The following is a 115,343-nucleotide window of genomic DNA, read 5'->3' on the forward strand; positions in this document are numbered from 1 at the left end:
ATCAAATAAGCAATAATGATGATCAGGAATATCCCATTTGAAATGAGCTCCGAAATACGATAGACCTTTAAATAATCGTGATGAAGCCTTTTTGTTAATTTTCGATCCAAGCTTTCTCCTCCTATCCCTTCCCCCTTCCTATTACACCAGATTTTCCAAATCGCCGTCAACCGACAACGAGCTCCGCCGCCCCTTTTATCTCCCATACAATCGGCTCTATGAGCGAGAACCTTCGCGGATGGACGACCTTCGCGATCATAATGACGCCGGGCCTTTGCAGCACTGTTTCGTAATGGTAAGTGTCATTGCGGTAATAAAACGGAAAGGACTGCTCGGCATTGACAACCTCGAACACCAGCACCTCTACCGGGTCCCTTAGGAAGGAGCCCGCAAGCGGGACGCCGTTCTCATCCAGTTGGAGATTGCGCTGAAGATACAGCTCGGCCGCATCCTCAGCCAACGCCTCATCGATCCGGGCGATGCCGGCTCCAAGCGCCTCCTTATCCAGCTGCTGGGCTGCCGCATGCGCCGCCCGGTTCACGGCCCGCTTGCTTTGAAACAGCGTCTTCATCGCCATTTCCTCTTCAACCTGCAGCACATGCGCAGAGAGCCAAATGACCATCATCGCCACCATCAGCACCAGCTTGTACAACCAGCCATCCTCCTTTCACCACGGCACATACTCGCTCATCTTCATGCCGAACGCTTTCATGCGCGCATCGGGAGCGATGGGCGTAATGCCGATAAGCGAATCGATCAGGAACAAGTTCTCGTAAGGATAGCTGGCCGTAAGCGATATGCCTACGCCTCTGGGCACGGGTGCGCTCGGATCGGTCGGGTCCGCTCCGCTGGTCGTATCGTAGTCAAACAGAATCGCTTCCTCCCGCAGCCCAAAAGCCGCAAGCCGCCGCTTCGACGCTTGTTCCATAGCCGGACTGATGTAGCCGTATGTTCCGCTTGCTCCAACCTCCAGCAAATAATCGACCTCCTGCTGAAGAACCGCTTGTCTGACAATAACGACATGCTTATAAATGGGGGAGAACATCATCCAGCAAATCATCGCAGCGAATAATATAAATACCAGCAGCTGCTTCAAGGGCTCATCCCCTTCACATAGTCACTGATCGCTCCCCCTGTACGATTCACGCCGTCCTTCATCCCGCCTTCTCCTTCAGCAACGGCCGTATAGATCAATAGAACTGTGATAATAAGCAGCACCGAAGTTAAAATCGCCCGCATGAGGTTACCTCCGTCCGTACCATTATGCCTAATCATCTATGAATCCCAAATCATGGTCGGAGCGAGCCGATCCTTGTATTCGCGGCATTTCCTTGGGACTCGATCTGGCTTCTTGTTCCCGTTGTGTCCTGCGCGATAATCGAGTTGAAAATGACGATGACTACAACCAGCATCATGACCGTCATCAAAATATTGCGCATCCCTCTTCACCTCCTTGCGAGAATAGTAATTGTCGGCCGGCAACCCGCTGTTTTAGCCGAGCGACTGGAACAATTTCTGCCCTTCCCTTACCCACGGATAAATAAAGACTTGAAACGTATACAGGATCGGGACGCCCGCTATAACAAAGAGCACGTATGAGGTTGATTCCTTGCGGCTTTCCTTTGCCAGCTCCAGCTTCTCCTTATAGTCGGAAATCCGCACTCGAAGAATATCGTAATATTGTCCGCTCTCATGCTGCCTGAGCGCGTCGATCGTCTCGACAAAGCTCATGCCTTCGTCCGTCCCGACCCTCAGCTTGAAACCCCTCAGCGCTAGGACGGGGTCGTGGTACCACTCCGCAAGCAGCCGTTCCAGATCTCCTCGCATCACGCGCGTGTAAGGCACGCAGCGCATCAGCTTCGTATGGATATTGAGCGCCGAATCCGCCAAGTACAGCAATTGATTGCTGATCACGTAAATCTCTTTGGTCAATTGGTGAGCCCTCATCTTGCGGGCCGCTCGAAGCCAGATCCGATCCGCCTTCAGGCCCGCCGCGAGCAGTATCGGAATACCGCCCATTGCCTGCATAGAAAGCAGCATCCAATTGTTGTCGAAGATGGCTGCCGCTATTAAAGCCGTTATCACACAAATCACGATGCCGAATCTGCGAGCAATCATATACCAAGCGGCATCCGCCGTTACGCCGCAGCCCGCGAGCAGAAGCTCCCTTTCCTGGTATGCGGCGCTGTCCTTCCGAATGCCGAACGCTTTGATCCACGCGTCAGGAGCGGCTTTTTGACGCCAGCTTAAGAAAGCAAGCCGCTTCCATCTCGCCGGCCGTCTAGGCATAAGCTGAAGGAGGGCGTAGATGCCGGCTGCCGCGAATAGAAACTGGCCGGCTGCCGCTCCTGCAGACGTTAAAGCCGTAACCCACTGCATCATCCAAAGTTTTCTCCTTTACATTTTTTTGCGGGAAAGCCACAGCCCCATCAGAAAGGAGCCGAATATAAGCAAAAGCGCGTTTAACAGCAAATCCCGGCCGTGCGGATCGTACAAATAATAAAAAATCGAGTTATCCCGGTTATACCGGATATTGATGCCCATAAATAACGCGAGAAACAATACGGGCGTAAAGTTCGCCACTCGAATTTCGAGCAGACGATGCCGCTCCTGCTCATTAGCCCTCCTAGCCTTCCTCATATCTCCGAGCAGCTCTTTTAAGCTGTCCGACACGGAGATCCCCTCCGCAAGCGCCACCCGCAATATTTGCGCAAAATAATCCGCCCACACATGCCCGAGAGACGCGGCCATCAGCCGCAGACTTGCCTCATCATCGCCCCTCACGGACAGATTGCGGTACAGCTGCTCGAACACCGCTTGCATCGGGCCAAGCAGCCGTTTCTCCTCGACGGTCCGCTGCAATGCAACCCGAACCTGACGTTCGCCGGTCACGAGATAGCATTGGTAGAACAGCTCGACAGCGGGCAGGAAATCCATCTGTGCTCCCATACGACGGTGAATGAGCAGTCCCCTAAGCCATACATAAGGGGAGAATCCGATCACGAATCCAAAAAGAAGAGTCCCTTTTACCGTTTGGAAAAACAGACCGCCCGACAGTAAGCCGGCCAGCAGCAAGCCTACGGACATACCCAGGAATAAATCCGGCTTCATCCGAAGCCGAAGCATCTCCAGCAGCTCTTCGATATGCTGAACGATAACCCGGTAATGCTTGAACCGAGTAAGGAGCAGCCTCCGCAGGCTATACGGCGACTCGTATGTAAGCCTGCCGCGAAGAAGGCGCTTCTGCTGCCATGCCTGCAGCAAGGAATACAGGATGATGTTCAATAGAAGGAAGAGGAGCGCGATGCCTGCAAGCAGCGATATATTATTCATTCGGATCCATCCCCTCCTTCAGCCAAACCGCCGCACGCTCAGACGGAGCATTCGGATACCGCCATTCGCCTAGAGCCTCATCGAACACGGCCCACTCCCGGACGCGTACTTCGCCTTGCTTCCATTCGATCTCTCCGATCCTGCTAATAATTCTTCTGCCGTCCATCAGCTTCATCTCGATGCCAAGCTCCGTCACATATTCGGCGATTCGTTTCGTCAATCTCTCCGGATTCATGCCTCTTCCGTCGAGCATGCACATATCGGTAATCGCTTCAGGGACATCCTCCAGCCGATTGGCATGAACGGTCGTCATACTGCCGGTATGCCCCCGCGTGCAGGCCCTGACATAAATATTGGCGTCATCATCCCGGATTTCGGCATGAATAATGCGCCGCGGCGACTGCCTAAGCGCCAGCTTGAAGGCTTGCGCAGCGCCATGCTGCTCGTCTTCTTCGTTCGTCTCGTATTCGACGATGTTTTTGCTGGGGAAGTCCCTGCCCAGCATCATCTCAAACCTTCCTTCGATCGTGACGATCCGTTCATCGTCTGGCAGCTCGGCGATCATCGCCTTCATCAGGTTTGTTTTGCCGGAGTTAGTCGGGCCTATAAGGACGATATTGTATCTGGCTTTAAGCGCCGCGAGCAGCATGCGCCGCATCTCTTCGCTGAGCGTTCGGTAAGGCGGCTTGCTGAGCGCCGCCAGACTGAAGCTGCGGACGGTATAGAATCGGATCGTCAGCGTGGGGGAGGATGTAAAACCGAATCCGGTCATCGTCACGCGGGAGCCGTCTCTCAGCATGACCTCCGCCCATCGTTTGCGTGGATTAATCCGGTCATTATTGTAGAGCACCAGATTTTGCTGAATTCGCTCGACATCTCGGACGCTTCCGAAACGGTAAGCCGATAGTCCGACGTTCCCGCCGCGCACCTCGTAGATCCGGTCTCCCACAACCTGAATTTCTTCCAGACCGCTTCGATTCGCGAGCACCAGCTCCAGGACGTTCAGCCCGACAACCTCCGCGAATAGCGCTTCCGCCAGGCTGCCGTATGGATGCTTGAAGCCCGGCAGGCTGTGGATGCGAAGGCGGATCAGCCGGTCCTCGATGACGGCCAGCACCTGCTCCCTTTCATGCGGGAATCCGAGCACCGCGCGATTTAACGTCTCGCTGTATTGCCGGCGTTCATCCTCCGTCATGCCTCGCGGCGCGCTCAGGTACGTGCGGATCTCCCCCGCCAGCCGCTCGAAATCGTCCGCATCCGCCAGCGTTACGGCAGCCCCGCCTTCATCTACCCTGACTTCATGCTCGTCTTGCTTCCCCTCCGCACTCACCTTTGCCGCGAACGCGGCAGGAGAGAATCGGCTGACACCGTTCTTCATGAAGAGCTCACTCCATTCCGGTAGGTGAGAAGCTTACGATACCAGGGCTGGCGAGATGCGGCAGGGAAAACTTCGCGCAAACCATGGCGCTTCATTAAAATCGCGGCCGGCTTCTTCATGGCTTCCTTCCCGACCGGGTCTGCCTTCAGCCACTCGGCGTAGCCTCCGCGGTCGAGGCCGGCAAGCATCGTATCATTTATTCGAAATTCGCCCAGCGGCGAGCTGCCGAGCTCTTTGCAAATTTCGCTCATGCGGTAACCTCCCTTCCGCCAAACGGTTTGTATGACAAGGCAATCGTAATCGTTCGGCTTGACCTGAAACATCGGCGACACATTGCCGATCCAGCGGCGTCCGTCCTCTTGGAAATGGGACAGTGCCGGCGTGGTGACCACGATTCGCGAGCTAGCGCGGCGAATGCAGCATACTGTAGCGGCGTTATCCCAGTAAGCGCCAACATCCAGCACAACAAAGGAATAGGACTTCTCCGCCACATCCAGCAAATGCTCGATTTCCTCCGCTCCGACGAATTCGGCGCCCTCCCGGTTCAAATTGCCGAACAAGACGCGCAGATCGGGCAAGCCGGGCACCGGGTAACCTGCGCCGCGAAGCATGTCCACCGTTAAAGCGGCCGACCTCAGCTCAGGCTGCAGCTTATCCAGTGTAACCTCCGGTTCATCGACGCCCAAAAAGCGGTGCAGCTTGGCGCTCTTCAGGTTCAAGCATAAGTAGCCGACGGATCCGCCGCTCTTCTCCGCAAGCCGGTAAGCCGCCGCGAATGCCGCTGTCGTCGTGCCGATATTCGGCGTCGTGCCGATGAAGACGGCCATCGGCGCAATTCCCTTGCTCATTCGTCCTCACGCTCCCCGAGAGCCGCATCCGCTCCAAGCTGCCCAAAGGATTCCGGGCTGTAGGCGACGACCAGCTTGACCGTGCCGCCCTTGCACAAACGGTCTATCGCGAGCCACTGTTCTTCCCTCAGGTTCAGGTTCAAATATTCAATCATGGCGTTCGCGTCCCGTCTTGCGACATACATGCCTTCCTTGTTGCCCTCGGCCATCGACAGCAAATAGGACTGCTCCAGACTGTCAACCTCAACATTGGCGGAGCTTTTCACGGACGCGACGACGACCCCTTCTTCGAACAGGCGCTGCGACTCGCCGCCTTCGCCGGACGCGTAGATCAGCACTTTGTCACCAGCCCGTATTCCATTCGAGATCGAACGGATATACTCTTTCGGAATTTGAAAAGTCGACTCGCCGCTTCTCGGCTGAAGCAAATGCTCATTGATTTTCCAATCGAGAATCGCTTCTCCCTTCCCGAGCGGCACCGCCGTCTCCTTCCCGGCGGCAGACTCCAGCTCCGTTACCATATCGGGCGTATAAGCGGCTAGCGGCATTCGCACCCATTCCAGATCGCCGTTCTCCAGCCTCTCCCCCGCGGCGACGAACCGTTTCGGCACGACGACCGCCACCGTCTCCTGCTTCTCCAGCTGCTGTCTCTGAAGCATATAAAGCCCGTATACCAGCACCGCAGACAGCACCGCCGCCGTCACGCTCAGCCACAAATTTCTGCTTCTTCCCACCGTTTTCCCCTCCGCGAGCAACAAAAAAAGAACGCCCTCAGCGCCGTTGCCGGCAACTGCTTGCGTTCTTCGCATATACGTGCTCTTATATTATGTTGACCATGAATTTGAGCCTATAATAGCAAATAGTACCTATTATTGTCTAGCCCTATTTTTAGAAGGCGCCAAATTTTTTAAAAATCGATCAACCCAACGCTGATCAGCAAAGCATCGTCTACCTTGCGCATCGTCTCATCGTCCAAATGCGTAATTTTGTCGGTCAGCCGCTGCTTGTCGATGGTGCGGATTTGTTCCAAAAGAACAACGGAATCGCGGTCAAATCCATGCGTTGCGGCATCCATCTCCACATGAGTGGGCAGCTTCGCCTTCTGAATCTGTGCAGTAATGGCGGCTACGATTACCGTCGGACTAAAGCGGTTACCGATGTCGTTTTGTATGACGAGAACAGGACGGACTCCCCCCTGCTCCGAGCCGACAACCGGGGACAAATCGGCAAAAAACACATCTCCGCGTTTAACGATCAAGCTCTACACCCCGCTTACGAGACGGCCTAACGTATGGTCGGCTTCTTCCTCCGCTAGAAACGCTTCCGAGGCCATGTTCAGGTTGATTTTTGCCATCTCCATATATCCGCGCTGCATGGACTCACGGATTTGGCGCTTCTTGCGCTCCACCAGATACAGCTTCATGGCCTGCCGAATAAACTCGCTGCGATTGGAGTTTTCTTTCGCGACGATGCCGTCGACCTCCTCAAGCAGCTGATCGGGCAAGCTGATCATGATCCTTTTCGTATTATGCACATTAGCCACCGAACTGCACCCCCAAAACTTTTCCAAAACCTCATTACACATTATAACAAATAATAGCCCCGGCTATACTTCAACATATCTATGCCTGACGTATATCAGATATGCTATATGCTTACATGCGCGCTCATAAAGATAGTTGCATAACGTATTCGCCTACCGGACCGCATTTCCCTGCACAAAAAAAGAATTCGTCTGTAGCAATTATTGCCACTTCAAGTCCTCGTGCTTAGGCTAAGTGATTGCGCGTCTTCACAACGGCGCCGCCTTCGATATATACGCGCGGCACGCGGGCCGCAATCATGCATGTCACTTCATAGTTGATCGTATCAAGCTGCTTGGCGACATCATCGGCCGTAATGGAAGCGCCGTCTTGGCTTCCGATCAATACGACCTCTTCGCCCGGCGCAACTGCTTCCCCGGCGGAAGCCTCGATAACCGGTTCTAGCGCAATCATGCACTGATCCATACAAATCGCGCCAAGAATCGGCGTTTTGACGCCGCGAATGAGCCCATGCGCTTTGCCGGTAAGCATTCTGCTGAATCCGTCGGCGTATCCGACCGGAATCGTGCCGATCGTCTCATCGCCTTGCGTCACATAACGCGTGCCGTAGCTGATCCCCCAGCCGGGAGGCGCTTTTTTCACCCATACGACCTCGGACTTAAGCGAAAGCACGGGCTTAAGCTCGATCACTTGCTTGTTCACTTCCTCGGAAGGATATAAGCCGTACATTGCGATGCCGAGCCGAACCATATTTCCCGCCCATTCCGGTGTTTCCATCCCTGCGGCGCTGTTCGCCGCGTGGATAATCGGAATCGTCCAGCCGCGATTCTTCACGGACTTAGCAAGCTGGCTAAACCGTTCATATTGCAGCTTCGTATACGATTTATCCATCTCGTCCGCTTTGGCGTAATGCGTGAACATCCCTTCGACCTCAAGGCCGGGCGTTTGCAGACAACGTTCGATAAAAGCCAGCGCTTCATCATGTCCAAGCAAGCCGAGACGGCCCATACCGGTATCGATTTTAATATGAGCTTTCAGCCTGCGTCCGCCGGCATCCGCCGGGAGCCCCTCTGCCGCCAGCCGAATATCTTCACGGAACAAGCTGATCGTAATGTCATTCTCGCGCGCGAGCGCAAGCGCATCAGCGGGAACGAAGCCTAGAACAAGAATAGGCGACTGAATGCCCGCTCTGCGCAGCTGGAGCGCTTCGTCGAGAAACGCGACTCCCAGATAATCTACGCCGAAGCGTTCAGCCGCCTCTGCTATTTCCACGGCTCCATGTCCGTATGCATTCGCTTTCACCGATGCCATAAGCAGACAATTAGCCGGCAAAGCATCCCGTACCGCTTTCAAGTTATGATGGAGCGCGTCCAGCGATATCTCAGCCCAAGTGGGGCGATAATAGGAATCCAAGTCATTCACCTTCTTCTCAATTGCACAACCCTGACAGCCGAGCAGTAAAACTTCATAAAATTTATGTTAACCCCTGCTCACGTGGCTGTCAATGTTATGCGAGATGAAGGAGACTCCCAATTATTTCTCCATTTCTCCTTGTACCGACTGTGCGACCTTGACCATTTCGGTCTCAGGCAGGTCCGCGCTGGCGAGACGGAAGAGATGGCCCTCATAGGTCCAAGTCAATGTCCGCAGCGTGTCGTCGCCCGCTTCCGTTAATTCGCCCATGGTATGGCCTAAGCTTACCATTCTTCCCGGTACGTAAGTGGATGCCATATCCTTCGGCATCGTTTGAATCAAGGTATAGCTGTAGGTTCCCTCGTAACGCGTAATCTGGCCCGGATTGCCGCCGTACACAATGTCGCTGCTGTCTTTTTCCGTAACGCCTTCAGGCATATAGGAAGGCCCCATTACGACGAAGTCAAGAGCCTCTTCTCCGTCAACTTCGGCGGCTGCATCCTCATCCGGATTGCTTACCTCTTCCTCGTCTTGTCCCGCTTCATGATCGCCGTTTGCGGCGTCATCGCCCGGCGCCGCCGCGTCATCCGACTCCTCCGGCGTTGCGATCGTCGGCTCGTCAGCCGTACCGGAGGATGCCGGCGGTGTAGCGGACATATTCGCCTGCGTCTCAAACACGCTTTTGTCGAATTTCTCATCGAATTTGAACGAATCGAACTTCACGTCAACCATAACGGTTGCATTCGTGTCGCTCACCTCTACCTGCACGGGGCTTAGGTCGTCCTTATCCAGCCAAATTTTTTGGCGGGCAAGAGAGCCGTTATTGTAATTCGCCATCACGTCGAACACATATGCGTCTTCTTCCGCGGCGAACGATCTGGAGCCGTCTACGAGAATGCTTTGTATGAGCGTCTGATACAGGTACACCTGTCCTTGATTTTGCGGCCAGTCGCTTTGGAACCGGAATACCTTGTTCAGCTTCGGAGTGAGCACGAACACGCCCTCGTCGTTGCGGAGCACGATCTGCGTAATATCCTTTTCTTCATTCGTCAATTTGATGCGATAATAGGCCGGTTTTTGGTAGGTCACTTCCACTTGATACTCCAGCGGCTGCTGGCCCGTATGGAGCGTCATCGTGCCGCTGCCTTGATAGCTTTCCATGCTGTTAACGACCTTGTCGAGCTCTTTCACCACGGACTCGGCGTCCTTAGCCGTACCGCAAGCAGACAATACGAGTGCGAAACACAAAATAATTGCCGCGGTCCATGTCATGCGACGCATGAAATCATCCCCTCACACACTTAGTTTTTTACTGGCTGATAACATGTCTATGAGGGGACTTGACCATTTATGCGGACTAGTTTGACAAGCATAACAAGCTGTCATTTCGGTTCAAAAGCCCGGTGGCATCACCGCGCCCTGTTAAACGAAAAAACGTTCCGGGCTCCCTCAAATGGGGTCCGGAACGTTCGCTTGGACGTTCTTGCTTATTTATAATAAGAGGTCGTAAGCGGAATAAACACGGATCCGCCCTTTTGGGCATCGCTGTGAATAAACAGCGTGCTCACTCCGCCGATGTCTACTTCAAGCGTAACGAGACCGTCTTCCACTTTGAGCACTTCCACTCTCTTCAGGATGATATCCTTATCGGAATCCTCAATCTTGATGTCCTCCAAATCTTCGCCAACCGCAGCGATCTGGAGATAAAGCTTCTGGTATTCTTTATTCGGATAAAGCATAAAGCTGCTGCCGCGAGTCGCGTCGACGTTATTGTCGAAGTACGCTTCTTTATAATCCTTGCCTTTATAGGTCGTATGGTTTGGATCTTTCGTATGATATCTGGAGTCGAAGCCGTCCGCTATCGATACGCCGTCAACTTTTTCGCCGAGAATAATCGTTTTGCTCTCCTGATCATAGTCAACCGCTACGCCAAGCGCGTCGGATATCGCCCTGATCGGGAAGTAGTTCGCATCCTTATACATGATGGGGGCGATGGCGTTGCCGTTCACATCTCTAAGCTGAACCGGCGTTCCATCTACTTTTACCTGAATCTCCGGATTCAAATAAGCCTTAATCTCTTCCAGCTTCGTTGCGGCATACGCTCCGGTCCCCATACTCGCCAGCATGGACAAGCCGATGAGAACCACTGCTGTTTTTTTCTTCAAACTCTAGCACTCTCCTCTTTATCCAATTAAAACCAATAGCCTAGACCGAGTATAACGAACGGCTTCATTATGCGGCAAGGGACATCCTGTCTATCCTTGATCATGCATTAGCACTAGTTTTTGACAGCTTTTGTCGAATAGAAAAACAGCGGCGCAGAGGATTCGTCCGCGCCGCCGTCATGATTCGTTCGAGAATTGCACATGAATGGATACGATCTCCGATCGGGAACCGATTCGAATAGGCGGCCCCCAGAAGCCGTAGCCCGAGGATACGATCGAATGCATCTGCCCTTTGCGCAAATAACCGTAATCGTTCTCGAACAAACGGTCGGTAATTAGGTTGCCTGGCGAGATCTGCCCGTGATGGGTATGGCCGGAGACGACCAGATCGACGCCATGCTCCTGCGCTTGATCGAAGCCGACCGGCTGATGCTCAAGCAGAAAGACCGGCTTCGTCTGATCGATGCCCGCCATCAGCGCAGACAGCTCCGTTCTCTCCGTGTCGCTGTAATCCTTCCGTCCAACCAGCGTCAGCCAGCCGCCGACATCGACCGACTCATCATAAAGCACCTGCATCCCGCTTTCCTCCAGCAGCGCGACCAGCTCCTCCGTCTCTCCGCTAAACCGGTCGTGGTTGCCCAAAGATGCGTAAACGCCGTACGGCGCTTCGATCGCCGCTAAAATATCGCCGATCCCCTTCTCCTTATACGGTACGATATCGTCATCGATAATGTCTCCCGGGAGCAGGACGATGTCCGGCTTCAGCGCGTTCATCTCCTCGACCATCCGCTCCGCATGATGTTTTCCCGACAATACGCCAAAGTGCATATCGGACGCCATCACAATATGCAGCTCTCCGCTCTCTGGTCCCGGTTTGTTGATTTCAATATTATAGGACTTCACCGACGGGCTGTAGGCATTATAACTGCCGTAGCCGATTAAAAGGACAAGCAGGATCAAGGCTGCAATGCCGGACCATTTCTGAACGGAATGGCGCGGCAGAGGCGTCAGCTTCGTCAGCCAGACCGCAAGATGCACAATCGGCAGCAGCATGACCAGCATGCTGAATACGGCCAGCCAATAGCTGCCGATGACGCTTAGGATCACGGATCCCGCGGCTGCTCTTGCGAGCAGGAATGAGCTGGCCAGAAAAACAAGAATAGCAATATACAGAACCCGGAATCGGCGCGACACTGGCCGTTTCATCCATCTCCATCCGCTCCAGCCTATGTAAAACACGATACCGCCGTATATAACGAGAAACAGCAATCCCATGACAATAAACATAATGCCTTCTGCCCTCCTCTATCATCAACTCTACTATTATACATCCGGCTGCTCAGCCGCTCCAAATCGGGCGCTTTTGCGCCTTCCTGCTTCCGACCCCGTCGCCCGGCTGAGCCGCTCCCCGCCTAAAGGCCAGCACAAGAATGGACCGCGGACTGTTACGGGCAAGCGGCGGAATCTTTAGAATAAAGACATAGATAAGAGATGAGCCCAACGAAAGGAAGAGGAACCATGAAAAAATTGTTTCGGTCCCAAAGAGATCACAAATTAACCGGTTTATGCGGAGGGATCGCCGAATGGCTCGGCATTGACTCCACCATCGTAAGACTGCTGGTCATCATCGCCGCTTTCTTCAGCTTCGGCGCCGTAGTGCTGCTGTACTTCGCGGCTGCGCTGCTAGTGCCTCAGGCACCGTATAACGACATTCATTTTACGAACTACCCTTACTAAATTACTTATAAAAACAAACCTAAAGGAGACATGAACGATGGGAATTTTTCAACGTGTTGTAAATATGACGAGGGCTGCGGCCAATGAGATGCTGGATAAAATGGAAAATCCGGTTATGATGCTGAACCACTACCTCCGCGACTTGGACGAGGACATCGAGAAGGCGGAACGCGCCTTGATTCAGCAGCAGGTTCAGGAGCGTCTCTTCGGCTCCAAGCTTGAAGAGCAAAATCAACAAGCTCATTATTATGAAGGCAAGGCGGAGCAAGCGGCGGCGGAAGGCCGCGAAGCGGAAGCGCGCGCCGCTCTCGAAGCGAAGCTGCTGTACCTCGAGCAGGCGGAGGAGACGGACAGACTGCGCGGCATGGCGAAGCAGGCGGCAATCGATCTGCAGCTTCGGGTCGATTCGCTGAAGGAAGAGAAGACGCGCCTGCAAAGCAAACGCGCGGAGCTGGTCGCCCGCGTTCAGAAGGCAGCTTCTGTGAGCGGAGGCATTACTCCCGCAGCGCCGCATCTGCAAGGCAGTTCGGCGGCGAGAGGCTTCGAGCGGATCGAGCAGAAGGTGATGGAGTGGGAAGCCGCCAGCGAGCTGTCCAAGACGGCTGCCGGCGCAGGCCATAGCGGCTACAACGCTTATGGCGCCGGCATCGATCCAAAGCAAGAGCAGCGCAGCGCGCTTGTTGAAGAGCAATTGCAGCAATTGCTGAAGAAATCCGGCAGCTAGCCTTCATATAGATGAAGACCGCCCCATGTGTAACGGCTAGGGCGGTCTTCCTTTTTCTTTTATTCTTCGTAGATCATACGCTTCGTCATGCCGCCGTCCACTGTCAGATGCGTCCCTGTCACGAAGTTATTCCGGGGATCCGTCAAATATAAGCATGCTCTTGCGATATCTTCCGTCTTCCCTACTCTCCCGGCCGGATGCTGGCTGTGGTCAATCGGGCGAAGCGAGTCATAATCCCCCGTTTCAATCCAACCCGGACATATCGCGTTCACCGTAATGTTATCGGGACCGAGCGATACGGCAAGCGCATGCGTCAGCGCGAGAATGCCGCCTTTCGATGCGGCGTACGCCTCCGAATTCGGCTCCGACATCAACGCTCGAGTCGAGGAAATGTTTACGATGGAGCCTCCCCCATTGCCTCTCATGCGTTTGGCCGCTTCGCGCGAGCAGAGAAATGTTCCGCGCAGATTCGTGTTAACGACGCTGTCCCATTCCTCCAGCTCCAGGTCGTACGGCGATTTCCATATTCCAAAGCCTGCATTGTTAATTAAAATATGAAGCCGGCCGCCCTGTTCGTCTATCGCTTGAAACAACCGTTTTACATCCTCCGGCTTACTAATATCCGCTCTGATCGGAACGGCGTCCCTGCCATTGCCCCTCAGCAGGTCTGCCGTCTGCTCCAGCCCTTCCGCATTCCGATCGGCCAAGATCACTTGCGCGCCTGCCTTTGCGTATGCCATGGCAAGAGCTCGTCCGATGCCCGCGCCCGCTCCCGTAATAAGCGTTATTTTGCCTTGAAATAAAGCCTCTTCATGCTCCAAGCAGCATTCCCCTTTCCCTTTACAAGCCATGCATCCATTATAACGAATCGCTTTTCATTGGAAAAATCGGCCACCATGCTGACAAGCTGGGACAAATGAGGTATGATGGCTCGGCACAGAATCGTTTACTTCATGACATAGGACGGGATTTCGAAAATGGGTATGGAATGGGAATGGACATGGGAAGTCATACTAATCATTGTCGCCGGCGGGTTTCTAGCCGCCTTCGTCGACTCCGTTGTGGGAGGCGGCGGTTTAATCTCCGTTCCGGCGCTGCTCGCGGCCGGTCTGCCCCCGCACCTGGCGCTTGGAACGAATAAGCTGGCGGGCACAATGTCTTCGCTGACGAGCACGATCGCGTTTTTCCGCTCCGGTAACGTCGATCTTCGCATGTCGGGCAAATTTGTGCCTTTTACCGCGGTCGGCGCCGTGGCTGGGACGCTGCTGCTTCAGCTCGTTCCTTCAGATTGGCTGCGTCCGCTTGTCGTCGTGATGCTGCTGCTCGTCACGTTATATACGCTGTTTCGCAGCGACTGGGGGAAAGTAAACACCTTAAAGGCCTTATCCCGCAAAGGCTGGATCGTAATGGCGGCCGCAGCTCTGCTGCTGGGCGGCTACGACGGCTTCTTCGGACCGGGAACGGGCTCGTTCCTCATCTTTGCTTTCCTGCTGCTAGGCATGGACTTCGTGAAGGCGGCGGGCAACGCCAAGCTGCTTAACTTTACCAGCAACCTATTTGCTCTTGTAACGTTTATGTTTCTCGGGTCGATTACGTACGGCGTCGGTTTGCTGATGGGAGCGGCGATGGTGCTTGGCTCTTTAGTCGGTTCGCGCATCGCGATCAAACAAGGGGCGAAATACGTCAGGCCGTTGTTCATCGGCGTGAGCGCGCTGTTGATTGCAAGGCAAATTTGGACGATTGCCGCGGGATAACACCCGCGGTTTTTAACGCGAGAATGCGGGGAAACGGGTATGCGTAATGCCTTGTTTTATAGATTGTGAATTTTGTCACAAAATAGACATTGTCTTTTTCCTTTGATTCGCATATGATAAGGACATGAAGAGGTTGTGAATTAAATCACAAGTATATAGTAGATTGTGAAAACATTCACGAATGACGAAGACCCCCCTGCTTCAAGATTTGTCTTCGTTCCAACAATAAGGAGGAGAAAGAATATGACAACCCAAATCGCTGTTATCGGATGCACACATGCAGGCACGGCCGCCATTACGGGCATGGCGAAGCTATACCCCGACGCGCAAATCACCGTCTTTGAACGGAACGATAATGTCTCCTTCCTCTCGTGCGGGATTGCGCTGCATGTGAGCGGCATTGTCAAAGACGCGAAAGGCCTGTTCTACTCGTCGCCCGAGCAGCTCGCCGAGATGGGCGTAACGATGCGGATGAAGCATGACGTGCTGGCGGTCGATACGGATGCCAAGACGCTGAAGGCGCGCAACTTGGAGACCGGCGAAGAGAAAGAGCACACGTTCGACAAGCTGGTTGTCACAACCGGCTCGTGGCCGATCATCCCGCAGATGGAGGGCATCGGACTGGAAAATGTGGTGCTCTGCAAAAACTACCACCATGCTCAAACGATTATCGAAAAAGCAAAGGATGCCCGCCGCATTGCGGTAATCGGCGCAGGCTATATCGGGATCGAGCTGGTTGAAGCGTTTGAGATGCTCGGCAAGGAAGTGACGCTGATCGACAATATGGACCGCGTGCTCTACAAATATTTGGACAAGGAAATTACGGACGTTACCGAGCAAACCTTCAAAGAAAAAGGCGTGGAGCTTGCGCTCGGGCAGACCGTCACTTCGTTCGAAGGCGACGAGAACGGCCGCGTGACAGCCGTGAATACAACGAAAGGCGCTTACGAGGCGGATCTTGTCGTGCTGTGCATCGGTTTCCGTCCGAACACCGATCTGCTGAAAGGCCAGGTCGATATGCTTCCTAACGGCGCTATTATCGTGGACGAATATATGCGCACCAGCAAGCCGGATGTGTTCGCCGCAGGCGACAGCTGCGCGGTCCGTTACAATCCTACAGGCGAGCATGCTTATATCCCGCTTGCGACTAACGCCGTACGGATGGGAACGCTCGTTGCGAGAAACCTTATGGGACCTGCCGTTAAATATTTAGGAACGCAAGGGACATCGGGTATTAAAATTTACGATTTAAACATCGCGTCGACAGGCATGACCGAGACGGCTGCGCTTGCTGCGGGCATGAACGTGAAAAAAGTCACAATCCAAGACAACTACCGTCCTGAGTTTATGCCGACCCATGAGCCTGTTACGCTGAAGGTGGTATACGACGCGGTTGACGGCCGAATTGTAGGCGCGCAAGTGATGTCGAAGGTCGACCTCACCCAGTCGATCAACACGATGTCGGTCTGCATCCAGAACGGCATGACGATGGATGAGCTGAGCTTCGTCGATTTCTTCTTCCAGCCCCACTACAACAAGCCTTGGAATCTGTTGAACCAAGCAGGCCTGCAAGCCGTGTAGCTGAAGCCATCATGCGAAAAGCTGTTCCTTCCTTCGGGAGGGAACAGCTTTTTAGGTTTTCCCGCGCACAGGCGCTCTCTACCAGGCGTATACGCCCAGCTTATCTATCGTAGCGCCGATGAACGCCGGCTCGTCTTCCGGCTTGCGGGAAGTAATTAAATTCCGGTCCACCACAACCTCTTGGTCGACAAACGTCCCGCCCGCCTTCTTCACCTCTTCCGCAATGCCGGCATAACCGGTTAAGGTGCGTCCTTCCAAAATGCCGGCAGCCGCAAGCACTTGAGGGCCGTGACAGATGGCGGACAGAGTGATGCCCGCAGCGTCGGCTTCTTTCACAAACTGCTTCACCTTCTCGTTGTTCATCAGCTTGCCGGGTGAGCTGCCGCCGGGGATAATGACCGCCGCATAATCCGTCGCTTTCGCTTCGTCGATCGAAAGATGGGACATATAGGAGATCGTGCCCTTTTTCCCCTTCAGCTCTTCGCCTGCCGTAAGTCCGATGATGACCGCGTCATGGCCGTTTCTCACCATTTCATCGTACGGGTTTTTCATCTCGGAATCTTCAAAGCCGTCTGCCAGCAGAAAGGCTACCTTCTTTTCATTGGACAACGCGCAACCGCTCCTTTCAAGCTTGAATGGTACATTCCTAATGTAACCGAAACGCTCTTATTTCAAGCAAAACGGCCCCGTATGACCGGATCAGCCAGAGGAGACCAAGCTCCGCTTGCGGGTACAAGCCTTGCTAACAACGGCAAAGAGTTCAATTCGGGCGCTAGCTTACAAGAAAAGCGGCAGCGTAAGACCGGTTGCTCGTCCAACACCGCCGCTGCTCTCGTTTTGGTCACTCAGCTATTAGTTAACGCCTTCCAAATCCTTCTCCGTTTCTTGCTCAATAAACTGCTGCTTCACCAATTTGCTGTACAGCTCATGCGTTTGCAGCAGCTCCGCATGGGTGCCCCGCCCTGTCACTTCGCCTTTCTCCATGACAATGATTTGGCTTGCGCTGCGGATTGTGGACAAGCGGTGCGCGATGACCAGCGTCGTCCGCTCCTGCATCAGCGTCTGCAGCGCCTCTTGAACCAGCTTCTCCGAATCGCTGTCCAAATGAGCGGTCGCCTCGTCGAGAAGCAGAATGTCCGGGTCGCGCAGCAAAGCTCTCGCGATCGCCAGACGCTGGCGCTGACCGCCGGACAGCTTCACGCCCCTCTCTCCGATCTCCGTCTCAAGGCCGTCGGACAAGGAATCGATAAACGGCATTAGATTGGCTTGACTGAGCGATTGCCGGATTTTCGCCTCTTCAACGGAATCAAGACCATAGGTTAAGTTATGGCGAATCGTTCCCGCCATCATCGGGCTTTCTTGCGAGACATACGCGATGCGCCTTCGCCATTCCTCCAAAGCCATCTGCGAAATCGGCGTTCCGCCGAAAGTAATTTCACCTTCGACCGGTTCATAGAATCGCTCGATCAGCGAGAACAGCGTCGTCTTCCCTGTCCCGCTCGGCCCCACAATCGCCGTCATGCTTCCCGGCTCCGCCGAAAACGTAATATGCCGCAGGATCGGGCGATCCGGAGCATAGGAGAAGCTGACCCCTTCGAAGGACAGCTGACGCTTCTCGTCGAGCGCCGCTTGCCGGGGCGGCGCTGGGGCCGTAATCTCCCCGCGCTCCGCCGGCTCGTTCAGCAGCTCGATAATTCGCTGCGAAGCGCCGGTCGCTTTCTGCAGCTGCGCGAAGAAAGAGGCCATCTGCGTGAACGGCATGACGATTTGGAACATGTACAGAATGATCGCGACCAGTTCCCCGGTCGACAGCGTGTTCTGCGCCACCCTGACTCCGCCGTAGCCGATCAGCAGAACGAGAATGAGGAGCATGACCGTCATCATGAGCGGCGTTACGATGGACATAATCTTCGCTTCTTTTAATCCGAACCGGAACAAGCTCCGGATCCGGCTTTGGCCCTGACGATACTCCACCCGCTCCGCAAGCGATGCCTTCACCAGGCGGATCTCCGACAGCACTCTTCCGAGATCGCCTTGGAACATCGCGGTCTCATCCTGCATCGCCTTCGACACTTTAAACATTCGACTGCCGAGAGGCCATAGGACAAGCATCGCTGCCGGCACCGCAACAAACATAAGCAGCGTAATTTTCCAATCGATATATAAGAGTATCGCGACGCCCCCAACGATTGAAACGATGCCGCCGAGGAATGAAATGACATGGCTGATAATAAAATCTTTGATGACATTCGTGTCGTTCGTAACCCGGCTCATCGTCTCTCCTGACGTATTGCGGTCGAAAAAGGGGACGGGAAGCCGAAGCACACGCTCCCACAGCTCTTGCCGGATACCGCTGATCATAAATTGTCCCACATAAGACATCGTATAGACCGAGAAGCCGGACATCGCCGTCTGCAGCACAAAGACCGCAGCTAATGAGACAATCGTAAACGTATCGAGCGCCTGCTGAGACAGCTGCTCGACGACGTCTTTGGTTAACAGCGGAATGAACAGCGAAAAGACCGTCTCGCCTATGCCGAGCGCGACGGCGGCGGCGATGAGCCATTTGGCCGGCCTATGTTTTCCGATTAATGAAATAAACGGTTTGATCTCCATATCAGTTCCCTCCTGCAGCGTTATGTCATGAGCGTATCACCTGACGTAACGTGAGGCGCAAGTATGTTTTGAATGAATTATTAGGATGATTACGGTATATTCACTCCGTTAGAACAATAAAAAACAATTGTGTTTAGGTCGAAAGTCCTTATAATGATGGTTGAATGCTCGGTTATCACGACACGACTCGAAGGAGAGATTGTTTTGGAGAATCATGTCCACCCGCATTACAATAACGGCGGTCCATACGCTCCTCCCCCGCCTCCGCCTCCTCCTTATTACCCGCACCAGCAGCAGATGGCGCCGGTCATTTCGGTCAAGGAATGGATGCTGACGATGCTGATCATGGCGATCCCGGTCGTCAACATTATTATGATGTTCGTATTTGCTTTCGCCGACGGCAATCCATCCAAAAAAAATTACTTCAAAGCTATGCTGCTATGGGCCGCAATCGTACTCGTCATCTACATACTGATCTTCGTCGTCTTTTTCGGCATTTACTTTTCAGCTGTAAGCGGCTATTAAAAGGTCAATAAGAAAGCGCAGTTCCTTGGGGGAACTGCGCTTCTCTTCTATCTTGAGGCAGCCTGATTATTTTGCAGCCTCGCGGAAATGATACACTTTGCTGGCGAAATCGCTGTGGAACTGCGGCTTCCGCAGACCGGCGTACATCAGCTCGTCGCCTCCGTAGGACGCGCCGTCTTCGCCTTCGAGGCGATAATTTTTATCCGGATCGAGTCCTTGAAGCTTGAAGCGCCCGAGCGGCGGATACGGCTCCTGAAGAACGGACACGTATACAACGAACGCTTCGTCCTTCGCTTTGGAGACGAACATCCAAGCGGTATCATTGCCTTCGAAAGGACTCAGCAGCCGGTAGAAATCGCCGAATTGAACAAGATGTCGGATCTGCTTGTAAAGCGCGATCTGGTCCTTGACGACCGTCTTCTCTTCATCCGAAAACTTGGTTAGATCCAGCTCGTAGCCGAAGTTGCCGGACAACGCGACATTTCCTCTCGTCTCGAGAGACGTCACGCGGCCAACCTGATGATTCGGTACGGCCGACACATGGGCGCCCATGGAGCTGACCGGATAGACGATGCTTGTTCCGTATTGGATTTTGAGTCTGGAGACCGCATCGGTATTGTCGCTCGTCCAGGTCTGCGGCATGTAATACAGCATACCCGGATCGAACCGTCCGCCTCCGCCGGAGCAGCTTTCGAACAAAATATGCGGGAAAGCTGTCGTAATCCGCTCCAATACGGCGTAAAGTCCGAGCATATAGCGGTGAGCCGTCTCGCGCTGGCGGTCCGCAGGGAGAAGCGCCGAACCGATCTCCGTCATGTTCCGGTTCATATCCCATTTCACATACGTGATCGGCGCGCTGGATAAAATATCCGTCAGCGATTGCACGATATAATCCTGCACGTCTTGTCTGGACATATCCAAAATCAGCTGCTGGCGGGCCTGCGTCCGTCTGCGGCCTTCCACATGCAGGCACCAATCCGGATGGCTGCGGTACAGCTCGCTGTCCGGCGATATCATCTCCGGCTCAAACCATAAGCCGAATTGCATGCCTAAATGTTTCACGCGCTGCACAAGATCCTCCAGCCCGTTCGGCAGCTTCCGCCGGTCGACGAACCAATCGCCCAAGGAGCAGTTGTCGCTGTCCCGCTTGCCGAACCAGCCGTCGTCCAGCACGAACAGCTCGATGCCAAGCTCTTGGCCTGTGCGGGCGATCGCTTCGATCTTGTCGGCGTTGAAGTTGAAATACGTCGCCTCCCAGTTGTTCACGAGAATCGGCCGAACCTGGTCACGGAATACGCCTCGGCACAGCCGCGAACGGTAAAGATCATGATAGCCGCGGGACATGCCGCCCAGCCCTTGATTCGAATACATCATAATCGCTTCCGGCGTCTGGAAGGCTTGCCCCGGCTCCAGGCGCCAGCTGAAGTCGAACGGATTAATGCCGGCGAATAGGCGCGCGCTGTGGAATTGATCCACCTCTACGCCGGCTGTAAAGCCGCCGCTGTATACGAGGCTGACGCCGTATACCTCGCCGTGCTGCTCCGTCGCCCCTTCGGCGAGAAGCGCGATGAACGGGTTCTGCATATGGCTGCTGGAGCCTCTTCGGCTTTCAACCGACTGCATGCCCGGCACCAATTTGCGTTTATGAATGTGCCGCTCCCGAGTCCACGAACCGGATAGCTGGAGCAGCTCGTAGCGGTCATCCGACATGTCCAAGCTCACGCTTAAAGCTCGCTGCACCTGCAGCTCGGAGTTGCCTTCATTCACGAGTCTAGCGGATCTTGCAATGGCATCGGAGTCGCGGAATACGGTATATGATAAAATCACGCTTAAGCCGCAGACGCTGTCTTTGAGCGTAATTTCCAGCGTCTCCGCCTCGTCTTCGCTTTCAGTATAGACTGCCGGAAGTCCTTCAAGCGCCGGCTTGCCCGGCGCGATCCGGTGCGAGTCGTAGACAAGCTCCGTGACGGTCGAGCCGTTCGGCTGCTGGACATGCAGCGCCGGCGAGCGGAAGTCCGAACCGCCGTAAGTCGGATATTCCTGCGGCAGCGTGTCCAGCGACAGCTCCAATTGGGCAAGGTCGGTGCTAGGGGAGAACGACGCGCGGCTTTTCAGCTCGAGAAGCTCCTCGAACCGGTTGCCTCGAATTTTCGCGCCCCAATAGTAATGCGCAAGATAACCCTGCTTCGTAATGCCGATCACATAGCTCGTGTTACCGGATTGCAGATGAAATACCGAGTTTTCCTTCAAAAATTGAATCCCCATTATCCATTACCTCCCCGTTTTAATCCGCTGCTCTCTCTGACAATGAGCCGCGTATTCACTTGAACATGCATAGCCGCCTCTCGCCCCTCTATTCGCTCGAGAAGCAATTGAACAGCCGTTCTTCCCATTAACTCCGTATGCACCCTTACCGTCGTGAGCGGAGGATTTAGATAGGCGGATATTTCGATGTCGTCGAAGCCGATAACCGCCATATCCTTCGGCACCTCCATGCCGGATTCTTGGAGCGCCCTCAATGCGCCTACCGCCATCGGATCGCTCCCCATAATGACCGCGGTCGGCCTCTCGCGCCGCGCAAGCAAGCGCCGCATCCCCTCATAACCGCCCGAAGGCGACCATCCCGAACGGATATCGAGCTCAGGCAGATATAGTCCTTTTTCCCTCATCATTGCCCGGAACAGCTGCCGGCGCGGGTCGTCGGCCCCTTCTTCCGGATACCCGGCTTGAAGGCGGTGAATCGTCTCGTCTCCCCCGATATAGGCGATACGGCGATGGCCAAGCTCGAATAAATGCGATAACGAATCTCGCATTGCGCCTTCGAAATGCAACGAAACGCTGTCGCTGCCGCCCGGGCTTTGTCCATGGTTCACAAAAACCGTGCGGTCGGGGCGGGCATATATCGTCGAGACGTCCTCCGCATGAACGGAGCCAACTACGATTAGTCCGGCCAAGTCATGAATCGGAGCGAGTTCAGCCCCGTCTCTGCCGCGAAGCACCTTCGCGATCTGAAGTCCCAGCTCCTCGCAGCGCAGCTCGATCCCTCTGCGGATGGAGGCGAAATAAGGATCCTCCCGTTCATCCTCCAGCGACGACCACATGAGCAGTCCGATCCGCTGCTTCGAGATCCGCTCCTCCCGCTTCAGCTTACGAAGCCGCGACGGCTTGTAGCCCAGCTCCTCCGCAGCAGCGAAGATGCGGATTCTTGTCTCCTCGCCGACGGACAGGGTCGGATCATTATTGATCACCCTCGATACGGTCGCCGCCGATACACCGGCAAGCTGCGCGATTTCTTTGATCGTCGCCATGCTATCTCCCTGTTTGCTATTTTAGTTAATAATTTTACTAAACAATTTTATCATAACAAACATCACTTTTGTTAACAATAGAAATCTGGATGTCGAAGCAGAAAAAGGAGACCAGCTTCTCTGCAACTTTACTCCTCTCGAGACTCGTCTAAATCATGAGCAGGACTGACTAGAAAAGAACCGAGGTGTTTACACAGATGAAGAAACTAATCCTAATCGCAAGCATCGCCGCAGCAGTCCTCGCAGGCGGATGCACGAACGCCCCTTCCGAGAACGAAGGGTCCGGGCAAGAGCAGCAAACCTCTGCTCCAACAACGGAACCGACGGCCTCCGCGCAGCCTGGCAACGAGGCGACGCCGGCGCCAACCGCGCCGCAAGCGGGTAATGGCACGACCGGCGAAGACGGTCAAGCGCAGACGTTCGCCACGCCGAAGGATGCCGCCTCAGCCGTCATAACGGCGCTTAAGAACAAGGACATTAAGGCGCTGAACGCTTATGTTCATCCCGAAAACGGACTGCGTTTCTCGCCATATGCGCATATCGACAGCGAATCCGCCGTTCATTTTGGGCCGGGGAAGCTGCCTGAACTGAACGACGACACCGTCTATACTTGGGGGGCGTACGACGGTTCCGGCGAGCCGATCAAGCTGACGTTCGGCCAATATTATGACCGTTTCGTCTATGACCATGACTACGCGAATCCGCAGGAAACCGGCTGGGACACTATCCTTGGGAGCGGTAATACAACGCCGAATATGAAGGAGATCTATCCGGACAGCTATGTCGTCGATTACCATTTCAAAGGCTTTGACGAGAAGAACGAGGGCATGGACTGGGCCAGTCTGATTCTTGTGCTTCAGGAGCATGAAGGCGGCTGGTATGTCAGCGCGATCGCGCACTCCGGGTGGACGATTTAACAAACAAAGGCATGACGCTGCAGCGGGCCCTCCCCTGTGCGTCATGCCTTTTATGATCTAGCTTGAAGTATGCTTCTCTTCAGATGGAGCCGGCTTCGCGTCCGAGATGGACGGCTTCTCCGCTTTCGGCTCGCTTTTCTCTTCTTGGCCATGCTCGCGCAGCTTCCCGTGATGCTTCTCTTTGCCGCCGTGCGCTTTCATCAGCTCATCGCGGAGCTGCTCCTCTGTCTTGCCTTCCGTCTTAATGCCATGCTTCTCGGCAAGCTTCTGCAGATGCTCAAGCCGCTTCGCCCGATGCTCCGCCTTGAACGCTTCCCATTTCTCCTTGTTGGATTCCTTCGCCGCCGCAAGCTCTTGCTTCAGCTGCTGCGCCGATTTGCCCTCTGTCGGAATGCCGAAATAATTCGCCATCTCTTGCAGCTTCTTCAGCCGGTAGGCTTCGAAATCTTCCTTCGTCATATGCGGACGATGATGGCCGTGTCCAGGCCCTTCCTGCTGTACGCCCGGCTCTTCCGCTCCCGCAGCGTGCGCGATCCGGCTCGCCGTTACGGGCTGGGCCTGCCAAATCGTGGCCGCCGCAACGCCGGCGGCAGCTGCCATAAATAAACCTTTTTTTGCCATTCCCATTAGCTGTCTCACCCTTCTATTGCGATAGTCAGGGACGAACCGCTGGAGAGCGGCCCCCTCTTTTGGACCATTGTTCCCATCCCGGCTATCGAATAGACATGATTCGCCAAATTATGACTTTCCTAGCAGCCTTGCGATCTCGCCGTCCAGCCGCTCTCTGGAGAAATGCTCCCCGATAAATACCGCAACATCATTCACCTTTCCCTGCGGCTCGATTCGGATATAATCGGATTCCCTGTACGCGTATTGGAACAAAAAGCGGCTGCCGCTCGATGTATCCGAGAAGGTTAAAATGCCTTTGGCGCGGTAAATATTGTCCGGCAAGCCGCGCAAAAGCTGCTCGAACGCCTCGCTGCTTACCGGCTTGTCCATATAATACGTAGCGACCATGACATGCTCATGAGAGTGATGGCTTCCGGCATGGCCATGGTCATGCTGCGCGGAATGTTCTTTATCCGCCGTTCGAACTGGCAGGGCTTCGGCCGAGCCGTTCTCGAGCCAGCTCCAATCCTGAACGCCGCACCGCTCCGTTGTGAGGATCGGGGCATGCCCGTTCATCTCCCGAAGCAGCTGCTGCGCCTCCACCAGGCTCTCGGGATCAAGCTTGTCCGATTTGTTAAGCACCAGCATCGTCGCGCAGCGAATCTGTTCCTTCATCAGCTTGAAGGTCCGTCCTTTGCCCGACTTGCTTCGCTCCAGCAATTCATGCCCGTCCGCAACGGTGATCACCGACCTCAGCGCGATCGTCTGATACATCGAAGCGTCCGTTATGCCGTCGATCGTCTCCAGCGGATTAGCCGCTCCCGTCGACTCGATAACGATCACATCCGGACGGTGCTTCTCGATTAAAGCGCCGATCTCCACGCCAAGGTCGCCTCGGATCGAGCAGCAAATACAGCCGCTCAGCATTTCGGCCATCGGCACCTCCCGGTCGACCAGCTCGCCGTCCAGATTAACCTCGCCCAGCTCGTTCATGATGACAGCCGGCTTTAATCCCTCGCTTTTGAAATGGGACAGCATATTCGCAAGCAATGTCGTCTTGCCGCTGCCAAGGAAGCCTGACAGCAGGTGGACAGGCGTAGGTTCGTTGTTCTTCATCATCGTTTTTCTAGCTCCCGTTCATTAAAGTATGCAATAACTATTAGTATAAGGAATCCAAAAGCAAATGGACAGTCTATCGAATCCTCGCCCCTCGCAATCTATCATACTTTTTTTTAGAAAAACAAAATTTCTGTTTGATTTTTAGTTTGGCCGGGTGTACCATTTGAGTAGAAAATAGTCTGTCAAAGAGCTAGGAGGCGCAAGTTGGAGACGATATCGCAGGAATTCGAGTTATTTGCCGAGCTGGCCAAAGGCATTGCCGCCCAATTCGGCGACCGCTGCGAGGTGGTCATTCACGATTGGTCGAAGCCTTTCGAAAGCACCATCGTCGCCATTGAAAACGGTCATGTTACCGGACGCAAGGTCGGCGACCCGAGCACCAATCTCGGCCTGGAGATTATGCGAGGCACAACAGACGGCGATAACCGACATAACTACATCACGCAGACATCGGACGGCCGGGTTCTTCGCTCCTCCTCCATCTACGTCAAGAACAAGAGCAACCAGATCATCGGCGCAGTCTGCATCAATTTGGACGTTACGGATCTAATTATGGCGGAGAAGACGCTGCAGTCGCTCACGGGAAGCGGATTGACCCCGGTGCGCGAATCGTTCGCGAGCAATGTGAACGAGCTGCTCGACACGCTGGTTATGGACGCGCAGGAAGCGATCGGCAAACCGCCTGCCCTGATGACCAAGGAGGATAAAATCCGGATGATTCAGCTCCTCGATCAGAAAGGGGCCTTCCTCATCAAAAAGTCCGGCGAGCGCATCTGTCAATACTTAGGCATTTCTAAATTTACGCTGTACAACTATTTGGAAGAATCCAAAACGGGAGGTGCGGGGGATGAGCGGTAAGCCGGCAGATTTCAGTCCATTAGAGACGCCATGTATCGTCATTCACCTGGAGAAGACGGAAGCAAACATTGCCAAAATGGCCGCGGCGATTCGGAAAACCGGCGTCCGTCTTCGTCCTCATGCCAAGACCCATAAGCTGCCCGAAATGGCGCATCGGCAGCTGCAAGCAGGAGCTGCCGGCATTACCGTCGCCAAAATTTCCGAAGCTGAAGTAATGGCGGACGGCGGCATTCACGATTTGTTCGTGGCTTATCCCGTCGTCGGATTATCCAAGCTTCGGAGAGCGGCTAAGCTCATTCAAGCCGGCGTCCGGCTCATTCTCGGCGTCGACAGCCTGGAGGGCGCGCAGCGAATGGCTCAAGTCGCCCGCGAACAAAACGTCGAGTTCGAGGCGCGTCTCGAGATCGAATCGGGGCTTAACCGGACTGGCGTCTCCGCGGCCGCGGCTGTCGCGCTGGCGAAGGAGATCGACGCGCTGGAAGGCGTCTCGCTGACGGGGATATTCACCTACCGGGGGGCAATGCTTGGCGGCGCCGGCACTACCGATCTCCGCTCCGCGGGGCATGAAGAAGGCCGCTTTATGGTTCAGACGGCGGATAATCTGCGGGCGGCTGGCATCGGCATCCGCGACGTAAGCGTCGGCTCATCCCCGACGGCCGTTTATGCGGCGGAGATCGAAGGCGTTACCGAGGTTCGTCCGGGCACCTATATTTATCAGGATGCAATGCAGGCGGCGTTCGGACTCTGCTCGCTTGACGAGTGCGCCGGCACGGTGCTTGCAACGGTGGTCAGCCGCCCCGCTCCCGACCGGATCGTCATCGACGGCGGCAGCAAAACGTTCGCGACGGACGTGCAGCCCGGCAAGCCGCCGCTCCATCTGAAGGGCTTCGGCCGCGTGATCGGCGATCCCGAAGCCGTGTTCGAGCGGATGAACGAGGAGCATGGCGTCATCGTCGTTAGTCCCGACAGCCGGTATCAGGTAGGCGATGTCATCGGCATCATTCCCAATCATATTTGCAGTACCGTCAATCTGCATAATTTCGTTTATTTGCTGAACGCGGACGGCGAGACGGCCAAAGTGCCTGTCGCCGCGCGGGGTTTGCTGGAGTAGAACGAGTTATAGGGAGGAGCTTGAACCATCATGCTGGATTACATTTTGAAGAACGGTAAAATCGTCGACGGCACCGGCAACCCTTGGTTCAGAGGAGATGTCGGCGTGAAGGACGGAATAATCGCGGCCATCGGCCATATCGATCAAGAAGCCCATCAAGTCATCGACGTTGGCCATCAAATCATTTCCCCAGGCTTTATCGACGGTCACTGCCACTCCGATCTCATGATCCTGGATCATCCCGGCAGCGACATTAAGCTTCAGCAAGGCGTCACAACGGAGGTTGTCGGCAACTGCGGTCTGGCGCCCGCTCCGTATGTGCGCAGCAGGGCTTCCCTGCTGAAAACGTATGTGCAGCCCGTTATCGGCAGCACAAGCTGGGAATGGCCATGGGAGACGGTTGGCCAATACATGGACCATGTGGCGAATTCGCTCATTTCGGAGCATATCGCGACCTACGTGGCGCACGGCGCGCTGCGTATCGCGGTTATGGGCTTCGAGAACCGTCCGGCTACGCCGGCCGAAATCAACCGCATGAAGGAGCTGCTGGAGGAAGGCATGCGCGCGGGCGCGATCGGTCTCTCGATTGGGCTGTTATACGCGCCGGGCAGCTATACGTCCCGCGAGGAGCTGGCTGAGCTGTGCAGCGTGCTCCCGAAATATAACGGCCTGCTCTCCACCCACATTCGCGGCGAGGGCAACAACCTGCTGCCTTCCGTTGCGGAAGTGATCTGGATCGCCGAGCGCGCGGGCATCTCGCTCCATATCAGCCACTTGAAGGCCGCCGGCAAAATCAACTGGGGCAAGGTGCTGGACGCGCTGGAGCTTGTGGAAGACGCGCGGGCGCGCGGAATGGATGTAACGGTGGATGTGTACCCCTATAACGCCGGCTCCACCACGCTTACGACCGTGCTCCCTCCTTGGGTGCTTGAAGGCGGCATTGAATCGACGCTGGAGGCGTTCCGCAATCCCAGCCTGCGGGCGCGCATCAAGGAGGAGCTCAGCCATGAGCAGACGGAATGGGATAACCTCGTATGCTCGACAGGCTGGAACAGCGTCATCGTTTCCTCCGTCCAGACGGAGAGCAACAAGCCGCTCGAGGGCAAACCGATTTCCGAAATCGCGGAGCTGCGCGGCCAGCATCCCGTCGATTGCATGATGGATTTGCTGCTTGAGGAGAACGGACAAATCGCGATCGTCTACTTCCATATGTCGGATGACGACGTGAAGCAGGTGATCGGGTACGAGAAGTCGCTCATCGCATCCGACAGCTTGAACTGCGAGATCGGCAAGCCTCATCCGCGTACATACGGGACATTCCCGCGCGTGTTCGCGAAGTACGTCCGGGATGACAAGACGCTGTCGCTGGAGCAGGCGGTCCGCAAGCTGACTTCCTTCCCCGTTCAGCGCTTCAAGCTGGGCAAGCGCGGACTTCTCGTGCCGGGTTATGCCGCGGACCTGACCGTATTCGATATGGATAACATTCAGGACAAGGCCACCTTCGCCGATCCGCGCCAATTCCCAACGGGCATCTCGCATGTGTTCGTCGGAGGCAAGCTGACTTTGCAGCGCGGCGTCCATACGCAGCAGCGGGAAGGCTCGCTTATCCGCGCCCAGCATTGCTGCTCGCACTAATGAATGCAACAGAATCATCCCATCCCCTATTCTATAAGGAGTGTATGAACATGTCCCAAATCGAAAAACGCCTCGCCGAGCTCGGCATTACGTTGCCGGAGCTGCCGGAGCCGAAATTTCTGTACAAAACCGTAAACCAAACAGGCAACTTGATTTACACCTCCGGCTTCGACTGCCGGATTGACGGCGTCCTTATGTATGAAGGGAAGGTCGGCTCCGATCTCACCGTCGAGCAGGGCCAGGAAGCCGCTCGCCAAGTCGTGATTAACTTGCTCGCGGCCATGAAGGCTTACCTTGGCGATCTCGACCGCGTTGTGAAGATCGTCAAAATTCTCGCTTTCGTAAACAGCGCGCCAGGCTTCGCCGATCAGCCGTATGTCATTAACGGCGCCTCGCAGCTGCTAATCGACGTATTCGGCGAGAACGGACGCCACGCGCGCTCCGCAATCGGCACAAGCGACCTGCCGTTCCATACGCCTGTCGAGATCGAATTGATCGCCGAAATTCGCGACTAATATACGGTTCTATCCCTTGAACAAGGAAAAATCCCCAAGCGTCTGCCGCTTGGGGATTTTCTGGTGCTATGATCAGGTAGTGGATAGGCTTTCCCGCTTCATTCGATGCATCATGGTTCGTGCGTCTAACGATTAGTACAGGAGAGTACGCGTGATGATAACCAAGAGAATGAAGAGGACGAGGATTGCTCCGACATTATTATACCCGCACCCGTTGTTGTAAGCTCCTGCTACAGGATAGTGAGAATTTGCGCCGCCAGATACGTTTGCCGCGTAGTTCATTTGTTCATCTCCTTTTTTCTTAAGGTACAGTATCCTATGATGTTTTCGCCAAGTTGTATGGGCACTGACGGTAATTTGTGCGTTTGCACATTTTTACGTTTCGCCCACACCATCCGGGTCCCGTCACGGCTTGCGGCCAGGCCCTTCCGAGCGGCTGTCCCTTTTTATAGGCATTAGCCGAAGTTTAATGTCCATAGGGTCATTTACCCAGTCACATTGAACCAGAGGCACATAACATACAGAGTACTCAAGACGTAAGGAGGTGCATGTAAATGTCCGGTTGCGTTGGTGGTGCTTACGGTGGCGGCTACAATAACGTTGGAGCGATCCTTGTTCTCTTCATCCTGTTGGTGATTATCGCTTGCAGCATTTGCGGTTTCGGCGGCTTCGGCGGCAAATGGTAATGACAGTCTGACATGTATCCTCCATGCATGCAGACTTGTTCATCGCTCATAGTATCCTAACGGAAGACCCGCTCACGCAGCGGGTCTTCCCTTCCGTTATGCCGCGGACAAGCCTTGGAGCTCTCCTAATACTCCCTCGTCGCCAGCGCCTTTTTGGCCGTTTCTTGGGAGAAGACGCCCTCGGCCGTAATAATCTTCATCGGCAGCTCCTTGCCTTCCGCCAGATCCTTGACCGCCTTCATGAGCTGCGGTCCCAGGAGGGCGTTGCACTCCACGGCGAAATTAAGCTTGCCGATGCTCATCGCTTTGAGCGCCGATTTGGTCGCATCTACCGAGATCAGCATAATATCCTTGCCGGGCATCAGCCCGTAAGCTTCAATCGCTGAGATCGCGCCGAGCGCCATATCGTCATTATGAGCGTATACAACGTGAATCGACCGGCCGTGTCTGCGGAGCGCTTCCTCCATTAATGCCTTGCCACGCGCCTTCGTGAAATCCCCCGCATACGATTCGAGCACCGTGAACCGGTCATCCTGCTTGATGACTTCTTTAAACCCGATCTCCCTGCCTGCGGCCGGGGCCGAATTCGGGGTGCCCTGCAGCTCCACGACGTTATAGCTTCGGCCGGCTTCCGCCTGCTGCGTAAGCCACCTTGCCGCGCGGCGTCCCTCCTCGCGGAAGTCCGAGCCGATATACGCCGTCCATAATGTATCGTCGCCCACTTGCACTTCCCGATCGGACAAAATAACGGGAATGCCGGCAGCCTTCGCTTCCTTCAGCACATCCTCCCAGCCTTCCTCCGTCTTCGGAGAAAAAGCGATCACATCTACGCCCCGTTCAATATATCCGCGTATTATTTCAATCTGCCGCTGCTGAGACTGGTCGGCATTTTCGTAGAGAAGCTCTATGCCGGCCTCCTCGGCAGCCTGAAGGACCGACTTGGTATGCGCGATTCTCCAGCTGCTCTCCGTTCCGACCTGCGCGAACCCGACGACGATCTTCTCCCCTTCCGCTTTCGGCTTCATCGCTGCGGGAGAAGGAAGCGGCAGCTCCTCTCCGCTGCCGCCCGTTCTCGCCGTAATCTTCTGGCTGCGAAGAATCACTTTTTTCGGAATCCCTTTTTCCTTATGAAGGATATCGATCGCATACCGGATCGCCTCCTTGCCGCCGGTCGGACTCGTGAACGCCCCCGTCAGCCTGTTGCTCGAGACGAACTGAAGACTGCCCTTCTCCGAATTAATGCCGTCGATGCCGATGATCCCTACGTTGTCCTTCCCAAGCTTCTGCAAAGCGCGGTACGCGCCAAGCGCCATCGCCTCATTATGCGCATAGATGAGGTCGAAGGACTCGTCTCCGGCTGAAAGCCATGCCGACAGCAGGTCCTCCGCCTTGTCCCGCTGCCAGTCCGCATAAATCGTGCCGGCGATCTCGAGCTTCGTGCCGGCGATTGTTTCCCGGAAGCCCCGGCTTCTCTCCACGACGGTCGGGGACCCCCGCAGGCCTTGAATCTCCATAACGCGTCCGCCCGACGCGCCAAGCGTCTCCGCTGCGAATTCCCCTGCTTTGCGCCCGATGAGCTCGTCATCCGTCCCGATATAGAGCGTGTAATCATAGCCCGTTACGCCTCTGCCAAGCACGATGACGGGGATGTTCCGATAAACGGCGCTTACGGTTTCGGTTAACGCCACCGGATCGTCCAGCGAAATGATGAGCAGGTCGATGCCGTAGCCGACCAGCTTCTGGACATCCTCGATCTGCTGCTCGCTGCTTTGCGCCGCATCGGTGAAAATGACGCGCATATCCCCGCGCTTCTCGACCTCGCTTTCGATCTCTTCATTCATGGCGACTCTCCACGGCTCGCTCAAATTCGGCTGGGACACCCCGATCAAATACGGGTAACCGCCTTCGCTCTTGCCGCCTTCGGAATGCGCCATGCAGGTCCGTAGGAGCAGCGCGGCCAGCAGGAACAACGCGGCGAGCATGGCATACGTAACGGCCAATCGCCTCGTCATAGCCGGTTCCCTCTCTTAAAAGCCATCGGCGAGGTGCCGGTCACCTTTTTGAATGCGCTGCTGAAATAATGCTGGCTGCTGTAGCCGACGCTCTCCGCGATCTCGTAGACCTTGAACAGGGGATCATTCATCAGCTGGATCGCCTTGCGGATCCGCACTTCCGTTAAATAGTCAATGAAGGAAAGCCCCAGCTCCTTCTTCAGCTGCTTGCTCAAATAAGTCGGACTCACTTGGACGCCTTCCGCGACATCGCTTAGCGTCAAATCCGGCCTGTGATAATGCCGGTCAATATATTTCCGCGTCAAAATGACGATAGGCGAAAGACTGCTCCTGTCCGATAACGACTTGACGAGCGCGCGGTAGGTCTCCGGCATGCCGGTCAGCCGCTCAGCCGTCTGCTGCTCCACGATAATCGTTTTGTCGAGAAGGCTTTCCATCTTATCTTGAATCTTCGCTCCGAGGGCTGGCCATTCCGGACAGCTATCCGCGCGGCAGAGAACTAGCGTATGCCCATACCTATCGGTTAGCGCCGCATGCGAGGCTTCCGGGGAGCCCGCCATCATGTCCCCTGCGATATTCCGAAGAGCGAACTCCAGCAAGCTGCGGTCCCACACGCGCTTTGACTTCCCCGAATCCGCATGCTGAACGACTTTAAAGGCGATCAGGCCGGCTGCCCCCTCCCAGCCGAGTCCAAGGTAATGCGACTGTCCCAGAATCGCCTCCGGCTCTACAATTCCCTCAAGCCATTTGAGGAGAAAAGCGTCCCGAATCGCCGCGGAGTTGTCTTGCAGCTGCTGGTTCATCCAATGAAGCCGGCGGCTCGAATCCCTTGCCAGCTCCAGCTCGTGAACCGCCTTACGTACAACGCTCTCCAGCTTGCTTTTTACAACCGGCTTTAACATATATTCGAACACGTGAAGCTTAACCGCCTGCTGCGCATAACGGAACTCGTCATGTCCCGAGATGATGATGACGATGCAATGAGGCACATGCAGCCGGACCTGCTGGACGAATTCCAGTCCGTCCATCAGCGGCATGCAAATATCGACGAACAGCAGATCCGGCTTTTTCTCCTTCGCGGCCTCCAGCGCCTGAACGCCGTTCTCCGCTTCGCCGACCAGCTCAATGCCAAGCTCCTGCCACGGCAGCGCTTTGGACAATCCCCTGCGGATTTTGGGCTCATCGTCCGCGATCATTAGCTTCCACATGCGATTCTCTCCCCTAGCTTTCGATTATCCGTTTAGGAGCGGCAGCTGAACCTCGATCCTGGTGCCGTGTCCCCGCGCGCTCTCGATTTGTAAACCGTAGCCCGAACCGTATGACAGTCTAATTCTCTCGTTGACGTTATAAATGCCGTAACCCCGGTCCTCGCCGCTCCGCCGCTCTTGCTGCAGCGCCTCGTTCATTTGGTTCAGCCTTACGGGGTCGAATCCGACGCCGTCGTCCTCTACCGTCAGAATCAGCCTCTGGCCGTCTCTGCAGCCTCCGATCCGGATATGACCGCTGCCTGCCTTCGCTTTAATGCCATGGTAGATGGCATTCTCGACAAGCGGCTGAAGAATGATCTTCGGAACGTTCGCCGCTGCCAATTCTTCAGGCAAATGGATTTCATAAGAAAGCTTATCCTCGTATCTCGCCATTTGAATAATCAAATAGCTCTCCACATGCTGGATCTCCTCACGCAGCGGGATCAGCTCGCGCCCTTTGCTCAAGCTGATGCGGAACAAGCTCGTGAGCGCCACGACAATGTCGACAATATCGTCGGCGTCCCGGTCCTGCGCCATCCACTGAATCGTATCCAGCGTATTGTACAAAAAGTGGGGTTTAATCTGCGCCTGTAATATTTTCAGCTCCGCTTCGCGCTTCTCCTTCTGCTCCAGATAGACGAGATGAATCAAATTATCGATCTCCTGAACCATGTTGTTAAAGCTGTTGCCGAGCTCGCCAATCTCATCCTTGGACTTGACAGGGTAACGCAGATGGAGCTCGCCCTCCTCCACCTTCTTCATCAAGCTCCTCAGCTTGCCTACCGGCTTCACGATCGAGCTTGTGAAATACCAGGATGCCGCAAAGCCGAGCGATAAGGTCACAAAGGCGATCAGCAGCGTGTAAAGCTGAATGTCCTTGACCACCTGCAGCGGCTCGTTCAGCGGAAAAACGCCGACAATCCGCCAGTTGTAGTCCGGGAACGAATGATACAGCAGCTGGTACTCCGTATGGTCGATCGTCCTCACTGTCTTGCCGCTGCTTCGGTTCAGCCAGTCGCCCGAAATCCGATAGACCACCTTGTTCACCGGGGAATACACGACGCCTCCGTCCCCGTCCATAATAAAAACAAAACCGCTCTTCCCAAGCGTCGCCGACTGGATCAGCTTTTGAATAATATCCAGCCTCATGTCGATCAGAATGACGCCCAGCACGCCGCCCGTGTCCGGGTTTTTGACCGCCCTAACGAAGGAAAGCACTTGATCGGCGCTAATATTCTCTTCGGCCCGGATATTTCTCCCGATCGGATGGCTGATGAGATGCAATTGATCAGGCTCTCCGTATGCGAGCTTATACCACCTCTCTTCGGCCATCGGATCGCGCGTAATCGGCTCCAGCCCTCTGCCGACGAACTGATTGTTGCCGCTTACAACAAAAATGCCGGCAATCTCCTTATGCTTCTCCATGTATAGGGCCTGTTGCTCCCGCACCCGTATGGTCGAAGTCAAACCGTTGTCTGCTTCCCGCAAAAACTGCTGCACTGCCTCGTCCGACGACAAGTAGTAGATGATATTATCCATCTCTTGAATGTAGACGTCGATATGGTTTTTCACTTGCTCCATCGTCTGGGCGGTGTAGGCGTTGGTCTCCTCCTCGATCGCATTCTTGTACAAGGTGCTGCCAAGAAGGCTGATCGCCAGAATCGAAAACAAAATAATGATGATGAAATAGAACAACAGCTTGAAACGGATGCTTCGATTCGCAAAACGGCCAATTAACATAGACATCCAATCCGATCCTCAAGAGTCGCATGCTCATTACCATTTTAAGGGCAGCCGTCAAAAGAGAAAACCCCTGCCGGGGCCGCTCCCGTCAAAGAGCGGCCTCGCGATAGAGGCGTTCGGCTGTGTCGCCGTTTCATGAGGTGTTTATTAGTATTTGCGGTTCGGCAGGGCATCGATCGCTTTCTGGCCGAAATAGACGTCTTCTTCGGACTTAATCCATTTGTCCAGCGTTTTGCCGGCTTTATAGTCGAGAATCGCTTGCTTGAGCTGCGGTCCGAGCAGCGGGTTGCACTCGACCGTGACGTTCATCTTGCCGGCCGCGATCGCTTCGAATGCGGCTTTGATGCCGTCAACGCCGATAATTTTAATATCCGTACCCGGCTTGAGGCCCGCCTCTTCAATCGCTTGGATCGCGCCGAGCGCCATGTCGTCGTTGTGGGCGTATACGACTTGAATGTTTTTGTCCTTTTTCAAATAGGCTTCCATGACCTCTTTGCCTTTGGCGCGGGTGAAATCGCCTGTCTGCGAATACACGATTTTGTAGCCCGGCAGATTCGCGATGGCGTCCTCGAAGCCTTTCTTGCGGTCGTTGGCCGCGCTTGCGCCGACTGTGCCTTCCAGCTGCACGATGTTGACCTCTGCATCCTGGCCAAACTCGTCGATCATCCATTTCGCCGCGTTCTGTCCTTCTAAAATAAAGTCGGATCCGATAAACGATACGTATAAGTCCTCATTGCCTTTCGTAATGCCACGGTCGAGCAGGAAGACCGGAATACCGGCGTCCTTCGCTTCCTTCAGCACCGTCTCCCAGCCGGATTCAACGACGGGTGCAAGGCCGATGGCATCGACCTTCTGCGCGATGAACGTGCGGATCGCCTTAATCTGGTTCTCCTGCTTCTGCTGGGCGTCGGAGAACTTCAATTCGAAGGCCGGGTCATTGCCGAACGTCTCCTTGATCGAATCCGTCTCCGCATCCCGCCAGCCGCTTTCCGCCCCGATTTGGGCGAAGCCGACGACGAGCTTTTTGTCCGCCGGCTCTTCGGACGGCGCGCTTGACGGCTCGCTCGTTTCCTGCGGCGCATTCGACGCGTTGCCCCCCGTATTGCTGCCGTTTCCTCCATTCCCCCCGTTCCCGCTATTGCCGCAGCCCGCGAGCAAAGCTGCCGTCATGATGAGCGAAAGCGCCATGACGAACAATGGTTTCTTTCTGTTCACGCTTATTCCTCCCTTTAAACCTTGTATTCGCTGCAACCTCACTATACAAAGAATGCATTTGCTCTGTATTTACAAATTAACGACTTTATTTTCAAATTTCGGCTGATTTTTGGAAATTGGAATCGTTGATTTTTCTTTGCGCATCACGATTAACCGCTGAAACGCCATGAACAGAAATAAGAGAAAGCCGATCGTAATTTTCGTCCACCAAGAGCTTAGCGTTCCTTGGAACATGATGATCGTCTGGATGATGCCCGTGCACAGCACGCCGAGCGTCGGGCCGATCAGGTAGCCGAAGCCGCCGGTAAGCAGAATGCCGCCGATGACGCACGCCGCGATCGCGTCCATCTCCATGCCCATCAGATGCAGCGAATAGCCGGACAGCATATACAGCGTGAACACGATGCCGCCGACCGCTGAGAACAAGCCGCTCAGCGTGTAGACGAGAATCGTCGTTTTGGCCACGGGCAGTCCCATAAGAAGGGCGGACTTCTCATTTCCGCCGATGGCGTATACCGCCCTGCCGAACGCGGAGTAGCGCGCGGCGAGAATCGCCAGCACGACAACGATTGCCGCGATAATGACGCTGACGTTGATGAACCCGTCTTCCCATACGTAGATTTTGTGTTGGGACAGCATCACGAAGGTCGGATTGTCGATGACGATGCTCTCCGTGCTGATCATAAAGCTGATGCCTCGGGCAAGGAACATGCCTGCGAGCGTCACGATCCACGGATGGAGGCGGAAGCGCTGAATGAGATAGCCCTGCCCGAACCCGAACAGCGTGCCGATCGCAAGCGAAGCTAGAATCACGATAACTGCGCTCGCCCCCTGCCGGAATAAAGCCGCCGATACCATGCTGATCAGCGCGACGACCGAGGCGACGGACAGGTCAATGCCGCCTTTTATAATGACGAAGGCCATGCCGGTCGCGACGATGATCAGGTAGGCGTTGTCGATGAACAGGTTCAGGAACACTTGAAGCGAAAAAAATCCGGTATACAGCGCCGCTCCCGAACCGTAGAGCACCAATAGCAGAAGCAATGTCGCCAGTACGATAATGTTGTTATGGCTTATTTTTGAGGTTAACGATCTCATCGCTGCGCCACCTTCTTCTTCGATAGAATGAACGATTGCCTGAAAACGTCGGATTGGATGAGGCACACGATGATGACGACAATCGCCTTCACGAGCAAAATGCTGGAGGGCTCGACGCCGAGCGAATAGATCGATGTCGTCAGCGCTTGGATAAACAAGGTGCCCGCAATCGTCCCGCCTAAGTAAAAGCGCCCTCCGCGCATGGACGTGCCGCCGATTACGACCGCCAGGATCGCGTCAAGCTCGATCCAAAGCCCCGCATTGTTGGCGTCGGCGCTTGCTACGTTCGAGCTGATGATGATGCCCGCTATACCGGCGCATACGCCCGTAATCGCGTACGCCGTCATGAAGATCACCTTGGGACGAATGCCCGCGTAAGCGCTCGCGGTTTTGTTGCCGCCGGCAGCCTCCAGGAACAAGCCGAACGCCGTCCGCGTCTTGAACAAATAGGTGAGAAGGAATACGCCGAGCGCGATAAAGATTGGGAACGGCAGCCCTAGCAAATGCCCTTTGCCGATGAACTGAAACGCTTCGTCGCTTGTCGTCAGCACTTGGCCACCCGTTATGAGCTGGGCGATCCCGCGGCCGATCGTCAGCAAAATAAGCGTCGCTACCATCGGCTGAATGCCAAGCAAGGCGACCAGCATGCCGTTCCATAGCCCGCATAGGAGCCCCACCGTTAGCCCGGCTCCGATAACCGCCCACAGCGGGTAGCTGTCCAGCAGCATGACGGCCAACGCGCCCGAAATCGCCAGCACGGAGCCGACCGAAATATCAATGCCTTCCTTGGCAATGACAAGCGTCATGCCGATTGCGATAATGATCAGCGGCGAGCCGTTTTTCAAAATATCGATCAAATTGCCGTAGAGATGGCCGTCCTTCCACTCCATCCGGTAAAACTCCGGGATGACGATCAGGTTGAACAGGAATAACGCCGCGATCGCCAGCAGCGGCCAGATCAGCTTCTGCTTGACCAGCCTATGCGCCAATGCCGTCAGAATCGCCATAGACTTCCGCTCCTTTCGCGATCATCTCCATGATGACGTTCTCTCTCATGCTCTCCCCGCTTACTTCGCCGATTTTAATCCGGTCTCGCAGCACGATAATGCGGCTTGCGCATTGCACAATCTCCTCCAGCTCCGCCGAAATGATCAGGATCGAAATGCCCGTTGCCGCCAGGTCGAGAATCAGCTTTCGAATTTCCGCTTTGGAACCGACATCGATGCCGCGCGTCGGCTCGTCCAGAATAAGCAGCTTCGGCTGGGTCGCCAGCCATCTGGCCAAAATAACCTTCTGCTGGTTGCCCCCGCTCAGGTTATCGATTTTCTGCTCGCCGCTCGGTGTCTTAATTCGAAGAAGGTCGATGTAATGCTGCGTGATCTCCTTTTGCTTGCGAAGCGGAATGTACGAGAACAGCCCTTTGCGGGCCTGCAGCGCAAGCACGATATTTTCGCGGATTGTCAGCTCCCCGACGATACCCGCCACCTTGCGGTCTTCGGGCGTGAAGCCGAGTCCCTTCTGAATCGCCTTCTGCGGGTACATGTCGGCGAGCTGTTCGCCGCTAATCGTAAGCGTCCCTTCATCGGCCTTGTCAATGCCGAAGATGAGCTTCGCCAGCTCCGTTCTGCCGGATCCGAGCAGCCCGGCCAGTCCGAGCACCTCTCCTTTTCGGATATGCAGATCGATCGGATGCAGGCTGCCCCTCTTGCCCAGCGAGCCGGCGGTCAGGAAAATTTCGCCGCCGGTCGGAATTTCTTTTGCGGCGCCAGCTTTCGCGTCGGTTTCGTTCCACTCCCTGCCGATCATATGGGAGACGAGCTCGGTTTTCGTCAGCTGCTCCGTCTCGTACGTTCCGACATACTCCCCGTTGCGCAGCACGGTAATCCGGTCCGTCACCTCGTACACTTGATCGAGGAAATGGGTAACAAACACAATGCCTAAGCCTTCCTGCTTCAGCTTGCGCATCACCTTGAACAAGCTGCTCACTTCGCTGGCGTCAAGGCTTGAAGTCGGTTCGTCCAGAATAAGAATGCCGTTCGAGATATCGACGGCTCGCGCGATCGCGACCATTTGCTGCACAGCTACGGAATAATGCGACAGCGGCTGCCTGACGTCAACGTCAAGCTCCAACCGGTCCAGCAGCCTCTCGCTCTCCCGGTTCATGGTCTCCCAGTCGATCAATCCCCGCTTCCTCGGATGCCGCCCGATAAATATGTTTTCCGCCACCGTAAGGTTCGGACACAAATTTACTTCCTGGTACACGGTGCTAATGCCGAGCGCTTGCGCCTCCTGCGGGGACTTTGGCGATATGACGCGTCCCGACAGCCGGATCTCGCCTTCATCCCGCTCGTGTACGCCCGTCAGCACTTTAATTAACGTCGATTTGCCCGCGCCGTTCTCGCCCATAAGGGCGTGGATTTCACCTTTGCGAAGGGCAAAGCTTACGTTCGACAACGCTTTGACGCCGGGGAACGATTTGCTGATTCCGCTGGCCTCCAGCACGATTTTTTGGTCCATGAGCCTTCACCTCTTTCCGTATTCACCTCCAATTGTAGGAAATTCGGCCTTTCGCCGTATTTAGAAATATTGGTCTTTTTTTTCACATTTCGGACATTTGGGGCAGCTGGCGTACAAACTCCGGGACCTCACCCCTGGGTGGCCCTGTTTTGTACGATTTTTCGTACAAACTCCGGGGTTTCGCAACTTGCCCGCCTGCTTTTGTACGATTTTTCGTACAAAGTCCGGGGGGGTCGCAACTTGATGGCCCGCTTTTGTACGATTTTTCGTACAAGCTCCGAGGTTTCGCACCTCGCCCGCCCGCTTTTGTACGATTTTTCGTACAAACTCCGGGGGTTCGCAACTCGCTCGCCCACTTTTGTACGATTTTTCGTACAAACTCCGGGGGTTCGCAACTCGCCCGCCCGCTTTTGTACGATTTTTCGTACAAACTCCGGGAGTTCGCGCCTTGATGGCCCGCTTTTGTACGATTTTTCGTACAAACTCCGGGATTCCGCAACTCGCTCGACCGCTTTTGTACGTTTTTTCGTACAAACTTCGAGGGTTCGCAACTTGCCCGCCCAGTTTTGTACGATTTTTCGTACAAATTCCGAGGGTTCGCAACTTGCCCGCCCACTTTTGTACGATTTTTCGTACAAACTCAGGGGGTTCGCAACTCGCTCGCCCGCTTTTGTACGATTTTTCGTACAAACTCCGGGGGTTCGCACCTCCCCCACCCACTTTTTTACGATTTTTCGTACTGTACAAGGGCACACATCGCAGCAAAAACAAAGAGACTCGGAACCTGTCCCGAGCCTCTATACTGTCATTGTCCGTTATCCATCGACCCTCCGCTAGATCAGGATCCAGCGGGCCATCATCGCGATATCCTCGATGTCTACCTTGCCGTCTCTGTTCAGATCCGCCTTGCTGTATCTCGCCCAATCCGGGTCAGAGCTCGACTTGCCGTAAGCGGCGGCCAGAATGCCGAGATCGCCGACCGTAATCCGGCTGTCGTTATTGATGTCGCCGGACAGCACAGATGCTTGGAATGCTGCAACAGCCGCATTCAGTTTATTGATTGCCGCCGTCACTTCCGCGCCGGTAACGTCTCCGTCCGCAGCGGTTGCCTTCGCTTCCGCGATAGCCGCGCCGAACGCCGTCTTAGCGGCCGCCGGATATTGACCAGGCAGCGTACCGACTACCGCTGCGTTGTAGATCGCCTCAGCGGAAGCGATCGCCTCGAGCAGCGCAGACACATCCGCCTGAGCGCGAATGTTCACCGCATGCTCCGCATCGCGAAGCTGAAGCTCTTCGCCGGAGCCGTTCGCCGCTTCCGCATCGGATACGCGGATCACCGTGCTTGAAGCCTCCTCCGCTTCAAGCGTCATGAAGCTAAGCTTCAGCCATTCGGCGTTCGCGTCGATGCCGCTGCCTTGGCCCGCAGCTACGATCCGCACCTTGCCCGGCTCAAGCACCTTCTGCTCCAGCACGCCGAAGCCTTCCTTCACGGACGCCGCCGATGACAGCGCAAGCTTGCTGGAATCAAAGTTCACCGTCAAGATTTGCGCGAACATCGTTTCGAAGCGTTCGTCCGCAATATCAGATGAACCGACCATCACGTCAAAGCTTTCGCCTGTCGCCGTCTGCGAAGGCCCGCTGAGCATTACCGACGGCTCCTGCGGCTGTTCAGGCGCGACCGGTCCGACGGAGAAATAATCGAAGTCAGCTTGGATATGAACGTTGTCGCCGGTAGACATGCCGTAAAAGCCGATTTTCAAATCGCTTAAATCAATGGTCATCGGATCAGCTGCAGCTTTCCAGGCTGTTCCGTCCCAATAATACGTGGACGCGACGTTGCCGACCTTCCGAATTTGCAGGTAGGATGTGTCATAGCCAGGATGCGGCGCCATATTCGAAGCTTTTCGATAGACACGGTTTTTCTCGTACGCGGTCTCCAGGCTCTTGCCCGTGGAGCCGGTCGTATCCCAGACGTGACCGAGCCGGAAGAAGTTGTCTTCGTTCTGCCACAGAATGAGTCCTGCCTGCTGGTAGTTTCTTCTGACCGGCGCCGTTACTTTAAATGTAATCGCAAAATCCCCTTCTGGCGCGTCCTGCAGGAAAATGTTCGGCAAGCTGTTGAGCTCCTGATAAATATCACCGCCCGACGTTTCGAGGCTGAGGAAGCCCGGCTTGCGCGTCAGCGACCATTTGCTGTTGTTCGGCTTGTATACCGTCCAGGCAGGATCGAGCTGCTCCTCGTCGAAGCCGTCGACGGACGATCCTGCAGGAATCGGATCGTTCACGGAGACAAAAAACTGCTCCCTGGCGCTCTTCAGCGAAGTGATCGCGCCTTGAATTTGATCCTTCGTCGCGTTCCCGTTATCCGCTACAGCGGCCGCTGCTTCAATTGCTTCTCGGAAAGCCTCCATGACCGCTTGCGCGTACTGGCCGGCGCCGCCGCCTGTCACAGCTCCGTCTGCCAACGCTTCCGCAGCCGCAAGCTCTTCGAGCAAATCCTCCTTCGTCACGCCGCCGATTAATTCGCGGTGCGCCTTGGCGATGCGGGCGAAATCGATTTTCTCTACTTTGCGGTCGTAGGACAATAAGCCGTTAATCTCATACTCCACATCCGTAATCTGCGTATAGATAGCGGCGCTTAAACCGTTCGCTTTCATTTCCTTCACGCGGTCAATGTAATTGATATACTGTGAAGTCAGCTGCTCCTTGCTGTTCATCAGCTGGTACGAGAAGACGAGCGGGCTCCATTCATGACCCGGTACATGCAGCCCTAATCCGCCGTATTCACCCAGCACGGCCGCCCTCGTATCGGATGGAGCAGGCGAATTCGGCGCAGGATAGCTGTGCATGTCGATTAGGTCGCCGGCTCCGGCATCCCACCAGCCGCTTGTGCTGTTCACAAGGCGCGTCGAATCGAGGCTCTCTACATAAGCCGTCGCTTCTCTCGTTTTTGCCCCGCCTTGGTCGAACTGCCCCCAGCCTTCGTTGAATACTGTCCATACGATGATGGACGTGACGCTTCGAAGCTGATCCACCATCTCCTTGTACTCCTTCAGCCATTGCGCTTTCGCCGCGTCGGAAATATCGGAGCCGCGGTTATACTGACGGTCCTCGAGGCTCGGCATATCCTGCCAGACGAGCACGCCCAGCTTATCCGCCCAATAGTACCAGCGGGCCGGCTCGACCTTGATATGCTTGCGGATCGTGTTCATGCCGACGCGCTTCACCGCTTCAATATCGAATCGCAGCGCTTCGTCCGTTGGCGCCGTGTAGATGCCGTCCGGCCAGAAGCCTTGATCGAGCGGCCCCATCTGGAACACAAATTCGCCGTTCAGCATCGGCCGGGTAATGCCGTCAACCTTGCCGAGCTTAATCTCCCGCATGCCGAAATAGCTCGTCACTTCGTCGACAACCGTATCGCCGTTTTTCAAATAAACCTTCAAATCGTATAAGAACGGATCATCCGGCGACCACAGCCGGGCATCCGGAATCGCTACCCGTATTTCCTTGCCCGGTTCGCCGGTTGCGCTGCCGATCGTCTCGCCGCCGGCGGAGACAACCGCCTCTACGGTATAACCTCCAGCTTGCGCGCCTGCGGCAGGCGCCGTCAGCTTCAGTACCTCTTCTTGGATGTCGGTCGCCATATCCAGCTTCTCGATATGAGCTGCCGCCACCGGCTCCAGCCATACCGTCTGCCAAATGCCCGATACGGACGTATACCAGATGCCGCCGAGCTTCTTCACCGTCTGCTTGCCGACGGCCTGATCCTCGCCCATATCCGATTTATCCAATACATGCACAATGAGTTCGTTCTCGCCTTCGACCAAATAATCCGTAATGTCGAAGCTGAAGGACGTGTAACCGCCTTTATGCGATCCAACATTTTGGCCGTTCACATAGACGGTCGCCAAATAATCGACCGCGCCGAAGTTCAGCTTCACGCGCTGGCCGTCCCATTCGGAGGGAACGGTGAATTCGCGTTTGTACCACATCAGGTCCTCAACCCGGTTAATGCCGGACAGCTTCGCCTCCGCCGCGAAAGGCACGAGAATTTTCTCCTTTAACGTCTGTCCTGCCGGCAAAGCTTCCCCTACCCTCGCCGCCTGGAATTCCCATTCACCGTTCAAATTCAGCCAAGCGTCGCGCGCAAGCTGCGGCCGCGGATATTCCGGAAGCACGTTAGCCGGATCGACGTCGTCCGCCCATGGCGTCATAATCTGATACGCGGACAGATTGAGAACAGGTTTATCGAATGCGGCAACCGCCTCGCCAGCTTGTGTTTCCAGTCCGCCTGCTCCGTCATAGACGACCTTCACCGTGTCCATGTCCTTACCGTAGACGGGATTCTGAAACTTGATGACAACTGTTTGAGCGTCCCCATCCTTTAATTCTGCCGAGGCGGCTTGCAGATTCCCCGTCGGGATCCGCAGCGACATATGGCTCAAAAGCTCTCCCGTCACCGATTCAGGCTTCAGCGGCGCTTCAAAATGAATCTCCGCCGTCAGTCCATCCTGCGCAATGACGCCTCCCGGCTGAAAGCCTTCCGGCATATAAAACGCGGAGGCCGGCACCGCTTCCTTCGTGATGCTGGCGCTTTCCCAGCGCAGATGAACATTGGATCCGCCGTTATCTTCAAACAGCTCAAGCTTAATCGCATGCTTATGTCCGGCCGTAAGGGCAACCGGCGCCCCGATCTGCTCCTTATCCCAGTCCCCGATCCAATGGTCGATGACAAGCGTGTCATCGATCCACAGCCGGAAGCCATTATCTCCGATAATGGAAAACGTATAATCCTCCGTAAATTCTGGCACGATATACCCCGTCAATCTGACCCCGACCCGATTCTCGAGACCCGTTATAAACTTGAACGTCGGCTCCAGGTTGTTGATGTCGAGCGATTTCGCAAGGCCTACGCCTTTCGCATCGCCGAATGCGTACCCCGGCGGATTGCCCACGGCAAAATATTCCGCCTTAAGCCCTTGATACAGCGGCGCCTCCTCGCTCGCAGCCGCTTCCGACGCATAGGCGCGCGGAGCGTTCGCAAATGCGGCCGCGATTAGACTGAACAAGACGGCGAGCGCCGTCACCGCGCTTATTGCTTTGGTTCTTCCTATTATCATCAATCATTCCTCCTAACCCATTATCCGTCCTGCCGGCTTTGCCAGATCCCGATGTGTATATGGCCGACCCCGTTCAAAGCTCTTCTATGACTGACCAGGAGTCGTCGACTCCTATTGCCTTCACTCCCTTTACCCGCTACAAGCTCGCTCCCTGCAATAGCCCACATTCGATCAGCTGCGTTCGGCAACACCTCCCTTCCATAATCGATAGGAACCGCTACTTCGCGTTCCGGCTATCAGCCGCCGCAAGCAGCAGCGTAACGGCTTCCGCGCGCGTCGTGTTCGCGTCCGGCGCAAACCTGTTGCCGCCGCGCCCCTTCACGATGCCCGCCTCCACCGCTGCGGCAACTGAAGGCTCCGCCCATGCGGGAATGGCAAGGCGGTCGGCAAAGCTGCTCTGATCGTTCGCCTCAGCCGCAAGTCCCAGCGCCCGGGCGACCATTACCGCAACCTCGCTCCTTGTAATGAGCCGCTCTGGCTGGAACGTGCCGTCATCATACCCTTTCAAGACGCCTGCCTGAACCGCTGCGTCAATCGATTCCTGCGCCCAGACCGGAATGCTGCCGCTGTCCGCGAACGCAGACACGGATTCCGCTGCAGCCGGCAGCTCGAGCGCTCTCGCCAGCATGACCGCGAATTCGGCGCGTGTAACCTGGGCCTCCGGCCGGAACGTTCCATCGCTGTAGCCTTTGACAAATCCCGACTGCGCTGCGCGGATGACCGCCGCTTCCGCCCAATGGCCTTGTATATCCTTAAAGACCGGTCCTGCGAGCTCCAGACCAAGCTTGACGGAAGGTTTGTTCTCCAAAGCTTTGAGCGCGCTGTCGACCAGCTTTACACTGGTCAGCTTCACCTCTGAATTTCCCGTGCCGACCGCTTCAAACACGAGACTGCATAAAATAAAGCTTCCGCTCTCCCCTTTCTTCTGCCCTGTCTTCGTGCTTGCAAATACGACCTGCCCGTCTTCCGCTTGGGGCTTGATCGAAAAACCGGCCACCGCCCCGCTCGATGCGCTTTTAAACCGCAGCTTGGCAGGGTCATACGACAGCTTGACTTCATAGGCATACACGTCCTGCAGCGATTCCCCCCTCACGTCAATCTTGATTTCGTGAGCGCTTAAGCTCCCATTCTTATCAGCCGCTAAGCGAAATGCCTGCTGCTGCTCGGCTGCCGCATAAGCGGGAAGAAGAACAGTGATCCATAACGCAAAAAGCCCCAGCATCACAAACCGCTTGCTATTGTTCACGAACATTCCCCCTCTTTTCGTTCTTCAAGACTCTTGATACGATTCGTATCATTCATGCAATGACATGACGAGTTAGTTTTATTTTACAAAGGGAATTCCGCTTCTGTATTTGCAATTTCAGGTCAAAAGTTACGATATTCGGCTGAGATTATATCGGATTGCATGCACCCACTCCTATACGCGATTGCCGGCGTAGGATGTAAGCATATGCCATACCATATTGTTACGAAGTAAACTTTGGAGGAGGAGGGCTTATGCCGAATTACCGCATTATCGTCGATCTCTCCGACCGTAACCTGTACCTGCTGGACGGAAATATCGTGACGAACCAATATAAAGTGGGGATCGGGCGAATGCTGCACGATACGCCGACAGGGGAGTTCACCATTGTTAACAAGCAGGCCAATCCCGGCGGGCCGTTCGGCGTTCTCTGGATGGGCTTGTCTAAGCCTCATTACGGCATTCACGGAACCAATAACCCCGCATCCATCGGTCATGAGGTGTCGCTTGGCTGTATTCGCATGCACAATGAGGATGTGCTGGCACTGTCCAAGCTTGCTCCGGTCGGGACGAGAGTGACGATACGCCGCTAACGAAAAAAAAGGTCTCTCGCGAGCCAATGGAGCCTGCGAAAGACCTTTATCTATTATGAAGTTAATTTGACCAGGCTGTAATTCTTTTTGCCTTTGCGGATAATGATGAACCGGCCGTCGAACGAGTCGTCCGGCGTAACCTCCAGCGACAGGTCGGTTACGCGCTCGCCGTTCATCGAGATCGCGCCGTTCGTAATGTCTTCTCTCGCTTGGCGCTTCGAAGGCTCGATGCCTACGTCCACCAGCCAATCGACGATGTTTTTCGTTTCCTTCGTCGCTTGGAAGGTCGGCATTTCCTTGAAGCCCTGCTCGATCTCATCCGCAGTCAGGGACTTAATGTCGCCTGTGAACAATGCCGCCGTAATTTTTTTCGCCTGCTCGAGTCTCTCCTCGCCGTGCACGAATCTTGTCATTTCTTCCGCCAGCGTCTTTTGCGCTTCACGCTTATGCGGCTCGGTCTGCACCTTCTCCGCCAGCGCTTCGATCGCTTCTTTGTCCAGGAAGGTGAAGTACTTCAAGTATTTGACGACATCGCGGTCATCCGTATTCGCCCAGAACTGGTAGAACTCGAACGGCGTCGTCTTGTTCGGGTCAAGCCATACCGCACCGCCCGCTGACTTGCCGAACTTCGTTCCGTCAGCCTTCAGCATCAGAGGGATCGTTAGGCCGAACGCTTTGGCTTCCGCGCCTTCCTTCTTCCGGATAAGATCGAGGCCTGCCGTAATGTTGCCCCATTGGTCGGAGCCGCCGATTTGCAGCTGCACGTCCTCTTCCCGGTACAGATGATGGAAATCGAGCGACTGAAGAATTTGGTAGGAGAACTCGGTGAACGAGATCCCGCTCTCCAGACGGCTCGATACAACATCCTTCGCAAGCATATTGTTGATGCTGAAGTTTTTGCCGTAGTCGCGCAAAAACTCAATCACGTTGATTTTATGCGTCCAGTCATAGTTGTTCACAAGAAGCAGCTCGCCGCTGCCGTCTTCCTTGACGAACAGCTTCTTCATTTGTGCCGTAAGCGCCTCGACATTCGCCTCAATCTGCTCCAACGATTGCAGCGAACGCTCCGACGTGCGGCCGCTCGGGTCGCCGATCGTACCTGTGGCTCCGCCGATCAGAATTACAGGGCGATGCCCCGCCAGCTGGAACCGCTTCAGCATCATGAATGGAATCAAATGGCCGATATGCATACTGTCGCCCGTCGGGTCAACTCCGCAGTACAAGGAAATTTTCTTCTCGTTTACGAGCTCGCGCAAGCCCTCCGCGTCCGTCTGCTGGTTAATGGCCTCGCGCCATTCCAATTCGTCGATAATGTTCATTCAAACTCAGCTCCTTCTTCTTCCTCAAAGTTATTTATTAGTCTAGATGCCCCAACCACTCCGAGAATGATGCAAATCTGCAGCTTTTTCAGAGCGGTTAACCCCATTTCACTAGAATTGATGCATATGTGCAGAATTTTTTCCCCTACCTACACTTGGAGGAGCACTCTGCTTCCTAAAATGCTGTACCGCTGCATCATTTCCTACAAACTACCCTTGCTCTCCGATAAATTGATGCACATTTGCATCATTCTGCGATGTTTCATCATGCAGCAAAAACAAAAAAAGCCCCTAGTCTAATGTAGACATAGGGACGATTGGATAACCGTGGTACCACCCAAATTGCATCGATGATTTAACCCGCATTAACGGGACCATCAATACCACTTTCTGCGATGTATCGGTCGCACCCGCTTGGCATTACCCAAGATACTCCAGAGTGTAATTCGCGGCATTGTGTGTGCCGGGTTCCATCAACCCCCGGCTTTCTAGGAACAGGGACAACTCCGCTACTGGTCTCCTTCAACGTATTCCATATTGGATTACAGACAGTATAGGGAAATCATTACGCGATGTCAATATTTTGATTGAGCCGAGTTCTGCCGATAAGAAAGGAGTAGAGCATGAAACGTATGCTTTCGAAGCCTGTTTTGCTGACGCAAAACATTGGAGGAGGTGAATCTATGGATATTGCTGCCTTATCCACGTCGCTTAGCAGCGCGTCGTTATCTCAAGCCGTAAGCATCAGAGTGCTTAGCATGGCAAAGGGACAAGCCGAGCAGCAAGGGCAAAGCCTGGTGCAAATGATGAACGCGAGTCTGGATCCGAATCTGGGAAAAAATCTTGATATTCGAGTTTAGCGTAGGATGTCTTCTGAGGTTTTGCTGCCTTAGAAGGCATTTTTTTTGGTGCGGCTTATACTTTCCGAGCTATTACTCATACTCGCCATGCATACTTCATTTTTTGACGAAGCTTCTAAAACTACGATAACATAGAGCTGTCCATTGATAAATTATTGGAGGAAATTATAATGGAAGCCGTATTACAGCACCCGTGGAAATTAAGCGAGATGGAAGCCATTGAATTACAGCGGGAATTAGCTCAAAAAGTAATTACCGAAGATCGTCTGGACCCGGTTCATCATGTTGCTGGGGTAGACGTGGCTTATAGTAAAAACAATGACACGCTGGTCGCAGCAATTGTTATCATAAAGCTAGAGACATTGAAGGTTGTAGAGTCCGTCGTCATTGAAGATACAGTCCCATTTCCTTATATCCCTGGTTTGTTTTCGTTCCGAGAGCGCTCGCCCATCCTAGACGATTTGGACTAGCGTGCCATTTAGGAGTTACGTTTGACATTCCTACCATTGGATGCGGAAAAACAAAGCTAGTTGGCGAGTATCAAGAGCCTGAACAACATAGAGATCCCAGTCACCCTTAATCGATAATCATGAGACCATTTTGACGCCGTTTGCTTCGCGCTCTCCATCGCTTCCTTCGTGACTTTCACCGGATCGATGACAAACTCTACGACTGTGCTTCCGAGATCAATGACTCCCGTTATAAGCTCCTCTCCCAGGCTTCGTATAAAAATATCGCTTAGATGTACAGCCTCCTCCCAGCCGGTCCTGCCATAAGTATCCTTGACCCACGCGTCGTAGGCCGTGTACGGCACGTTAACATACATATAGTCCTCGTGTTTATACAGCACATGCTCCTCAAAATACGCATAGGTCGTCTCATTCACCTTGTTATCCGCCGTAATCGGCGTGCCGTCAGGCAAATGCGTTGGCGGAAGCATGCTTTTGATGTACGCGTCAATAATGGCCTGCCGTTCTCTTTCCTTAATCTGCTCTTCCAATACCGCGTAGGAGGCTTGCATCCCTTCAAGCGTCATATTCGGTATAATGCCTTCGAAGCCGTTACGAATCAGCGCCAGCAATTCCTCATCCTCCGGCATCGGCGAATGATCGTTCATGAACGGGTTGTATTGCACGGATTTTAATGGGTCCTTATCACCTAGCAGCACGGTCAGATCCGTATCCGCCCCATAATAAGACTCCGAGATGCCGAGCTGACGCAGCTTTTCCCTCGCTTCCTCCGCTCGCTGCTGCTCCTCCTCCATGTATGCGGTATTCCCGTATACGGCATACACGTCATAAGCCTGCTGGCTCTCCGCGATATCCTGCAGCGCCTTTGCCGCTTCCATCAGCAGCTTACGCGCTTCCGTTTGCTCCTCCGCTGAACCGTTCTTCAGCCTGCCAAGCAGCTCCGCAATGATAGGATCTTCCTTCACATAAGAAACCTTTGCCGTCAGAAGCCTATCAAACACATGGTTAAGAAACTCGCCTGCGTTTTTTACGCGATACTGAATCCTTTCCCGAAAACCCGCTATCCCTTCCGGTTCCGCAGCTTTCCACGCCCCTACAGCCGATAGCAGAAGACTTGGCAGATCTCTCTTGACGACAGCAGGAAGAAAGCGAAGCGGCTGCATCGCCAGCTTCGCTTTCTTCGCCATTTCACGCTCGACTCGTCTATATTCCCCGGAAACCTCTAACAGCTCGCGTGACTGGGTATCTGTCAGCTTCAGAATGTCGTTCATCTGTTTACGGATCTCTCCGATTCGCCCATCTACCTTCTGTGCCGCCGATCGAACGACCCACTCCGGGTAAGCCGAGTACGCTCGCTCGACGAGCCGGCTTGCTTTGTTCACTTCGCTAAACACCGCGTCTTCGAGCGCATTCCGTTTCTTCTTCAGCTGCTGGGACAAATGTTCAATGCGGTCGGGGTTGGATCGCTGCTCCATGCCCGAACCCCCTCCCATTAACTATTTTTAGATTGATAGGCAATTCTGCTATTTTTACCTACTTTTTACATAGTCCTCTACAAACTTCCTGTCTTTTTCATTTGAAGGAAACAAGCCTAAATGCTTATACTCAAAGATCATTTGTCGTTGGGTAGGAGAAACTTCAGAATTTATTACATCCTCATAATCATAATGAATTTTCATCTTTCCAGGAGATTTCAATGTAAATGTTAAATTTGTCCATGGTTTTTGATCATTATCAATAAATATTTGTCTTAGTTCACTAAATATCCTTTGTAGTTCCAATAATAGGTCATCATAGGCCATTTCACTCACACTATATTTATCAGGAATATCATGGGAATATACGAACTCCTCATTTTCAGAAGTATTAAAATAAAAATACACTTCCCTAGAACCGTCTATTATTTCAGCATACAAGTATATCTCATTCCATTTACCATCAGGTATCATTCCGATAATATGCTGCGCTATTAGGGGATACATCTGATTTAACTGCTGTTCCATAATTTCTTTAGCCTCCAATTTGATTTAATATTGTGACTTTCTTTTTCCTACCACCATCTATTGAGTACTCGACTATAAAACTATCAGGTCTTGCTGAATTCCCAGTATACTGAGGTTTTATTTTTACTACAACGTCCCCATTTCTTTCTAAGGCTGAAGCCCACTCTTTTTCCATCTGGTGCCACTTCCCACCAGCTTCATTAATTTGGGAGTTCATTGGAACTAAATTATCTATGTCTCCAGAACCTTTAAATTGGTTACCAATTAAATGGCCTCCATCGTCCCTTTCTGGATAATTACCTCGGATTCTATCTTCATCTCCCACAGTACTTTGAGCGTATTGATTTCTTGTTCCTGTTCCTAGTTGCAAGTCAGCCTCTACACTTTCTATATGGCCGAATTCATTCGTTTCATAAGTATAGCCCTCTGGTGTTATGTACTTCACATTCTTTTGTAGCACTTTCTTGTTTCCAATCTTAGTAATCTGTGTTCCATAAGGAACTTCAACCCTTACCGTCCCCTCTAACTCTTTACGCTGCTCCAGATCCCTTAAAAGCCTTTTCTCAATCTCCAGATAGTCATCAAAATGAGAAGCATCTCTTGCTAGTTTGCTGGCGGCGATGTTGGCCAAAATTTGTTCGCGCATATCGTCGTCAAAAGGGTCTACCGAGCCGTCGTTGCTAGTCAGTGGGACATCGTCACCGCTGCCATGATCCGGCTTTGAAATATTATTAATCCCATCCACAACATTATCAACCTTGTGACCTTCGTCACAGCCGCTCCAGGGATTAAGTTCGATGCCAGCGCGCCCAATATGTCCGCTTTTTCCTCTGGGCTCATTGTATCAAAATCGGCGTATAGTTGTTTGGCTACATCGACGATTTTGTCAGGGTTATCGATAAAATATTTGATCGTTGACGCCGTTTGCTTCGCGCTCTCCATCGCTTCCTTCTAGCCTTTAACACATGATCTTCCCGTTGTTAAATTTTCAGTTAAGTCCTGACAATATAGTGGTCGGACTCTCCTGCAAAATAGTTGCGATGCTCTTGACACTATATCCATCGGGGTATCTATTCGCAAAGTTGCGTTTAATTTGAAAAAACCGCAAGAAAACGAAGATAACAAAAAACAGGTCAATCATGGTAATATCTGACCATAATCGACCTGTTTGATGTAACGCTACAGCGTTATTTAGGGTATAAAATTCAAGATTTTCGTATGTACAACCGAAATGACAAAATCTTTATACGGGTATTATATGGGTTATTCAAGCTACTGAGAGAATGATGGGTTCATTCGACACTGGGTAGCCCCATTATTGGTATTCCACCGAACCTAAGTATCTCAGGTAATTGGATAGAATTGTAGCTTCAACAATCTCCCCAGTATACTTAAAGTTATATAGTAAAATAACTGCATTAATATCATTTGGTAATTCTTCCTGCACTAGTGTATTAAATTTCGGAGCAATTTCATCATCATAAGAGAATCCTTCAAGTAATTGATATAGGTCATTACTTGCTTCTTCATAATATTCTGCTTCTCTTACTGCATCATCATATCTGCGAATCTCAAAGTGTTTAGCGAATATGGATGGAATAAAATCTCCTTCATCGGAATAAGAGACTGTAAGTAATCTGTCCAATTCCTCGTAAGATTGAACATTGCCCACCCACAAAGACACGAATCCTTCCTGTTCCATGTTAAGCCTCCCTAAGGTTTTAGTCCATCAGGTAGAGCATCTACCCCACCCTCAAACCTATAATTAGCCCAGTTTTGTAGCCTTCTTCTAAACATATCATAATCAGTAGACGAATCAATAATTTCTAGCAATTCATTATGTGCTTTTGTTGAGCCTTTCCCACCATGCTTACCAGCGGGATTCACGAACTTGGTCTCGCTTATAAGCGTCCTCATTTCAGCAATTTGTTCGCTTGTTACTCCCCATCTTTTGAATACGTCTGCTCTTGATACCAAATGCCACTCATGTAATCCTCCTGGATGTCTGAGTCGGTCTTTTATGGTATCTCTTAGTTTAGGGTCTGCCCACACTTTATCAAATTCATCAGGAGTCAGAGAATTGAACCAATTATTGAACTCACCGTTTTTCACTGATGGAACAGAATCAAGTACATTACCCGTCCCCTCAATCCCATCGTCCCGCTTTCCACCCGAATATAACCCGTCTTCGAGATCTTGGATCTGCTGTTGCCTTTGAGGGGTGTTTATTTTCGGTGACTCGATCTTGTTCACGTCGCCGAAATCTATATTTCTGAAATCAATGCCGTTAATAGTTGCCGGTCGGAGGTTCGAGAACCATTCCAGCCCTCCGCTTACACCACTTCGACTCGCTCTTGTGATTGAAGCTGCTCCATTGCTTGTCGCCGACATGGCTTCATCTGCTGCTTGGACCGCTTCATCGGATCCCCTAAACAGCTTGGTGCCCCATTTCCATCCTGCCTTTACGACTACTTTCCCGCCTGGAAGCAAAGATGCGACTGTCCCTACTCCCGCGACCATCCTATCCGCAGCAGCCAACTTCCCGCCTGTTAATGGATCTTCTCCTTCCCAAACCTCATAGAGTCCCTTGACCGTCCCTATGAGCGGCACAAAATCCATGGTTAGGCTTATATGCGGCAGCCATGAGCCTGACTCTGCTTCCGTTTTCACTTCATAGACTTCAATCTTCGCTTGGCGAATATCGAGATAATAATTGCTCAGCTCTTGGTTATCCGTTGGCACAAATGTCCGAGGGTCATAGCCCTGTTCAATGACGTATTGCAGGAATCCGATTTCTTCCTCTTCATGTCCCCACAAGACATAGGTTTCGTCCAACATTTTGCCGTATTGCTCATTGTATTCATGAATGAGTTCCGACAGCTTGGTCAAATCTACGTCAATTTTGCTGCCATCTGCCCGCACATAGTAGCAGACCCCTAGTTTCTTCGAATCCAATTCGTGGTCGCCCATGACATCGTTCACCATCTTCGATGGCATGCCGACTTTTACGACGTCGCCGCTTGGCAGGGCGAATAGGATATCCTCCATTTGCACCGGCAGCACCTGATAGCGATCCAGCTTCGCATAACTTTGCATGATGGCGGCGACTTCTATTAGCATTTGTGTATAGTCGCCCTCGCGCAGGCGCGCAAAGACACCCACCATACTACTTTCCATATTCTCTTGCAGCGCTTTAATCTCCTGCAGCTGCTGCCTGGCCCGATCCCCTATTTCACCCGTCATCATCGCCTGACTTAGCAGCGCTCGCAACTCTCCGTTTTCCGGCATCGGCGAATGATCGTTCATGAGCGGGTTGTATTGCACGGATTTTAATGGGTCTCTATCGCCTAGCCATACAGTTAGGTCTGCGTCTGCTCCATAATAAGACTCCGTGATACCGAGCTGACGCAATTTCCCTCTTGCTTCCTCCGCTCGTTTCTGCTCCTCCTCCATGTATGCGGTATTCCCATATACGGCATACACATCATAAGCCTGCTGGCTCTTCGCGATATCCTGCAGCGCCTTTGCCGCTTCCATCAACAGCCTACGCGCTTCCGTTCGCTCCTCCGCTGAACCGTTCTTCAGCTTGCCAAGCAGCTCCGCAATGACAGGGTCTTCCTTCACAAAAGAAACCTTCGCCGTCAGCAGCCTATCAAACACACTGCCAAGAAACTCGCCTGCGTTTTTTACGCGATACTGAATCCTTTCCCGAAAACCCGCTATCCCTTCCGGTTCCGCAGCTTTCCACGCCCCTACAGCCGATAGCAGAAGACTTGGCAGATCTCTCTTGACGACAGCAGGAAGAAAGCGAAGCGGCTGCATCGCCAGCTTCGCTTTCTTCGCCATTTCACGCTCGACTCGTCTATATTCCCCGGAAACCTCTAACAGCTCGCGTGACTGGGTATCTGTCAGCTTCAGAATGTCGTTCATCTGTTTACGGATCTCTCCGATTCGCCCATCTACCTTCTGTGCCGCCGATCGAACGACCCACTCCGGGTAAGCCGAGTACGCTCGCTCGACGAGCCGGCTTGCTTTGTTCACTTCGCTAAACACCGCGTCTTCGAGCGCGTTCCGTTTCTTCTTCAGCTGCTGGGACAAATGTTCAATGCGGTCGGGGTTGGATCGCTGCTCCATGCCCGAACCCCCTCCCATTAACTATTCAAATCGTCGTACATCGAGCCTTTGACTGTAACCGTCATGCGGTTGGCATTGCCGAAGTCAATGCCTTTTAGTGCCGGAAGTGTTTTATACGCATATGGCATGCTGCTTAGGTTCACGTCTCCAACCGATACTTCAATGTTGTACGCGCCGTCCGGCATATGGGCGTGCGTATACAGCTTCTTGCCGTCTTCCGGTCCGATCGTGATCGTAACGGTCGTTCGTTCAGTGACTTTATACATTTTCGGCTGACCGCTCTTCACGTACTCTTTGTACTTATAATCCGTCGAGCTGTCCTGTGTCCTTGAAGCGCTGTAGCCTTCAAGCACGCGTTCCCAGTAGGGGTGTAAATTACCGCTGGAATCTTGCGCGGACGTTATTTCTTCCACGTCTCTGTCATAGTCGTCATCCTTCACATGCAGCAGCTTCCAGCCATTGACGCCATTTGGGTTGTTACGCGTTAATACGCCTGTCTTCATGACCGGTCTGTTGCCGCGGCTGCTCAGTTTCTCTCCTCGCACATTCACGGCATTTTTATTGTTATCAATATAAATGAGGTCGCTTTCGTAACGGAATGAGTCGATCACTTTGTCTACCAAATCTTTGTGGTCCTGCGTTCTACCACTCGATTGCTTGAACGTGACGGTCTCGACCGTGAAGGTATACTTTCCTGCCGGGTTGAAATAGTAGCCGGATTTAATCGGATAATTGTACTTTTGCAGCTCTTTATCCGTTGCAAAAACCGCAATGTCGTATTGGCTCTTCACGTTCTGTTTATTCTTCGCAGCCGTACGGCTCGGCTCGTAGGCCTGCGCCTGCGACTGTTCAACCTTCCAACCGACTTCTCCATCTGCTTGATGCGTGAACTTTCTTTCGTATTGGCCTGTAACGGCCGTCCAGTCAGATAGGCTGCCGTACGCGTCGTGCGCCATCCAACGCACTGTTCTGTAATCATAAGGCTCATTTTTCCAATATAGCTTTTTGAGTAAGGAGCTTGTCGAATTGTTATCAATTTTGTTCTCGTAGGTCAGAGCCGGCAAGTTCGCCATCCCATTATAAATACGGGCGCCTATGGTCACTTCGTCGGTATGGTTCGGAAATGCGGCTGTTGATGTCCCATACTCGTAAACCGTGTCGCAATCACGCTCTTCTTGGCCTTGGTCATTGGTGCTTGTATGGCATACCACTCTTTCAATGACATAAGGCCTGCTTACGGAGCCGCTTGCAGGGATATTGCCAGTTCGGTATTTCGGTGTTCCCGGAGTTGCCCAGTTCAGCCATCTGCCGTGTACCGGATCATCGCCAAAGTCCGTACGCAAAATTTTCATATCGATGATCGGTTTTCGGCTGATTGTAGCGGAAGCCTCGTTAACAGGCGGATTATTCCTAACCTCAAACTCCCGGAACAAATTGGGCTGCCCATTCGACACATTCAAGCTGCCCGTCGCATTTCCATTCCAGTCGGCATCGGACGGTTTACTCAGAGTGGCCGTAATTGCTGAGCCTCCGTTAAGCGGATAGACCAATTTCTTCGATAAAACGTTGTAATCCAAAACCTCTTGGTTCGACTTGTAGGGCGGTGAAGGCGTAATAGATTTGACTGCCGTTGGGCTGGAGGCTAGATCGTTATTGTCATAGGTTCGTTCAATCGGCGAATTATGGTTTTTGTTCATCGTGAAGTTGATGGATACATCACTCGCCGGCATCGTAAACTTGGCTCTCAGCAGCCGTTCGTTATTGCCCCCAATTTCGATTTCCCCTGACGGATCGTCAGCGTGACCGGAATAGGTGACGCTAAGCTTCTCTCCGTTTTTAGCGCGAATATCCCATTCGAAATCGGTAGTCTTTGCATCTTTGAAAGTGGATTGCAGCGCTACCGCCACTTCAACGGGATCTCCCGCATTAGCGGTCGAAGGGAGAAGCTCGAAGTGGGCGGACAAATCGTTCTCGAGCATGGCGAAAGGTTTGTAGCGGAAGTACTGGTAGTATAGATAGTTGTTCGGCTCGTAAATATTGTTCGGTCCGTTACCCCCGTAGTAGTAGAAGGCAATGCCAACACCCCAGGTATGGTAGGTTGGCGGTTGGATCATGTAAATGTAATCTTCAGGGTTATCTTTTAGAACTTCTGGGACGTTCTCGATAGCTCTATTATAAAACTTGCGGTTACCAGTCATTTGCTCGATCCTATCAGGTAACATGGTGCGAGCCTTTACCCACTGATTTATAACGCTATAAGCCGTTGAAAATGTATCGGGTTCATATTTTAAATATTGGTATGTGTGTCTATCTCTCGAGTCATCAGGCAATAGCTCTTTCCTAATCTCCTTATCTCTAACTGTAGGTAAACGCCATGGCTCCTTGATCCATCGACGTACGTAAGTGACATCATCGATATGGAAGGCGGGATTGGCGTACGGGTCGTCTAAGAACGAAAAACCGATGGCCCGCAGCTCATTTTTGTGGTCGACTACCCTTGTGTCGTTTCCGTATTTCGTTCCTTCAACCGCACCTGCATATGCATCCCCGTATACAAGCACAGGAAAGTTAGAAAACGCGGCATTTCCCCTTACTGCCAACGTTTGATTAAGATATTTGCCTTTAGATGACTGCATGCCGAAATAATCGCCTTCATATCCCAAATAGTCGCGCATATATTGATTGGCCATATCGACAGACTGCTGAGCTGTAGTGATCTCTTCACCGACCGCCTCAATTTGCTGCACCGAAATCATGGGGATGAGTAATAAAAATAATAGCAATACCGCGCCTATTCTTCTCACTTGTTACCTCCGGAAACATTCATGCTTTGATACTAGTGAAATACACTACGGTTATGTCTTCTAGATATGATTGCATAATCCAAACATCTTGTTTACTTTTTTTGTCATGTATAAACTTCTCTTCTAGCTCATAAAATCGTTCCTGCTTTTTCTTTATATGATCAACCACGGCATCTACAGTATCCTGGTCGCATTTTTGAGATAAAATTTTGGCCAGATCCTCGATTTGTTTCTCTACATTTGCTCGTAACAGATTGACTTCAAATTCTACGATTACTTCCCCGTTATATGTGGAATCTACAACCAGTAAATCGATATCCTCTGGAACTTTAAATCCCGCGACATCTCTCGTCGCTCCAGGCTTCTCTTCATCCTTACCGCCAGTCGTGATATAAACCGTCGTTACCGCCTCATCCCACTCTACATCTGCTCCAAGCGCTTGGCTGACAAAACGTGCGGGTACAAACGTTCTTCCTTCCTTTTTAATAGCAACGGTATCCATGTTTTGTGCTTTACCATTTACGTCAATGGATTTTTTTCCGATCTGAAGAATAGCTTTAATGCTGCCTTTCGTTATCGTGACTTTTTTCGTTTTATCTTCCCATTTCACATCGGCTCCAAGCGCCTCACTTACAAAACGTACAGGAACCATCGTACGGTCATTCTCATCAATATAAGGCTGAGCGTCAGGGAAATTGACACGCTCTCCGTTCACCACGACCCTCAGCGGAAAGGCAGCGGATACATGGAAGCTGGTTAGCACTAAGGCTGCGGCTACGATCATCAGTAAGCTCAATTGAAATTTTTTCAACGTTCTATTCATCGTTTATGTCCTCCAAATATAGTTATTTATAAATGCCTCTGCTAAAATCTCAAACCTACCGCGCGCATCAAGGTTCGCTTAAGCGTCGACTCGAGCGTGTTATATGCGGCGTTTGCGTCTCTCACGCCTTCGGCGAGCTCCTGAATCTGACTTTCGATCTTCTGTCTTTCTTTGCTTATTTTGTCGCACAGATTCATCACCCTTCGAACCCTGTACTGAACGCCGGATTCCCCATAACTCCTGTCCGCTTGCTCCGCCGAATGCGTCGCCCTCTTTATCGCCGAGGCCAAAATATCGTGTAATGCGCGTTCCTTCTTCTTAAGCGAATGTTCGAGCGACTCTAGCTCCCGCATTTTGGCTACTATTTTTACTCCTTTTTTGACCTTCCCTATTCCGATGCTGACTAGCGTTACCGCTTTATAGGCGGCGGCCTTCAGCTCATTCATCTTTTGATCTCGGAACTTCTTTATGCTCGAAGCAATCTCTTTGGCTTTTTCCCCGATGGCATCCGTCGTTTCCTTTACAATGGTCGCGATACCGGTCACCGCGCGCTTGCCTTCCTCCATCCAATACGACACTTCGTCCTCCGCCCATTTCACGACGCGGTCGACCAGACGGTTGAAGTTTTTCTCCATTTTGTCAAAAAAGCTCGAGATTGCGGACTGCAGCTCATCCTTCCATTTGGACCAAAGCATCGACCTCTCGATCTTATTGTTGATCCAGGCTTCCATCAGGTTGAACGAAACGGCGGCAAACGATTTGACTCCGTTAATGAGTCCCTCCTTCACTTTTGTCAGGACATCTTTGATCCAAGGGATGAGCCGATAACGGATCTGGTCAATGATAAATGACGTGACGGCGATTCGAAGCTCTTCCTTCAATTCCTTTATAAGTTCCGGTCCCACTTCAAAGGCAACAGATAATGTCCGTTTCCAGTCAAAGCCCTCTGTCATCGTTCGGTCGATTTCTTCGACGAGCTTTTCCTTTAATTCGTACGGCATCGACTCCAGCTCGACCGTCAGCAATTTGACCGACAGGGGAATGAGATCGAAGCTTTGCTTGTGGTTGAGCACAAAGCCCGTTCCGGTAGCGTTCATCGAAGTGGCAAAGAGAGAATGGCTGCCCATATAGTCCGTTTTATCAAAATCAGAGGCTAAGTAGATGCCGGACGAAGGGTTATGGAACAGAGCCGGCACAATATCCCCGTTATTCCGGAATTCTCTGAGCTTCCCTTGAGCGTTTAAGTAGTCAATTGCATGCTGATGTTTATTCAGGAGAGCCGTATTGAAGCCGGGAGCGTTAAAAGTGGTGGTTGTTACGAGCTTCGACAAGACCTCTTCCGGTAGCGTAAAGCCCGCATACAGCGCAAGATTCCCCCCAAGCGAGTGTCCGGTTGTGTATAGCTCCTCCAGTTCCGGATATTTCCGGATCAGGTCTTCCATATACTTTTTCGCTTCCGCCTGCTGAGGGGACTCCAGCATATACATCGTCCGCAGGTTATTGGACCAGTCATTCCAATATTGAAGGTCCTCCATCGGCTCGCTGCCCCGGAAAACAACGATTTTTGTATTCCCGCTTGAGGATTGGGAAGAATCCGAGCTTACCGGCTCAATCGTCATCGCGGCAAAGCCGGTTTCCGTGTTCGGCTTCACGTCGCTGATTTTCCATTGCCGCATCTCTTCATTTTGCGACAATTCGCTCAAGAGCCCTTTCCAATAATCAATTTCCGGCTTGCCGTCCAATTCCTTGATAAAACGCTCTTCTAGCTGCCTGATTCCTGCCGGGTCGGAGCTGTAGTAGTCGATGAGCTGGCCAATGGTAATTGAGTTTGTCTCCTTATAGATTCTGGATAAATTTGTATTTGAACCGTCCGGCTTCAAAACATCCAAATATACCAGCTGAGATAACTTCTGAAGTTCAACCTCATCGATTTGCTGCATTTACTCCTCCCCCTTATCCCGGATATACTTCTGACGAGACTCGCGCCATACGGAAAACGTTTCTTTAAACGCATTGTCCGACTTACTGAGCTCCCCGTTTTCCAGTAAATCGAACCCATTCCGGGTGACGCTGTTTAATAGCCCCTCCTCTTCCTGCTCCTTGTACAATACCTGCTCGACATTGACGGTTTCTTGCTGAATGCTGTCCAATCTTCCATAAGCCTGTTCGGATAAATAAACAATGCTTACGCCGCTTTTCACATACTTATTGGCTTCCAGCAGCTTGGCGAAGGACTTATATTTTTCGATCTCCGCATCCTCATTCATTTCGCCGTTCTCATCGATATAATTGGAGGCATTTACAAATACAAAAATGACCTGCCAGTTCGAAGGATACAGCTCCAAAAACTTCTCATAGGTCATATCCCTGTCCGTATGCGTCGGGTAGGTTAAAACCGTATCATTCGAGATTTCAACCCTGCCGTCGCTCCACACCTGCCTCGCCAAATCCGTAATCGGCGCTAGGTTGGACTGGGCAACAATGACATTCAAATACTTGTCATAAACCTTTTTCAAATCCTTCGTTACCTCAACGTCGAAAACAATCCTCGGATCGCTTTTCGGACGGACCGTCGCTTTAATCGTGTTATCGTTCATCGTGCCGGAGCCTGCGCCGATTTTATCGAGCTCGAACTCCTCGCCGTACTTCTCCTCCAGCGCCTTCAAAATCCTTGCCGACGCATTCTCGTATTGGCCGCCTTTGGATCCGCAGCCGAGCAGCGTTATTAAGGGTAGAAGCATCAGGATCATCACTGCCTTCCTATAGTCGATTTTCATCTTGTCTCATCCTCTCATGCGCCGAATCGATTCATCATCAAAAGCCCTAGTTGATCCGTCAGCTCGTTCGCAGCCTTCGCCAGACGCTCGCCTAACTCGTCAGCCAATCTGCGTGCGGCTGCCTCCAGCTGTTCAAGGCCTTCCTTGCGGTCGAGCGACTGGAGAGCTGTCAGGGTTAGAATCATTTCCATGTCCTCATGAAATTGTTTTGCGTAATCGGCCATCTGCTGCGCGGCCATCGTGGTGCGTTCGACGACGATTTCCCCTTGGCGCCTCGCGTCGTAATGCAGGAGCGGCTCGACATCCGACCGCCATGCCCAGAATATGTCTTGAAACGCCTCGCCGCATCGACGCAGCAGCTTAGGAATAGCTTCGATGACGGAAGGGAGCTCAAGCCGGTGAAGCAACAGCATCAGGTCGTCATCCCCAGAGATGAAGGGCTCGAGTCCAGCTGCTTCCGCGAGCTCCTGAACCCGCGCGTCAAGCCGCCCGCGCGCCGCGTCATTCAGACTGCTGATCCGCATCAGGGAGCGAAACAGCTCGTTAGGCTCACCCGGACGCGCGAACCCATTGGAGTCGAATGAATACCGCTCCTTCTCCTCAGCGCCTAGCTGCGCGAATGTGACGGGCGTCGGATGGCTGCCGATCGCAGGCAAAATGCTGTCCTCGGCCGCTATATTTGTAATCGATAAGGTATCGAGATCTTTCGAAGTAAGCAGCTTGCCGATGCCAGGCGCATCGAATGCAACCCCTGTCAGGCCGGCGACCGCCGCGTGATACAAGCCGAATGCGCCGCCGATACCTTGACCCGTTATGGAGCAGGGGCCTTGGCCGGCGTATTTCCGCACAAAAGCAGAAAGACTGCGATGTAACTCTGAGTCTCCCTCATAAAGCTGCTGGAGCCCCAGATGCACGTCCTCCAGCGTATAATGGATGACCAGAAGATGTCCGCTGTCATTCACCCGATAGGCGAAAGCTTCAATGGCGTCTAGGCTTAGCCTCTCCGCAAGCGTCAGCTGGAGTCCCGTATCGGCCGACTGCGCCGAGCCGTTTGAAGCAAGCATCCAGTATTGTTGATCGGTTAATCGCATTAGTTATCCTCCATTTGGTTCGGACCCGCTGGCACTAGAAATAGACAAGGCAGAATCGTTCCGCCTTGTCTACAATGATTGCTATTTCGAACGAAGCTTGCTCGCCATTTGCTGCTCGGCGTCCTCTTTGATTCTGACGATCTCGACCAGGTTAGCGCTGATCGTGTTCACGCATTCGATCATCTTGTCAAAGCTAGGCTTCAGGCTGTCGTATTGATCGACGAACGCCTTTTGGGACTCGCCATGCCACCAGGAGTTGATCGCGTGGATTTCTTTTGTCAGCTGATTGATAACGGTTTGCGCGTTTTCAGCTTTGCGCTTGATCGATTGGGCTACGCCAGTCGCCTGCGCGGAATCAAACTGAATGTTAGCTGCCATTTTCTCACCTCCTTTCGGTGCAGGCTCTACAATCGCCTGCCTTATCTCGCTTTCTGCTTCGCCTGCTGTTTCGCTTGCTCGGCAAGACGAGCCGCTTCTCTCGCCTTCTCGGCGGCTCGCGCGGCGTCCGCCTCATCTACCGCATTGGCCAGCGATCGAAGCTCCGAGCTGAGATCATCCAGCAGAGAGATGAGCGACGACAGTTTTTTTACGATCTCTCCTCCGCTGTCCTTAAAGCTGTTTGCCGCCTTGCCGGTCCAATAGGACGAAGAGCCGGCCACCAGACCATTGATGTCCTTCTTCACATCGGATACTTCGCCTCTCATCTTGTAGATCGCGGATGCCGTACTATTGATTTCGTATGGACTGACCGACATATCATCATCCCTCCCTTTGACCTCACACTAGCGCCAGCTCATTCTCATGAACGATTCCGCATCGTAAAGCCGTATATTTATTCTTCACGATGTAATAGCCGTCGCCCATTTCGCCGATCCGCTCCTGCGTGCCGTACGGCACATTCACATTGTACAGGCTCTGATCCTTCAGTCTGCCGAGCAGCACGCCCGTCTGTTCCTCCCGGACCGCCTTGCCGAGCGAGCTCCAATTCGAGCCCATCGCCGACGTATTGTCCGCGGCCAGCACGAGAACGTTCAAGCCCCGCTCCTGCTTGACGATCCGCTCTATGATTTCATGCAGGGCATACATATCGTTGTCCGTAAATTCGCTTAAGGCATCGAATGCAAAAACAATCGGTTCCCACGACCGCATCAGCCCGGCCGTATCGCCGCCGGAATTGCGGCAGGCAAGCAGCTGATTCTTGCGTTCGGCCAAAATATCCTTGATCTCGGCAGCGAATTCGTACAAGTCCTCGATCTGGGCAAGATCGGTCACGTACGGCTCGTGCATGATCGGGAAGAGCCCCATGCCCGACGAATCCAGCGCGTAAACTTTGAGTCCGGCATGCTTTCGCTTGAGCATTTGGATCCATGAGACCAGCAGTGTGCTCTTGCCGGAGCCCGCATCGCCGGCGATCATGACCGCTGAAGCGGTTCTTGTATCCACCGCGACAGGCTGCAGATCGGTATGGGCAAGCCCGATAACCAGCTTGTCGTCTACGGTTTGGATGCGGCTGATGTCAAGCTCGGCCGGCATCATTGGAATCGGCGCCGCTTCGGCCGAATCGCCGCCGGCTGCCTTCGCTAGCAGCTGCTCGGACGTCCAGCCCTTCCAGTCCGGCAAAGCTGTCTGGAACTCTAGCGGCGGGTTGCCCCTTACCAATCCTCTGCCTGCTAGCTTCGTAGGAACGAGCCCTTCCGTTCTCCCAACTATTCCATCATATTCCGATTTATCCGTCAACTGGAAGGAAATTGCCTGTTTGAAGTTGACAGACAGCTTATATCGGACTAAAGTCGCATTCGTGGCGTTCGCTGTCATATAGATCCCGTACTTGTTTCCTTCACGGGCTAATAGAATCATCCGCGTGTCGGCGTCCTCATAGGTTTCCGATAAAGCGAAATAGTTGTCGACTAGAATAAGAATCGCCGGCAGCTCCCGGCCGCTTCTGCGATAATCGTGGAAGCCTTCGCTCCCCGCCTGCTCGAACAGCGCTTTGCGTTCCTCGATCATTCGGAACATGAAGAGCAGGAACTGCTCCAGCCGCTCCTCTTGCTCCAGCGTGACGACACCGCCGACATGCGGCAGCTGCTGTAACGTTTTCAAGCCGCCGCCGCCGAAGTCGAGCACATACATATGAACCTCACGCGGGGAATAAGCAAGCGCCGCAGACAGGCATAGCGTCTTCATCAGATTGGTTTTCCCCGTGCCCGATGCGCCGTAGACGAACAAATTGCCTTCATTCGCGAAATCGATCTCAAGCGCGAATTGCCGCTGCGAGCGCGGGTCGTCCGCAACGCCGACCGGGACGCTGAATAACGCTTCTCTGTACGGACGTCCCCCATTCAACGTCCAATCCGGATAAAGCTCATTTAACTGCAGGCTTTCCGGCAGCGGCGGCAGCCAAGGCCCGGGCAGCGGCGCGATGTTCGCGTTTTCCGCCGATTTCCGGATATGCTCCACCATCGCCGACAGCTGAGAGGTCGTGTCGTCCCCGCGGATCTTCTCCTCAAAAAGCGGATAGACCTGCTGATGGCCGCCGTTCAGCGCCAGCTTATAGACGCGTTTCGGCTTGTTCGCGGCCTTCCGCATCTCGCCGTCCGGATCGTAACCGGCGCCCGAGAACGTCGACTGGAACAGCTCGAACACTTCATCGTTCCCGACTTGAATGTATGCGCGGCCCGGCTCCTTGATGAGCGCAGCGTCCGGCCGTTTGATGACGTCCTTGCTGTCCGCTTCATCTTGAACCTTCAAACAAATTTTAAATTTCGAGTTGCTCCAGATTTGGTCGTCTACGACGCCCGCCGGCTTCTGGGTCGCAAGAATCAGATGGACGCCCAAGCTTCGACCAACCCTCGCCGCGCTGACAAGCTCCTTCATGAAGTCGGGCTGATCCTGCTTCAGCTCGGCGAACTCGTCGGCGATCATAATCAGATGCGGAACAGCCGGCATTCCGGGCTCGCGCTTGTTGTAGTACAGCTTCTGATACTTATCAATATTGTTCACGCCGTATTGCGAGAACACCCGTTGTCTTCTCATCAGCTCGCTTTTGATCGAGAGCAGCGCCCTTGTCGTCTGATTGCCGTCCAGGTTCGTAATGGTGCCGACCAGATGCGGCATCCCTTTGAACACGTCCGCCATGCCGCCGCCCTTGTAGTCGATCAGCACGAATACGACATCGTGGGGATGGTAATGGATGGCTTGGGAGATAACGATGCTCTGAAGCAGCTCGCTTTTCCCCGAGCCGGTCGTACCGGCGACCAAGCCGTGCGGGCCGAATCCGGTCTCATGCATATCCAGATAAAATAACTCGCCGCCGGCTTTCGCGCCGATCGGCACGCTCATGCCCATATACGTTTTATTGCGCCGCCATTGAGAGAGCACATCCACCTCCTCCGTCCGCTTGGCCTGCAAGGAGTCCAATAACGTAATCGATGACGGCAAGGCGAAGCTGGCGGACGCGCTTTTGATCCGCAGCGGAGCAAGCCTTCTCGCCGCTTCCTCCAAATCCTTCAGCTGCGCGGTATCCGGCGTAAACGCCGTCTTCTCGCCGGAGCGGCGGTCCGCCTTCTCCCCGCTTTTGCCCTGCAGGTTCACCACCACATTACAGTTCATAGGCAGGTAGGACTTGTGCTGGGAGACGAAGACCGTCGAGACGCCAAGCTGCGCGGAGCCGTTGTACAGATATTTGCTAATATGCTCGTTCTCCAGCAGCGCAGGGTCCTCGACGATGAATACGTAGTGCGGAAGCGCCGCTCCGCCTCTCGCCCTCATCTCTCTCTCCTTCAGCATGTCGTACAAGGCCGATAAGCTCTGATGAGCCATCGCTTTGCCGCATAGAAGGAACCGCATACCGAAGCCGTCATCCCATAGATGCGGCAGGAATCGCGTCCATGACCATCTGCCTACATTTTCCTCCGATGCAAGCAGGACGACTCTCACGTCGTCGTAGCCGTGATGCGTAACGATTTGGAGGAGAAGCAGTTCCAGCAGCTCGGCCGTTCTGTCGCTTTCCCCGGCGATTCCGCATATCTCGGCATCAACCAGATTCAAGGTGATCGGAACTTGCGGAATCTTCTCGAATTCCAGCGCAAGCCGCTGCGGTTCCATCAGCAGCGGATCGCTTTCAAGGATGATCGCCTGCTTCGTGTAGTTGATCCGCATCTCAAGCGGGGCGCTGCCGAGACCCAGCCTTAACGAAAGGAAATCGCGATGCGAAGGCGTCTTCTCCCACAGCTTGTTATCTGTCCGCGCAATGCGCTGTACGCACTCCGCCGGGTTCGGATACATCTCGTTCATCGCCTTCGTCTGCTGCTCTCTTGCAATCGCAAGCTCGCTGCGGGTATCGGCAATGAATTGCAGGTACTTTTCTTCGCGTTCCTTCTTTTTCTTCTTGTACTTCTTAATCTGGGAGGCCGCAGTTACCAGCGAGCCAATTAGCGTAAGAGTCGTCATCGCTATCGAGATAATGACCCATAAGGACCCCATTGTCATAGCAATGAAGATTGTGATAACCAGCATCACAATCGGTGTCACCAATATCCCGAACCAGCCGATCTCCGGCTTTTCGTTCATCGACGGCGGTCCGGGAACCTCCACTTCCCCCACGGGGAAGTCGGGCAGAAATCTCGGCTGGCGGCTGAAATTTGTGTTCAACAACGTAAGCACCTCACAAAACGATTCTTGTCGCTTCCCCTCCGGCGAGCGGCAGTCGGTACCACTCCCTGTCGTGACAGTAATAGAGGGTGTCCCCTGCAATATGCAGGAAATCGGCGCTGTCCCCGGAAATTCGAATGCTTCTGCCGCTGGCCGGGTCGACGCGGTAGATGCTGCGGTTGTTCAGAGCATTCGCGCAATAGACATATTCCCCGTCCGTATTCAGGCTCGCCGTCTGGATCCCGTCCAGCGCAACCGAATGGCCGCCGTCCGTATCCATCAATGTCAGAGCGCCTTGCCGCTTGTGGTCAGAGAAGACCAGCCGGCCTCCGGCATAGAGGAGCTGGAGGCCCGCAGCGTCCGTGATCAGCTCGTGATACGAGCCGTCCGAGTCGCTGCGCTTAATCCCTCTTGGCGTGGAATAATACAAGCGGCCCTCCGCCCAAACATAGCCCCAAACCTTCTCCTCCGCGACCGCTTGCTCCTCCCGGCCGTCCAGGCGGCGCCGGTACAGCCGCTGGCTGCTTTCTTCAATGTAGTAGAGCCAGTCTCCGCGCAGCTGAAGCTGGCAGCAAGGCTTGTTCACAAGCGGCTCTTCGCGCAATGTGCCGAGCTCCAGCCGGTAAACGGCGTGGCGCCTTCTTTGATCGCTGTAGTAGACGGCCTCGCCGTCAACATTCATATCCCATAATAGGCCGGCGGATAGTACCCGGGCCGGTTCATCCGAATGAAGCTGCAGCATGTAAGTGCCGGAACCGCCCTTCCTATCCGTTAGCAACAGGCGGTCGTCGATCTGAAGCACCAGACCGCCGTTCTGAATGTTTGCATTCATAGCCATGCTCCTTCATTAGACAAGCGTGAGCAAGGCGCCATGCGTAACGCCTTCCTGCTCCAATGTCCGACCGAGATTCAGTATGCGGCCAAGCGGCTCCGCTTGAAGCCTCCATTCGCTCCCCGAAGGAGAACCGATCGCTTCATGCAGAATCTCGATCAGCTCCTCTGCCGTAACAAAGAGCGGAACCTTCAAATCGACCGGCTCGCCGCTTCCATATTGGAAAGAGATCATGATATAATCCATATCCTTCTCCTCAATTCTTCACCGTAAGAACGTAACGGCGTTCGGTCTCCAGCTGATAATCCAAAGCCGGATTCATCTCCTCCACCGTTCGCATTAACTGTGTCTTGAACTTGTAAGCCGCTTCGGCACGTATCGTCACTTCCGATACCAGACCTTCCTCCCGCTCCACTTCGTTGAAGTCGAACTCAACCGTAAACGCGTTAAACTTGCCGTCAATCGATTCATACTTGATCGCATTGCCGGTCGACGAGCTCTCCGATAGATTCATAACATCCTCGAAAGCCTCGGAGAAATAGTCCTTGAACCTCTCCTCATCCATATCCGCGTCCAGATTGCGTATGCCTTCGAATTCAAGCGCCCGGTCCTTGGCCACCCGGCTGGCATTGCGGATCGCCGAATCCATAACGATCTTCTCGCGGTAGACGACCGCCATCTCGACAAGAGGCACCAGAATGAGAGACGCGAAAAGAATCGTTAATATTCCATAGGCCACCATTCTCACAATCGCTTCATCCCATCAGTTCTCGTAATAAGGCAGATCCTTGTAATGCTTAAGTCCCGTCGTCTTCATCTCGAAGGAAACAGGGATATCTCTCGAATATTCCTTGCCCCATAATTTCACCGTGAGCGGATAAACCGCGGAAATCTTCACATAAATCGGCTCGCCCCGCTGCTGGTAAGGCTTATCGGAGTCGTTGGCATAATCGCTGTAATCCTCGGTATAGACCGTCGAAATGGCGCTGTCCCCCGCATAGGTGTAGTTCTCCGACTTGTGGACCCAAATCTCGATATCGTCCTTCCGCTTGGAGAAAATCGGCCTCTCTTCCAGCGAGTCCTTGATGTCCTCGTAATTCGCCTTGGACAAGTAGTTGTCGGTAGCCGCAACCTGCGAGACGTAATAGGTCTCCGACACCAGCGTCAAATACCAAGGGAAGAAAAAGGCCATGTTGGTCAGCAAGACAATAACGATCGACGTAATGATTGTAATAAGAAAAGCTTTTGCTATTCCTTGCAATGAGGTCACCTCTAGGTATTGCTGCTAATGTTGCTTCCAATCAGCTCCATAAACTGGTCCCAAATTTCTTCCACCCACGTTCCCATGTTGCCTGAGATCGCGGTAACGACAAATCCGATGACAACAATAACCGCCACAGTCGCCGCGATCTGTTTAATACCGAACTCTCCTCTTTCGTCCTCGACAAATCTTTGGACAAGACCTTCATTGCAATTGTTCTTGTTTTTGCTCATTTTCTGTTCCTCCATATCAATAAATTTATTGGAATAAGGTCAGCGATCCCATGATCGTAAATAAGTAGTAGAGCGCAATATAAATGCCTAGCACGGCAATTAGCACAAATTGGATGCGAGCGTTAGAACGCTCCCGTCTCTGCAGCTCGTCTTCCAGCGTCTTCACCCGGAAGCTGTCGAGCTCGTTTTTCAAATAAGCCATCTGCGACACGTTGTCGTATCCTTTCAGACGGGTCTCCATGATATCGCAAAACTTGATGATGTAATGAAGCGGCACGCGCTTCTTCAGCTTCTTCAGCGCGTATTCTTCGCCGAATTCGATGTTGTCCAGCATAACGCCGAGCTCTTCGCCGATGTCCGGGTTGGCGTTCGGCAAATAATCCTTCACGACGTCGGCCAGATGAATATTGACCGACTTCGAATATTGGTAATAGACCATGCTGTAGAACGCGGGAAAATCGACGGCTATATTTTTGTTTTTCTTTACAATTTTTTTCTCGAGCTCATCGACCGGGTACAGCCAGCCGAGTATAATAAAAATCGCGGTTGCGCAGCCGAGCAAAATGTTAACTTTAAGCATGATTAAAGCCGCGATAACGGCAGCTCCCGCATACAAAATCTGCTCGACTCGAATCTCTTCGGGCTTCACCGGCATATCCAGCCGGTCCAGCATCTTCTTCAGCCTCACCCTTTCCCCCGTGCTCAGCAGGTATCTCCCATACTTCACCGCCATCTTCTGCTTCCACAGTCGGTACTTCTGCCTTGACGCCTCCTTCTTGCGCTCCTTTAGGAACAGTCTGGCGCGCTTCTTCTGATTCCGGCTGACAGGCCTCATCAGCGGGAGCAGCAGCACCTTCACGATATAGAGAATGGCCAGCATCGCGACGAGCTTTGACAGAAAGATCATTTCGCGCCGCCCCCTTCTCCCAGATTGCCCTGCAGCATTTGCGTTCTCGCAAAGCTTAGACAAATGATGCTGACCAAGGACGTGTTGATGACTTTTCCTGCATTGGTGCCGAGCATAAATTCGCGAAAGCCTTCAACGGACAAGGCATAAAGGAAAAAGAGCACGATGATTGCCGTCTTAATCAGGAAATCCCGGTTCATTTTGCGGAAAATTCGGTCCTTCTTGCTGTTGAGCTCCCGCAGCACCGCGTTCTCGTCGACGATATCCAGGAAAATATCCGCCATCCCCTTGCGCTCGTTATATTCGAACACAATCGCTTTCTTCGTGAAGTTATCGAACTTCGGGCCAAGCTGCCGGTTCAGCAGCAGGATCGCCTGCTTGAAGGAGTATCCGTTGCTTTCGCAATTGTCGATGAACTGCTGGAAGTACGGCCGGATGTTCGGGCTAATATACTCGTCGCTTTCCATCACCTTCTTAATCGCCACAAGCACGCCTTCCCGGGCAAGCGGGCAAATAATGTCCTCCGCATCCATAATGTTCTCAAGCCGCTCCGACTTGATCGAGCGCGACTGCATGACGAAGAAGGTGAGCATGCCGATAAAAATCGAAACCGTGATAACGACGGACAGCGTCACATTATTCAGCAGCACGATGACAACAAGCGTAACGACCGCGAACAAAATACATAGCAGCGAGGTAAAGCTCTCCAGCGTAAACGGCATATTGAAGTCCAGAATGAGCCCTTCCACCAGCCGGTTGTATTTCGCGTAAATATTTTCCTTCTGAACGACGATCCGCTCGCGCTTGATCCGGTCCACATACCGCTTCGTGTTGTACCGCCCGAGATGCTCGGCGATCGTATCCGCGATATCCAGGATGAAGCGAAGCGACCCGCCGAAGAAGCGGACGTTAAACATCACATTGATCAGGATAAAAGCGGCGGCGCCCAGCAGCAGACTAATCGTAAAAGTCGTATTCATCCGATGCGTACACCTCTGTTTCGTCCTCCGCCGGATCGCTTGCAAAAAACGCGAAGCGGCTTCGCTTGATGCCCGCCTTCAGCATCGCCTGCTGAATGGTTTCGGACAGCTTGCCGACCCGGCGGTGCTTTCCGACAATTCGTATCTTCTTTTTGCCGTCCACCGTTTCTTCCAGAACATCCTCGCAATCGAACCGATAGATGGGATTAATAATCGGCTCCAGCCCCTGCGAGCCCATTACCTCGGAGATCGCGGTCACCTTCCGCGTGCCGTCCGCCAGCTTCTCCTGGAATATAACGAACTTAACGGCGCTGCATATATTGCGGAGCGCAAGCTCGGCCGGCTCGTTCGAAATCATCAAGTAGGCGGTCAGGAACCGGTAGATCGCTTCCTTGTCTCCTTCGGCGTGAAGCGTGGAGAAGAAGTAGTGCCCCGTCTGCGCCGCCCGCAGCGCTGTCGCAAATTCACCCGGCGTCCGGAGCTCCCCCGGTCCAATCCAGTGAGGCGATTGCCGCATCGCGTTGATGAGCAAATTCTCCATGGTAGCCGGACTGGAATCATCGTCATCGGGAACCGATTCGTATTGCAGCACGTCGTTCAGAATCCGCCCGTGGACACTGCCGCCCTCCCGCTGCTGCAGCCGCATCTCCGACGGGTTCTCGATCGTGATAATACGGGACATCGGATTAATCTCTTTGACAAGAATCTCGTTCAGCGTCGTCTTCCCGCTCCCCGTCGGACCGACCGTTATCCAGGACGAGTCGGACTTCGGAATCAGCGAGAGCAGCCGGTACATGTTGACCGAAAACGACTCGTTCTCGATCAGCGCCTTCGGCGAAATGCTTTTCTTGTTGAACTTCCGGATGACGAAGGCCGGGTTGTCGTACGGCGAGATGCCCGCATGGGTCGCATTGACCCGGAAGCCCTCGATCGTCCTCGCGTTGACCATCGGAATTTTCGGCGTCAGCCTAACCTTCGACACGCCGACCAGCTTGGAGATGATCCGCTCCATATGCTCGCGGTCCGAGAAGGAATGGTCCCACCGAATCGACCGGCCGCCGCTCTCCACGAAGATCTGGTCCGGCCCGTTCGCCCGAATTTCATCGATCGTCGGATCTTCCATCGCTCGCGTGATGGGACCGTAATGCGTAATCTCGTCGATCAGAGCGCTCTTCAGCTGAACCAGGTCATAATAGCCCTCCACGATGGGCTGCTGGGAATCCACGAATTCGTTGATATAGGCTTTGGTCATCTCCCGCTTCCGGACGGGGTCATTTTCTCTCCGGAACGCGTGCGTGGTCACCTTCGTGATATATTTCTGGCACAGCTCCAGCGCTTCTTCGAAATGAATCGTCGTATATTTGCTTTTCTGCTCCTCAGCAGCATCCTCCGTCGTCTGGGATTGAAGATGGACGCGCTGCTGCATGTCGCTCACTTTGCCTCGTGTTAGCATCGCTTCGTCTCCCTCCTTATTGCTCGGCAAGCTGCTTGACGAGCCGCTGCATTTCCTTCATGAACTGGCGGTTGAACAACGCATTGTCCTTGACGTAAAGCTTGCCTTTATTCGCTCTGGCAATCCCGTCCTTCACGTAAGGGAAAGCCATAACGATGTTGAGCCCCATTTCCTTGAACACGTCGAAGTCGTAATCGATATTTTGCAAATTCATCATGATCACGTTCGTGAACTTCGCCGTACTAATGCCGACGGAAGAGGCGAAATCCAGCAGCTTTGCCATATTGATCGAGGCGTCCATCCGCTCCGTCGCCGTGAAGAAGCCGATATGGCAGGACTTCATGGCGCCGAGGCAGAACTCGAGCGGCGGAATGTTCGGAATATCGATCAGCACGATATCGAAAATCTGCTTCAGCGTGCCGAGCACCCGCTCCAGATGCTCGAAATCGAAATCGAAATATTCCTCCATCAAATCCTGCGGGCTTGGAGACAGCAGGAACAGCCGGTCGTACTTGGTCGTCTGTATTTCCTCGCGAATGTCGACCTTATCGCTTTTCAGCACCTTAATGAGTCCGCTTGACTTCTTCGGCGGCGCGCAATCCACATAGTGATAGAGGTTCGGATAAAAGACTTTGAGATCCACGATGCACGTATTGAGCCCCTTCTGAGCGAGCAGATAGCCCAGGTTGCTGATAAGCATCGCATTATCCACCCCGTCGCAAGCGGGCATAAAACCAATGAGGTTATAAATCAATTTGCTTTCCAGAAGCTCCGCGCCGATGAGATCCTTGGACGAAATCTTGGAGAAAATGCCGTCTACTACTTCTGTTGATCGTCGATCCATGATTCCACCTCTTTTTCAAGCGTCGGCAGCTGGTCCAGAATGATCGAGCTGTTCTTCCGGCTCAGAATCGTAATGAGGAAGGATTGATTCTCGAACCCTTGGTACTTGGCGAAATTGTTGATTTGCTCGCTGCTGCCCTCAAGAAGCAACGCCTTCGGCTTAATGCTGTCAATGAACTCTTCGCTCTTCATCACTTCCTGGCGCTTATCTTCGTCCAGCTTCTGCACTTCTTTGTAAACCTCGTAGATCGAGCGGCTGTTGCTGTTCAGCATATCCTTAATGACGATGCTGTCGAACAACACCTCCGTCTCCCTCACGGTAACGGTATCCGTGCTGGCCGGCATGTTCGGGTTGCCGCTTGCGGTGCTTACGTTTTTCTCACGGTCGTAGGACACCCGGATCCTTACGCGGTCTCCCGGCATGAGAATATCCCCGCCCACCTCGAGGAAGTTATAAGGCAAAGTGAGCACTTCGTTCTCATCCGCAACCTCATACAGCCATTCGTTCTTAAGCGGCTTCTCGTCCGTCAGCTGATCCTTGTACAGAATGCTGCCCTTGCGCAAATAATATTTGGTCAGCTGATCCGTCACATTGTCCATATCCTCGGCCAATATCATGTCTTCGGTATATTCTTTTTCGATCAGGTTGTACGTCTCGATATTTTTGCTCGTCAGAGGGGCAAAGGCCGGAATGCCGTCATTGCTTTTCACCCGGATAACTTGAACGACGTTTTCGGCTTTCCTGCTCGCATTATCGAGATACAGATAAGAGCTCACGACGACCAGCAGAGCAAATACAAAGGCCAATACTTTTTTGAACAAATTGCGGTTCGGCTTGGTGTTCTTCAGGGTGCTTAAATCCACTATTTCGTCCCCTCCATTAATCTAAGAAGAATGTTTCCATAGGCTTGCTCATGATCCCGGCTGGAGAATACGATTGGCAAGTCGGATTCAATCTGCGCGTCGAATTGCTCGGTGTAAGGCACATAACCGGCTACCTTCACCTCGTACATGAACGTATCCAGCAGGCCCGAGGTCATCACTTTGCTGACAGTCTCCGGTGTGAACAGCTCGTTCTGGAACCGGGAGCGGTCATTGTACCGGGTCACGAGCAGCTTGGACTTTGCATTCAGATAAGCGATCGATTCCTTATCCAGCGCGGCCTCCATATTTCTCAGCGTCGTAATGACGGAGTAAATGTTATTGCTCGCGCACAAGCCGACGGTGTCGATATGAATGAGCGCCTCTTGAAAGGAGCCCAGCACGTTCATCGGCATATCGATCAAAATTAAATTGAATCTGCTCCGCAAGACGGACAGCAGCGATATCAGCTTGCCTGCGTTCACATATTGCCCGAACAGCAGCCGGTCCTGGAACGAGTAACCGAGCGAGGTCAGCCACAGCTCATCCTTCAAGTGGCAGGCTGTGATCATATGGTCCTGCGGCCTGGCGAGCGTTCGAATCAGCGATGCGTTCATCGCCTCGTCTCTTTGCGTCTGTTCATGGAACCGGTTGAAATACAGGTTGGTCGTCCGATAATCGATATCGAGATCGATCATCATGACCGACAGTCCCCGCTTGCTCGCTTCGCTGGCCACGTTCACGAGAGAGCTCGTTACGCCGCTGCCTCTATGGCCGGTCATCGCCACGACTCGGCTCATGCCGCGGCTGACTCTCTCAAACGCTTTGTCCATTGAATCGGTCGCCGTTCGTTTGCTCTCCGCCTTCGGCTTCGAACGCAGCCGATCGAGGAAGGACGGTTTTTTGCTAGACGCGGCCTGTGCGTCTTGCTGCGTTTCCGTTGCCGATGGGCGAGGCGCTTCCGCTTTGCCCGTTGTCTGTCTGAACCAGGATGAAGGTGACGGCGGCTGCCGCCTGCTGTAACGCCGTAGAAGCTCTTGGATGAGAGAGACCGTCGGTCTCGCATAGGGGTGTAATTCTAGATGCAGATTCGGGTATTGAGCCGTCAGGCCCGAGCATTCTTTCTTCCACTGCAAATCTCTCGTAAGCAGAACGACCGGCACCGGGCTCTCCCCTCTTATCGGGGTAAGCTTCTGCAGCAATTCCGAGAGACGGCTGACATTCTGGTCATGTCTGGACGATAAAGCGTCATCCATGATGACGACCGCCTCGTATGCCCGAGGTACGGTATCGAGATATGCGGCTGTGTCTTCAAGCATAAGCGTCGAAGTATTATAGAAGTTCACCTTCGGCAATTCATACGCGGATATGATCTCATACATATTGCCAGAGACAAGAAGTATACCCATACGCCCACCTTTATGATTAATTAGTCTCATTGATTACAAATTAGAATTCTTTTTACATGTTAAACCAATTATATCAACTATACTACTTCAACAATTTCCATATTTCAACGTTTATAAATCATTTACATTTTTCGCTCCAACTCTTATTAATTTAGAAGAGATAAAATGGAAAGTTACTATGAAAACATAGAAAAAACCTTGATTTTTCTAGGATAATATATCCCGAATCAAGGTTTTTCAATACGACTTCAGAAAGATTGGCATAGGATAATAGAACTAAATTACACCAGTTATTTTGTCGAATATAATGGATAATTAAGTAAAATAATATCTATCTTTCGTCTTACCCTTTTGACTCCTTCTTACACTTGGCTGTTGATTGCCCCTCCCCAACCCCCATCCGTTGTAGAGCCTGAAAGCTAGGATGTTGAAAATTGTCATCGAGTGGGACTGTAGTCATGCCATTCGGCTTCATGCTTGCAAAATCCCTTGATTATGCAGCTCCTTCACGGCTTCATACAAGCTGGGATAAACGAAGTCGGGCTCGATGCCTGCCGGCGCCTTCTCTCCAATGAACACCGCGCGGACGGATGCGGCCTGCCCCGCCTCAATGTCCACGTCGCGGTCGCCAACCATAAAGCTCTGAGTCCGGTCGATGTCATACCGCATGATCAAATCCAAGAGCATGCCCGGCTTCGGCTTTCGACAACCGCAGCCATGCCGAGGCTTGTGAATACAGGCGCGAATCTCCCTCAGCTTTCCGCCGCCTTCCTCTATTAGCTGCTTCATATAGCGATGGATGCGCTCCAAGTCGCGTTTCGTCATATAGCCAAGACCTACGCCGCCTTGGTTCGTCACGACAAAGGTCTCATACCCCAGCTCGCCAAGCATCCGTATAGCTTCAGGCACACCCGGAAGCAAAACCAAATCTTTGGCCCTATTCACATGATGGCTTTCATTAATCACGCCGTCGCGGTCCAGAAAAAAAGCTTTCATTCAACGAGTGACTCCTCCATATAACGCATCATCTTATTTTCGCTACGCCCAACGCATAATGGCTCCAAAGGATATCCTCGACCAGCTCAGCCTGCGCGCCCTCGCAGTCAACAATTAAGATCACTTCGGAATGCTTCCCTTTTAGAACGCGTTTATTCTTCTTAATAACCAGTACCACAAGGAGGCGAATTGCAAATCCAAGAACAAACCCGGCAAAGGCGCCAATTAACCCCCAAAAAATAGGTCCCCAGGCCAGCTTGAACCCGACGCTTGCCCCGATTACAGCAAATGCGGTAGCAAGCCCCATGCCAATATCAATAAGACTGGTACCGTCGGAACGATGCAGATTATCAAACATTTTACGGCTTTCCTGTCTGTTGTCCAGCGGCACAGCAAATATGCTTTCTTTTGGAATTCCTCGCTTTTCTAATGTGGATATGGCCATTTCTAAAAATCCGCTTGTTTCAAAGGTTGAAAAAATCTGCAAGGAGCTCACTCCACCTTTTGTCCTTTAAGCAATCGAAACCGCTCCGACTGATAGTTTTCGGTCAAATAGTTCCTTAGCTCTTTTTCAAAAAGCTTATTATTCTCGATGCTATTAATGTAGCAATCATAAGCGGCGAACCCGTAGTGGGATGGGATAAACAGGAGCCATTCCGGCTTTAAAACGGAGGTCGCTTCTTTTATTTGGCCTAAGAACAAAAGCACGACGGCTTCTTGCACATGCGAACAATAATAAAATACAACGAGCCAAATGATAATAAATAAGGCGGTTAAGATCCGGTGAACATAGAGCTGTCCCAAACCTGGAATTAATAACGACCACATAACGGCAACCATGGGATTCCGTTTATCCAGGTAGTTAATTTCTAAAGCGCCTAAGGCAAATGAATTAAAGCGATGGTTCTCGCGCTCGGCTAAAAGATAAACCTTGTTCATATCTACGGTTGTCCGGTAACTGTCCCATATGCCAAAAATGTAAACCGGAATATACATGAGCAGCCACCTCGTATCCAGCACCTCCTTGGCCATGTCTATGTTGCCTTGAAAGGAATAAATCATGGCGCCGTTCACATGCGCTTTGATATTCACCGCAACCTCCCATATAAATAAGGCATACCCGCGCAAATACTTTGATAATAATAAGTGACCGAAGCCCGGGAACGCCGCGGACCACCAGGCAATAATGTACGGATTCCTCAAATGCAGCTGCGTTGTTCCTACAATACTGACATGAGCCTTGTATCTTCTGGCGCTATTGTCGTTTGAATAGTTGTTCATGGCTTTCACCCTTATCAAAAATAGGCTCCAAAAGGGTCCCTAAGCTTACGCTTTTGTCAATTCCTTACGGTCCGGGGACAAAGGCGTTTGTTCCAACCACTTATTTTTTATCATCAATCTCGCTCCAGCTTCAGCGTAGACACCGATCTCAGCGGTTAGACGCCCATATTCGGCATGTAGGTCATGACGCTGGCTTCCGGATACTGCCGCCCCGTAGTTATGGATGCCCAATGCATTCAAGCCATTTACATGAAATAGCATTAACTTATCTGAGAATGGCGAAACTGTGGAGTCCATAATATCATGGTCCCAAGTCATTGGGGCAGGCAAATCTTCTTTTCGGAGGGTGTTGCTGAAGGTATCCAGGTGCTTTGAAGCGATAACCTTACCGCGGTTGAAATACTCTCTAATTTCGTCAGATTTAGCAACTTGGCTGAAACTCATGATAAGAGCTTTACCTAAAGCGTTTGTTTGTGTATTCGAGAATAGATGCGTGATTTCCAGAGCATTTAAAGGGCGGACATGCCCGAAAAATCCCGCAAGAAATCCCTTCGTTTCGACAAACTCAACACCGTGGGAAACCGTAATATAGGGCGGCCGTATAAAAATCCCTTTCGATAGGGAGACGTCAGCGACTTTATTGTAGAGTTCCGTCAAAGACGCAATACACTCCGACATGAAATCCCGCACGTCCGAACGAGCCATGTTTGGTAATGCGATGGTATATAAACTGAATCCGCTTTTTGTCGTTTGATGGAGATAATTTAAATAGAAGGTGTCCGAGTATAATCTCGGAGCAGCAAGGTTTACATCCTCATCCGTAAACCCTACTGGAATCGGGAATTTCTCATGACTAAAGATATCAGTTATGGTCGAAACATGCTTCTTGGACAAAGAAAGCGCATATTCCACCAATTCCTTGATCTCTTGGTCTTCAACGTGTGTCATAAAGTATTCAAAAATACAAACAGACATCGAATTCCCCATGTAAGCTCCCCATAAATTTGCAATTTCTGCAGATGTCAGACGAATATTATGCTCGGTTAAATGATCTCTAGAACGCATGATTTGATCTCCTCCCTTATTCATTATGTATAACGTTACCATTAGGCTGAGATTTTAATCCTGTAAAAGAAAAGAGACCTCGCTTAAGTTCGGGTGAACTTATGCGGGGCCTCTTCCCGATTCTCTCATTTTTTGAATAGGTCGTCCTTGATGCTGATCTGAATCAGCTTCCAATAAAAACCTATCATCAAAAAAAGAGGCCTCGCAAAAGTTCGGTGAACGAATGCGAGACCTCTATTTTTACGAAATCCGTGACCAAAATGTGACCATTTTGACCACTTACAAGCTCAGAACCCTATAAAATTAAGGGTTTCCGGGCACTATTACATCATGCCGCCCATTCCGCCCATGCCGCCCATGTCAGGCATAGCTGGCTTTTCCTTCTCAGGCTTGTCGGCAACAACCGCTTCCGTCGTCAGGAACATAGCCGCTACGGATGCAGCGTTTTGCAGAGCGGAACGCGTTACTTTCGCAGGGTCAACAATACCCGCTTCGAACATGTTCACCCACTCGCCGGTAGCCGCGTTGTAGCCTACGCCGACTGGCTCGTTTTTCAGACGCTCGACGATTACGGAGCCTTCTTGGCCGGCATTTGCCGCGATTGTGCGGATCGGCTCTTCCAGAGCGCGAAGCACGATGTTTACGCCAGTCGCTTCGTCGCCTTGCGCGCTAACCGCTGCAACTGCTTTGTACACGTTGACAAGAGCCGTGCCGCCGCCGGATACGATACCTTCTTCCACCGCAGCGCGAGTGGAGTTCAGAGCGTCCTCGATGCGCAGCTTGCGCTCTTTCAGCTCAGTCTCAGTAGCCGCGCCGACTTTGATAACCGCTACGCCGCCGGAAAGCTTAGCCAGACGCTCTTGCAGCTTCTCTTTGTCGAACTCGGAAGTTGTTTCTTCCAGTTGCGCGCGGATTTGTTTCACGCGTGCATCGATGTCGGCTTTGTCGCCAGCGCCGTCTACGATAATTGTGTTTTCTTTCGTAATGCGGATTTGACGAGCGGAGCCCAGTTGGTCAACCGTTGTCGATTTCAGATCAAGGCCGAGCTCTTCCGTGATCACTTGGCCGCCTGTCAGAGCAGCGATATCTTGTAGCATAGCTTTGCGGCGGTCGCCGAAGCCAGGAGCTTTAACCGCTACGCAAGTGAATGTGCCGCGAAGCTTGTTCACGATCAGCGTCGCTTGCGCTTCGCCTTCCACATCTTCCGCGATGATCAGAAGCTGCTTGCCGGATTGTACAACCTTCTCCAGAACAGGCAGAATCTCTTGGATGTTGGAGATCTTTTTATCCGTAATCAGGATGTAAGGGTTGTCGAGAACCGCTTCCATCTTGTCTGTGTCCGTAATCATGTATGGGGAAACGTAGCCGCGGTCGAATTGCATACCTTCAACCACTTCAAGCTCCGTATTGAAGCCTTTGGACTCTTCCACTGTAATAACGCCGTCGTTGCCGACCTTCTCCATCGCTTCCGCGATCAGTTGGCCAACTTCTTCGTCAGCGGAGGAAATGGCCGCAACTTGCGCGATGGATTGTCTGCCTTCGATTGGCTTGGAAATAGCTTTCAGCTCGTCAACCGCAGCTTTAACCGCCTTCTCGATGCCTTTGCGGATAACCATAGGGTTAGCGCCTGCCGTAACGTTTTTCAGACCTTCGCGAATCATCGCTTGAGCCAGAACCGTAGCCGTTGTCGTACCGTCGCCCGCCACGTCGTTTGTTTTTGTCGCTACTTCTTTCACCAGCTGAGCGCCCATGTTCTCAAACGCGTCTTCCAGCTCGATTTCTTTCGCAATGGATACGCCGTCATTTGTGATGAGCGGGCTTCCGAATTTCTTCTCCAGAACAACGTTGCGGCCTTTCGGTCCAAGCGTAACCTTAACCGCATTTGCAAGAGCGTCAACCCCGCGCAGCATCGAGCGGCGCGCATCTTCGCTAAACTTGATTTCTTTAGCCATGTATATAACCTCCCGAAATGTATTAATTTAAGTATGTGTACGCGATATTAACCGAAGATCGCGTGGATGTCGCTTTCCTTCATAATCAAATACTCTTTGCCTTCGTATTTGATTTCCGTGCCCGCATATTTGGAGAACAGAACGCGGTCGCCTTCTTTTACTTCCAATGGAACGCGAACGCCGTCTTTCAGCGTACCGCTGCCTACAGCAACTACCTTACCTTCTTGCGGCTTTTCCTTAGCCGTGTCCGGCAACACGATGCCGCTCGCAGTCGTTTCTTCCTTCGCGATTGGTTCGATCAATACGCGTTCACCCAAAGGTTTGATCATTGAAAATAGCCTCCTTCTAAATTTGTCGCTTCTTGTGTTTTTTCGTTAGCACTCGTAAGCGATTAGTGCTAACAACCATTTTTATCATACTCATTTTCGAAATGAATTTCAAGTGCTTGGATTCAAATTTGCGCGAATTTTACAACCCGCCTATCCTTCCTCCAGAACCCTTCTCTAAGCTCTGCGAATCTTTGAAAACTCATTTAAGCGGGCCGGGGGCTGCAGCTTGGCTCCGGAGCTCCTGCATATCCTGCCTCGGCGGTCTTCCATACATACGGGCATATTCGCGGCTGAACTGGGACGGGCTCTCATAGCCTACTTGGAAGGCCGCATCGGAAGCCTGCAGCGATTCGGTCAACATCAGGCGCCGAGCTTCTTGCAGACGCACGGTCTTCTGGTATTGCAGCGGGCTCATCGCCGTCACGCGTTTGAAATGTTTATGGAATGCCGAGACGCTGAGATTGACGGTCTTTGCAAGCTGCTCGATGACGAGCGGACGGTCGTACTGTCTATTAATGAACTGAATCGCTTGAGCGATGCGGTGCGAATGGCTGCCGACGATCGCAAACTGATGCATGATTGCCCCTTGCTCGCTTTGAAGCACTCTGTACAAAACTTCACGGATAATAAGGGGAGCTAGAATCGGAATGTCCATCGGATCGTCCAGCAGCCGGACAAGTCTCATAACCGCTTCTAGCAGCGCGGGAGTCATTCCGTTTACGGTTATACCGCGGGAGGGCTCGGCAGGGACGTTATCCGGAAGACTCATCTCTTTCACCATATCCAAAATGACGTCGCTATCGAAGCCGAGCTTCAAGCTTAAATAAGGGATCTCTGCCGAGGCTTCTATAATTCTGCCGATAATCGGCAATTCAACCGAGGTGACCAGGAAAGTCGAAGGATCGTACCGGTAGCTTTCACCGGCCAGCGTGGCTGTTTTTGCTCCTTGTGCCACAACACAGATGGATGGCTTATAGACGGATTCGAGCGGTTCAGACCGATGCGCGGCATGCATCAGCGAGAGGGAAGGTATCTTCGTCTGATGTGTTCCGTTCAATGGGGCGTGCCGGCGAATCAAGCCTGCCAATTGTTGAAGGCCATGCTCCATATGCAGTGAATCTTCCATTATAGCAAGCTCCTTTCCGTAGAGCGTGTCGTTCCTTCCATCATAACGAGACCGAAGAGAATTAGGCAAGGATCGAACAGGTATGTTCTAACGGGCCGAGGCCGTTCTTAATTACAATAAGCTCATAAGGTCGATCGCAAGAACCGCAAACCGACAAAACAAAAGGTTAAAAGGAGCGAATGAAACATGAGTTTAGAAGGAAAAGTCGCAATCGTCACTGGAGCGTCGCGGGGCATCGGACGGCAGGCAGCTGTCCAATTGGCGCAAGCCGGGGCGAAGGTCGTGATCAATTACACCTCCAACCAGCAAAAGGCGGCCGAGGCCGTTTCGGAGATTGAGCGGTTAGGCGGAGAGGCGGCGGCAATCCGCGCCGATGTGAGCAGGGTAAGCGAAGTTGAGGCGCTGTTCTCAGAGACGCTGCAGCGGTTTGGCCGCCTGGATATTCTCATCAATAATGCCGGTGTTATGGAATGTGCGGCTATCGCGGATGTGTCAGAGGAGATGTTCGACCGGCAATTCGCGGTTAACGTGAAAGGAACGTACTTTGCTTGCCAGCAAGCTATGAACCATATGGCGAGCGGCGGAACCATTATCAATTTCTCCACCTCCGTATCAGGGGCCATGCTCCCGGCATATAGCGTATACGCCGCAACAAAAGGCGCAGTCGAGCAGATGACCCGTCAATTGGCCAAGGAATTTGGTCCGAAAGACATCGTCATCAACTGCATCGCGCCCGGGCAAGTGTCGACCGAGTTGTTCTTGAACGGCAAATCGGAGGAGCTGATCAACTCCTACCGCCGAATGAACGCCTTTGGGCGGCTTGGCGAGCCGGAGGACATCGCCAATGCCATCGAGCTGCTCGTCAGCGGCAAAGCCCGTTGGATTACAGGGCAAACGATTCGCGTCAACGGCGGATTCAATTAATATGGAATAGTCTTCCATTCAGCGGCAGCCTAGGACGATATCCGTCCGCAGCCTGCCGCCGCTTCATTTCCCCTGGCCGGCGAATGCAAACGCGAACGACGCTTCGAACTCTCCGCTTCGGCGTACTCCGGGCAACAAGCGGAAGTCAAGCGTATACCAGCGTCTCTCCTGCCCAAAATGATCCCGGTCCAAACGTTTCGTTATTTCCGGCTGCCAGAACGACGGGTCATATGCAATCCGCAGCGTATGCCGCTCCCCGCTTATCCCTATCGCGCCGTCCTTCAAAAGCCGGGGCTCGATCAGAGTTATGAATCTCTCTATCGTTTCATCGATACGGGCGGAGCCGGGTTCATCCCCGAACAAGAACCGGTCGCTAAGCGTAAGTCCCGGCGCCTCCCCTTTGCTCCATACAAAGCTTCTTTGCAGTCCGAGCAGTCCTGCCGATTCCGGATAGGCGCCGCTCAGCTCAAGCGCGAACCGGTCCTCCGATTCGCCAATGCTTGCCTCTAGGACCGCTGCTTTGCGATGCTCCCCCTCCTCCTGCAAAAGTCCGCCGGCGACCGGCACCGAATGGCCTTGCGAGCCGTTGCACCAGAACGAATAACGCTCCGGACCAAAATATTGCTTCGAATACAGCCCTCTCCCCAAATCCGCCACATACGTCTCGCCGTCCGCATGCAGAATGAAGTGTCCGCAGTCGTTATGGTTATGCGACTCCCCGTTATGCCCGCCTTTGGCGGCGAAGCAATAAACCGCACCGTGCCGAGACGCGTGCCTAGACATGAACCATTCCGCATCCGGCATATAATGGGCCTCTGCCGGCCAATCGGCAGCAGCTGCAATTGCCTGCGGTCTCTCTGTACCCGGCTTCACCGCGGCCCACAGCAGATTGCGGATGGCAGGCGCCCAGCGTCCGCAATGGTCGGCGGCGTACGGCTCCCTCCATGCGGCGTTCGGCAAAGCGACCTCGGGGTATTCCTCGCGCAGCCTCATCGTCAGCCCCATGAATATCCCGCTCTGCTGCGGCGAATCCGAGAAATTAATGATCGCGTCGCCGCACGAGAAACAGCGCTGCTGGAACAGCGCGATTTCCTTCACCTTCGGAATCGCAAAGCCGTCAATCCCGCCATGCGTCATTCGCTTCAGCAGATCGGCGTAATAAACGTAATACCCGAAGCCGTACTGCCAATACGAGTATCCTTCCACGCATGCGCCATCTTCGCCGTAGCCCGCTAAGAAGCAGTCCATCGAAGCATGCACGCGCTCCAGCACGGCCGCCAGCCGCTCCGGATCTTCTATCGCATATAAAGCCGCCGACCCGATCGAGCCCGCGCACACCGAAGACCAATTGTTCTCCAGCTTCTCCCATGGATACGGTCCTTGCTCAAGGAACGGCTGAAACAGCCGGCGCTCCGTCTCCGCCCGGATCCTCTCCTGCAGCCGTACATCGATCGAATGCTCCAGCAGCGCGGCGATCTCGGCTAACGCGAAGCCCGTCTCCGCCGCAAACAAGTCTATATTGCCGTAAGGCCCGCGCGTCTCGCCGTAATGCGCGGGGAGACACCAAGTAAATTCGCCGCAAATCGACCATGCCGTTTCATGAAGCGCATCACAATAAGCGTCCGCCTCCGGCTTTAGCCATGTCATCATTGCAAATGCATTCAATCGTTTTCTTCTCTCGAAGTATACCTTCTCATAAGACAGTCGTTCGCCGGTTTCCCGGAAGGCGCGAAACATCTCGTCCGTTAGCTCGGGGGCCGGCTCGCCAAGCATCCGGTCAGCCTCCGACTCGATTTCCCGGATCAAGCCTGCAACCGTTTCGTCGCGCAGCAGACGGCTGGCCGTTTGCCCAGGCGTCTCCTCTCCGCCTAACAAACGATATCCCCGCCCGCGGCCGGACATTGGCTCAAGCGTCTCCCGCAGCCCGATCTCGCTCCATTTCCTCATACCAATCTCCCCTATCCTTTGCGAAGCTGGCTTCTGTATTCGACAGGCGTTAAGCCCGAAAACGTTTTGAACAGCTTAATAAAATAGCTCTGATTATCGTAGCCGAGCGTTTCGCAAATTTTGCCGACCGGCGCCGCGCTTCTTTCCAGCATCTCCTTCGCCCGGTTCATCTTCATCCGCGTCACGTATTCAATAAACGTTTCGCCTGTCTCCTTCTTAAACAGCCTGCTGAAGTAGCTGGGATTCATGAACAGATGCTCCGCTACCTCCTCCAGCGTAATTTTCCGATCCAGATGCTGCGTCACGAAATGGCAGGCCTCGGCGATTTCCGTCCGTTTGCTGGCCGCGCCGCCGTACCGGTCCGCCGCAATAATGGAGAGACATTCGCTGATGAGCCATTCCTTTACCTCCGTCACCGTATCCAGCTCAAGCACTTCATTCGGGAGGACATCCGCACTGCCTGCGGCGCGGTAGTCCAGCACGGACTGCAGCTTCAGCCGCGTATCCAGCAACAGCCGAAGCACCCAATCCTTAACGGCGGCGGGATCAAGCTGATGCTTCTCGGCCTCCTCCAGCCAGTTATTCACCGTCGAATGAATCTCGCCGACTCGTTTGCCTATTATTAAATCTCTCAGCTTCTCGCTTGATTTCTGAAATTCATAAAATAAATCGTACGCTCCGGGCGATCTTCCCTCCGCCCGCGCAATCGCCCCGCTTTGCCGGTAAAACCGGGAAAGTCCGTCTTTTCGTATTTGAAGCAGGGAGGACTTAATGCCTTCGGGCGATGAGCAGCTTTCGCCGATAAGGAAGGACATGTTCAGCTTCATCGTGCCCACGGCCTCCTGCAGCTTCCTCAGCAGCAGGCGCGTCTCCTCATAGCCGTTAACCTTGAGCCCTCCCTGGAACGCCGCAAGCAGCACGGTTTCCTGGGCGCTGTAATGAAAGTGGACGGCTTTCAGCCCGTATTGCCGGACCGTCTCCTCCATGACATTATCCAGCGCGAACCGGAGCACTTCGTCCGATTGGAATCGATGCTTCGCCGCGCGGAATTCGTCGACGAGCCCGATAACGGGAATAATCGTCTCCCCTTCCTGAAGCGGCAATCCGAAGCCCGCGAGCTCAGCCTTCCATTTCTCCCTATCCAAGAGCGGCTGCTGAAGCGTCGAACGAATAAACTTCTCCTTGAGCAGCGAGCGGTTGCGGTCGACCAGCAGCTCCATACGAATCTGCTTCGATTGCAGCTCGCGCTCCTGCTCCAGGCTTCCGATAAATTGAGACAGCAGCACCCTTATGCCCGCCGGATCCAGCGTATCCTTGAGCAAGTAATCTTGAACCTGCAGCTTCATCGCCTGTCTGGCGTATTCAAACTCGCTGTGGCAGGATAAAATCGCCGCGCGCAAATTCGGCTTTTTCTCCTTCAGCCTGGCGATCAGCTCCAAACCGTCCATCTGCGGCATGCCGATATCGGTAATGAGGATGTCCGGCATCTCCGCTTCTGCTGCCTCGAGCGCCCGAACGCCGTTTTCGTGCAGCCCGATAACGGACAGCCCCAAGCGATCCCAATCGATCGCATAATGAATCAGCTCCAGCACCGGATAGTCATCATCGACGAGCATGACCTTATACATCCTTTTTCGCCTCCTCCACCAGCTTTGGAATATTCATCGTCATCTTTGTCCCGCTGTCCGGCTCGCTTTCCAATTCGAGACGGAACGATTCGCCGTAGGTCATTTTCATCCGCTCGCATACATTGGCGAGCCCGATGCCGGACAGCTTGCCGCCCGAATTGTTCCCGTTGCCGCTTCGTTCTCCTCCGGCCTCCAGTCTTCCGCGCAATTCCTCCAATCGGTCCCGGTCCATTCCTTTTCCGTTATCCTCGATCCGAATGAAAGTCTCCTGCGCCGTCGACCAAGACGATATCGTAATGATGCCTGCCCGCTGGCTAAGCCCATGTATAAGCGCATTTTCGATAAAAGGCTGGAGAAAAAATCGCGGCACTTTGCACATAAGCGTATCCGGAGACGGGTCGAGCCTAAGCTCCGCCTTCTCCTTCTGGCGCATATTCATCAGCTGCACATAATCCGCCACGGTCGACAATTCTTCATGGAGCGGAATCGTATCTTTATTTTGCAGGATGGTCATGCGCAGCAGCTTCGATAAGGAGCTGATCATCTCCGCGCTGTCGAGGTCCCCGCCTCGCATCACTTTCATCCGAATGGAATTGAGAACATTAAACAAGAAATGCGGGTTAATCTGCGCCTGCAGCATAGCGAGCTCCGCCTTTCGTTTGCGGGATTGCGTCGCGGTGACCTCGGCAATCATCTCTTTTACGCGGTCCAGCATCAAGTCGAAGGATTGCCCCAAATAACCGATCTCGTCGCTCCCTCTAATATTCGAACGAACCTCCAAATTGCCTCGCTGGACCGTCTCCGCCATCTTCCCCAGCCGGACTAGCGGCCTTGTAAAGTTGCCCAGCAAGTAGACGAGAAGCAGCACAAATACAATAAAAGAGACGAGCTGCAGCACGGCGACCCGGTTAAAGATCGAATTCAGCTTGAACACCGCTTGCTTATAAGGAGTCAGGGATACAAGCTCCCATCCCGTCAGCGTCTGCTTTTGCGCCGTTAAAATATAGCTTTCCTCGCCCACGTTCACAATCTCCGAACGCGACACCGCCTCCGATTCCCCGTCATGCGTAAAGCTTTGCCCGATTCGCTCCTTCTCCAAATGGGACATGATAACCCCTTCTTCGTCGAGAAGCATCGTCTCCTGGCCGTCCGACAACCGGTTGAATATGTCGCTGACCTGCTTTTCCATAATGGTTACGAAGACGTACCCGTACGGCTTGACGCCCGCGCGGAGCGTACGTCCCATCGAAATCTGATAAGGACTGCTCACACGCTCGATCGGAAAGACGGTCGGCGTCGTCCCGATCCATAACGACTCCATCCCCGTCAGCGTATCCAGCTCGTTGAACCAAGCCTCTTCCCTTAGGCGAATCGGATCAAAGTCGGAGATCGAATAGTTCGTAAACTTCGTGCCGTCGTTAAGCAGAATGGTGACATACGCTTTGTCGCCGTACATCGTCATATTGTCGATTTTGCTCGTAATTTTCGTTTGATCAAGAAAGCGTTCATACTCCCCGTTCGGACCTTCGTACACCTTCCCCGCCGCAATCTCCTTCAGCACGCCGCTCATCGCCGGATCGTTCTGCACCGTATTCGTAATGTAAAGCATATAATCGAACAAATTCGCGACATAGCCGTCCACAAGCTGCAGCTTCTGGCGGGACTGCACGACCGCTTCCTCCTTGACCGCGTCTTTGGTCAGCATGTTGTATATGATGAGCGTCATGAACGCCGGAACGAGAATACAGACGACGGCTGTGACCATAAGCCGGAAGCGGAACGATCTGGACCATAACCAAGGCTTGGTTGGAGCGGCAGGCATACTTGTTTCCTCCTGAAGCAGCATGATGTTGGACAAAAAAAGGGCGCAGATCTTACACTGCACCCCCTCTATCTACTATCAGTATAGCCTATTAGAAGTTGTTCAAAAAGTCCGATTTTGATCACGAAGCATACCGAGGAGCTTATTCGACATCGAATATTGAATTCAGCCGGAAATTCCGGTGCTCACGTAGCTTCCACTACGCTCCGCTCCTCATTTCCTAGCTTCATCCAATCTTCTCGGTGCTGAAAACCGGACTTTTTGAACTTGTATTCTTATTTGTTGGCATCAATAATTTTTTGGACACGGTCGTTCAAGTTCGCGATGACGTCGTCAATGCCTTGCTGGTCGTAGATCAGCTTCTCGTATTCCTCATTGATCACTTTATAGACTTCCGATTGATAGGTGACCGGCGGAATGATTTTCGAAGACTTCGCGTTCGTGAGCGTGCCTACCAATGATGCTTTATCCACTTTTTCCGGAGTCAGCGTGCCGCTTAGAATGGTGTCGATGATGCTCTCCATTTGCGACTGGTCGACGCCGTTCCAGGCCGGAACGTTTTTGCCTTGGGCAATTTGTCCCTCCGTCGTGTACCAGCGGACGAACGTATAAGCCGCTTCTTTATTTTTCGAGCGCTCGGCTACGGAGACGTAGTCTGTCGTTACCATCGTATAGCCGCCCTCATCGGACGCGCTGTTTTTCGGAATCGGCGCTACCGCTACTTCAAAGTTCAGCGGGAATTGCTCGGTGCCGCCGATCTCCGTATTCATCCAGCTGCCGATCATGATCATGCTGGCCGCCTGGTTGAAAAATTGGTTGCGGTAGTGCAGCTTCTGAGACAGCATGTCGGTATACGGAGTCGCGGATTTATCCGTCTTCTCCATTTGAACGCGCATCTCCAGCGTTTTGCGGAACAAAGGATTGTCGAAATTCATGCTGCCGTCTTCCTTCAGGAATTCGGTGTTGTCCGGCTGGTTCGCCAGCGCCAGCTTCATATATTCCATCCAGCCGCCGTTCTGCGGGCCATGGAAGTAGGTGCCGTAACGCTTGGACGCGCCTTCGCCGGTCGTCAGCGTCTTCGCGTAGCTCATGAAGTCATCCCAGGTCCAGTCGGTCGGAACCGCAAGTCCCGCTTCGTCCAGATGCGTCTTGTTGAGCAGCACATACCAAGGGTTGAACTTGCCGGGCAGCGCGTACACCTTGCCGCTCAGCGTCGTATCGACCTTATAGTCTTCATTGACCTTGTAGCCCTCTGCGGCGATGAACTCGTCCAAAGGCGCTACCATGCCAAGTCCTACGCGCTGCGCATAGCTGGCCGGGTCGCTGAACATGATGACGTCCATATCCTCGCTGGAGGATGCGGCCAGGTCGAGCTTTTGGATCGCTTCCTGCGTATCGCCTTTTTCGCTTAGCACGTTAACGTTCACTTTAATGTTCGGATATTTCTCTTCGAAAGCGGCGATCGTTTGAGTCCAGTTATAATTGGCCTCGTTACCGAAGGTATGAAGCTGAATCGTAACCTGCTCCTCGCCCGTCTTCGGCGACTCGCTGGGCGCTGACGATTCGCTTCCACCATTTCCTCCATTGTTGCCGCTGCTATTGCCCCCGCTATTGCCGGAGCAGCCAGTCAGTGCTATAACCGCTGATAATGCAAGAACGAAAAACCTCTTTTTCCCCTTCAACATCGTACCCCTCCTCGGTTAGATCTTCACTAGACTTATAGAAAGCCGAATCCGTCTTCTTTATTGTTTGTATCCGCTTTCCTATCTGTATTGTAGCAACCGCCTTCCGGCTCGCCATGCTACAATCTTGACTACAAATACGGTTATTTTGACCACATAAAAAACTGAAACATCCGAAAGCATTGCCCGGATATTCAGTTTTTTATTGGCGTCTAAACCTTCCGCTTAAGCGCGGTCGCCCATCATCGAATTACTTCGATCTGGTTTGGACACCACATCCGCCCCGCCGATTACCCCTTCACCCCGCCAAGCGCAATGCCTTCAATTACGCTCTTCTGGCCGATGACGAAAATGATAAGCAGCGGCACAATCGCCGAGACGGCGGCGGCCATCATTAAGGAGTAGAACTCGCCGTTGATTGTCGTAAACTTTTGCATCGCCAGCTGAATGGTATACAGCTTATCGGTCCGAAGGAAGATGAGCGGGTTCTGGTAGTCGTTCCACGTCCAGATAAATCTTAGAATCGCGTACGTCGCGATCGCCGGACGCACAAGAGGAAACGCGATCCGCCAAAAAATTTTCCAATGGCCGGCGCCGTCGATTTTGGCCGACTCGATAAATTCGTTATGAATGCCCATAAAAAACTGCCGAAGCATAAACGTTCCAAGCACGCTGAAGCTGCAAAGCAGAATCAAGCCGAGATGGCTGTCGAAAAAGCCGATTTGACGGTACAAAATAAACTGCGGCACCAAAATCGCCTGCTGCGGGATCATGTACGTCGCCAGCACGATCAGGAACAAATATTTGCTTGCCGCAAATTGAATTTTCGAGAAGCCGTACGCGGCCAGCGCGGAAACGATCGATGAGATGACCGTCGTCGCCACCGTAACCTTTATCGTATTCCAATAGTACTTGTAGAACGGAAATTTTCCAACCCACACCTCCTTATAATTCTCAATCGCATGCCATTGCGTCGGCAGCCATTTGATCGGATAGGCGAACACCTCGGCTTCGATTTTGACGGAGGCAGACAGCATCCAGAGGAATGGCATCAGAAACAAAATGCTTAAAGCAAACATAACGGCGGTTAAGACGCCTTTTCGAACTCTCGCAATCGTTGTGGCTGTCAAGATACTTCCTCCCCTCTAGTAGTTCACCCATTTTTTTTGGCCGATCCATTGCAAGAGCGTGATCGCGAGGACGCAGAAGAACAAAACAACCGCCATCGAGGAGGCGTAACCGATCTTTAGATTCACGAAAGCCGTGTCGTACAGCTGCCATACGATCATGGTCGTGGAATTCAGCGGACCGCCTTTGGTTAAAACCGCGATCAGCTCGAACACTTTGAAGGTGGAGATAATGCCCGTCACCAGCAGGAAAAATGTCGTGGAGGACAGCTGCGGGAACGTAATGCTTTTGAATTTGGTCCATGTGCCCGCCCCGTCGATTTCCGCCGCTTCGTACAAATCCCGCGGTATGGACTGCAGTCCCGCGATATAGACGATCATGTTAAAGCCGATCGATATCCAGATCGAGATCATCATCAGCGACGGCAGCGCGTACTTCGGATCGGCGATCCACTTCGGCGGATTCTCGATGCCGAGCGCCATAAGCGTTTGATTCACCGGACCGGCTGACGGGTTAAAAAGAACCTGCCATACGATCGCAACCGCTACGATGCTGGAGATATACGGCATGAAATAGGCGACTTTGAAATACGATTTCATATAAATGTGCTTGTCGATGACGATCGCCAGAAACATCGAGATGGCCAAGTAGATTGGGACGGCGAGCAGGAACACGGCATTGTTGCGCAGCGACTTCAAGAACGCGTCGTCCTGAAACAGCCTTTCGAAATTATCAAAGCCTACCCATTTGATATCCTTAATTCCCGCGATAAAATTCCAATCGGCGAGCGATAACAGAAAGGTTGCCACGATCGGAATAAGCGTCAGTACGGTAACGCCGATCAGCATCGGACCGATAAATAGAAAGCCGGCGATCGTTTCCTTTCGCTTCAAACGGCTGCCCGTCCGCTTAGGCTTTACAACCGCCGACGCATGAGCCGCAGTCTTTGTTGTTTGCATCTCTTCCTCACCTCTTGTCGTTGTCTTATCCGTATTATAAGAGACAATTCAACCCGAGCCTTAACGCTATTTTGATCCGCTATGCCGTAATTTTGACTTTCTCATATGCCGGAAAAAACAAAAAAAGCCGCCCCGTTTGTCTGGAGCAGACAAGAGGACGGCCTTACCATCATAAGCTATGATCCTGCCATTTCATTACCCACTCTGTTTACCCGAACCCGTATTTCCCCGAGGTCGCCTCCGTCCCAGACCGTCAGCTCGCCGCCCTTCCATTCCGCGCGGGGAGGAGCATGCCACTCCGCGTCAAGGCTGGCGGCGCCGGGTTTGCCGTAAACCGCGCTGACGAGCCACGTCACACCCGGCTGCAGACTTGCCGTCAAGGTCGGGATAACCGTCCGGGGATACAGAATATTGGAGTTGGCGTTTGGCTGTACAAGCCTCGCCGAGCTCCAGCCATAAAGCGACAAGACACCGCTCGCTCCTGTCTCGGAGCATACGGCCGCGCGGCTGTCCGCGGCATCCGTCAGCCACTGCTGGTCTATCCCAGCCGCAAAGCCGCCATCCGCAGCGTCGAGGCTGCGCGCCGATTCGATCCGGTGAATCCGGACATGCCAAGGCATACCCGTGACCAGCCAAGTCCGCACCTCGACGTCCTTCCAAGGGAGCCAGCGCATCTGAATAACGTCGCCTTGAATCTCGCAGGCTTCAATCGTCCGTTTTCCCCGATACAGGTTATCTCCTTCGCTTAACGCCAGCATGTTGTCGAAAGCGCCTTGCGCTAGTCCCCATTCCGCCCGCGGGACGCTGAAGCCGAAGGCGGTCGAATAGACGAACTTTTCGTACTTGGGCGCGACATGCGTATGCTCGTTGGTATGCCGGTAACCGGCAACAAACGCCGCCACATGCCCGGCTTCATGATGAACGACCATCCTTGGCTCTATCATCCTGCGGCTCGCATCCAGCTTCGGAAGCGGAAGCTCCTCCGCCTGCCAGAACGGGTGGTCGTCGGCAAAGGCCAGCGGCAAAAAAGACTTCAGCGCCCAATATGGCGAGCATGGCGAATTGTAATTTTCGGCCATCACCAGATTCGGGTATGCGTAGCCGATGGACAGCGTTCCATCCGCGTTAAATATGGGCTGGGAGAACCACCACCGCATATTGCGCAGCAGCAGCCCCTTCATAACGCCGAGCGGCAGCGCTTCGCCCCCCGCAAAGGCCATCGCGCCCCAGAAGGCGGATTGCGAGAACCTGTACGTGAGGCTTCGCCCATACGGAAGCGCCGCTCCGTCATCCGCGAACCAGTTGATGAAGTCTTGCGCAAACAGCGCCGCTCTTTCCTTATACAAGGCGGAGCGAGCCGGATCATCCTGCTCCATGAGCGCAGCGTACAGCAGGCCATAGAAATGAATCGCGAATGGCCCGTAATAATCGCAATGCGCGTCTAAGCCGTCCGTATACCACCCGCCGGATAAGTAGAACTGCTCGATCCGATCCAGGTTGCGCTCCATTTGTTCCCGGTCATACGGCATTCCCGCTTGCTTGAACCCGAGATTTACGATTACCTGGAAGAACAGCCAGTTGCAATCCCATGCCTTCCGCTGATTGATCTGCATGAGCCAGTCATAGAGCCGCTGTCTTTCGATGTCCGCAAGCGGCTTCCACAGCTGCTCGGGAGCCAGCGCCAGCGCGTAGCCCAGCGCCGCCATCTCGACGAGAAGCTGGTCATAATCGCCGGCTTCGCCCCAATAATCTTCATGCGACGGATTCGCGCCGTTACGAAGCCCCTCTACGCAGAACGCGCGGAGCTCGCTGTCTCCTCCGCCGGCCAGCAGCGGAACCAGTCCCCACAAGACGCGGGAGAAGCCCTCCATCTCCGCCTTCGCGCGGGAATAGGAGACGCCGGTACCGCCAAGACGCAATCTGGCTTTCCCCGGGCTGTAATAAGGGATCAAAGGACGGGTCAGCTCCTCGAATGCCGCGCGCATATCTTCCTTCGTCCGAAGCGGATTGTTCCGCAGCTCTTCTCTAGTCATCCGGCCGTCCTCCTACCAGAACAGCTCGCCGTGCTTCAGCAGGCGCGAGATGCCCTCCGCGAAAAAATAATCGCCGTAAATAAGGGGCACATCGATATTTCTGCCTTCCGGGAAATGGCTGGTGCCGTGCAGAATCAGGCCTTCTTCATCCTCCCGGTCCCATGCGCCGTAAGCGGAATAAAGCGACTCGAGAATGCGTTCGCCCTCCTTACGGTACAGCCCCGCCTCTGTCTCATGAACCAGCTCCGATATCAGCAATAGACCGCAGGCCGCGCAAGCTCCCGCAGAGGAATCGCGGTATTTCGCCACCCCGGCCGGCAGCCGGAAATCCCAATGCGGCACCCGGTCCTCAGGCAGGTTCGCGAGGAAGAAATGCGCGGCCCTCTTCGCCGCGTTCAAATAACGCTCCTCCCCCGTATATTTATAGCTGATCGCCATGCCATAAATCGCCCAAGCGGTTCCTCTGGACCAAGCGGAATCAGGCGCGTACCCTTGCCCTCCGTTAACGCCCAGCTTCTCGCCCGTCTTCGAGTCGAAAATAACGATATGGTTCACCGATCCGTCATCGCGTATAAAATGCTCCAGCACCGTATCCGCATGCTCCATCGCCACATGCTTGTAGCGGGGATCGCCGGATGTCTCCGACGCGAAGTACAGCAGCGCCAAATTCATCGCGCAGTCAATAATCGCCCATCCCGAGTTGTCCTCCTCAGGCCGCCAAGGGTTCCATGCGCGAATATAGCTGCCCTTCACATTGAAACGGCCGCTGAGCAAATTCGCCGCAAGCATCGCGCGGCGCCTCGACTCGTCATCCCCAAGCAGCTTATAGCGGGCAACGCTCGTAAGCTGCCACATAAATCCTAAATCATGATCCAGCCGGTCGAACCCGGATATGACCGCATCCAGCTGGCTCTCGCAGCTTTCCGCATAGCTTCGCAGCGCTTCATCCTTCGTATCCCGGTAGACAAGCCATAAGAGGCCCGGCCAGAAGCCGGCCGTCCACCAGTGCGCCGGCTCCAGCACATATTCGCCGTTCACGCTTGCGTGCGGGAACCGGTCTTGAATGCGGCCGCTCGTCCGTTTCACCTTCCGTACAATTTGATCCCAAGACTCCTGCGCCCATACTGGCGTTTGCTCCGCTTCTCTCATCTCAACCACCTCGGTCAGTTTGTGGATAGGAACCGCTTTCCTTTATGTATTCAGTGTAGACTTGCCGCTTAATCGCAGAATAACATTTTTTTGACCATTGATGGCAAAATTTTTACTTCCTGTCTTCGGGCGCAAAAAAGCCGAAAGCGGCGGCCCGCTCTCGGCTTGTACGTAAATTCTAATTCCCTTTATAATGAAGCCCCTGCAAAATAAAATCGGTCATGTCCTCGATCATCGCCTCGATACCGGGCTCCTCTTCCTCCTGCAGAACCTTCCAATAGTCCTGGTTGCGGTGGAACAGCAGAATCCCTGTAACGGACATAAACACGGAATCTAGCGAACGATAGCTGAACACGCCCTGCTCTCTGCCTTTGGCGATCCATTTGCGAAGAAGCCCCCACATCGGCATCACATGCTCCCGGATCTTTTGAATGCGCGGCGTATTTAAAATGATTTCCTGCTGAATGATGCTGATCAGCTGCGGGTCGGACTGCCTGAATTTCGTAACCTCCCGAATGACCAGCTTTACGCCCTCGATCGGCTCCATGTCCGGATCGACAGCCGCCAATTGATCATTGGGGAAAAACATCTCAAACAACGCCCCGAACAGATTTTCCTTGCCTCCAAAATGGTACGATACAAGCGCCACATTCGCTCCCGCTTCCTCGCATATTTGCCTAATGGTCGTTCCTTCGAAGCCTTGAAGTGCAAACAGCTTTTTGGCTGCTTGGAGAATGCGTATTTTAATATCGGTTTCTTCGGCTGCTGTCATATCTGCCCTCCGCTTATTTTTTGCCGGCAATCGCGACTTGAGGCTGCGCGGCTCCCTTTGCCTTTAATAATACGGCAACAGAGCTTACCGCGATAGCAACAACAGCGATCAAGACCAGCATCGCCGCATCGGAACCGACGCCCGGCCCGCCGAACAATATGTTCATGTTGCCGTCAACCGCATAAGTCGCGGGCAGCGCCGAACCAAGCCCGGTATAGAAATCCGACAGCAGCTCGCGCGGAACGATAGCGCCCGAGGATACAAGCTGAGCGGACAGCAGCATAATGTTGAACAGCATGCCCGCCATGCCGAAAAGATACAGAAACATTTGCGAGACAAACATAAACGTCAGCAGGAACAGCAGCTGGAAGCCCCACAGGTGCAAGAAGCCTTGCTCCACCTGGCCGCCAAGGCTGACCAGCAGCGTCGAACCGACTAACGATACCGCCACAGCTGCTATAACATTAATGATGCTGCGCGCGGCGAACCGGCTCCACTTGCCGGCTTGCGCCGCTACGGCCATCGACGATTGCTCCAGGTTCATTCCCATGATCATCGCGCCTACATAGGAAGCCAGCACCATCATCATCGGCACCATCTGATTGTTCATCCCTTGAACGACATTGGAAGACTGCATATCCGCCTTCACGCGCTCGGACAAGCTTGCCGAAGCTGCCGACGCTTGCTCCTCCGGCACATTGGCGCCAGCCAGCGTCTTCTGAATGCCCATTGCAACCGCCTGTTTATTCACTTCCGCCGTAATCTGCGTTGCCGCTCCGCTCATGATGCTTTTGATCAAGGCCGGATTCGATTCATTCAAATAATAGCCCAAGCTGCCTTGGCCGTTTGGATCAGACGCCTTCTGGGAGAAATCCGCCGGAATATGAACGACCATCTGAAGCTCCCGCTCGTTCAGCTCCTCTCTAGCCGTCTCCAGCGAATCCATCTGTACCATGTCAAACGGCAAATTTTCCACAAGGTTGGCCGCGACCGCTTGGCCCATAACCGTGTCTTCATTGACGACCGCGATCCGCAATTGATCCGTCCGGTCCGTCACCCCGTTATAACCCGTCATCCAAATCACGGAGAAAATAACCTGAAACATTAAGGCAGTTAGAATGCCCACCCATGTTGTCGGTCTTTTCATAAAAGCTTGCAGTACGTTCCTCATCCTAATCTCTCCTATCTCTGTTTAAACAATCGTTTAAAACATCTGTTTAAATTATGGATCGGCTCCTCCCCTATTGTCAAGAGGCAAATTGAACGGTTCAAGCATCTTAGAAGCGTCGGTGCGCGGTTAGGTCTGCCTCCAGCTTGACGGTTATTGTAGAAATGTATACCATGTATAGAAGTTGCTTTCATGGAAATAAAAGGACCCTCAACTGTTCGAAGAAATAGGAGATTCATATGCAGCCACAAATCCAAACGGCCATTCGAAGCCAATCGATTGCCGCTCTCATGTTTGCGCAGCTTAGACCGAAGCAGTGGTCTAAAAATACGCTTATTTTTGCTGCCCTTCTTTTTTCATTCGAAAGAATGAATCTATCGACCGTTACGGCCGTTCTCGCAGGCTTCTTTCTGCTCTGCTTCGTGTCCGGATGCGTCTACATATTGAACGATTTCGTAGATAGGGAAGCCGACCGCAATCATCCGGTCAAGCGGTTCCGCCCGATGGCGTCGGGAAGGCTTAACGCGAAGGCAGGGCTGGCCTTTGGGCTATTGCTGCTGACGGTATCGCTTATCGCGGCTTTTTGCCTTAAGCCGTTATTCGGCCTCCTGCTCTCTGGCTATTTTTTGCTGAACGTCCTCTATTCATTTGTGCTGAAGCATATCGTCATCGTGGATATTATGGTGATCGCGGCTTGCTTCGTCCTGCGGGCGATCGCAGGCGGGCTCGTCATTGACGCGCCTCTCACGCCATGGTTCCTTATTTGCACGATGCTTTTATCGTTGTTTTTGGCGATCGGCAAGAGGCGGCACGAGCTCCAGTTGACCGGAGATGGCGCAAATGCGCACCGCAAAGTGCTGGACAATTACTCTACCGCGTTATTGGATCAAATGATCGGGATCGTAACGGCGGCCACGATTATCAGCTACTGCTTATTCACGTTTACGTCCGGACGGACGGTTCATCTGATGTGGACGATCCCGTTTGTCGTATACGGCATTTTCCGTTATCTCTACCTCATTCATATGAAGGGAAAAGGCGGAGCCCCCGACCGCGTTTTGTTCGAGGACAAGCCTATTCTCGTAACCGTTGTGCTATACGTGGCAAGCGTCATCGTTATACTCGCTTTTCTGGAGTAGGCATGGCGCTGCTATAGAAACCGGAGGACATCATGCGATTTTGGAACTACTTATTTCGGGATAAAAAGGATAATTATAGGGCGTGCGTTCTGTTTGCCGCGTTTTTTCTCTATTACCTCCTGAACAATTTGCCGTTTTTAGCGTACATCAGGAATAATGCCGGGGACTTAGCCGAGCATAGCCCGTTCTACGGCGCCCCCTTCACGCTTAATTTATTCAACTTCGACCCGTCGATGTATTACGGCGCTGGCAACGCGTCGGTCATTCACCCGTTTATTAACTTTTTGACCGGGCCGTTCTCCATCTTAACGGAGTATTTATTCGAAAATTATTTTTTCCTCGTCCTGCAGTCTGCGATCAACGCGGTCAGCGTCGTTCTCGTCTTTATCTACCTTCGCAGAACCGGAAGCGGCGCGGGCGCTCCGTTCCCGCTATTGATCGCGGTCTTTTTCGGAATCGCCTCTTACAATCTATTTACGGCCATGATTCCCGACTCTTATCCGTACGCTCAGCTTGCGATTATGTTGTCGGTCGTTTATTTGGCCTACGCCAGAGAACAAAAGACGGCGGCGGTCGCGCCGAATGCAGGCCTTGCGCTGTTGAATTTCGGCATTACGTCAACGAATGTCATCACCTTTTTCGGCGCCTTATTTTTTAACGTAATCGAAGCGAAGTGGACAAGGAGGATGCGCAGCTTCCTGTTGATCGGGATCGGCTTCCTGTTCGCGACCGCTGTTGTCACTCTCCTGCAATGGCTGTTGTTCGGCGGACATACCTGGATTCAGAACTGGATGAAGACGCTGCATAACGGGGGGTATAACTACACGGCTCCCTTCTCGTTCGCGCAGCATTGGAAAGCCGTCTATATGCTCGCCATCAGCCCGGTGCTGACGCCGGACCTTACGCTTGTAAGCCCGGGCATCGTCGCCTTCGCAACCGACTTAACCCGTCCCTATCCGATTTACGTTCATATTATAGGCATTACAATGCTTCTGCTCGCGGTTTTCGGTTTTATCCGGAATGTGAAATCAAGAGAAGTCTGGGCACTTGCGGTCTATCCGCTGTTTGCAATTTACCTCCATTTGGTGAAGGGATATGGCCTTGCGGTTTTCCAATACGATCTGTATTTGTACGCCGGTCATTATTTGTTCGCGATCTTCCTCCTCGCAGGAAGGGGTCTGATCCAGCTGGAACAGGGCCGCATTCGCAAGATAGGCTTCTGCCTCATCCTTCTATTTGCCCTCGTCACCTTTGCGAATAACGTGATTAAGCATGCGGAAGCTCTGGACGTCGTAAAGTCAGGTTATGCGGAGCAGATCTTGACCCCGAAATGATAATAACCCGCTCACAGGTCTGTGAGCGGGTTATTTGTCCCTATAAGGATTGCCCGAACTTACTCGAATTCTTTCTCCCATTCCGCATCCGCAGCGATTTGTTTCTTGTACACGAGCCCGGACAGCCATAAGCTGAACTCATACAAGGCGACGAGCGGGATAATGACAAGCACGTCGGAAATCAAATCCGGCGGGGTCACCGTCACTCCGATTGCGGCCAGGACGAAATAAGCAAGCTTCCGCATTTTACGCAGCCGGTTCGGATTAATGATCCGAATCGCCGTAAGAAACATAATCGCCAGAGGCAGCTCAAACAGCAAAGAAATCGGAATAAGAATACTGAACATAAAGGTAAAATATTGCACGACGCCGTAGGTTTCCTCTAAATGAAGATGGCCTGCGACCGTCCGGGTAAAATTAAAAGCAAGCGGAAAGACGACAAAATAGGAGAACGCCAATCCGATCAAAAACATAATTAAAGCTAGCGGGACATATTTCAGCGTCGACCTTTGCTCATTCGGCTTAAGCGCCGGCTTCACAAACGCCCACAGCTGGTAGGCGGTAAAGGGCAATGTAATGACTAGCGCGATAACAAATGCAATTTTCATATACATGCCAATGCCGTCCCACAGCGAGAACGTATGCAGCTGCAGGGTATCGGCTGGCTCTTGACTCATCAAATAATTATAGGCCGGCTCCGCAACGACTATGCCCAGCACGAGGCCAATCGTCAGCACGATCAGGACATAGATGATGCGTTTTCGAAGTTCGCCCAAATGCTCAAACAGGGGCATGAGGCCTTCTTCCCGGAGCAAACCTTTGCCTGCATCCGCTCGATCGGTCATTCCATTCGCCATTCCAGTTGCTGCTCCCTTCCTCCAAAACCTTCAAGCAAGAAAAAAGCGGGCCCGCTTAATCCGGAAGCCGCTTATTTTCCTTCTCATTATTTTCCGTACGACTCACTTCGATCCGCTGTTTATCGGACTCCTTGCGGTCATCGTCATCCAGCACCTCGCGCGCTCCCGATTTGAACTCGCGAAGGGTCTTACCGAATGCCCGTCCAAGCTCAGGGAGCTTTTTCGGACCGAACAGCAGCAATGCGATCAGTACGAGCAGGATAATCCCTGGTACTCCAATTCCACCCATAAGTAAACCTCCAAACCTATAATAAACCGCCGTATCCCATTTCTATAATATCCTCGCGTCTTATCCGGTCGCCTGCCAATATTCGAGGCAGGAGCACGTCGAAAGAAGTATAAGGATCATGCATGACACAGCCAGGCAAGCCCATAATCGGCACTTCGCCTATATAACCGGTCAGCAGCATCGAACCCGGCAGCATCGGCGTGCCGTAGCTTACGACTTCCGCCCCGGCTGCCTGAATCGCACCCGGTGTGCGGTCATCCGGATCTACCGACATTCCGCCTGTTACCAGTATCATATCATACCCTTGCCCGAGCAAGTAGTGTATTTCCTTGACAATTGTATGTCGATCGTCCGGAGCGAAGCGCTGCTCCGCTACTTCGGAGCCTAACGCCTGAAGCTTATGACGAACAGCAGGTCCGAACTTATCCTGGATCCTGCCGTTATAAACCTCGCTCCCGGTCGTCAGCAGCCCTGCCCGCAGCTTGCGGAACGGCCTCACGCGAAGCGGCGCGATGCCGCCTTGGCGCGCGCGGTAATCATGCGCGATCTCCTCCGCTTGCTCCACCTTTGATTTCGGAACGAACAAGGGGATGGCGCGTGTCGCCGCAATGGAGCCGCCCGCCTGAACGACCGTATTCGACTTAACCGTCGCAAGCGCGATTTCGCCTAGCCGGTTAATGGCCTCGACAACCTGACGATCAATTTGGGCCAGTCCCAGCATGGAGGATTTCAGACTCACTTTGCCTTCGTGAGGCTCGGACAACGTCAAATTGTCGCCGGCCAGCGCCCGGGCCATACGAATGGCCGCATCATCTTCATGCAGATCGGAATCCCCGAGCTCCAAGATGTAAATATGCTCTTTCCCGATATCGAGCAGGCTGGGAATATCCTCTTCCTTAATGAGATGGCCTTTTTTGAACAGCCGTCCTTTAAACTCCCCGGGCACAATACGGGTCAAATCATGCGCCAGCCTTAATCCGACCGCATCATAGACGGATACTTCCTTCAGCTGTGTCGCGCTGGGGCGACTCTCGCTCTTTCCATCCATTTCCTCTTCCATCATCCGTTATGCTCTCCCAACTGTTCTGACAATATGCCGAGCGCATGCGGAAGCTGGTCCATTATCGCCATTAAGCTTTCGTGCACGCCTTTGGGGCTTCCTGGCAGATTGACGATCAGCGAGCTGCCGCGAATGCCGCAAACGCCTCTCGAGAGCATCGCGCGCCTTGTTTTTTGGAGAGCGCCCATTCGCATCGCTTCCGCGAGACCAGGCACTTGACGGTCAATGACCTTCAAGGTAGCTTCCGGCGTAATATCGCGCGGAGCTAAACCGGTTCCCCCCGTCGTCAGCACAAGATCGGCTTGGTAATATTCCGTCATTTCGATAATAGCCGCCATAATTTCATCCTGCTCATCCGGCACGATACGATAATCGACGATGACGCCGCCCAGCTCCTCCTCTACCAGCTCCCGGATGACCTGTGCGCTCGTGTCCTCGCGTTCCCCGCGCGAGCCTTTGTCGCTTGCCGTCAATATAGCAACCTTCCACTGCATATCTATTCCTCCCGTCTCGTATTTCGATCTAGAGGTCTTTCTAGCGCCGGTAATCCCCGCTTTTCCCGCCCGATTTCGCCATAAGCTGCGTCGGGCCGATGACCATGTCCTTCTGCAATGCCTTGCACATATCGTATACCGTAAGAGCGGCGGCGGATACGGCGGTCAGCGCCTCCATCTCCACCCCGGTTTTCCCTGTCGTCTTCACAGTTCCTTCTATATAAAGCTCATCTTCTCCGTTATCGCCGAACGTTATATTTACGCCCGTCAACGATAGAGGATGACACATTGGGATCCAATCCGATGTTTTTTTGGCTGCCATAATGCCGGCAACCTGCGCGACGGCAAGCACGTCGCCTTTGCCGATTTTGCCCTCCTTAATGCGAAGCAGCGTTTCGGGATTCATCCGAACCGTTGTCTGTGCCGTCGCCTCCCGGGAGGTCACTTCCTTCTCCGATATATCGACCATACGGGCTCTTCCCTGGTCATTGAAGTGAGTTAACTCCATATGTACCGCCCCTTCCTCATCTGCCGTCCGCTTGCTGCGAACTATAAAACGCTTGCTCCGTCACAACGCCGTCAAGGCGAAGATCATGAGCCTCCAACGGTACACGTTCTACAAGCTGGGCTTCAAATCCTGCTCCGATCCATAGAAGTTTTTGTCTCCGGCTCTCCGCCAGACGAATGGCATGCTCGGCGAACCGGTCATAATAGCCCGCGCCATAGCCCATTCGGCCGCCTTGCCGGTCGAACGCAAGACCAGGCACAACAACGGCATCCGGCAGATAGTCCGCTGGCAGTGCGGCAATCCGGGCAGGATCAGGCTCCCTAATGCCGTAAGCGCCTGCCGTCAGCTGGCTCCAGCTTTCCAGCCGGTAAAGCGTCATTGTTCGAGCCTCCGGGATGCATCGAGGAAGGATCAGCTCAATCCCATTCTCCCAGCACCATTCTATGAAAGGATCCAAGCTCAGCTCGCTTCGAAACGAGGCATAAGCCATAACGGATTTCATACCGCTTGCCTCCGCCCATTCGATAAGCCGATTACAAGCCGCCTCCGAGCGCTTTCGCCGGAGCTCTTCCGCAATGGCTTCCCTCTTGTTTTTCATTTCCAGGCGGAAGGCCGCTTTATCCTGCCATCCGTGATACTGAGCCATTCCACCTCATCCGTTCTATGCTGCAGCATCGTTATTTTTCTTGTAGTGTACCATTGTTAAGCAGATTTCGCCAATCTTGGCGCTAGTTTGTGGTAAACTAGAGAGAAGCATCGCAAACTGATTTTTTGCAATCATGAAGTGGAGGTTCCTTTATGCTGCTGCAAGTTTCTAATATTTCAAAAAGCTATGGCGTCAGCGCCATTCTATCTCATATATCCATGCAAGTGCTGCCGAGAGAACGGATCGGACTAGTCGGCGTGAACGGCGCCGGCAAATCGACGCTATTAAAAATTATTGCCGGCGAGATCGTGCCGGATTCCGGCGAAATCCATAAAGCGAAGGATATAAGGCTCGGCTACTTGGCACAGAACAGCGGCCTGCAATCCGACCGTACCATTATTGAAGAAATGCGGGCGGTATTCGCCAAATTGATCGAAACGGAAAATGAGCTGCGTGAGCTCGAGGTCAAAATCGCCGATCCGGACCTGCATTCCGACGAGAAGAAATATGCCGAAATATTGGACCGTTACGCGAAACGCTCCGATTGGTTCAGGGAGCAAGGCGGTTTCGAGATCAATACGCGCATCAATAGCGTCCTTCACGGCATGGGATTCGGAGCCTTCGACCCCCATACACCGATTGCAACGCTAAGCGGCGGTCAAAAAACACGTCTCGCGCTTGCCCGGATTCTGCTTCAAGCGCCGGATTTGTTAATGCTCGACGAGCCTACCAACTACTTGGATATCGAAACGTTAACCTGGCTGGAATCCTACCTGCGCGGCTATCCTGGCGCGATCGTGGTTGTCTCTCATGACCGTTATTTCCTAGATGCGTTAGTGGACACAATAATCGAGATCGAACGGCATTCCGCCAAACGATATACAGGCAACTACAGCCGATTCCTTGAGCTTAAAGCCGCAGAATACGAAACGAATCTTAAGCATTACGAAAAGCAGCAGGAAGAAATCGAGCGAATGGAGCAGTTCATTCAACGCAATATTGTCCGCGCTTCCACAACGAAGCGCGCGCAAAGCCGGCGTAAGGCGCTCGAAAAAATGGAACGTCTGGACAAGCCGCTTGGCGATCTGAAGAAGGCGCATTTCACCTTCGAGATCGAACGGATGACAGGCAATGATGTATTGACCGTCGAGAACTTATCCGTAAGCTTTCCGGGCCGCGATCAGCCATTATTTAAGAACGTTAACTTTAAGCTGAACCGCGGAGAGACAGTAGCTCTCATCGGACCTAACGGCATCGGCAAATCGACACTGCTCAAAACGCTGGTCGGGCAATTGAGTCCAACTACCGGCACGATCCAGTTCGGCTCTCACGTCAAGCTCGGCTATTACGACCAGGAGCATACGAGATTAAATGGTCAAAACACGGTTCTGGAGGAGGTTTGGAGTACCTATCCTCATCTGGAGGAAACCCGAATCCGCACCGTGCTGGGCAACTTCCTGTTCAGCGGCGAAGATGTCCTGAAACGAATTTCTTCGTTAAGCGGCGGCGAGAAAGCCCGCGTATCGTTAGCCAAGCTCATGCTAGCCCAAGCGAACGTCCTTATACTGGACGAGCCCACCAACCATTTGGACTTGTATAGCAAGGAAGTATTGGAGTCTGCTTTGCTCGATTACGAAGGCACGTTATTTTTCATTTCGCATGACCGTTACTTCCTGAACAAAATGGCGGAACGCATTGTCGAACTCGGACCTAACGGCGTTCAGCATTTCCTGGGAAATTATGACGAAATGTTGGATAAAAAACAAGAAATCGAAGAAGCGGCGCAAGAAGCTTTAGAGTCACGAAACGCGGCGAAGAAAGCGGCTGCCACAGTCGAGGCCCCTCCGGCTAGCTCTTATGAGGCGGAGAAACAAGCGAAGCGCGAAGAACGCAACCGCCAGCGGAAAGCCGAGCAGCTGGAGAACGAAATTGCGCAGCTTGAAGAGCAAATCGCCCTGCTGGAAGAGCAGCTCACCGATCCCGAAGTTTTCGGGAACTATGTGCGGGTGCAAGAGCTGCAGGCCGAAATCGACACCAAAAGAGCAGCGCTTGCCGAAGCTTATGAGCAATGGGAGCAATATATGGTGTAATTACAACAGCAGCCTCATGACTTCGTCATGAGGCTGCTGCTCTGATTACCGTTAGTACTGCTCCATGCTGATAAGCCCTAATCGCTTCGCTTCACGAATGGCCTCAGACCGGGATCTAACATTCAGCTTCTCGAATATTTTGGTCAGCTGATATTCGACATTGCGCTGGCTGACATGAAGAATACTGGCTAGCTCTTTGTTGCTTACGCCGGCGGCCACCTCATGCAGAATCGTCATTTCCTTCTCGTTAATGGACACGTCCTCGATAGACAGCTCCGGCCTTGAGATGGACACTTCATTTCTGCGAAGCTGCTTCAGCAGCGAGATTGGAATGACCGCCTCTCCACGGAGCGCGCATCGAATCGAATTATGCAGCTGCTCCCTCGATGCGGTTTTTGAGATAAAACCGGACACTCCGGATTCAATCAGCAGATTAAAATGGGTGCCGATTTCGTAGCCCGAATAAATAATCACCTTGCGTTCAGGGTCGTTCTGAATCAGCCGCTTCGTTAATTCCAAGCCGCTAATTCCAGGCATATTCAAATCGCATAAAATAATATCAAACGGCTCGGAGTGCACTTTGTCGAGCGCCTCCAGCGCAGACAATGCAACCGTCACCTTCATTTCGCCATCCTGCTCGATCATCGTTTTGGTCCCTTCGCCTACAGACGGATGATCATCAACTAATAAGATACGAATCATGAGAAATTCCCCTCTCCGACAATCCATTCGACATAATAACCGGCATGAGAATGATGACTTCAAGACCTTTGCCGGGCTCGGAATAGAAGGAGATGTCACCCTCCAAGCTCGCTACGCGTTCCTTAATTCCCGATAAGCCCATATGCTCAAACGACTCCACCATATGGTTGACGTCCATACCGACGCCGTCGTCTTGATATCTGAAATAAATCGTTCCTTCCCGAAGCTCGAGCTCCAGCTGCACCAGCTTGGCTCCGGCATGCTTGTCCGCATTGCGGAGCAGCTCCTGAACAATCCGGTATATCGCGGTAATCTGCTCTTCGTCGAGCTGCTCATGGAAAGGCGCGGAACGAAACTGCACTTCAAAATTCACCCGCATTTGGGTATGCTCAATGATCGATTCAACGGCTTCCACGACGCCCATTTCCTTCAGCAGCGGCGGACGAAGCTCATTGCAGGTCTCGCGAATCTGGTGAATGACATCGAGCAGTCCCTCTTTGATCTGCTCGAGCTCGCCTCCAAGCTTATCCGTAAGCGGATGATCCATCATGACCGCTTCCAGCTTCCGGTACCAGATTAACTGGTCCTGCAAGGCGGAATCGTGCAAATCGGCCGCAAGCTTGCGCCTTTCGTTCTCCGACAACAGAAATAACATGCGGAGCACCCACGGCGAAGTCGTCTGTTCCTTCCGCACCTCGGATTCCAGATCTTCAATTAATCCTTCTATTAAATACAGATTTTCGAACACGATGCTCGAATAGTTCGCCATCGTCTTCAGCCATCGTATCTCATCCGTGTTGAACCGCGTGTGGTTTGTTTTAAGTCCGATCCACAGCACATGATAGCGCGAGCGCTGCTTGCCGATAATGAGTCCAAGCCCATACGGCAAATCGATCAGTTCGCCAAGCTTAAACGTGCTGACGATCCCGAGCAGAAAATCGGCCGTCACCTTCACTTCCTGGTCATCGGTCATCGGATACACCGTCTGCTCCTCTTGGTCTACGATAAGGAAGGTGAGCCGGTTAACAGGAAGCAGTGAACTGATCTCTTGCTTCAGCACGGCTTCGAGGTCTGCCTGCTTCATCACCCTGGCTACGCTTCGAGAGAATCGGTCCAAGCTGTCCTGATAGCTGTACATCGCTTTGAAAATTTTGGGACGGAAGCGCTGATCGATCTGCTCCTTGGCGTATAAGAACAGCGTCATGCCGATAAACGCGATTAAAAAGAGATAGAACCAATACGCCCAAACGCCCGGCACGCTTCTGAGAAGCAGCAGAGATACCGCCGTAGCGACCAAAACCGCCGGGATCAGGGACAATGCCGTATAGTACTTAAAGCGCGTTAAAATAAAGTCGATGTCGAACAGCTGGTTCGAAGTCGATAGGTAAAAATAAACAATCGGCAAAACGAACAAAAATAAAGCCGTAAACGCGGCCGGCAAAATCTGCTTCTGCCCTAATAGAAGAGGAAGCAAATTCATCGTGGCAAACGGCGAAAACGCGATAACATGGGAAGTCAGGGTAATCGTAAACAAAGATTTCAGCTTGGAGCGTCTGTGCTTCATGAACTTATGGACAAGATGGTACAGACAAATTAAGTTGCCTATCAGAACAACTCCGCCGAAAGCGATCTTAATAAAAGAGAGCACCTCGAACTCAAATAGGTTCGTCCATATGTAAAGCAAGCTGAATGCGCTTACTGACCCTGCCAAAATAAACAAAGACCGAAGCGCTCTGGCGCTTATAAATTGCGTGTTAAACCTCTGGAGATAAATGTTCATGAACTTCATAAAGATTAAGGAGATGATCGGAAGAATCACATAGATGACCGAAAGCCCGACCGGATCGCTGCGGTGGGAAGCCGCGGAGCTGTAATAGCAAATGCCGATCGACATAAAAAATAGGATAAGCATGCGAGCCGCAGGATCGTCCTTACGCTTCACGTACAGAAATGCGGAAAATGCAAAAAAGATCAGCAACGATATTCCGGGCACGTAGAGCTGAAGCATAAGCTCCTTTGTGGAATAGCCGCTGGTCCAATCTTTCGTAAATTGGATGAATGCAGTCGTGCCGTCCTTATGTTTGACAAGGACGTGATCCGCGTATTCAAGCGAATGATATTTGATGACGTTCTTATAATGATGAGCCGGCTGATCGTTCACGGTCATAATTTGATCGCCGGGACTAATCCCTAAAGTCTTAGCCTGGCTGCCGGGCTCAACGGATTGAACGATATAGACTTGTTCCGATTCTTTCGCAAGCAGGACCCCAATTGACGGCATTCCCGTAATCACAACCGTCAAATAAACAAGAACAGCGACAAAAGAAGAAAAGAAGAGGATTGTACTTATGCGGTTATATGATGTCGTTCTCATGCAATCCTCATCCTTTCAGACTACTATTCCCACATGTAAGAATATCCGCTTTCTTTCTTGTCCTTCAGTTCGTCCAAAAGAGCTTTTTGTTCGGCTGAGGAAACTCCTGCTAGTTGAAGCTGTCCACCCATTGCCATAGACAGTTTTTCAGTGCTGTTCACCAATTGACGAATCGTTTCTTTCAACATTTGAATTCCTCCGCTTCTCTTAATCTATTAAAAATCTTTAGTACATTTATACTATATCAACAAATGGGAGATGCGCCAACGCAAACATCATTCGTATTTACCGAAATGACCTTTGCGTGATTTGCGCGCCTATTCCTCCTTAAATTTGCCTTGAAGCAGATTAAGCAGCCGTTCCTTCCACGTAGAATCCGCATCAAGCCCCGCAAGTTTCTCCTCAAACCGATTATAGTGCATTCGGCTTACAACCGAACCGTAGAGAGCAGCTCCTGACTGTTCGCACGTCTGTAAAAATAATGCTTTGTGCCCAGCCGCCTCCGACAGGTCGATTCCTCCCGCATAATACGCTTTGAGCCAACCGGACTGCTCTTCCGGACTTTCTAGGAGATACAGCGTTAGGAGCGTTCGCTTGCGGTTAAGGAAGTCGCTTTTTTCGTCCCATCGCAGCAGATCTCGAATATCGTTGCGCAGCTGCGCTGCAATGCCCAGCTCTGCCGCATAGTCGGCAACGTCCGGGTGCCACGGACGACCCGCCAGCATAACACCCGCCATGCAGGCCAGCACGAGGAGCGATGCCGATTTCTGCCGAACCATCTCTAGGTAGGCGTCTTCATCCGGTATGTCGTTCATGAGATCCAGCATTTGCCCGTTCGCCGATTGGAGGAGCTGCCTGTTCATCATATCGGCCAGCTCGCCGCGCATCGCAGCATTTGGAGCCGCGCGAAGCAGCGCTTGCTGGGACAGGGTGATGAGAGAAGTCGCAATATGCAAAGAAAGAGCATGGGGAATGTTCATCCATGGTTTGGAAGGCGCATCCCCATCCTCTAAATCATCCAAAATATCCGAGGCGAGAATAAACAGCTCGATTGCCGCTGACGCCGCTTCGATATCTGCATTTTGCCCGCCGAACATTCGATAGTGAATATTCGTCAGCTCGCCGAACATCATCTTCTCCTCTTGCTTGTCCGCAATAAACTGGAGCGTATAACGGGCGAGAGGCTCGGCGCTGAACCAGGCTAGAACGATCTCTTTCATTTTTGATCCGACACGAGAATTGAACTCTATCAAGTTCAGACCTCCAAAAAGCCATAATAACCCATTATACTATGAATTTCGACTGGATACATCCTCCCCAGCCTTCTTTTTAATCCCCTCCTCGTTTCGTTTGTTCAAGAGAAGCGCGATCATCTCCATTCTTTTCTCGATTATGCTTCTGCGAACTGGTGTCAAATGGCCGCCGCGGTCTCCGAAGTTAAAGCTCTTAAACTTCAACACCTCCTGCTTCACCAACAGCGTAATGCATATAAACGGCTTCCATCGTCAACCCGCCGCTCGGAAGGCTGCTGATCAAGAGGCTTGGTTCATTACAGGCGACAAACCGGCCTTCGCGCATGACCCCGATTCTGTCGCAATGCGCTTGCATTTCCGTTAAGTCGTGCGAAACGATAACAATCGTTTTCCCTTGCAGCCTTAAAGAAGAAAGTATCGCCCAATATTCCTTCTTCGTCTGCACGTCCAATCCCGTCGTCGGTTCGTCCAAAAAAATAAGAGCCGGATCGTTCACGATTGCAATTGCGAGCGTTGTGCGCTGCCTTAAGCCGCCGGATAAACGACGAACAATTTTATCGGCGTATGGGGTAAGTCCGAATTGCTCCATAACGGCGTCAATATCGCAATGCCGGCTGTAGAAGCCTTGGAACATGTCCAGCGCTTCGCGGACCGTCAATCGGTCTACCAGCGACGTGCTTTGGGAGAAAATATTAATATGCTCCTTCAGCTTATGTCCTTCGGCGCGCATATCAAATCCATGAACGCGCAAAGAGCCTTCGTCCGGCGCGAGATTCCCCGACAACAGCTCCAGCAGGGTTGATTTGCCTGCTCCGTTTTTCCCGATAAGGCCGAATATTTCGCCGCGATTCACCTGAAAGGATACTTGCTTAACTGCATTATTCGCCCCGTAATGCTTACTCACTCTGTCTGCATGAATAATAGCGTCATGATCCATTCGGTTTGCCTCCGTATCATTCATTGTACTTTTACGATAGCCGATCCCTCCCGCGATTTCACCGAAAAACTATTTCGTAATTTGCGCAAAAGGTTTGCGCTCCGAATGACTGGAAAAACGTTATGCACAGAGATATCCACAGCGGTGAATAAATTGTTTGTGAATTCTGTCGAAAGATATAACGAATGGGGTCGAGAAAACTAGAGTTTTAGGGGCTGATTCCTCTTCGCAATAAAGAACGTGGATAATTATTCACGTTATACACATTATCCACAGTGTACTTGTGAAAAAACTATCCACGTTTACAAGAACTTCATTCGATTGTTCAATCGCCTTTTATACCTCGCTATTTCAATGTTATACACATTTGCCTGTAGGTATGTGGATAACATTGTGCACAACGTGTATAGTGGCTTGATTATTGCGCTAACTAGCTGCGCCTTCCAATATAAAGAATATGGGCGGCAGCCCCTAGCAGATACGGACTTCTCGCGCCTTCGCAGATGACCTCCATCATCTCATCCCATGTTGATTCGCCTTGTTCACGCCAATAGCGAATCGAGTTCTCATGTAGAGCTTGAGCGAATCCATCCGATCCCACCAGTTCGATTGTTCGGAAGCCCTGATCCTCCATAAAAGGAACAATATCTTCAATCCGCTCAAAATATGCCCCGGTAAACCTGCCGGGGTCGGAATGATTAAATATCCCGGTGTCCAGAAAACGACGCAGCCCCTCGATCCGATGATTCGGTTTCCAATGCTCCGGTTGCTGCAAGGATTGTATCAAATGCCTGATTCTAGGCATAAAGGCGGCAAACACGACGCCTCCCTGTTTCGTAATGCGGCGGAGCTCTCTTGCCGCTTGCTCTCGTTCTTTTCGATGCTGCAAATGATAGAACGGCCCCAGCATGAGAGACGCGTCGAAGCATTCATCTGAGAAGCAGCTCAGATCTCTGGCGTCCGCTTCATAAAACCCCGAGAAACGCGCGGCCAGCCTTTCACTCTCCGCTCTTTCCCGCGCTTGCGTTAGAAAGCGCGGCATGATGTCGGCCACATCCAGCTGGTACCCTATGCGGGCTAACTCTAGAGCGTAGCGGCCCGGCCCCGCGCCGATATCTGCAACACGGCCATTTGGGGGCAAGAATTTACGGATATAATGCAGGTTTACCTGGAATTCGAGCGGCTCGCGATCGAGCCGCCCCTCTTCATCGAAAGCGCGGTAGAAATCCTTCACTTCTTCCATCCGGGTTCTCTCCCTCATTATTCAACTCACCGGCTAGACGATTTCCCGTTTGTTCTGGCGCGCTCCCGCGGTCATGACCGCTTGATTGCAAGCCGAAATATAGGCTTCGGCCGCAGCCAATATAATATCCTGGTTAATCGACGTGCCGCGATATCGGATTCCGTTGTGGACAATGCTCACCACAGCCTCGCCATGCGCGTCCTCGCCTGTGGACAACGAGTGAAGCTCCAAATCCTCGAACTCGACCGTAACCGGGATCGCCTGCCCGATCGCATGGATGACCGCCTCAAGCGGTCCCGCTCCCATAGCCATATAGGACTGTTCCACACCCTGTTCATTCTCGCAGATGGTTACGGTTGCGCTTCTAGCGCGCTGCGTCCCGGCATGAACCTGCAGGTCGACAAGCGTGTACGGGTCAGGACGCGTCTTCATCATGTCGCCCGCAATCCGAATGAGCTGATCGTCCGTTACGATCTTTTGGCCGTCGGCGACCTTTTTGAACTGTTCGTAAATGCTCTTCAGCTGCTCTTCCGTCACTTCGACGCCGTACTCCGAGAGGCGGTGCTTGATGGCATGGCTGCCGGAATGCTTGCCCAGAATAATCATGTTCCGGGAAATCCCCATCGCCTCAGGATCCATAATCTCGTACGTGCTGCGGTTTTTCAGCAGGCCATCCTGATGGATGCCGGATTCATGCTGGAAGGCGTTCCGGCCCACAATCGGCTTATTGTAAGCGATCGGGAAATTCATCGTTCGGCTGACCAGTCTGGAGGTTTCATAGATCTCGCTAATGTTGATGCCTGTCTCAGCCTGCATAGCATCCTTTCTCGTCTCAATCGCCATTACGAGCTCCTCTAACGAGCAGTTGCCGGCTCTTTCTCCAATTCCGTTGACGGTCACTTCAATTTGAGTCGCCCCCGCCTCGATTGCAGCCAAGCTGTTGGCGACGGCAAGCCCCAAATCGTTATGGCAATGAGCGCTGTACCGAACCGTATCTCCGCCTCTCGCTTCCCGTCTAACGGTACGGATCAGGTCCGCCATTTCGTTTGGCATCGCGTAACCGAGCGTATCCGGCAAATTAATAATCGTGGCTCCCTCCGCGATAACCGCCTCTACCAGCGCGATTACGAATTCCCGTCCCGAACGTGTAGAGTCCATTGCCGAAAATTCGATTTCGTCCACAAACTGCTTGCCGTAGGCAACCATATCGCGCGCGATCTTAATGACCTCGTCGCGGGATTTGCGAAGCTGATGATTCAGATGGATATCCGACGATGAGATAAAGAGATGCAGCCGTCTGCGCGCCGCGTCCTGCGTCGCTTGCACCGCCGCGTCGATGTCCCCTTTCACCGCCCGCGCGAAGCCGGCGATTTCCACGTTCTGCAGCTCCCTCGCGATTTGCTGCACTGCGGCGAATTCGCCAGGGCTCGATACGGCGAAGCCCGGCTCAATGACGTCGATGCCCAGCTTTGCCAGCTGGCGCGCGATCACGATTTTTCTCTCCGGCGCGATCGAGGCGCCTGGGGATTGCTCCCCGTCTCTTAAGGTCGTGTCAAAAATTTGAATCCTTTTCATATTT

Annotated in this window: 104 protein-coding genes, 1 pseudogene and 1 other annotated feature (1 of these 106 cut by a window edge); of the genes and pseudogenes, 18 read left to right on the forward strand and 87 right to left on the reverse strand. The window is 52.9% G+C overall.

The features are described 5' to 3' along the window. The 16 genes from D3P08_RS18830 to D3P08_RS18895 form a co-directional block, all read right to left on the reverse strand. Positions 1-110 carry the 5' portion of a PH domain-containing protein gene (locus D3P08_RS18830; protein WP_119601395.1) on the reverse strand. It extends 370 nt beyond the left edge of the window, so only the first 110 of its 480 coding nucleotides appear in the window; it begins with the start codon at positions 108-110; its stop codon lies beyond the left edge, outside the window. A 56-nt stretch (positions 111-166) separates the two neighbouring features. Next, positions 167-652 (reverse strand): hypothetical protein, encoded by a 486-nt coding sequence (locus tag D3P08_RS18835; RefSeq protein WP_119601397.1) that lies wholly within the window; start codon positions 650-652, stop codon positions 167-169. A gap of 15 nt (positions 653-667) precedes the next feature. Next, entirely contained in the window at positions 668-1,096 is a 429-nt protein-coding gene (locus tag D3P08_RS18840) for a hypothetical protein (protein ID WP_119601399.1), read from the reverse strand. After that, on the reverse strand, positions 1,093-1,239 hold the full coding sequence (locus D3P08_RS27370) for a hypothetical protein (RefSeq protein ID WP_162848528.1): 147 nt from the start codon (positions 1,237-1,239) through the stop codon (positions 1,093-1,095). Before D3P08_RS27370 ends, D3P08_RS18840 begins: the two co-directional genes overlap by 4 nt. Positions 1,240-1,289: 50 nt before the next feature. After that, on the reverse strand, positions 1,290-1,439 hold the full coding sequence (locus D3P08_RS27375; protein ID WP_162848529.1) for a hypothetical protein: 150 nt from the start codon (positions 1,437-1,439) through the stop codon (positions 1,290-1,292). Between the two features lie 52 nt (positions 1,440-1,491). After that, positions 1,492-2,382: a hypothetical protein gene (locus D3P08_RS18845; RefSeq protein ID WP_240647648.1), complete on the reverse strand. Its 891-nt coding sequence runs from the start codon at positions 2,380-2,382 to the stop codon at positions 1,492-1,494. A 15-nt stretch (positions 2,383-2,397) separates the two neighbouring features. Continuing rightward, complete coding sequence (locus tag D3P08_RS18850) at positions 2,398-3,333, reverse strand: type II secretion system F family protein (RefSeq protein ID WP_119601401.1); 936 nt, start codon at positions 3,331-3,333, stop codon at positions 2,398-2,400. Continuing rightward, on the reverse strand, positions 3,326-4,711 hold the full coding sequence (locus tag D3P08_RS18855) for a CpaF/VirB11 family protein (protein WP_119601403.1): 1,386 nt from the start codon (positions 4,709-4,711) through the stop codon (positions 3,326-3,328). The genes D3P08_RS18850 and D3P08_RS18855 overlap by 8 nt, the downstream gene beginning before the upstream one ends. After that, positions 4,708-5,559: a CpaE/TadZ family protein gene (locus D3P08_RS18860; protein ID WP_119601405.1), complete on the reverse strand. Its 852-nt coding sequence runs from the start codon at positions 5,557-5,559 to the stop codon at positions 4,708-4,710. The genes D3P08_RS18855 and D3P08_RS18860 overlap by 4 nt, the downstream gene beginning before the upstream one ends. After that, a complete protein-coding gene (locus D3P08_RS18865; protein WP_119601629.1) occupies positions 5,556-6,293 on the reverse strand; it encodes an SAF domain-containing protein in 738 nt (245 codons plus the stop codon). The genes D3P08_RS18860 and D3P08_RS18865 overlap by 4 nt, the downstream gene beginning before the upstream one ends. 173 nt (positions 6,294-6,466) lie before the next feature. Continuing rightward, the gene (locus D3P08_RS18870; protein ID WP_087569551.1) at positions 6,467-6,817 is read right to left on the reverse strand and encodes a type II toxin-antitoxin system PemK/MazF family toxin; all 351 of its coding nucleotides are present in this window, start codon (positions 6,815-6,817) and stop codon (positions 6,467-6,469) included. 3 nt (positions 6,818-6,820) lie between these two features. Then, entirely contained in the window at positions 6,821-7,102 is a 282-nt protein-coding gene (locus tag D3P08_RS18875) for a CopG family ribbon-helix-helix protein (RefSeq protein WP_119601407.1), read from the reverse strand. A 226-nt stretch (positions 7,103-7,328) separates the two neighbouring features. Next, positions 7,329-8,516, reverse strand: coding sequence for an alanine racemase (alr, locus tag D3P08_RS18880; RefSeq protein WP_119601409.1), 1,188 nt, complete (start codon positions 8,514-8,516; stop codon positions 7,329-7,331). 120 nt (positions 8,517-8,636) lie between these two features. Continuing rightward, complete coding sequence (locus D3P08_RS18885; RefSeq protein WP_119601411.1) at positions 8,637-9,797, reverse strand: LolA family protein; 1,161 nt, start codon at positions 9,795-9,797, stop codon at positions 8,637-8,639. 206 nt (positions 9,798-10,003) lie between these two features. After that, positions 10,004-10,681, reverse strand: coding sequence for a stalk domain-containing protein (locus D3P08_RS18890; protein WP_119601413.1), 678 nt, complete (start codon positions 10,679-10,681; stop codon positions 10,004-10,006). Positions 10,682-10,858: 177 nt separating this feature from the next. Continuing rightward, the gene (locus tag D3P08_RS18895) at positions 10,859-11,968 is read right to left on the reverse strand and encodes a metallophosphoesterase (RefSeq protein WP_119601415.1); all 1,110 of its coding nucleotides are present in this window, start codon (positions 11,966-11,968) and stop codon (positions 10,859-10,861) included. Between the two features lie 231 nt (positions 11,969-12,199). On the opposite strand from D3P08_RS18895, the gene D3P08_RS18900 reads away from it, so the two are divergent. Next, complete coding sequence (locus D3P08_RS18900) at positions 12,200-12,418, forward strand: PspC domain-containing protein (protein ID WP_119601417.1); 219 nt, start codon at positions 12,200-12,202, stop codon at positions 12,416-12,418. A 37-nt stretch (positions 12,419-12,455) separates the two neighbouring features. After that, on the forward strand, positions 12,456-13,142 hold the full coding sequence (locus D3P08_RS18905) for a PspA/IM30 family protein (protein WP_119601419.1): 687 nt from the start codon (positions 12,456-12,458) through the stop codon (positions 13,140-13,142). 59 nt (positions 13,143-13,201) lie between these two features. Here D3P08_RS18905 and D3P08_RS18910 read toward each other — a convergent pair whose 3' ends face one another. After that, positions 13,202-13,963: an SDR family NAD(P)-dependent oxidoreductase gene (locus D3P08_RS18910; RefSeq protein ID WP_240647649.1), complete on the reverse strand. Its 762-nt coding sequence runs from the start codon at positions 13,961-13,963 to the stop codon at positions 13,202-13,204. 162 nt (positions 13,964-14,125) lie between these two features. Here D3P08_RS18910 and D3P08_RS18915 point away from each other — a divergent pair, with 162 nt between their 5' ends. Continuing rightward, complete coding sequence (locus D3P08_RS18915) at positions 14,126-14,896, forward strand: TSUP family transporter (RefSeq protein ID WP_119601631.1); 771 nt, start codon at positions 14,126-14,128, stop codon at positions 14,894-14,896. A 243-nt stretch (positions 14,897-15,139) separates the two neighbouring features. After that, positions 15,140-16,477: an FAD-dependent oxidoreductase gene (locus tag D3P08_RS18920; protein ID WP_119601423.1), complete on the forward strand. Its 1,338-nt coding sequence runs from the start codon at positions 15,140-15,142 to the stop codon at positions 16,475-16,477. 78 nt (positions 16,478-16,555) lie between these two features. Here the strand turns inward: D3P08_RS18920 and D3P08_RS18925 are convergent, their stop codons facing one another. Next, positions 16,556-17,086, reverse strand: a complete 531-nt coding sequence (locus tag D3P08_RS18925; RefSeq protein WP_276311172.1) for a type 1 glutamine amidotransferase domain-containing protein — start codon at positions 17,084-17,086, stop codon at positions 16,556-16,558. Between the two features lie 243 nt (positions 17,087-17,329). Next, positions 17,330-19,093: an ABC transporter ATP-binding protein gene (locus D3P08_RS18930; protein ID WP_119601425.1), complete on the reverse strand. Its 1,764-nt coding sequence runs from the start codon at positions 19,091-19,093 to the stop codon at positions 17,330-17,332. Between the two features lie 204 nt (positions 19,094-19,297). Here D3P08_RS18930 and D3P08_RS27740 point away from each other — a divergent pair, with 204 nt between their 5' ends. Next, positions 19,298-19,618, forward strand: coding sequence for a hypothetical protein (locus D3P08_RS27740; RefSeq protein WP_240647650.1), 321 nt, complete (start codon positions 19,298-19,300; stop codon positions 19,616-19,618). Positions 19,619-19,684: 66 nt separating this feature from the next. Here D3P08_RS27740 and D3P08_RS18940 read toward each other — a convergent pair whose 3' ends face one another. After that, the gene (locus D3P08_RS18940; RefSeq protein ID WP_119601427.1) at positions 19,685-21,883 is read right to left on the reverse strand and encodes an alpha-galactosidase; all 2,199 of its coding nucleotides are present in this window, start codon (positions 21,881-21,883) and stop codon (positions 19,685-19,687) included. Continuing rightward, a complete protein-coding gene (locus tag D3P08_RS18945) occupies positions 21,883-22,926 on the reverse strand; it encodes a LacI family DNA-binding transcriptional regulator (RefSeq protein WP_119601429.1) in 1,044 nt (347 codons plus the stop codon). Before D3P08_RS18945 ends, D3P08_RS18940 begins: the two co-directional genes overlap by 1 nt. Before the next feature lie 197 nt (positions 22,927-23,123). Between D3P08_RS18945 and D3P08_RS18950 the strand changes: the two genes are divergently transcribed. Next, on the forward strand, positions 23,124-23,843 hold the full coding sequence (locus D3P08_RS18950) for a hypothetical protein (RefSeq protein WP_119601431.1): 720 nt from the start codon (positions 23,124-23,126) through the stop codon (positions 23,841-23,843). 57 nt (positions 23,844-23,900) lie between these two features. Here the strand turns inward: D3P08_RS18950 and D3P08_RS18955 are convergent, their stop codons facing one another. After that, on the reverse strand, positions 23,901-24,470 hold the full coding sequence (locus D3P08_RS18955; RefSeq protein WP_119601433.1) for a hypothetical protein: 570 nt from the start codon (positions 24,468-24,470) through the stop codon (positions 23,901-23,903). Between the two features lie 111 nt (positions 24,471-24,581). Continuing rightward, complete coding sequence (locus D3P08_RS18960) at positions 24,582-25,571, reverse strand: CobW family GTP-binding protein (protein ID WP_338068729.1); 990 nt, start codon at positions 25,569-25,571, stop codon at positions 24,582-24,584. 204 nt (positions 25,572-25,775) lie between these two features. Here D3P08_RS18960 and D3P08_RS18965 point away from each other — a divergent pair, with 204 nt between their 5' ends. The 5 genes from D3P08_RS18965 to D3P08_RS18985 all read left to right on the forward strand — a co-directional run bounded on the left by D3P08_RS18965 (position 25,776) and on the right by D3P08_RS18985 (position 30,376). Continuing rightward, positions 25,776-26,429 (forward strand): helix-turn-helix transcriptional regulator, encoded by a 654-nt coding sequence (locus tag D3P08_RS18965; protein ID WP_119601435.1) that lies wholly within the window; start codon positions 25,776-25,778, stop codon positions 26,427-26,429. Then, entirely contained in the window at positions 26,419-27,540 is a 1,122-nt protein-coding gene (locus tag D3P08_RS18970) for an alanine racemase (protein WP_119601437.1), read from the forward strand. Before D3P08_RS18965 ends, D3P08_RS18970 begins: the two co-directional genes overlap by 11 nt. 30 nt (positions 27,541-27,570) lie before the next feature. Further along, on the forward strand, positions 27,571-29,175 hold the full coding sequence (locus tag D3P08_RS18975; protein WP_119601439.1) for an N-acyl-D-amino-acid deacylase family protein: 1,605 nt from the start codon (positions 27,571-27,573) through the stop codon (positions 29,173-29,175). 50 nt (positions 29,176-29,225) lie between these two features. Next, positions 29,226-29,690, forward strand: a complete 465-nt coding sequence (locus D3P08_RS18980; protein ID WP_119601441.1) for a RidA family protein — start codon at positions 29,226-29,228, stop codon at positions 29,688-29,690. A gap of 554 nt (positions 29,691-30,244) precedes the next feature. Next, positions 30,245-30,376: a sporulation protein YjcZ gene (locus D3P08_RS18985; protein ID WP_119601443.1), complete on the forward strand. Its 132-nt coding sequence runs from the start codon at positions 30,245-30,247 to the stop codon at positions 30,374-30,376. Positions 30,377-30,501: 125 nt separating this feature from the next. Here the strand turns inward: D3P08_RS18985 and D3P08_RS18990 are convergent, their stop codons facing one another. The 9 genes from D3P08_RS18990 to D3P08_RS19030 all read right to left on the reverse strand — a co-directional run bounded on the left by D3P08_RS18990 (position 30,502) and on the right by D3P08_RS19030 (position 46,574). Beyond that, complete coding sequence (locus D3P08_RS18990; protein ID WP_119601445.1) at positions 30,502-32,388, reverse strand: substrate-binding domain-containing protein; 1,887 nt, start codon at positions 32,386-32,388, stop codon at positions 30,502-30,504. Continuing rightward, complete coding sequence (locus D3P08_RS18995; protein WP_119601447.1) at positions 32,385-33,596, reverse strand: response regulator transcription factor; 1,212 nt, start codon at positions 33,594-33,596, stop codon at positions 32,385-32,387. Before D3P08_RS18995 ends, D3P08_RS18990 begins: the two co-directional genes overlap by 4 nt. Before the next feature lie 24 nt (positions 33,597-33,620). Next, positions 33,621-35,381 carry a cache domain-containing sensor histidine kinase gene (locus D3P08_RS19000; RefSeq protein WP_119601449.1) on the reverse strand — a complete coding sequence of 587 codons (1,761 nt, stop codon included), beginning with the start codon at positions 35,379-35,381 and terminating at the stop codon, positions 33,621-33,623. Between the two features lie 144 nt (positions 35,382-35,525). After that, entirely contained in the window at positions 35,526-36,593 is a 1,068-nt protein-coding gene (locus D3P08_RS19005; RefSeq protein ID WP_240647651.1) for an ABC transporter substrate-binding protein, read from the reverse strand. 69 nt (positions 36,594-36,662) lie between these two features. Beyond that, positions 36,663-37,691, reverse strand: a complete 1,029-nt coding sequence (gene yjfF, locus D3P08_RS19010; protein WP_119601451.1) for a galactofuranose ABC transporter, permease protein YjfF — start codon at positions 37,689-37,691, stop codon at positions 36,663-36,665. Further along, positions 37,688-38,698 (reverse strand): ABC transporter permease, encoded by a 1,011-nt coding sequence (locus tag D3P08_RS19015; RefSeq protein WP_119601453.1) that lies wholly within the window; start codon positions 38,696-38,698, stop codon positions 37,688-37,690. Before D3P08_RS19015 ends, yjfF begins: the two co-directional genes overlap by 4 nt. Next, positions 38,670-40,208: a sugar ABC transporter ATP-binding protein gene (locus D3P08_RS19020; RefSeq protein WP_119601455.1), complete on the reverse strand. Its 1,539-nt coding sequence runs from the start codon at positions 40,206-40,208 to the stop codon at positions 38,670-38,672. The genes D3P08_RS19015 and D3P08_RS19020 overlap by 29 nt, the downstream gene beginning before the upstream one ends. Before the next feature lie 833 nt (positions 40,209-41,041). Continuing rightward, complete coding sequence (locus D3P08_RS19025) at positions 41,042-45,328, reverse strand: sugar-binding domain-containing protein (RefSeq protein WP_119601457.1); 4,287 nt, start codon at positions 45,326-45,328, stop codon at positions 41,042-41,044. A gap of 217 nt (positions 45,329-45,545) precedes the next feature. Next, entirely contained in the window at positions 45,546-46,574 is a 1,029-nt protein-coding gene (locus D3P08_RS19030) for an S-layer homology domain-containing protein (protein ID WP_162848530.1), read from the reverse strand. A gap of 254 nt (positions 46,575-46,828) precedes the next feature. Here D3P08_RS19030 and D3P08_RS19035 point away from each other — a divergent pair, with 254 nt between their 5' ends. Then, complete coding sequence (locus tag D3P08_RS19035; protein WP_119601461.1) at positions 46,829-47,167, forward strand: L,D-transpeptidase; 339 nt, start codon at positions 46,829-46,831, stop codon at positions 47,165-47,167. Between the two features lie 53 nt (positions 47,168-47,220). Here D3P08_RS19035 and tyrS read toward each other — a convergent pair whose 3' ends face one another. Beyond that, the gene (tyrS, locus tag D3P08_RS19040) at positions 47,221-48,486 is read right to left on the reverse strand and encodes a tyrosine--tRNA ligase (RefSeq protein ID WP_119601463.1); all 1,266 of its coding nucleotides are present in this window, start codon (positions 48,484-48,486) and stop codon (positions 47,221-47,223) included. 306 nt (positions 48,487-48,792) lie between these two features. After that, positions 48,793-49,021 (reverse strand) — a binding site (T-box leader). Positions 49,022-49,169: 148 nt separating this feature from the next. Between tyrS and D3P08_RS19045 the strand changes: the two genes are divergently transcribed. Both D3P08_RS19045 and D3P08_RS19050 read left to right on the forward strand, forming a co-directional pair. Further along, positions 49,170-49,346: a YjfB family protein gene (locus tag D3P08_RS19045; protein WP_119601465.1), complete on the forward strand. Its 177-nt coding sequence runs from the start codon at positions 49,170-49,172 to the stop codon at positions 49,344-49,346. A gap of 170 nt (positions 49,347-49,516) precedes the next feature. Continuing rightward, a pseudogene (locus D3P08_RS19050) lies at positions 49,517-49,908 on the forward strand (endonuclease V); the annotation flags it as partial. On the opposite strand, the gene D3P08_RS28095 reads toward D3P08_RS19050, so the two are convergent. The 31 genes from D3P08_RS28095 to D3P08_RS19210 all read right to left on the reverse strand — a co-directional run bounded on the left by D3P08_RS28095 (position 49,873) and on the right by D3P08_RS19210 (position 83,626). Then, a complete protein-coding gene (locus D3P08_RS28095; protein ID WP_119601466.1) occupies positions 49,873-51,291 on the reverse strand; it encodes a hypothetical protein in 1,419 nt (472 codons plus the stop codon). The pseudogene D3P08_RS19050 and the gene D3P08_RS28095 sit on opposite strands and share 36 nt — an antisense overlap. A 54-nt stretch (positions 51,292-51,345) precedes the next feature. Continuing rightward, complete coding sequence (locus tag D3P08_RS19060) at positions 51,346-51,819, reverse strand: antitoxin YezG family protein (protein ID WP_119601468.1); 474 nt, start codon at positions 51,817-51,819, stop codon at positions 51,346-51,348. A gap of 7 nt (positions 51,820-51,826) precedes the next feature. Then, complete coding sequence (locus D3P08_RS28100) at positions 51,827-52,564, reverse strand: DNA/RNA non-specific endonuclease (protein ID WP_240647652.1); 738 nt, start codon at positions 52,562-52,564, stop codon at positions 51,827-51,829. Between the two features lie 570 nt (positions 52,565-53,134). After that, a complete protein-coding gene (locus tag D3P08_RS19075; protein ID WP_119601474.1) occupies positions 53,135-53,521 on the reverse strand; it encodes an immunity 22 family protein in 387 nt (128 codons plus the stop codon). An 11-nt stretch (positions 53,522-53,532) separates the two neighbouring features. Then, a complete protein-coding gene (locus D3P08_RS19080) occupies positions 53,533-55,749 on the reverse strand; it encodes a pre-toxin TG domain-containing protein (RefSeq protein ID WP_162848531.1) in 2,217 nt (738 codons plus the stop codon). A gap of 221 nt (positions 55,750-55,970) precedes the next feature. Continuing rightward, complete coding sequence (locus D3P08_RS19085; RefSeq protein ID WP_119601478.1) at positions 55,971-58,757, reverse strand: hypothetical protein; 2,787 nt, start codon at positions 58,755-58,757, stop codon at positions 55,971-55,973. A 19-nt stretch (positions 58,758-58,776) separates the two neighbouring features. After that, positions 58,777-59,580 carry a copper amine oxidase N-terminal domain-containing protein gene (locus D3P08_RS19090; protein ID WP_206098980.1) on the reverse strand — a complete coding sequence of 268 codons (804 nt, stop codon included), beginning with the start codon at positions 59,578-59,580 and terminating at the stop codon, positions 58,777-58,779. A gap of 41 nt (positions 59,581-59,621) precedes the next feature. Continuing rightward, positions 59,622-61,520 carry an Mbeg1-like protein gene (locus tag D3P08_RS19095; protein WP_119601480.1) on the reverse strand — a complete coding sequence of 633 codons (1,899 nt, stop codon included), beginning with the start codon at positions 61,518-61,520 and terminating at the stop codon, positions 59,622-59,624. Continuing rightward, positions 61,521-62,357, reverse strand: coding sequence for a hypothetical protein (locus D3P08_RS19100; RefSeq protein WP_119601482.1), 837 nt, complete (start codon positions 62,355-62,357; stop codon positions 61,521-61,523). 14 nt (positions 62,358-62,371) lie between these two features. Then, entirely contained in the window at positions 62,372-63,448 is a 1,077-nt protein-coding gene (locus tag D3P08_RS19105; protein ID WP_119601484.1) for a hypothetical protein, read from the reverse strand. 81 nt (positions 63,449-63,529) lie between these two features. Next, a complete protein-coding gene (locus D3P08_RS19110; RefSeq protein ID WP_119601486.1) occupies positions 63,530-63,826 on the reverse strand; it encodes a WXG100 family type VII secretion target in 297 nt (98 codons plus the stop codon). A gap of 41 nt (positions 63,827-63,867) precedes the next feature. Continuing rightward, positions 63,868-64,203, reverse strand: a complete 336-nt coding sequence (locus D3P08_RS19115) for a WXG100 family type VII secretion target (protein ID WP_119601488.1) — start codon at positions 64,201-64,203, stop codon at positions 63,868-63,870. Positions 64,204-64,225: 22 nt separating this feature from the next. Further along, positions 64,226-68,098 (reverse strand): type VII secretion protein EssC, encoded by a 3,873-nt coding sequence (gene essC, locus D3P08_RS19120; protein WP_162848532.1) that lies wholly within the window; start codon positions 68,096-68,098, stop codon positions 64,226-64,228. 13 nt (positions 68,099-68,111) lie between these two features. Then, positions 68,112-68,930 carry a DUF5050 domain-containing protein gene (locus D3P08_RS19125; protein ID WP_162848533.1) on the reverse strand — a complete coding sequence of 273 codons (819 nt, stop codon included), beginning with the start codon at positions 68,928-68,930 and terminating at the stop codon, positions 68,112-68,114. Positions 68,931-68,945: 15 nt separating this feature from the next. After that, on the reverse strand, positions 68,946-69,176 hold the full coding sequence (locus D3P08_RS19130; protein ID WP_119601494.1) for an EsaB/YukD family protein: 231 nt from the start codon (positions 69,174-69,176) through the stop codon (positions 68,946-68,948). 10 nt (positions 69,177-69,186) lie between these two features. Next, positions 69,187-69,678, reverse strand: coding sequence for a hypothetical protein (locus tag D3P08_RS19135; RefSeq protein ID WP_147381825.1), 492 nt, complete (start codon positions 69,676-69,678; stop codon positions 69,187-69,189). 15 nt (positions 69,679-69,693) lie between these two features. Next, complete coding sequence (locus D3P08_RS19140) at positions 69,694-70,191, reverse strand: hypothetical protein (protein WP_119601498.1); 498 nt, start codon at positions 70,189-70,191, stop codon at positions 69,694-69,696. An 11-nt stretch (positions 70,192-70,202) separates the two neighbouring features. Then, entirely contained in the window at positions 70,203-70,424 is a 222-nt protein-coding gene (locus D3P08_RS19145; RefSeq protein WP_119601500.1) for a hypothetical protein, read from the reverse strand. 25 nt (positions 70,425-70,449) lie between these two features. Further along, entirely contained in the window at positions 70,450-71,331 is an 882-nt protein-coding gene (locus D3P08_RS19150) for a hypothetical protein (RefSeq protein WP_119601502.1), read from the reverse strand. Then, complete coding sequence (locus D3P08_RS19155) at positions 71,328-72,311, reverse strand: hypothetical protein (protein WP_119601504.1); 984 nt, start codon at positions 72,309-72,311, stop codon at positions 71,328-71,330. The genes D3P08_RS19150 and D3P08_RS19155 overlap by 4 nt, the downstream gene beginning before the upstream one ends. Beyond that, positions 72,289-73,764 (reverse strand): TadA family conjugal transfer-associated ATPase, encoded by a 1,476-nt coding sequence (locus D3P08_RS19160; RefSeq protein ID WP_119601506.1) that lies wholly within the window; start codon positions 73,762-73,764, stop codon positions 72,289-72,291. The genes D3P08_RS19155 and D3P08_RS19160 overlap by 23 nt, the downstream gene beginning before the upstream one ends. Positions 73,765-73,780: 16 nt before the next feature. Then, positions 73,781-74,608: a CpaE/TadZ family protein gene (locus D3P08_RS19165; RefSeq protein WP_119601508.1), complete on the reverse strand. Its 828-nt coding sequence runs from the start codon at positions 74,606-74,608 to the stop codon at positions 73,781-73,783. Next, a complete protein-coding gene (locus D3P08_RS19170; RefSeq protein WP_119601510.1) occupies positions 74,584-75,471 on the reverse strand; it encodes a CpaB family protein in 888 nt (295 codons plus the stop codon). The genes D3P08_RS19165 and D3P08_RS19170 overlap by 25 nt, the downstream gene beginning before the upstream one ends. Next, on the reverse strand, positions 75,471-76,877 hold the full coding sequence (locus tag D3P08_RS19175; protein WP_162848534.1) for a CpaE/TadZ family protein: 1,407 nt from the start codon (positions 76,875-76,877) through the stop codon (positions 75,471-75,473). Before D3P08_RS19175 ends, D3P08_RS19170 begins: the two co-directional genes overlap by 1 nt. Before the next feature lie 471 nt (positions 76,878-77,348). Further along, the gene (locus D3P08_RS19180) at positions 77,349-77,873 is read right to left on the reverse strand and encodes a D-glycero-alpha-D-manno-heptose-1,7-bisphosphate 7-phosphatase (protein WP_119601514.1); all 525 of its coding nucleotides are present in this window, start codon (positions 77,871-77,873) and stop codon (positions 77,349-77,351) included. A gap of 28 nt (positions 77,874-77,901) precedes the next feature. Then, positions 77,902-78,360, reverse strand: a complete 459-nt coding sequence (locus tag D3P08_RS19185) for a hypothetical protein (protein ID WP_119601516.1) — start codon at positions 78,358-78,360, stop codon at positions 77,902-77,904. Between the two features lie 5 nt (positions 78,361-78,365). Further along, on the reverse strand, positions 78,366-79,154 hold the full coding sequence (locus D3P08_RS19190) for a hypothetical protein (protein WP_119601518.1): 789 nt from the start codon (positions 79,152-79,154) through the stop codon (positions 78,366-78,368). 45 nt (positions 79,155-79,199) lie between these two features. Beyond that, positions 79,200-80,219 (reverse strand): DUF3231 family protein, encoded by a 1,020-nt coding sequence (locus tag D3P08_RS19195; protein ID WP_162848535.1) that lies wholly within the window; start codon positions 80,217-80,219, stop codon positions 79,200-79,202. Between the two features lie 323 nt (positions 80,220-80,542). After that, on the reverse strand, positions 80,543-82,171 hold the full coding sequence (groL, locus tag D3P08_RS19200) for a chaperonin GroEL (protein ID WP_119601522.1): 1,629 nt from the start codon (positions 82,169-82,171) through the stop codon (positions 80,543-80,545). 47 nt (positions 82,172-82,218) lie between these two features. Then, positions 82,219-82,500: a co-chaperone GroES gene (gene groES, locus D3P08_RS19205; protein WP_119601524.1), complete on the reverse strand. Its 282-nt coding sequence runs from the start codon at positions 82,498-82,500 to the stop codon at positions 82,219-82,221. A gap of 199 nt (positions 82,501-82,699) precedes the next feature. After that, positions 82,700-83,626: an AraC family transcriptional regulator gene (locus tag D3P08_RS19210; RefSeq protein WP_119601526.1), complete on the reverse strand. Its 927-nt coding sequence runs from the start codon at positions 83,624-83,626 to the stop codon at positions 82,700-82,702. A gap of 186 nt (positions 83,627-83,812) precedes the next feature. Between D3P08_RS19210 and D3P08_RS19215 the strand changes: the two genes are divergently transcribed. Next, entirely contained in the window at positions 83,813-84,550 is a 738-nt protein-coding gene (locus D3P08_RS19215) for an SDR family oxidoreductase (RefSeq protein WP_119601528.1), read from the forward strand. Positions 84,551-84,613: 63 nt separating this feature from the next. Here the strand turns inward: D3P08_RS19215 and D3P08_RS19220 are convergent, their stop codons facing one another. The 10 genes from D3P08_RS19220 to D3P08_RS19265 form a co-directional block, all read right to left on the reverse strand. Then, entirely contained in the window at positions 84,614-86,497 is a 1,884-nt protein-coding gene (locus D3P08_RS19220; RefSeq protein ID WP_119601530.1) for a heparinase II/III domain-containing protein, read from the reverse strand. Positions 86,498-86,508: 11 nt separating this feature from the next. Continuing rightward, a complete protein-coding gene (locus tag D3P08_RS19225) occupies positions 86,509-88,125 on the reverse strand; it encodes a response regulator transcription factor (RefSeq protein ID WP_119601532.1) in 1,617 nt (538 codons plus the stop codon). Beyond that, entirely contained in the window at positions 88,118-89,947 is a 1,830-nt protein-coding gene (locus tag D3P08_RS19230) for a cache domain-containing sensor histidine kinase (protein ID WP_119601534.1), read from the reverse strand. Before D3P08_RS19230 ends, D3P08_RS19225 begins: the two co-directional genes overlap by 8 nt. A 275-nt stretch (positions 89,948-90,222) precedes the next feature. Then, the gene (locus tag D3P08_RS19235) at positions 90,223-91,632 is read right to left on the reverse strand and encodes an ABC transporter substrate-binding protein (RefSeq protein ID WP_119601536.1); all 1,410 of its coding nucleotides are present in this window, start codon (positions 91,630-91,632) and stop codon (positions 90,223-90,225) included. A 287-nt stretch (positions 91,633-91,919) separates the two neighbouring features. After that, positions 91,920-92,708, reverse strand: a complete 789-nt coding sequence (locus D3P08_RS19240) for a carbohydrate ABC transporter permease (RefSeq protein ID WP_119601643.1) — start codon at positions 92,706-92,708, stop codon at positions 91,920-91,922. Between the two features lie 66 nt (positions 92,709-92,774). Beyond that, positions 92,775-93,716, reverse strand: coding sequence for a carbohydrate ABC transporter permease (locus D3P08_RS19245; protein ID WP_119601538.1), 942 nt, complete (start codon positions 93,714-93,716; stop codon positions 92,775-92,777). Between the two features lie 176 nt (positions 93,717-93,892). Beyond that, positions 93,893-95,749: a DUF2264 domain-containing protein gene (locus D3P08_RS19250; protein WP_119601540.1), complete on the reverse strand. Its 1,857-nt coding sequence runs from the start codon at positions 95,747-95,749 to the stop codon at positions 93,893-93,895. Positions 95,750-95,761: 12 nt separating this feature from the next. Beyond that, a complete protein-coding gene (locus D3P08_RS19255; protein WP_119601542.1) occupies positions 95,762-96,898 on the reverse strand; it encodes a glycoside hydrolase family 88 protein in 1,137 nt (378 codons plus the stop codon). Positions 96,899-97,076: 178 nt separating this feature from the next. Continuing rightward, positions 97,077-97,670 carry a TetR family transcriptional regulator gene (locus D3P08_RS19260; protein ID WP_119601544.1) on the reverse strand — a complete coding sequence of 198 codons (594 nt, stop codon included), beginning with the start codon at positions 97,668-97,670 and terminating at the stop codon, positions 97,077-97,079. Positions 97,671-97,683: 13 nt separating this feature from the next. After that, positions 97,684-98,841 (reverse strand): YhgE/Pip domain-containing protein, encoded by a 1,158-nt coding sequence (locus tag D3P08_RS19265; RefSeq protein ID WP_119601546.1) that lies wholly within the window; start codon positions 98,839-98,841, stop codon positions 97,684-97,686. A gap of 236 nt (positions 98,842-99,077) precedes the next feature. Between D3P08_RS19265 and D3P08_RS19270 the strand changes: the two genes are divergently transcribed. Next, positions 99,078-99,977: a decaprenyl-phosphate phosphoribosyltransferase gene (locus D3P08_RS19270; protein WP_119601548.1), complete on the forward strand. Its 900-nt coding sequence runs from the start codon at positions 99,078-99,080 to the stop codon at positions 99,975-99,977. Positions 99,978-100,009: 32 nt separating this feature from the next. Next, on the forward strand, positions 100,010-101,311 hold the full coding sequence (locus tag D3P08_RS19275) for a DUF6080 domain-containing protein (RefSeq protein WP_119601550.1): 1,302 nt from the start codon (positions 100,010-100,012) through the stop codon (positions 101,309-101,311). A gap of 59 nt (positions 101,312-101,370) precedes the next feature. Here the strand turns inward: D3P08_RS19275 and tatC are convergent, their stop codons facing one another. From tatC to D3P08_RS19305, 6 genes are read right to left on the reverse strand one after another with little or no spacing between them, the layout of a single operon-like run. Beyond that, positions 101,371-102,168 (reverse strand): twin-arginine translocase subunit TatC, encoded by a 798-nt coding sequence (tatC, locus tag D3P08_RS19280; protein ID WP_240647653.1) that lies wholly within the window; start codon positions 102,166-102,168, stop codon positions 101,371-101,373. 55 nt (positions 102,169-102,223) lie between these two features. Then, positions 102,224-102,457 (reverse strand): twin-arginine translocase TatA/TatE family subunit, encoded by a 234-nt coding sequence (locus D3P08_RS19285; RefSeq protein WP_119601552.1) that lies wholly within the window; start codon positions 102,455-102,457, stop codon positions 102,224-102,226. A gap of 16 nt (positions 102,458-102,473) precedes the next feature. Next, positions 102,474-103,520, reverse strand: coding sequence for a molybdopterin-binding protein (locus D3P08_RS19290; RefSeq protein ID WP_338068730.1), 1,047 nt, complete (start codon positions 103,518-103,520; stop codon positions 102,474-102,476). Continuing rightward, positions 103,517-104,011: a MogA/MoaB family molybdenum cofactor biosynthesis protein gene (locus tag D3P08_RS19295; protein ID WP_119601554.1), complete on the reverse strand. Its 495-nt coding sequence runs from the start codon at positions 104,009-104,011 to the stop codon at positions 103,517-103,519. The genes D3P08_RS19290 and D3P08_RS19295 overlap by 4 nt, the downstream gene beginning before the upstream one ends. Positions 104,012-104,051: 40 nt before the next feature. After that, positions 104,052-104,519, reverse strand: a complete 468-nt coding sequence (gene moaC / locus D3P08_RS19300) for a cyclic pyranopterin monophosphate synthase MoaC (RefSeq protein ID WP_119601556.1) — start codon at positions 104,517-104,519, stop codon at positions 104,052-104,054. A gap of 16 nt (positions 104,520-104,535) precedes the next feature. Further along, positions 104,536-105,165: a 5-formyltetrahydrofolate cyclo-ligase gene (locus D3P08_RS19305; protein ID WP_119601558.1), complete on the reverse strand. Its 630-nt coding sequence runs from the start codon at positions 105,163-105,165 to the stop codon at positions 104,536-104,538. Positions 105,166-105,317: 152 nt separating this feature from the next. On the opposite strand from D3P08_RS19305, the gene D3P08_RS19310 reads away from it, so the two are divergent. After that, on the forward strand, positions 105,318-107,255 hold the full coding sequence (locus D3P08_RS19310; protein ID WP_119601560.1) for an ABC-F family ATP-binding cassette domain-containing protein: 1,938 nt from the start codon (positions 105,318-105,320) through the stop codon (positions 107,253-107,255). 51 nt (positions 107,256-107,306) lie between these two features. Here the strand turns inward: D3P08_RS19310 and D3P08_RS19315 are convergent, their stop codons facing one another. The 7 genes from D3P08_RS19315 to D3P08_RS19340 form a co-directional block, all read right to left on the reverse strand. Continuing rightward, positions 107,307-107,957, reverse strand: a complete 651-nt coding sequence (locus tag D3P08_RS19315) for a response regulator transcription factor (protein ID WP_119601562.1) — start codon at positions 107,955-107,957, stop codon at positions 107,307-107,309. Beyond that, complete coding sequence (locus D3P08_RS19320; RefSeq protein ID WP_119601564.1) at positions 107,935-110,331, reverse strand: ATP-binding protein; 2,397 nt, start codon at positions 110,329-110,331, stop codon at positions 107,935-107,937. The genes D3P08_RS19315 and D3P08_RS19320 overlap by 23 nt, the downstream gene beginning before the upstream one ends. A 23-nt stretch (positions 110,332-110,354) precedes the next feature. After that, positions 110,355-110,519: a competence pheromone ComX gene (comX, locus tag D3P08_RS27380; RefSeq protein WP_162848536.1), complete on the reverse strand. Its 165-nt coding sequence runs from the start codon at positions 110,517-110,519 to the stop codon at positions 110,355-110,357. Between the two features lie 129 nt (positions 110,520-110,648). Continuing rightward, entirely contained in the window at positions 110,649-111,584 is a 936-nt protein-coding gene (locus tag D3P08_RS19325; RefSeq protein ID WP_119601566.1) for a polyprenyl synthetase family protein, read from the reverse strand. Positions 111,585-111,777: 193 nt separating this feature from the next. Further along, positions 111,778-112,545: an ABC transporter ATP-binding protein gene (locus D3P08_RS19330; protein WP_420819047.1), complete on the reverse strand. Its 768-nt coding sequence runs from the start codon at positions 112,543-112,545 to the stop codon at positions 111,778-111,780. Positions 112,546-112,951: 406 nt separating this feature from the next. Next, entirely contained in the window at positions 112,952-113,764 is an 813-nt protein-coding gene (locus D3P08_RS19335; protein WP_119601570.1) for a class I SAM-dependent methyltransferase, read from the reverse strand. Between the two features lie 33 nt (positions 113,765-113,797). Beyond that, entirely contained in the window at positions 113,798-115,339 is a 1,542-nt protein-coding gene (locus D3P08_RS19340; protein ID WP_119601649.1) for a 2-isopropylmalate synthase, read from the reverse strand. Positions 115,340-115,343: the final 4 nt, after the last annotated feature.

The sequence above is a fragment of the Paenibacillus nanensis genome (genome assembly GCF_003583765.1).
Classification (GTDB): domain Bacteria; phylum Bacillota; class Bacilli; order Paenibacillales; family Paenibacillaceae; genus Pristimantibacillus; species Pristimantibacillus nanensis.

What these genes read in the sequence shown, in the direction of transcription:
- D3P08_RS18990 (WP_119601445.1), bottom strand. Translation starts at nt 32,388, where the DNA reads ATGACGAGGCGATTGGCCGTTACGTATGCCATGCTCGCCGCGTTGTTC.
- tyrS (WP_119601463.1), bottom strand. Translation starts at nt 48,486, where the DNA reads ATGAACATTATCGACGAATTGGAATGGCGCGAGGCCATTAACCAGCAG.
- D3P08_RS19260 (WP_119601544.1), bottom strand. Translation starts at nt 97,670, where the DNA reads ATGACAGCAGCCGAAGAAACCGATATTAAAATACGCATTCTCCAAGCA.
- D3P08_RS19165 (WP_119601508.1), bottom strand. Translation starts at nt 74,608, where the DNA reads ATGGATCGACGATCAACAGAAGTAGTAGACGGCATTTTCTCCAAGATT.
- D3P08_RS19335 (WP_119601570.1), bottom strand. Translation starts at nt 113,764, where the DNA reads ATGGAAGAAGTGAAGGATTTCTACCGCGCTTTCGATGAAGAGGGGCGG.
- D3P08_RS19035 (WP_119601461.1), top strand. Translation starts at nt 46,829, where the DNA reads ATGCCGAATTACCGCATTATCGTCGATCTCTCCGACCGTAACCTGTAC.
- D3P08_RS19160 (WP_119601506.1), bottom strand. Translation starts at nt 73,764, where the DNA reads ATGCTAACACGAGGCAAAGTGAGCGACATGCAGCAGCGCGTCCATCTT.
- D3P08_RS19240 (WP_119601643.1), bottom strand. Translation starts at nt 92,708, where the DNA reads ATGTTTGCTTTAAGCATTTTGTTTCTGATGCCATTCCTCTGGATGCTG.
- D3P08_RS18895 (WP_119601415.1), bottom strand. Translation starts at nt 11,968, where the DNA reads ATGTTTATTGTCATGGGATTGCTGTTTCTCGTTATATACGGCGGTATC.
- yjfF (WP_119601451.1), bottom strand. Translation starts at nt 37,691, where the DNA reads ATGAGATCGTTAACCTCAAAAATAAGCCATAACAACATTATCGTACTG.
- D3P08_RS18915 (WP_119601631.1), top strand. Translation starts at nt 14,126, where the DNA reads ATGGAATGGGAATGGACATGGGAAGTCATACTAATCATTGTCGCCGGC.
- comX (WP_162848536.1), bottom strand. Translation starts at nt 110,519, where the DNA reads ATGTTGAAAGAAACGATTCGTCAATTGGTGAACAGCACTGAAAAACTG.
- D3P08_RS19025 (WP_119601457.1), bottom strand. Translation starts at nt 45,328, where the DNA reads ATGATAATAGGAAGAACCAAAGCAATAAGCGCGGTGACGGCGCTCGCC.
- D3P08_RS19100 (WP_119601482.1), bottom strand. Translation starts at nt 62,357, where the DNA reads ATGAAAATCGACTATAGGAAGGCAGTGATGATCCTGATGCTTCTACCC.
- D3P08_RS19125 (WP_162848533.1), bottom strand. Translation starts at nt 68,930, where the DNA reads ATGAATGCAAACATTCAGAACGGCGGTCTGGTGCTTCAGATCGACGAC.
- D3P08_RS19210 (WP_119601526.1), bottom strand. Translation starts at nt 83,626, where the DNA reads ATGGAAGATTCACTGCATATGGAGCATGGCCTTCAACAATTGGCAGGC.
- D3P08_RS19340 (WP_119601649.1), bottom strand. Translation starts at nt 115,339, where the DNA reads ATGAAAAGGATTCAAATTTTTGACACGACCTTAAGAGACGGGGAGCAA.
- D3P08_RS18960 (WP_338068729.1), bottom strand. Translation starts at nt 25,571, where the DNA reads ATGATGAAGAACAACGAACCTACGCCTGTCCACCTGCTGTCAGGCTTC.
- D3P08_RS19095 (WP_119601480.1), bottom strand. Translation starts at nt 61,520, where the DNA reads ATGCAGCAAATCGATGAGGTTGAACTTCAGAAGTTATCTCAGCTGGTA.
- D3P08_RS18975 (WP_119601439.1), top strand. Translation starts at nt 27,571, where the DNA reads ATGCTGGATTACATTTTGAAGAACGGTAAAATCGTCGACGGCACCGGC.
- D3P08_RS18850 (WP_119601401.1), bottom strand. Translation starts at nt 3,333, where the DNA reads ATGAATAATATATCGCTGCTTGCAGGCATCGCGCTCCTCTTCCTTCTA.
- D3P08_RS18855 (WP_119601403.1), bottom strand. Translation starts at nt 4,711, where the DNA reads ATGAAGAACGGTGTCAGCCGATTCTCTCCTGCCGCGTTCGCGGCAAAG.
- D3P08_RS18920 (WP_119601423.1), top strand. Translation starts at nt 15,140, where the DNA reads ATGACAACCCAAATCGCTGTTATCGGATGCACACATGCAGGCACGGCC.
- D3P08_RS18950 (WP_119601431.1), top strand. Translation starts at nt 23,124, where the DNA reads ATGAAGAAACTAATCCTAATCGCAAGCATCGCCGCAGCAGTCCTCGCA.
- D3P08_RS18930 (WP_119601425.1), bottom strand. Translation starts at nt 19,093, where the DNA reads ATGGAGATCAAACCGTTTATTTCATTAATCGGAAAACATAGGCCGGCC.
- D3P08_RS27375 (WP_162848529.1), bottom strand. Translation starts at nt 1,439, where the DNA reads ATGCGCAATATTTTGATGACGGTCATGATGCTGGTTGTAGTCATCGTC.
- D3P08_RS19075 (WP_119601474.1), bottom strand. Translation starts at nt 53,521, where the DNA reads ATGGAACAGGAAGGATTCGTGTCTTTGTGGGTGGGCAATGTTCAATCT.
- D3P08_RS19090 (WP_206098980.1), bottom strand. Translation starts at nt 59,580, where the DNA reads ATGAATAGAACGTTGAAAAAATTTCAATTGAGCTTACTGATGATCGTA.
- D3P08_RS19330 (WP_420819047.1), bottom strand. Translation starts at nt 112,545, where the DNA reads ATGAATGATACGGAGGCAAACCGAATGGATCATGACGCTATTATTCAT.
- D3P08_RS18980 (WP_119601441.1), top strand. Translation starts at nt 29,226, where the DNA reads ATGTCCCAAATCGAAAAACGCCTCGCCGAGCTCGGCATTACGTTGCCG.
- D3P08_RS18885 (WP_119601411.1), bottom strand. Translation starts at nt 9,797, where the DNA reads ATGCGTCGCATGACATGGACCGCGGCAATTATTTTGTGTTTCGCACTC.
- groES (WP_119601524.1), bottom strand. Translation starts at nt 82,500, where the DNA reads ATGATCAAACCTTTGGGTGAACGCGTATTGATCGAACCAATCGCGAAG.
- D3P08_RS18955 (WP_119601433.1), bottom strand. Translation starts at nt 24,470, where the DNA reads ATGGGAATGGCAAAAAAAGGTTTATTTATGGCAGCTGCCGCCGGCGTT.
- D3P08_RS19310 (WP_119601560.1), top strand. Translation starts at nt 105,318, where the DNA reads ATGCTGCTGCAAGTTTCTAATATTTCAAAAAGCTATGGCGTCAGCGCC.
- D3P08_RS19245 (WP_119601538.1), bottom strand. Translation starts at nt 93,716, where the DNA reads ATGCAAACAACAAAGACTGCGGCTCATGCGTCGGCGGTTGTAAAGCCT.
- D3P08_RS19045 (WP_119601465.1), top strand. Translation starts at nt 49,170, where the DNA reads ATGGATATTGCTGCCTTATCCACGTCGCTTAGCAGCGCGTCGTTATCT.
- D3P08_RS18845 (WP_240647648.1), bottom strand. Translation starts at nt 2,382, where the DNA reads ATGATGCAGTGGGTTACGGCTTTAACGTCTGCAGGAGCGGCAGCCGGC.
- D3P08_RS19215 (WP_119601528.1), top strand. Translation starts at nt 83,813, where the DNA reads ATGAGTTTAGAAGGAAAAGTCGCAATCGTCACTGGAGCGTCGCGGGGC.
- D3P08_RS19220 (WP_119601530.1), bottom strand. Translation starts at nt 86,497, where the DNA reads ATGAGGAAATGGAGCGAGATCGGGCTGCGGGAGACGCTTGAGCCAATG.
- D3P08_RS18970 (WP_119601437.1), top strand. Translation starts at nt 26,419, where the DNA reads ATGAGCGGTAAGCCGGCAGATTTCAGTCCATTAGAGACGCCATGTATC.
- D3P08_RS19190 (WP_119601518.1), bottom strand. Translation starts at nt 79,154, where the DNA reads ATGAACAACTATTCAAACGACAATAGCGCCAGAAGATACAAGGCTCAT.
- D3P08_RS18940 (WP_119601427.1), bottom strand. Translation starts at nt 21,883, where the DNA reads ATGGGGATTCAATTTTTGAAGGAAAACTCGGTATTTCATCTGCAATCC.
- D3P08_RS19150 (WP_119601502.1), bottom strand. Translation starts at nt 71,331, where the DNA reads ATGATCTTTCTGTCAAAGCTCGTCGCGATGCTGGCCATTCTCTATATC.
- D3P08_RS27370 (WP_162848528.1), bottom strand. Translation starts at nt 1,239, where the DNA reads ATGCGGGCGATTTTAACTTCGGTGCTGCTTATTATCACAGTTCTATTG.
- D3P08_RS18900 (WP_119601417.1), top strand. Translation starts at nt 12,200, where the DNA reads ATGAAAAAATTGTTTCGGTCCCAAAGAGATCACAAATTAACCGGTTTA.
- D3P08_RS19225 (WP_119601532.1), bottom strand. Translation starts at nt 88,125, where the DNA reads ATGTATAAGGTCATGCTCGTCGATGATGACTATCCGGTGCTGGAGCTG.
- D3P08_RS19315 (WP_119601562.1), bottom strand. Translation starts at nt 107,957, where the DNA reads ATGATTCGTATCTTATTAGTTGATGATCATCCGTCTGTAGGCGAAGGG.
- D3P08_RS19265 (WP_119601546.1), bottom strand. Translation starts at nt 98,841, where the DNA reads ATGAGGAACGTACTGCAAGCTTTTATGAAAAGACCGACAACATGGGTG.
- D3P08_RS19155 (WP_119601504.1), bottom strand. Translation starts at nt 72,311, where the DNA reads ATGAATACGACTTTTACGATTAGTCTGCTGCTGGGCGCCGCCGCTTTT.
- D3P08_RS19110 (WP_119601486.1), bottom strand. Translation starts at nt 63,826, where the DNA reads ATGGCAGCTAACATTCAGTTTGATTCCGCGCAGGCGACTGGCGTAGCC.
- D3P08_RS18945 (WP_119601429.1), bottom strand. Translation starts at nt 22,926, where the DNA reads ATGGCGACGATCAAAGAAATCGCGCAGCTTGCCGGTGTATCGGCGGCG.
- D3P08_RS19295 (WP_119601554.1), bottom strand. Translation starts at nt 104,011, where the DNA reads ATGCAGTGGAAGGTTGCTATATTGACGGCAAGCGACAAAGGCTCGCGC.
- D3P08_RS18905 (WP_119601419.1), top strand. Translation starts at nt 12,456, where the DNA reads ATGGGAATTTTTCAACGTGTTGTAAATATGACGAGGGCTGCGGCCAAT.
- D3P08_RS19180 (WP_119601514.1), bottom strand. Translation starts at nt 77,873, where the DNA reads ATGAAAGCTTTTTTTCTGGACCGCGACGGCGTGATTAATGAAAGCCAT.
- D3P08_RS28095 (WP_119601466.1), bottom strand. Translation starts at nt 51,291, where the DNA reads ATGGAGCAGCGATCCAACCCCGACCGCATTGAACATTTGTCCCAGCAG.
- D3P08_RS19195 (WP_162848535.1), bottom strand. Translation starts at nt 80,219, where the DNA reads ATGCGTTCTAGAGATCATTTAACCGAGCATAATATTCGTCTGACATCT.
- D3P08_RS19255 (WP_119601542.1), bottom strand. Translation starts at nt 96,898, where the DNA reads ATGAGAGAAGCGGAGCAAACGCCAGTATGGGCGCAGGAGTCTTGGGAT.
- moaC (WP_119601556.1), bottom strand. Translation starts at nt 104,519, where the DNA reads ATGGAGTTAACTCACTTCAATGACCAGGGAAGAGCCCGTATGGTCGAT.
- D3P08_RS19320 (WP_119601564.1), bottom strand. Translation starts at nt 110,331, where the DNA reads ATGAGAACGACATCATATAACCGCATAAGTACAATCCTCTTCTTTTCT.
- D3P08_RS19020 (WP_119601455.1), bottom strand. Translation starts at nt 40,208, where the DNA reads ATGGACCAAAAAATCGTGCTGGAGGCCAGCGGAATCAGCAAATCGTTC.
- D3P08_RS18995 (WP_119601447.1), bottom strand. Translation starts at nt 33,596, where the DNA reads ATGTGGAAGCTAATGATCGCGGACGATGAGCCCAAAATCCGCAGGGGA.
- D3P08_RS19275 (WP_119601550.1), top strand. Translation starts at nt 100,010, where the DNA reads ATGCGATTTTGGAACTACTTATTTCGGGATAAAAAGGATAATTATAGG.
- D3P08_RS18985 (WP_119601443.1), top strand. Translation starts at nt 30,245, where the DNA reads ATGTCCGGTTGCGTTGGTGGTGCTTACGGTGGCGGCTACAATAACGTT.
- D3P08_RS19270 (WP_119601548.1), top strand. Translation starts at nt 99,078, where the DNA reads ATGCAGCCACAAATCCAAACGGCCATTCGAAGCCAATCGATTGCCGCT.
- D3P08_RS19130 (WP_119601494.1), bottom strand. Translation starts at nt 69,176, where the DNA reads ATGGATTATATCATGATCTCTTTCCAATATGGAAGCGGCGAGCCGGTC.
- D3P08_RS19175 (WP_162848534.1), bottom strand. Translation starts at nt 76,877, where the DNA reads ATGGGTATACTTCTTGTCTCTGGCAATATGTATGAGATCATATCCGCG.
- D3P08_RS19105 (WP_119601484.1), bottom strand. Translation starts at nt 63,448, where the DNA reads ATGCGATTAACCGATCAACAATACTGGATGCTTGCTTCAAACGGCTCG.
- D3P08_RS19230 (WP_119601534.1), bottom strand. Translation starts at nt 89,947, where the DNA reads ATGCCTGCCGCTCCAACCAAGCCTTGGTTATGGTCCAGATCGTTCCGC.
- D3P08_RS19015 (WP_119601453.1), bottom strand. Translation starts at nt 38,698, where the DNA reads ATGGCGATTCTGACGGCATTGGCGCATAGGCTGGTCAAGCAGAAGCTG.
- D3P08_RS19285 (WP_119601552.1), bottom strand. Translation starts at nt 102,457, where the DNA reads ATGGGTGGAATTGGAGTACCAGGGATTATCCTGCTCGTACTGATCGCA.
- D3P08_RS19250 (WP_119601540.1), bottom strand. Translation starts at nt 95,749, where the DNA reads ATGACTAGAGAAGAGCTGCGGAACAATCCGCTTCGGACGAAGGAAGAT.
- groL (WP_119601522.1), bottom strand. Translation starts at nt 82,171, where the DNA reads ATGGCTAAAGAAATCAAGTTTAGCGAAGATGCGCGCCGCTCGATGCTG.
- D3P08_RS19290 (WP_338068730.1), bottom strand. Translation starts at nt 103,520, where the DNA reads ATGATGGAAGAGGAAATGGATGGAAAGAGCGAGAGTCGCCCCAGCGCG.
- D3P08_RS19115 (WP_119601488.1), bottom strand. Translation starts at nt 64,203, where the DNA reads ATGTCGGTCAGTCCATACGAAATCAATAGTACGGCATCCGCGATCTAC.
- D3P08_RS18860 (WP_119601405.1), bottom strand. Translation starts at nt 5,559, where the DNA reads ATGAGCAAGGGAATTGCGCCGATGGCCGTCTTCATCGGCACGACGCCG.
- D3P08_RS19060 (WP_119601468.1), bottom strand. Translation starts at nt 51,819, where the DNA reads ATGGAACAGCAGTTAAATCAGATGTATCCCCTAATAGCGCAGCATATT.
- tatC (WP_240647653.1), bottom strand. Translation starts at nt 102,168, where the DNA reads ATGGCGAATGGAATGACCGATCGAGCGGATGCAGGCAAAGGTTTGCTC.
- D3P08_RS19000 (WP_119601449.1), bottom strand. Translation starts at nt 35,381, where the DNA reads ATGTCTATGTTAATTGGCCGTTTTGCGAATCGAAGCATCCGTTTCAAG.
- D3P08_RS19080 (WP_162848531.1), bottom strand. Translation starts at nt 55,749, where the DNA reads ATGAACGACATTCTGAAGCTGACAGATACCCAGTCACGCGAGCTGTTA.
- D3P08_RS19305 (WP_119601558.1), bottom strand. Translation starts at nt 105,165, where the DNA reads ATGGCTCAGTATCACGGATGGCAGGATAAAGCGGCCTTCCGCCTGGAA.
- D3P08_RS19235 (WP_119601536.1), bottom strand. Translation starts at nt 91,632, where the DNA reads ATGTTGAAGGGGAAAAAGAGGTTTTTCGTTCTTGCATTATCAGCGGTT.
- D3P08_RS19145 (WP_119601500.1), bottom strand. Translation starts at nt 70,424, where the DNA reads ATGAGCAAAAACAAGAACAATTGCAATGAAGGTCTTGTCCAAAGATTT.